The organism is Planococcus rifietoensis (assembly GCF_001465795.2).
GTDB lineage: Bacteria > Bacillota > Bacilli > Bacillales_A > Planococcaceae > Planococcus > Planococcus rifietoensis.
Genome location: NZ_CP013659.2, coordinates 2,430,342 through 2,545,684 on the forward strand (window position 1 = coordinate 2,430,342; position 115,343 = coordinate 2,545,684).

General features: G+C 49.4%; 107 protein-coding genes and 1 riboswitch (1 of these 108 only partly in view). Of the genes, 24 read left to right on the top strand and 83 right to left on the bottom strand.

Going from position 1 to position 115,343, the window contains the following annotated elements; genetic code table 11:
* Positions 1–146: 146 nt before the first annotated feature.
* The 12 genes from AUC31_RS12045 to AUC31_RS12100 form a co-directional block, all read right to left on the bottom strand.
* The gene (locus AUC31_RS12045) at positions 147–581 is read right to left on the bottom strand and encodes a low molecular weight protein arginine phosphatase (protein WP_058382956.1); all 435 of its coding nucleotides are present in this window, start codon (positions 579–581) and stop codon (positions 147–149) included.
* Between the two features lie 1,199 nt (positions 582–1,780).
* The gene (locus tag AUC31_RS12050; protein ID WP_058382955.1) at positions 1,781–2,770 is read right to left on the bottom strand and encodes an L-threonylcarbamoyladenylate synthase; all 990 of its coding nucleotides are present in this window, start codon (positions 2,768–2,770) and stop codon (positions 1,781–1,783) included.
* Positions 2,771–2,858: 88 nt separating this feature from the next.
* Entirely contained in the window at positions 2,859–3,734 is an 876-nt protein-coding gene (gene prmC / locus AUC31_RS12055; RefSeq protein ID WP_058382954.1) for a peptide chain release factor N(5)-glutamine methyltransferase, read from the bottom strand.
* Positions 3,721–4,800: a peptide chain release factor 1 gene (gene prfA / locus AUC31_RS12060; protein ID WP_058382953.1), complete on the bottom strand. Its 1,080-nt coding sequence runs from the start codon at positions 4,798–4,800 to the stop codon at positions 3,721–3,723. Before prfA ends, prmC begins: the two co-directional genes overlap by 14 nt.
* Positions 4,801–5,081: 281 nt before the next feature.
* Complete coding sequence (locus AUC31_RS12065) at positions 5,082–5,675, bottom strand: thymidine kinase (protein WP_058382952.1); 594 nt, start codon at positions 5,673–5,675, stop codon at positions 5,082–5,084.
* A gap of 153 nt (positions 5,676–5,828) precedes the next feature.
* Complete coding sequence (rpmE, locus tag AUC31_RS12070) at positions 5,829–6,044, bottom strand: 50S ribosomal protein L31 (protein ID WP_058382951.1); 216 nt, start codon at positions 6,042–6,044, stop codon at positions 5,829–5,831.
* A gap of 150 nt (positions 6,045–6,194) precedes the next feature.
* Positions 6,195–7,478 carry a transcription termination factor Rho gene (rho, locus tag AUC31_RS12075; protein WP_058382950.1) on the bottom strand — a complete coding sequence of 428 codons (1,284 nt, stop codon included), beginning with the start codon at positions 7,476–7,478 and terminating at the stop codon, positions 6,195–6,197.
* A gap of 116 nt (positions 7,479–7,594) precedes the next feature.
* Entirely contained in the window at positions 7,595–8,560 is a 966-nt protein-coding gene (glpX, locus tag AUC31_RS12080) for a class II fructose-bisphosphatase (protein WP_058382949.1), read from the bottom strand.
* A gap of 73 nt (positions 8,561–8,633) precedes the next feature.
* The gene (locus AUC31_RS12085) at positions 8,634–9,932 is read right to left on the bottom strand and encodes a UDP-N-acetylglucosamine 1-carboxyvinyltransferase (protein WP_058382948.1); all 1,299 of its coding nucleotides are present in this window, start codon (positions 9,930–9,932) and stop codon (positions 8,634–8,636) included.
* Between the two features lie 26 nt (positions 9,933–9,958).
* Positions 9,959–10,609, bottom strand: coding sequence for a fructose-6-phosphate aldolase (fsa, locus tag AUC31_RS12090; RefSeq protein ID WP_058382947.1), 651 nt, complete (start codon positions 10,607–10,609; stop codon positions 9,959–9,961).
* A gap of 57 nt (positions 10,610–10,666) precedes the next feature.
* Positions 10,667–11,530, bottom strand: coding sequence for a class II fructose-bisphosphate aldolase (locus AUC31_RS12095; protein WP_058382946.1), 864 nt, complete (start codon positions 11,528–11,530; stop codon positions 10,667–10,669).
* Positions 11,531–11,617: 87 nt separating this feature from the next.
* Complete coding sequence (locus tag AUC31_RS12100; RefSeq protein ID WP_058382945.1) at positions 11,618–11,977, bottom strand: response regulator; 360 nt, start codon at positions 11,975–11,977, stop codon at positions 11,618–11,620.
* A 70-nt stretch (positions 11,978–12,047) separates the two neighbouring features.
* Here AUC31_RS12100 and AUC31_RS12105 point away from each other — a divergent pair, with 70 nt between their 5' ends.
* Positions 12,048–12,533, top strand: a complete 486-nt coding sequence (locus AUC31_RS12105; protein WP_058382944.1) for a DUF2529 family protein — start codon at positions 12,048–12,050, stop codon at positions 12,531–12,533.
* Between the two features lie 94 nt (positions 12,534–12,627).
* On the opposite strand, the gene AUC31_RS12110 is transcribed toward AUC31_RS12105, so the two are convergent.
* The 27 genes from AUC31_RS12110 to AUC31_RS12245 all read right to left on the bottom strand — a co-directional run bounded on the left by AUC31_RS12110 (position 12,628) and on the right by AUC31_RS12245 (position 42,877).
* Complete coding sequence (locus tag AUC31_RS12110; protein ID WP_058382943.1) at positions 12,628–14,226, bottom strand: CTP synthase; 1,599 nt, start codon at positions 14,224–14,226, stop codon at positions 12,628–12,630.
* 276 nt (positions 14,227–14,502) lie between these two features.
* Positions 14,503–15,108: a DNA-directed RNA polymerase subunit delta gene (gene rpoE / locus AUC31_RS12115; protein WP_058382942.1), complete on the bottom strand. Its 606-nt coding sequence runs from the start codon at positions 15,106–15,108 to the stop codon at positions 14,503–14,505.
* A gap of 1,402 nt (positions 15,109–16,510) precedes the next feature.
* Entirely contained in the window at positions 16,511–19,762 is a 3,252-nt protein-coding gene (gene icmF / locus AUC31_RS12120; RefSeq protein WP_058382941.1) for a fused isobutyryl-CoA mutase/GTPase IcmF, read from the bottom strand.
* Positions 19,763–19,767: 5 nt separating this feature from the next.
* A complete protein-coding gene (locus tag AUC31_RS12125; RefSeq protein WP_058382940.1) occupies positions 19,768–20,409 on the bottom strand; it encodes a TetR/AcrR family transcriptional regulator in 642 nt (213 codons plus the stop codon).
* A 15-nt stretch (positions 20,410–20,424) separates the two neighbouring features.
* Complete coding sequence (locus AUC31_RS12130) at positions 20,425–21,564, bottom strand: acyl-CoA dehydrogenase (protein WP_058382939.1); 1,140 nt, start codon at positions 21,562–21,564, stop codon at positions 20,425–20,427.
* 17 nt (positions 21,565–21,581) lie between these two features.
* Positions 21,582–22,718, bottom strand: a complete 1,137-nt coding sequence (locus AUC31_RS12135) for an acyl-CoA dehydrogenase (RefSeq protein WP_058382938.1) — start codon at positions 22,716–22,718, stop codon at positions 21,582–21,584.
* A gap of 18 nt (positions 22,719–22,736) precedes the next feature.
* A complete protein-coding gene (locus tag AUC31_RS12140; protein ID WP_058382937.1) occupies positions 22,737–23,588 on the bottom strand; it encodes a 3-hydroxybutyryl-CoA dehydrogenase in 852 nt (283 codons plus the stop codon).
* 2 nt (positions 23,589–23,590) lie between these two features.
* Positions 23,591–24,784 carry an acetyl-CoA C-acetyltransferase gene (locus AUC31_RS12145; RefSeq protein WP_058382936.1) on the bottom strand — a complete coding sequence of 398 codons (1,194 nt, stop codon included), beginning with the start codon at positions 24,782–24,784 and terminating at the stop codon, positions 23,591–23,593.
* Positions 24,785–25,224: 440 nt separating this feature from the next.
* Complete coding sequence (locus tag AUC31_RS12155) at positions 25,225–27,366, bottom strand: (Fe-S)-binding protein (protein ID WP_058382934.1); 2,142 nt, start codon at positions 27,364–27,366, stop codon at positions 25,225–25,227.
* Between the two features lie 298 nt (positions 27,367–27,664).
* The gene (locus AUC31_RS12165; RefSeq protein WP_058382932.1) at positions 27,665–28,339 is read right to left on the bottom strand and encodes a hypothetical protein; all 675 of its coding nucleotides are present in this window, start codon (positions 28,337–28,339) and stop codon (positions 27,665–27,667) included.
* Complete coding sequence (locus AUC31_RS12170) at positions 28,339–28,812, bottom strand: ECF transporter S component (protein WP_058382931.1); 474 nt, start codon at positions 28,810–28,812, stop codon at positions 28,339–28,341. The genes AUC31_RS12165 and AUC31_RS12170 overlap by 1 nt, the downstream gene beginning before the upstream one ends.
* Positions 28,813–28,814: 2 nt before the next feature.
* Positions 28,815–29,405, bottom strand: a complete 591-nt coding sequence (locus AUC31_RS12175; protein ID WP_058382930.1) for a cob(I)yrinic acid a,c-diamide adenosyltransferase — start codon at positions 29,403–29,405, stop codon at positions 28,815–28,817.
* The gene (locus tag AUC31_RS12180) at positions 29,377–29,796 is read right to left on the bottom strand and encodes a bifunctional adenosylcobinamide kinase/adenosylcobinamide-phosphate guanylyltransferase (protein WP_058382929.1); all 420 of its coding nucleotides are present in this window, start codon (positions 29,794–29,796) and stop codon (positions 29,377–29,379) included. The genes AUC31_RS12175 and AUC31_RS12180 overlap by 29 nt, the downstream gene beginning before the upstream one ends.
* Positions 29,748–30,332: a histidine phosphatase family protein gene (locus AUC31_RS12185; RefSeq protein WP_058383797.1), complete on the bottom strand. Its 585-nt coding sequence runs from the start codon at positions 30,330–30,332 to the stop codon at positions 29,748–29,750. The genes AUC31_RS12180 and AUC31_RS12185 overlap by 49 nt, the downstream gene beginning before the upstream one ends.
* A complete protein-coding gene (cobS, locus tag AUC31_RS12190; protein ID WP_058382928.1) occupies positions 30,305–31,075 on the bottom strand; it encodes an adenosylcobinamide-GDP ribazoletransferase in 771 nt (256 codons plus the stop codon). Before cobS ends, AUC31_RS12185 begins: the two co-directional genes overlap by 28 nt.
* A gap of 11 nt (positions 31,076–31,086) precedes the next feature.
* The gene (locus AUC31_RS12195; protein ID WP_058382927.1) at positions 31,087–31,635 is read right to left on the bottom strand and encodes a bifunctional adenosylcobinamide kinase/adenosylcobinamide-phosphate guanylyltransferase; all 549 of its coding nucleotides are present in this window, start codon (positions 31,633–31,635) and stop codon (positions 31,087–31,089) included.
* The gene (locus tag AUC31_RS12200; protein WP_058382926.1) at positions 31,617–32,693 is read right to left on the bottom strand and encodes a pyridoxal phosphate-dependent aminotransferase; all 1,077 of its coding nucleotides are present in this window, start codon (positions 32,691–32,693) and stop codon (positions 31,617–31,619) included. Before AUC31_RS12200 ends, AUC31_RS12195 begins: the two co-directional genes overlap by 19 nt.
* Positions 32,680–33,633, bottom strand: a complete 954-nt coding sequence (gene cbiB, locus AUC31_RS12205) for an adenosylcobinamide-phosphate synthase CbiB (RefSeq protein WP_058382925.1) — start codon at positions 33,631–33,633, stop codon at positions 32,680–32,682. The genes AUC31_RS12200 and cbiB overlap by 14 nt, the downstream gene beginning before the upstream one ends.
* Entirely contained in the window at positions 33,630–35,090 is a 1,461-nt protein-coding gene (locus AUC31_RS12210) for an adenosylcobinamide amidohydrolase (RefSeq protein WP_058382924.1), read from the bottom strand. Before AUC31_RS12210 ends, cbiB begins: the two co-directional genes overlap by 4 nt.
* Positions 35,091–36,083, bottom strand: coding sequence for a FecCD family ABC transporter permease (locus AUC31_RS12215; RefSeq protein WP_058382923.1), 993 nt, complete (start codon positions 36,081–36,083; stop codon positions 35,091–35,093).
* On the bottom strand, positions 36,076–37,053 hold the full coding sequence (locus AUC31_RS12220; RefSeq protein WP_058382922.1) for an ABC transporter substrate-binding protein: 978 nt from the start codon (positions 37,051–37,053) through the stop codon (positions 36,076–36,078). Before AUC31_RS12220 ends, AUC31_RS12215 begins: the two co-directional genes overlap by 8 nt.
* Positions 37,054–37,223: 170 nt before the next feature.
* On the bottom strand, positions 37,224–37,415 hold the full coding sequence (locus AUC31_RS17745) for a hypothetical protein (RefSeq protein ID WP_157073498.1): 192 nt from the start codon (positions 37,413–37,415) through the stop codon (positions 37,224–37,226).
* Positions 37,416–37,591: 176 nt separating this feature from the next.
* Positions 37,592–37,773, bottom strand: a riboswitch (cobalamin riboswitch).
* A gap of 44 nt (positions 37,774–37,817) precedes the next feature.
* The gene (argS, locus tag AUC31_RS12225) at positions 37,818–39,479 is read right to left on the bottom strand and encodes an arginine--tRNA ligase (RefSeq protein ID WP_058382920.1); all 1,662 of its coding nucleotides are present in this window, start codon (positions 39,477–39,479) and stop codon (positions 37,818–37,820) included.
* On the bottom strand, positions 39,476–39,886 hold the full coding sequence (locus AUC31_RS12230; RefSeq protein ID WP_058382919.1) for a YwiB family protein: 411 nt from the start codon (positions 39,884–39,886) through the stop codon (positions 39,476–39,478). The genes argS and AUC31_RS12230 overlap by 4 nt, the downstream gene beginning before the upstream one ends.
* A 339-nt stretch (positions 39,887–40,225) precedes the next feature.
* Positions 40,226–41,098 (bottom strand): agmatinase, encoded by an 873-nt coding sequence (gene speB, locus AUC31_RS12235; protein ID WP_058382918.1) that lies wholly within the window; start codon positions 41,096–41,098, stop codon positions 40,226–40,228.
* Between the two features lies 1 nt (position 41,099).
* Positions 41,100–41,933, bottom strand: a complete 834-nt coding sequence (gene speE / locus AUC31_RS12240; protein ID WP_058382917.1) for a spermidine synthase — start codon at positions 41,931–41,933, stop codon at positions 41,100–41,102.
* Positions 41,934–42,361: 428 nt separating this feature from the next.
* Positions 42,362–42,877: a YwhD family protein gene (locus AUC31_RS12245; protein WP_058382916.1), complete on the bottom strand. Its 516-nt coding sequence runs from the start codon at positions 42,875–42,877 to the stop codon at positions 42,362–42,364.
* A gap of 64 nt (positions 42,878–42,941) precedes the next feature.
* On the opposite strand from AUC31_RS12245, the gene AUC31_RS12250 reads away from it, so the two are divergent.
* Positions 42,942–43,127, top strand: a complete 186-nt coding sequence (locus AUC31_RS12250) for a 2-hydroxymuconate tautomerase (protein ID WP_058382915.1) — start codon at positions 42,942–42,944, stop codon at positions 43,125–43,127.
* Positions 43,128–43,477: 350 nt separating this feature from the next.
* Here the strand turns inward: AUC31_RS12250 and AUC31_RS12255 are convergent, their stop codons facing one another.
* Genes AUC31_RS12255 through lipL form a run of 3 tightly spaced genes read right to left on the bottom strand, consistent with a single transcriptional unit; the run spans position 43,478 to position 46,159 of the window.
* Positions 43,478–43,984, bottom strand: a complete 507-nt coding sequence (locus tag AUC31_RS12255) for a YwgA family protein (protein ID WP_058382914.1) — start codon at positions 43,982–43,984, stop codon at positions 43,478–43,480.
* Positions 43,985–45,289, bottom strand: a complete 1,305-nt coding sequence (locus AUC31_RS12260) for an HD domain-containing protein (protein WP_058382913.1) — start codon at positions 45,287–45,289, stop codon at positions 43,985–43,987. It lies immediately after the preceding gene.
* 48 nt (positions 45,290–45,337) lie between these two features.
* Complete coding sequence (gene lipL / locus AUC31_RS12265; protein WP_058382912.1) at positions 45,338–46,159, bottom strand: octanoyl-[GcvH]:protein N-octanoyltransferase; 822 nt, start codon at positions 46,157–46,159, stop codon at positions 45,338–45,340.
* Between the two features lie 173 nt (positions 46,160–46,332).
* Between lipL and hemQ the strand changes: the two genes are divergently transcribed.
* Both hemQ and AUC31_RS12275 read left to right on the top strand, forming a co-directional pair.
* Positions 46,333–47,082, top strand: a complete 750-nt coding sequence (hemQ, locus tag AUC31_RS12270) for a hydrogen peroxide-dependent heme synthase (protein ID WP_058382911.1) — start codon at positions 46,333–46,335, stop codon at positions 47,080–47,082.
* 152 nt (positions 47,083–47,234) lie between these two features.
* A complete protein-coding gene (locus tag AUC31_RS12275) occupies positions 47,235–48,257 on the top strand; it encodes a hypothetical protein (protein WP_058382910.1) in 1,023 nt (340 codons plus the stop codon).
* 60 nt (positions 48,258–48,317) lie between these two features.
* Here the strand turns inward: AUC31_RS12275 and AUC31_RS12280 are convergent, their stop codons facing one another.
* The 4 genes from AUC31_RS12280 to AUC31_RS12295 form a co-directional block, all read right to left on the bottom strand.
* Entirely contained in the window at positions 48,318–49,409 is a 1,092-nt protein-coding gene (locus AUC31_RS12280) for an acyltransferase (protein WP_058382909.1), read from the bottom strand.
* A gap of 187 nt (positions 49,410–49,596) precedes the next feature.
* Entirely contained in the window at positions 49,597–49,974 is a 378-nt protein-coding gene (locus AUC31_RS12285) for a DUF423 domain-containing protein (protein WP_058382908.1), read from the bottom strand.
* A gap of 20 nt (positions 49,975–49,994) precedes the next feature.
* Positions 49,995–50,261 (bottom strand): YwdI family protein, encoded by a 267-nt coding sequence (locus AUC31_RS12290; protein WP_058382907.1) that lies wholly within the window; start codon positions 50,259–50,261, stop codon positions 49,995–49,997.
* 59 nt (positions 50,262–50,320) lie between these two features.
* Positions 50,321–50,995, bottom strand: a complete 675-nt coding sequence (locus tag AUC31_RS12295) for a uracil-DNA glycosylase (protein ID WP_058382906.1) — start codon at positions 50,993–50,995, stop codon at positions 50,321–50,323.
* A 130-nt stretch (positions 50,996–51,125) separates the two neighbouring features.
* Between AUC31_RS12295 and AUC31_RS12300 the strand changes: the two genes are divergently transcribed.
* Both AUC31_RS12300 and pdxK read left to right on the top strand, forming a co-directional pair.
* Positions 51,126–51,380 (top strand): hypothetical protein, encoded by a 255-nt coding sequence (locus tag AUC31_RS12300; RefSeq protein ID WP_058382905.1) that lies wholly within the window; start codon positions 51,126–51,128, stop codon positions 51,378–51,380.
* Between the two features lie 60 nt (positions 51,381–51,440).
* Positions 51,441–52,274 (top strand): pyridoxine/pyridoxal/pyridoxamine kinase, encoded by an 834-nt coding sequence (gene pdxK / locus AUC31_RS12305; RefSeq protein ID WP_058382904.1) that lies wholly within the window; start codon positions 51,441–51,443, stop codon positions 52,272–52,274.
* Positions 52,275–52,415: 141 nt separating this feature from the next.
* Here the strand turns inward: pdxK and AUC31_RS12310 are convergent, their stop codons facing one another.
* Positions 52,416–53,402 (bottom strand): ABC transporter permease, encoded by a 987-nt coding sequence (locus AUC31_RS12310; RefSeq protein WP_237150599.1) that lies wholly within the window; start codon positions 53,400–53,402, stop codon positions 52,416–52,418.
* Positions 53,403–54,266: an ABC transporter permease subunit gene (locus tag AUC31_RS12315; protein ID WP_237150600.1), complete on the bottom strand. Its 864-nt coding sequence runs from the start codon at positions 54,264–54,266 to the stop codon at positions 53,403–53,405.
* Positions 54,267–54,401: 135 nt separating this feature from the next.
* On the opposite strand from AUC31_RS12315, the gene AUC31_RS12320 reads away from it, so the two are divergent.
* The 3 genes from AUC31_RS12320 (at position 54,402) to AUC31_RS12330 (ending at position 57,095) form a co-directional block, all read left to right on the top strand.
* A complete protein-coding gene (locus AUC31_RS12320; RefSeq protein WP_058382902.1) occupies positions 54,402–54,752 on the top strand; it encodes a YojF family protein in 351 nt (116 codons plus the stop codon).
* Positions 54,753–54,764: 12 nt separating this feature from the next.
* Positions 54,765–55,445 (top strand): bacillithiol biosynthesis deacetylase BshB2, encoded by a 681-nt coding sequence (gene bshB2 / locus AUC31_RS12325; RefSeq protein ID WP_058382901.1) that lies wholly within the window; start codon positions 54,765–54,767, stop codon positions 55,443–55,445.
* Between the two features lie 297 nt (positions 55,446–55,742).
* Entirely contained in the window at positions 55,743–57,095 is a 1,353-nt protein-coding gene (locus tag AUC31_RS12330) for a YjiH family protein (RefSeq protein ID WP_058382900.1), read from the top strand.
* A gap of 47 nt (positions 57,096–57,142) precedes the next feature.
* Here the strand turns inward: AUC31_RS12330 and AUC31_RS12335 are convergent, their stop codons facing one another.
* Complete coding sequence (locus AUC31_RS12335) at positions 57,143–58,087, bottom strand: L-threonine 3-dehydrogenase (protein ID WP_058382899.1); 945 nt, start codon at positions 58,085–58,087, stop codon at positions 57,143–57,145.
* 240 nt (positions 58,088–58,327) lie between these two features.
* On the opposite strand from AUC31_RS12335, the gene AUC31_RS12340 reads away from it, so the two are divergent.
* Genes AUC31_RS12340 through AUC31_RS12350 form a run of 3 tightly spaced genes read left to right on the top strand, consistent with a single transcriptional unit; the run spans position 58,328 to position 60,615 of the window.
* Entirely contained in the window at positions 58,328–59,146 is an 819-nt protein-coding gene (locus AUC31_RS12340; protein ID WP_058382898.1) for an amino acid ABC transporter substrate-binding protein, read from the top strand.
* Positions 59,133–59,834: an amino acid ABC transporter permease gene (locus tag AUC31_RS12345; RefSeq protein ID WP_058382897.1), complete on the top strand. Its 702-nt coding sequence runs from the start codon at positions 59,133–59,135 to the stop codon at positions 59,832–59,834. The genes AUC31_RS12340 and AUC31_RS12345 overlap by 14 nt, the downstream gene beginning before the upstream one ends.
* 31 nt (positions 59,835–59,865) lie before the next feature.
* The gene (locus AUC31_RS12350; protein ID WP_058382896.1) at positions 59,866–60,615 is read left to right on the top strand and encodes an amino acid ABC transporter ATP-binding protein; all 750 of its coding nucleotides are present in this window, start codon (positions 59,866–59,868) and stop codon (positions 60,613–60,615) included.
* Between the two features lie 45 nt (positions 60,616–60,660).
* On the opposite strand, the gene AUC31_RS12355 is transcribed toward AUC31_RS12350, so the two are convergent.
* Both AUC31_RS12355 and AUC31_RS12360 read right to left on the bottom strand, forming a co-directional pair.
* On the bottom strand, positions 60,661–62,073 hold the full coding sequence (locus tag AUC31_RS12355) for a YfcC family protein (protein ID WP_058382895.1): 1,413 nt from the start codon (positions 62,071–62,073) through the stop codon (positions 60,661–60,663).
* Positions 62,070–63,194 (bottom strand): mandelate racemase/muconate lactonizing enzyme family protein, encoded by a 1,125-nt coding sequence (locus tag AUC31_RS12360; RefSeq protein ID WP_058382894.1) that lies wholly within the window; start codon positions 63,192–63,194, stop codon positions 62,070–62,072. Before AUC31_RS12360 ends, AUC31_RS12355 begins: the two co-directional genes overlap by 4 nt.
* 149 nt (positions 63,195–63,343) lie before the next feature.
* Here AUC31_RS12360 and AUC31_RS12365 point away from each other — a divergent pair, with 149 nt between their 5' ends.
* Complete coding sequence (locus AUC31_RS12365; RefSeq protein ID WP_058382893.1) at positions 63,344–64,546, top strand: M20 metallopeptidase family protein; 1,203 nt, start codon at positions 63,344–63,346, stop codon at positions 64,544–64,546.
* Between the two features lie 912 nt (positions 64,547–65,458).
* Here AUC31_RS12365 and AUC31_RS12370 read toward each other — a convergent pair.
* The 13 genes from AUC31_RS12370 to AUC31_RS12430 all read right to left on the bottom strand — a co-directional run bounded on the left by AUC31_RS12370 (position 65,459) and on the right by AUC31_RS12430 (position 80,930).
* Positions 65,459–66,649 (bottom strand): glycine C-acetyltransferase, encoded by a 1,191-nt coding sequence (locus AUC31_RS12370; RefSeq protein ID WP_058382892.1) that lies wholly within the window; start codon positions 66,647–66,649, stop codon positions 65,459–65,461.
* Positions 66,650–66,726: 77 nt separating this feature from the next.
* The gene (locus AUC31_RS12375; RefSeq protein WP_058382891.1) at positions 66,727–68,187 is read right to left on the bottom strand and encodes a YhgE/Pip family protein; all 1,461 of its coding nucleotides are present in this window, start codon (positions 68,185–68,187) and stop codon (positions 66,727–66,729) included.
* Positions 68,184–68,642, bottom strand: a complete 459-nt coding sequence (locus AUC31_RS12380) for a MarR family winged helix-turn-helix transcriptional regulator (protein ID WP_058382890.1) — start codon at positions 68,640–68,642, stop codon at positions 68,184–68,186. The genes AUC31_RS12375 and AUC31_RS12380 overlap by 4 nt, the downstream gene beginning before the upstream one ends.
* A 147-nt stretch (positions 68,643–68,789) precedes the next feature.
* Positions 68,790–70,901: an immune inhibitor A domain-containing protein gene (locus tag AUC31_RS12385; protein ID WP_058382889.1), complete on the bottom strand. Its 2,112-nt coding sequence runs from the start codon at positions 70,899–70,901 to the stop codon at positions 68,790–68,792.
* A gap of 245 nt (positions 70,902–71,146) precedes the next feature.
* Complete coding sequence (locus tag AUC31_RS12390; RefSeq protein ID WP_058382888.1) at positions 71,147–72,280, bottom strand: bifunctional cystathionine gamma-lyase/homocysteine desulfhydrase; 1,134 nt, start codon at positions 72,278–72,280, stop codon at positions 71,147–71,149.
* Positions 72,277–73,212 carry a PLP-dependent cysteine synthase family protein gene (locus AUC31_RS12395; RefSeq protein WP_058382887.1) on the bottom strand — a complete coding sequence of 312 codons (936 nt, stop codon included), beginning with the start codon at positions 73,210–73,212 and terminating at the stop codon, positions 72,277–72,279. Before AUC31_RS12395 ends, AUC31_RS12390 begins: the two co-directional genes overlap by 4 nt.
* Positions 73,213–73,223: 11 nt before the next feature.
* Complete coding sequence (locus AUC31_RS12400) at positions 73,224–73,697, bottom strand: S-ribosylhomocysteine lyase (RefSeq protein WP_058382886.1); 474 nt, start codon at positions 73,695–73,697, stop codon at positions 73,224–73,226.
* A gap of 13 nt (positions 73,698–73,710) precedes the next feature.
* Positions 73,711–74,346, bottom strand: coding sequence for a class I SAM-dependent methyltransferase (locus tag AUC31_RS12405; RefSeq protein ID WP_058382885.1), 636 nt, complete (start codon positions 74,344–74,346; stop codon positions 73,711–73,713).
* 161 nt (positions 74,347–74,507) lie between these two features.
* Positions 74,508–75,152: a YczE/YyaS/YitT family protein gene (locus AUC31_RS12410; RefSeq protein ID WP_058382884.1), complete on the bottom strand. Its 645-nt coding sequence runs from the start codon at positions 75,150–75,152 to the stop codon at positions 74,508–74,510.
* Positions 75,153–75,207: 55 nt separating this feature from the next.
* A complete protein-coding gene (gene ybaK, locus AUC31_RS12415) occupies positions 75,208–75,696 on the bottom strand; it encodes a Cys-tRNA(Pro) deacylase (protein ID WP_058382883.1) in 489 nt (162 codons plus the stop codon).
* Positions 75,697–75,710: 14 nt separating this feature from the next.
* Entirely contained in the window at positions 75,711–77,870 is a 2,160-nt protein-coding gene (locus AUC31_RS12420; RefSeq protein ID WP_058382882.1) for a DNA topoisomerase III, read from the bottom strand.
* A 512-nt stretch (positions 77,871–78,382) separates the two neighbouring features.
* The gene (locus AUC31_RS12425; protein WP_058382880.1) at positions 78,383–78,952 is read right to left on the bottom strand and encodes an NADPH-dependent FMN reductase; all 570 of its coding nucleotides are present in this window, start codon (positions 78,950–78,952) and stop codon (positions 78,383–78,385) included.
* A 154-nt stretch (positions 78,953–79,106) separates the two neighbouring features.
* Entirely contained in the window at positions 79,107–80,930 is a 1,824-nt protein-coding gene (locus tag AUC31_RS12430; RefSeq protein WP_058382879.1) for a cation:proton antiporter, read from the bottom strand.
* A gap of 159 nt (positions 80,931–81,089) precedes the next feature.
* On the opposite strand from AUC31_RS12430, the gene AUC31_RS12435 reads away from it, so the two are divergent.
* The gene (locus tag AUC31_RS12435) at positions 81,090–81,272 is read left to right on the top strand and encodes an SE1832 family protein (RefSeq protein ID WP_058383796.1); all 183 of its coding nucleotides are present in this window, start codon (positions 81,090–81,092) and stop codon (positions 81,270–81,272) included.
* 37 nt (positions 81,273–81,309) lie between these two features.
* Entirely contained in the window at positions 81,310–82,875 is a 1,566-nt protein-coding gene (locus tag AUC31_RS12440) for an ABC-F family ATP-binding cassette domain-containing protein (protein WP_058382878.1), read from the top strand.
* A 1,009-nt stretch (positions 82,876–83,884) separates the two neighbouring features.
* On the opposite strand, the gene AUC31_RS12445 is transcribed toward AUC31_RS12440, so the two are convergent.
* The 3 genes from AUC31_RS12445 to AUC31_RS12455 form a co-directional block, all read right to left on the bottom strand.
* On the bottom strand, positions 83,885–85,333 hold the full coding sequence (locus tag AUC31_RS12445) for a phospholipase D-like domain-containing protein (protein WP_237150602.1): 1,449 nt from the start codon (positions 85,331–85,333) through the stop codon (positions 83,885–83,887).
* A 110-nt stretch (positions 85,334–85,443) separates the two neighbouring features.
* Positions 85,444–85,980: an RNA polymerase sigma factor gene (locus AUC31_RS12450; protein WP_058382877.1), complete on the bottom strand. Its 537-nt coding sequence runs from the start codon at positions 85,978–85,980 to the stop codon at positions 85,444–85,446.
* Positions 85,981–86,118: 138 nt separating this feature from the next.
* Positions 86,119–87,393: a hemolysin family protein gene (locus AUC31_RS12455; RefSeq protein WP_058382876.1), complete on the bottom strand. Its 1,275-nt coding sequence runs from the start codon at positions 87,391–87,393 to the stop codon at positions 86,119–86,121.
* A 150-nt stretch (positions 87,394–87,543) separates the two neighbouring features.
* Between AUC31_RS12455 and AUC31_RS12460 the strand changes: the two genes are divergently transcribed.
* The 4 genes from AUC31_RS12460 to AUC31_RS12475 all read left to right on the top strand — a co-directional run bounded on the left by AUC31_RS12460 (position 87,544) and on the right by AUC31_RS12475 (position 91,656).
* Entirely contained in the window at positions 87,544–88,923 is a 1,380-nt protein-coding gene (locus AUC31_RS12460; RefSeq protein WP_058382875.1) for a dipeptidase, read from the top strand.
* A gap of 72 nt (positions 88,924–88,995) precedes the next feature.
* Positions 88,996–89,571, top strand: a complete 576-nt coding sequence (locus AUC31_RS12465; protein ID WP_058382874.1) for a glycerol-3-phosphate acyltransferase — start codon at positions 88,996–88,998, stop codon at positions 89,569–89,571.
* A gap of 102 nt (positions 89,572–89,673) precedes the next feature.
* Complete coding sequence (locus AUC31_RS12470) at positions 89,674–90,537, top strand: DegV family protein (protein WP_058382873.1); 864 nt, start codon at positions 89,674–89,676, stop codon at positions 90,535–90,537.
* 99 nt (positions 90,538–90,636) lie between these two features.
* Entirely contained in the window at positions 90,637–91,656 is a 1,020-nt protein-coding gene (locus tag AUC31_RS12475; RefSeq protein WP_058382872.1) for a DUF2804 domain-containing protein, read from the top strand.
* Between the two features lie 60 nt (positions 91,657–91,716).
* Here AUC31_RS12475 and AUC31_RS17750 read toward each other — a convergent pair whose 3' ends face one another.
* Genes AUC31_RS17750 through kynA form a run of 3 tightly spaced genes read right to left on the bottom strand, consistent with a single transcriptional unit; the run spans position 91,717 to position 93,458 of the window.
* A complete protein-coding gene (locus AUC31_RS17750) occupies positions 91,717–91,881 on the bottom strand; it encodes a hypothetical protein (RefSeq protein WP_157073499.1) in 165 nt (54 codons plus the stop codon).
* Positions 91,878–92,588: a glycerophosphodiester phosphodiesterase family protein gene (locus AUC31_RS12480; protein ID WP_058382871.1), complete on the bottom strand. Its 711-nt coding sequence runs from the start codon at positions 92,586–92,588 to the stop codon at positions 91,878–91,880. Before AUC31_RS12480 ends, AUC31_RS17750 begins: the two co-directional genes overlap by 4 nt.
* 15 nt (positions 92,589–92,603) lie before the next feature.
* Positions 92,604–93,458 (bottom strand): tryptophan 2,3-dioxygenase, encoded by an 855-nt coding sequence (gene kynA / locus AUC31_RS12485; protein WP_058382870.1) that lies wholly within the window; start codon positions 93,456–93,458, stop codon positions 92,604–92,606.
* A gap of 147 nt (positions 93,459–93,605) precedes the next feature.
* On the opposite strand from kynA, the gene AUC31_RS12490 reads away from it, so the two are divergent.
* Positions 93,606–94,124, top strand: coding sequence for a YusW family protein (locus AUC31_RS12490; RefSeq protein ID WP_058382869.1), 519 nt, complete (start codon positions 93,606–93,608; stop codon positions 94,122–94,124).
* Positions 94,125–94,170: 46 nt separating this feature from the next.
* On the opposite strand, the gene AUC31_RS12495 is transcribed toward AUC31_RS12490, so the two are convergent.
* The 4 genes from AUC31_RS12495 to AUC31_RS12510 form a co-directional block, all read right to left on the bottom strand.
* Positions 94,171–95,061, bottom strand: coding sequence for a GNAT family N-acetyltransferase (locus tag AUC31_RS12495; protein ID WP_237150604.1), 891 nt, complete (start codon positions 95,059–95,061; stop codon positions 94,171–94,173).
* A gap of 108 nt (positions 95,062–95,169) precedes the next feature.
* A complete protein-coding gene (locus tag AUC31_RS12500; RefSeq protein WP_058382868.1) occupies positions 95,170–96,993 on the bottom strand; it encodes an ABC transporter ATP-binding protein in 1,824 nt (607 codons plus the stop codon).
* On the bottom strand, positions 96,986–98,710 hold the full coding sequence (locus AUC31_RS12505; protein ID WP_058382867.1) for an ABC transporter ATP-binding protein: 1,725 nt from the start codon (positions 98,708–98,710) through the stop codon (positions 96,986–96,988). Before AUC31_RS12505 ends, AUC31_RS12500 begins: the two co-directional genes overlap by 8 nt.
* A 166-nt stretch (positions 98,711–98,876) precedes the next feature.
* Positions 98,877–99,788, bottom strand: a complete 912-nt coding sequence (locus tag AUC31_RS12510; protein ID WP_058382866.1) for a DMT family transporter — start codon at positions 99,786–99,788, stop codon at positions 98,877–98,879.
* Positions 99,789–100,054: 266 nt separating this feature from the next.
* On the opposite strand from AUC31_RS12510, the gene AUC31_RS12515 reads away from it, so the two are divergent.
* Positions 100,055–102,061, top strand: coding sequence for a putative bifunctional diguanylate cyclase/phosphodiesterase (locus tag AUC31_RS12515; RefSeq protein WP_058382865.1), 2,007 nt, complete (start codon positions 100,055–100,057; stop codon positions 102,059–102,061).
* Between the two features lie 458 nt (positions 102,062–102,519).
* Here the strand turns inward: AUC31_RS12515 and AUC31_RS12520 are convergent, their stop codons facing one another.
* From AUC31_RS12520 to AUC31_RS12540, 5 genes are all read right to left on the bottom strand, one after another.
* Positions 102,520–102,987, bottom strand: coding sequence for a threonine/serine exporter family protein (locus AUC31_RS12520; protein WP_058382864.1), 468 nt, complete (start codon positions 102,985–102,987; stop codon positions 102,520–102,522).
* 12 nt (positions 102,988–102,999) lie between these two features.
* On the bottom strand, positions 103,000–103,755 hold the full coding sequence (locus AUC31_RS12525) for a threonine/serine exporter family protein (protein ID WP_058382863.1): 756 nt from the start codon (positions 103,753–103,755) through the stop codon (positions 103,000–103,002).
* Between the two features lie 91 nt (positions 103,756–103,846).
* Positions 103,847–104,986 carry a zinc-dependent alcohol dehydrogenase gene (locus AUC31_RS12530; protein ID WP_058382862.1) on the bottom strand — a complete coding sequence of 380 codons (1,140 nt, stop codon included), beginning with the start codon at positions 104,984–104,986 and terminating at the stop codon, positions 103,847–103,849.
* Positions 104,987–105,131: 145 nt separating this feature from the next.
* Complete coding sequence (locus AUC31_RS12535; RefSeq protein WP_058383793.1) at positions 105,132–107,270, bottom strand: beta-propeller domain-containing protein; 2,139 nt, start codon at positions 107,268–107,270, stop codon at positions 105,132–105,134.
* A gap of 71 nt (positions 107,271–107,341) precedes the next feature.
* Positions 107,342–108,520 carry an alanyl-tRNA editing protein gene (locus AUC31_RS12540; RefSeq protein ID WP_058382861.1) on the bottom strand — a complete coding sequence of 393 codons (1,179 nt, stop codon included), beginning with the start codon at positions 108,518–108,520 and terminating at the stop codon, positions 107,342–107,344.
* A 94-nt stretch (positions 108,521–108,614) separates the two neighbouring features.
* Here AUC31_RS12540 and AUC31_RS12545 point away from each other — a divergent pair, with 94 nt between their 5' ends.
* The gene (locus AUC31_RS12545) at positions 108,615–109,526 is read left to right on the top strand and encodes a diacylglycerol/lipid kinase family protein (protein WP_058382860.1); all 912 of its coding nucleotides are present in this window, start codon (positions 108,615–108,617) and stop codon (positions 109,524–109,526) included.
* A gap of 103 nt (positions 109,527–109,629) precedes the next feature.
* Here the strand turns inward: AUC31_RS12545 and AUC31_RS12550 are convergent, their stop codons facing one another.
* From AUC31_RS12550 to AUC31_RS12560, 3 genes are read right to left on the bottom strand one after another with little or no spacing between them, the layout of a single operon-like run.
* Entirely contained in the window at positions 109,630–110,820 is a 1,191-nt protein-coding gene (locus tag AUC31_RS12550) for an acyl-CoA dehydrogenase family protein (RefSeq protein WP_058382859.1), read from the bottom strand.
* A 16-nt stretch (positions 110,821–110,836) separates the two neighbouring features.
* Entirely contained in the window at positions 110,837–112,003 is a 1,167-nt protein-coding gene (locus tag AUC31_RS12555) for a saccharopine dehydrogenase family protein (RefSeq protein ID WP_058382858.1), read from the bottom strand.
* A 14-nt stretch (positions 112,004–112,017) separates the two neighbouring features.
* Entirely contained in the window at positions 112,018–113,499 is a 1,482-nt protein-coding gene (locus AUC31_RS12560; protein ID WP_058382857.1) for an aldehyde dehydrogenase family protein, read from the bottom strand.
* A gap of 205 nt (positions 113,500–113,704) precedes the next feature.
* On the opposite strand from AUC31_RS12560, the gene AUC31_RS12565 reads away from it, so the two are divergent.
* On the top strand, positions 113,705–114,499 hold the full coding sequence (locus AUC31_RS12565; protein ID WP_058382856.1) for a MerR family transcriptional regulator: 795 nt from the start codon (positions 113,705–113,707) through the stop codon (positions 114,497–114,499).
* Positions 114,492–114,620 carry a hypothetical protein gene (locus AUC31_RS17990; RefSeq protein WP_257721096.1) on the top strand — a complete coding sequence of 43 codons (129 nt, stop codon included), beginning with the start codon at positions 114,492–114,494 and terminating at the stop codon, positions 114,618–114,620. The genes AUC31_RS12565 and AUC31_RS17990 overlap by 8 nt, the downstream gene beginning before the upstream one ends.
* Positions 114,621–114,671: 51 nt before the next feature.
* On the opposite strand, the gene trhO is transcribed toward AUC31_RS17990, so the two are convergent.
* Positions 114,672–115,343 carry the 3' portion of an oxygen-dependent tRNA uridine(34) hydroxylase TrhO gene (gene trhO / locus AUC31_RS12570; protein WP_058382855.1) on the bottom strand. The gene runs 291 nt beyond the window's last position, so the window shows 672 of its 963 coding nt (coding positions 292–963); its start codon lies off the right edge, out of view — the gene reads right to left on this strand; it ends in the stop codon at positions 114,672–114,674.

Consider the following 115,343-nt stretch of genomic DNA (forward strand, 5'->3'; position numbering starts at 1 on the left):
GCCGCTTTTATTTAATTCTAACATTTTTGAACAGTTCCATGTTACTTCCTCATGCCTGCTTTCTGCAACTGAAATCCTCGCGGCCGGCAATCGAAAAGAGCTGTCCTGAAGCACATGCATTTATGCTCTTGGACAGCTCTTTCCAGTTACGTGATGTCTAATTGCTTTGCCATCTTGTCGATCAATTGCTCCAGCTCTTGATACGTCTTGCGGTAATCCGACAAGGAACCGCCATAAGGATCGCTGACATCGCCAGTCGTCCCTTCCGCAAACTCCTTCACGGTGTGCAGCTTTGTGGCTACTTCCGGATAGTATTGCATGAGCGTCATCTTGTGCGAGTAGGTCATCGTCAAGATCAGCTCCGCCCATTCCACATCACGCGGGTCCAACGGCTTCGAAATATGGTCGAATTCGATGGACTGCTCGCTCAATACTTTTTGCGCATTGGCTGACAGCGGTGCTTGCCCTGCATAGATTCCTGCAGAGCGGGCTTCCATGCCTTCCATGTTACGGGTGTGCACAATCGCTTCCGCCATCGGGCTGCGGCACGTATTTCCCGTGCAGACGAATAAAATCTTCATCCAATCCCCCCCTTATCCAAGCTTCTGTGTCGCCATCTTTTACGTTCAATGAACTCTCCAGATTAGCGTGTGTCTACCTATTATTATACCGCATTTTATCGAGCTATTGTATGGATGCGGATTGGGTTAGCATGTATAGAGTCGTTATGGAGAGCTGGACTTAATAGCGAGATGGATTGTTCATGGATCTTTTCTTCATCAAGGAGTCGCCTCCCGCTTGGGGCTGGCCTCCCGCAATAAGCCAAGAAGAACACTTGGCTTATTGCTTCGGTTCGCCCTTGTGCGCGGTTCGGCTTTTAGATTTCATCGGATGTTGTGTGCGAGGAAGCATCGCTGTTGATTGAATGCATCCGCTAGTATCGTCGCCTAGCAGAACTTGAGAGTGAAATGGATTGTTCATTGATCTTTTCTTCGCCAAGGAGTCGCCTCCCGCTTGGGGCTGGCCTCCCGCAATGAGCCTAGAAGAACACTTGTCTCATGGCTTCGGCTCGCCCTTGTGCGCGGTTCGGCTTTTAGATTTCATCGGATGTTGTGTGCGAGGAAGCATCGCTGTTGATTGGATGCATCCGCTGGTATCGTCGCCTAGCGGGACTTGAGAGTGAAATGGATTGTTCATTGATCTTTTCTTCGCCAAGGAGTCGCCTCCCGCTTGGGGCTGGCCTCCCGCAATGAGCCAAGAAGAACACTTGTCTTATTGCTTCGGCTCGCCCTTGTGCGCGGTTCGGCTTTTAGATTTCATCGGATGTTACGTCCGAAGACGTATCACTATATTAATTGTTTTCATCTTCTGGTGGGGACGCCTAGCTAGACTTGATAGTTATGAAGTTGCCGTGACTATTCAATTTGAACTTACAAAGCTGAACAAAACTATTCAAACTAATTCCAGTGCCAGATACATTTGATTTACTTTCTAAACCTAGAGATGGAGCGGAAAGGGGCGAATGGATGGCGAGGGTTGAGCAGATGTGGGAGCAACGCTTTCCATATCAGTGAGAGAAGCGTCTCAACACCCGACACATCCCCGGGCAGCTGAACACGCGACGTCCTGTCGCGTCAGCTGCATGACCTGCATCCTGCAGGCCCCAAGCTTGCTCCTTGCAACGGAATCTCACCCTACTCCCTAAATTTCAAATAACAAAAAAACCACTAGGAAATTTCCCAGTGGCTTTATATACTGTCATCTAATTCATTTGCTTGAGTCAGCTGAACCATTTATGGTCCGCTGCTTTTTCCAGGCGGTTCATCAGTGCAGCGTCTTCATTTTCAGGCAACACGCATGCCAGGATCAAATCAGCATCCGTCTGGTCACATTTGCGAAGGCTGTCGTATAACTTATCCACAGCGAGCGGGAAGCAATAATCCGCTGTCTCGAAATCTTCGCGGCTCAGCACTGCGATTTTTTTCTTCTTGCCGTGGATATGGTCGATCGCTTTTTCGATGAGCTTGCTGTTGTGCTCGATCAAATAAAGCGGGGCAGCCGGGGCATAGTGGGCATACTTCATGCCGGGAGATTTTGGTGTATTGCCTTTTGTCTCGGAAGACAAACGGACAGTCCCGATCACTTCTTCCAATTGTTCTTTCGTCACTTGCCCTGGGCGCAGAATGACTGGCGGTGCGCTCGTCATATCGAGAACCGTCGATTCGATGCCGACCTGTGTCGGGCCGCCGTCCAAGATAAGCGGAATCTTGGTGTCCATGTCGAAATAGACATGCCCAGCCATAGTGGGACTCGGTTTTCCGCTTGTATTCGCGCTAGGAGCTGCGACGGGCCGCTTCAAACGTTTTAATAAGTTCAACGCAACTGGATGGTTCGGCACGCGAATGCCTACCGTCGGCAAGCCTGCTGTTACGTTAGAAGCAAAGGTATCCGGTTTCGCCTGCAGGATCAAAGTCAGTGCTCCCGGCCAAAAAGCGTCCATGCATTGCAGCGCTTTTTCCGGAACATCTTCGACATACTCCAAGGCGGTTTCTTTGGAATCCACGTGAACGATCAATGGATTGTCGGTCGGGCGGCCTTTCGCTGCAAAGATTTTATCGACAGCAGTCGCATTCATCGCATCCGCACCGAGGCCGTAAACGGTTTCGGTCGGAAATGCGACGACTTCCCCTCCACGTATATAATCCACAGCTTGTGCATAACTTTCATCGTTATTCACATGTTCATCCACAAGAATTGTTTTCGTTTCCACCTAAACATCTCCAGTACAATAAGGTTTTGGCGACAATATCCACATTTTGTGGATAACACCCCTTAAAATCAGGTGATTTGTGCACAAATTACTCTAAAATACAAAATACCATGCGGTCATGTTTGTTGATATCTTTTTTGCAATAGACACGTGCTTCAGGCAAGGCTTTTTGGAATAACTCCGTTACGGCAGCTCCTTGGCTGCTGCCGATTTCAAGCGCGATGATGCCAGGACGGCTGATCAATTCCGGCACCTGCTCTGCCAATGTTTCATAAGCAGCAAGCCCGTCACGGTCAGCGAACAACGCTTCATGCGGCTCGAATTCACGAACGGTATCAGACAAGCTTGGCGCTTCGTGATGAGCGATATACGGTGGATTCGACAGGATGATGTCCCATTTTCTCCCCGCAAGCGGCGCTGCTAGATCCCCTTTTGCAAAATGGACATCCGCATTCAAAGTTTCAGCATTGCGTTCAGCCATAAACAAAGCTTCTTCCGAAATATCCGTCGCCATCACTTCCGCTTCCGGCAATTCGCATTTCAAAGTGATTGCAATGACTCCACTTCCTGTTCCGATATCCGCTGCTTGCACTTCTTCCGTGCCGAATAGCTCACGCTTCAGCTTCAAGGTTTCTTCAATCAGCTCTTCTGTTTCCGGGCGTGGAATGAGGACGGCTGGAGATACTTGGAAAGTTCTCCCGTAAAACTGTTCAACGCCAGTCAAATGTTGGACCGGTACGCCTTCAACCAGTTCTTCAACATTGGACCAATAGGCTTCAAATTGGCGTTCTTCGATTGTCTCGCGCATCGCCGCAACCAAACCGGAGTAATCCACTCCGAGTTCATGCTGCAATAAAATGCGGGCAGCCGTTTCTTCGCGGCCGTATTGCTTTAAATAGCTTGTCGCTTGCTCAAGGGCTTCATAGACGAATTCCACTGTTGTTAAGGTTTCAACTTTGTTCATTGTTCAAACTCTCCATCCTCGTTGATTGTTCATCGATCACCAGGGCGTCAACAATTTCATCCATCTTGCCTTGCAGGATTTGATCCAGCTTCTGGATGGTCAATCCGATGCGATGGTCCGTCACACGGTTTTGCGGGAAGTTGTATGTGCGGATGCGCTCTGAACGGTCACCTGTACCGACAGCGGATTTACGTACGGAATCATATTCAGCTTGTGCTTCTTGCTGGAATTTTTCATATACACGGGCGCGCAGGACTTTCATGGCGCTCGCTTTATTTTTGATCTGGGATTTCTCATCTTGGCATGTGACGACAATATTCGTCGGTAAATGCGTCAAGCGCACCGCCGACATCGTTGTATTAACCGATTGGCCCCCTGCACCTGATGATGCATAGGTATCGACGCGGATGTCGTTATCGTGAATATCGACTTCCACTTCTTCCACTTCCGGCAAACATGCGACCGTTGCTGTCGAAGTATGGATGCGTCCCCCGGATTCGGTTTCAGGAACACGTTGGACGCGGTGGGCGCCGTTTTCGTATTTCAGCTTGGAATAAGCGCCTTTACCGGTCACCATAAAGACCAATTCCTTAAATCCACCGATTTCCGTTGGGTTCGAGTCCATGATTTGGACTTTCCATCCGTTGGCTTCGGCAAAACGGGAATACATCTTGAACAAATCGCCTGCAAATAGGGCCGCTTCATCTCCGCCTGCTGCGCCGCGGATTTCCATGATAACGTTTTTATCATCGTTCGGGTCTTTTGGAATCAATAGGATGTGGAGGCGTTCTTCCAATTCTTTTGAACGCCCTTCGAGTTCTGCGACTTCTTCTTTGACCATTTCGCGCATATCGGCATCCATTTTTTCTTCAAACATGGCTTTTGAATCGGCCAATTGCGTCTGGACATCCTTATATTCACGATAAGTTTCCACAGTATCCTGCAGATCGGATTGTTCTTTGGAGTAATCGCGCAGCTTATTGGTATCTTTGACAATATCCGGGTCACTCAACATTTCGTTGAGACGGTCGTATCTGTCTTCGACAGACTGTAAACGGTCAAACATTGTTTTCACCTCTAGTTTCTTCTATATAAAGTCGATAACTCTGTGCATAAGATTTCATTGTTTACGATATTCCGCGAAATAGCTGGCTTTCCGGGGTGCTTGCACTGAACTAATTCGGGCTAGGCGCCCCAATGGATTTCAGTACTTCGCTGCTCCCCCAAGAGTCTGCGCTATTTCGCTTCATATCTTTTCTCAAAAAACACAACAAAAATTTAAGTCCATTGATTTCTTAAGGTCTGTGATTTGTTTATATAAACGCTTCTTCAACTAATTGGTGCTTTTTATTCTGTAACCGTAACACCGGCTGGAACTTCGTGGTGATGTCTGCAGCGCGGTTCGTAAGCTTCGGAAGCACCGACCAGGATGATCGGGTCATCCGAACCGGCGGGCTTGCCGTCGATCAGGCGCTGCGTACGGCTTGCGGGAGATCCGCAGACCGTGCAAACAGCCTGTAATTTGGTCACTTGCTCCGCGATCGACAATAGGGACGGCATCGGACCGAACGGCACGCCGCGGAAATCCTGGTCGAGGCCTGCAACAATCACACGGAAGCCATGATCGGCCAATTTTTGCACATGGTCGACGATTTCCATATCAAAGAATTGTGCTTCGTCGATGGCGATGATATCAAATTCGTCGGTTATATATTCTTTCATCTCACCGGAATGCCCGATTGGCAGTGCGATGACAGTGGTGCCGTTATGGGAGACGACCGCTTCCTCGCTATAGCGGTTATCCAGTTTTGGCTTGAATACCGCGATTTTTTGCTTGGCGAATTGCGCGCGGCGAATACGGCGGATCAGCTCTTCCGATTTCCCGGAAAACATGCTTCCGCAAATCAACTCGACCCATCCGGTCTGTTTCATGACGTACATAGTGGAGACCCCTTTCAAACATTTACTGTTAATATCATACCAAAAACGGTGGGTATGCCTATCATTTTTCTGCTATGTAATTGATTTTTTCCGTTCTTTGACGAAAAAAAATACCCATCCGGCGTTTTCGCGACGGACGGGTATAATAGTGACTTAGTTGTTGATTTCTTCTTTGAGGCCGTATTTTTTGTTGAAACGGTCTACGCGGCCATCTGCAGCTGCGAATTTTTGACGTCCAGTATAGAATGGATGACATTCTGAGCAAAGCTCAACGTTGATGTTTTCCTTTACTGAACCTGTTTCGAATGAGTTGCCGCATGAGCAAGTCACTGTTGCTTTTTTGTACTCTGGGTGAATACCTGTTTTCATAATATTTTCTCCTCCCGCCCTGAACCATCTGGAACAGAGTTTAATCTATTTTGCCTATTGCCTTACACGGCTCGTTAGGCCGTATATGCAATAGTACTGTTTTGTTTCACTCTTATAATCATATCAAAACTTATACGCTTTTGCAAGCAATCAAATCGTCTTTCTCGGAGCGCGCGATGATTTGCCGTCTCTCGGCAATTGGCCGAAAAACTCTTCATTGGTCTTCGAATGGCTGAGTTTTTTCATGAAGCGCTCAGTAAAGTCCGGCGAATCCGAGAAGGTTTTGCGGATAGTCCATAGTTTATCAAGTTGTTCCGGATCCATCAACAATTCTTCCTTGCGTGTGCCTGAACGGCGGATATCGAGCGCCGGGAAAATGCGGCGTTCCGCCAAACTGCGGTCAAGATGCAGCTCCATATTGCCGGTGCCCTTGAACTCTTCGTAGATGACTTCGTCCATTCGAGATCCCGTATCGACAAGTGCTGTCGCGAGGATCGTCAAGCTGCCGCCTTCTTCGATATTGCGCGCTGCCCCGAAAAAGCGTTTCGGGCGGTGGAATGCGGCAGGGTCGATCCCGCCGGAAAGCGTACGGCCGCTTGGCGGAATGACCAAATTATACGCGCGTGCCAACCGTGTGATCGAATCCATCAAGATGACGACATCGCGCTTGTGTTCGACAAGGCGCATGGCGCGTTCTAGAACGAGCTCGGCTACTTTGACATGGTTTTCAGGAACTTCATCGAAAGTCGAAGATACCACATCGGCGTCGACCGAGCGTTCGATATCCGTCACTTCTTCCGGCCGCTCATCGATCAGCAGCACAATCAGTTCCGCTTCCGGGTGATTGGTCGTTACAGCATTGGCGATTTCCTTCAACAGCATCGTTTTACCGGCTTTTGGCGGTGCGACGATCAAACCGCGCTGGCCGAAACCGACCGGCGACACAAGATCCATGATACGTGTGGATAAATGTTCCGGCCCGGTTTCAAGGCGGATATGGCGATCCGGGTACAGCGGCGTCAAGCCTGGGAAATGGACGCGTTCTTTTGCGACTTCCGGGTCTTCGCCGTTGACGGCTTCTACTTGAAGCAACCCGAAATAGCGTTCATTTTCTTTTGGCGGACGCACTTTTCCAGATACTTTGTCGCCGTTTCTAAGGTCGAATCGGCGGATCTGGGAAGCAGAAATATAAATGTCCTGTGAACTCGGTGAATAATTGATCGGGCGGAGGAACCCGAAGCCTTCCGATTGGATGATTTCCAGGACGCCTTCCATGAAAAAGAAGCCTTCCTGTTCCGCACGGGTTTTCAAAATGGCGAAAATCAATTCTTTTTTCGTCAGTTTGCTGTAATTGTTCAGCTTGTATTCTTTTGCCAGATTATAAAGCTCTTTGAGCGTCATATTTTCCAATGCAGAAATTGTCATCGTTGCCATCTAGTTGGACACCACACTTATCATTAGTTTCAGAATTTCTGGGGAATTTCTCTTGTTCTGGAGTCATTAAAGAAGGAGCCCGGCATAAAGCCGGACTCAGGTTTGGAGTATGGAAATCAATCTTTCATGACAAGATCCGGTTTTTTCTTGAGGCTGTGGCGCCCTTCGACAAAACGAACCGTGCCGGATTTTGCACGCATGACCAAGGTATGGCTTTCGGCAAACGATCCTTTCAGCTGAACGCCGCGAAGAAGTTCTCCGTCAGTGATCCCTGTCGCTGCAAAGATGGCATCGTCGCCTTTGACCAAGTCATCCATCATTAATACTTTATCGACTTCAAGGCCCATATCTAAGCAGCGCTGTCTTTCCTCGTCATCTTGAGGAACCAGCTTACCTTGAAATTCACCGCCGAGGCATTTCAATCCGACTGCTGAAATAACCCCTTCCGGAGCTCCGCCGATGCCGAATAGGATGTCGACGCCCGTTTGGTCAAAAGCTGTATTGATCGCACCGGCGATATCGCCGTCAGTAATCAATTTGATGCGTGCTCCCGCATCGCGGATTTCCTTGATAATCTGTGCATGACGCGGGCGGTCAATAATCGTGGCAACAACGTCTTCGATATCCTTGTTTTTCGCTTTAGCGACTGCGCGCAAATTGTCGATGACCGTTGCATTGATGTCAATTTTGCCGACAGCCTCAGGGCCGACCGCAATTTTGTCCATATACATATCCGGTGCATTGAGTAAATTTCCACGGTCTGCAATTGCCAACACGGCAATCGCATTCCAACCGCCGGCAGCGACAATGTTCGTGCCTTCTACAGGATCGACCGCGACATCCACTTCCGGGCCGTCGCCTGAACCAAGTTGTTCACCGATATAGAGCATCGGTGCTTCGTCCATTTCGCCTTCGCCGATGACGACGGTTCCGCGCATCGGGATCGTATCGAATACGGTCCGCATTGCTTCCGTTGCCGCATCGTCCGCTTCATTTTTCAGGCCGCGGCCCATCCATTTTGAAGAGGCGATTGCTGCCGCTTCTGTGATTCGCACTAATTCCATCGAAAGACTTCGTTCCATAATTCAATTTCCTCCGTTCAATCTTTGTATATGCCATCTATATTGTAGCATATATGCAAACGCCTTTAGCGAGTCAATTCACGTCGGAACTGAGGTCGGACTTCCCACTCGCCACGGGATCGATCGTTTCTCGGCGAATGTCAGCCCCAAGGCCTCGCAGCTTTTCGATGATGTTCGAGTAGCCGCGTTCGATGTGATAGATCTCACGCACTTCCGTTTCGCCTTCTGCTAATAAGCCGGCGATGACAAGTGCTGCTCCTGCGCGCAGATCGGAAGCGACCACAGTCGCTGCATTCAACGGAGTCGGCCCAGTGATGATGGCCGCGCGCCCTTCGACACGCCCAACCGCATTCATGCGGCGCAGCTCATCGATATGTTTGAAGCGCGCTGAATAAATGGTGTCGGTGATCATGGAAGATCCGTGAGCTTGTGTCATCAAGACCGAGAACGGCTGCTGGAGATCGGTCGCAAATCCTGGATAAACCAAAGTCTTCACGTCAATCGGCTGCAAATTCTCAGTTTTCGGGATATGGATCGATTCTTCATCTTCCTGAACTTCGACGCCCATTTCACGAAGCTTCGCAGTCAAGGCTTCCATATGGAAAGGAATGACGTTATCGATCGTCACGCCGTCGCCGGCTGCAGCAGCCATGATCATGAATGTACCCGCTTCGATGCGGTCAGGAATGATCGTATGGTTGGTGCCGTGCAATTCATCTACGCCTTCGATGCGGATCACGTTGGTGCCAGCGCCTTTGATTTTCGCGCCCATATTGGTCAAGAGCGTCGCGACGTCAATGATTTCCGGCTCTTTCGCCGCATTCTCGATGACCGTCTGCCCTTTCGCGCGCACGGCAGCGAGCATGATATTGATGGTTGCGCCTACGCTAACGACGTCGAGGTAGATTTTCGCACCGCGCAGTTCGTCAGCACGCAAATAAATCGCTCCGTGCTCGTTGGTCACTTTTGCACCAAGCGCTTCGAAGCCTTTAATATGCTGGTCGATCGGGCGCGGCCCGAGGAAACAACCTCCTGGAAGGCCGATCGCTGCGTGCTTGAAACGACCAAGCATCGCGCCCATCATATAGTAAGAAGCCCGCAATTTCTTGACGTTGCCGTTTGGCAGCGGCATGTCGACCATTTCAGTCGGGTCGATTTGCATGACGCCGTCTTCGAATGTGACGGATCCTCCAATTTCTTCCAAAATACTTTTTAATGTCCAAACATCGGATATTTCTGGCAAACCTTCAATCGATACTGGTGAATTCGCCAGTATCGAAGCCGGGATCAAAGCCACGGCGCTGTTTTTAGCACCGTTAACTTTAATCGTTCCGGACAGGCGTTTGCCGCCTTTAATTTTATAAACGTCCATTGTATTTCTCCTTTTCCCTGTCAGCCTTATTTCACAGAGCGGGTTTCCCAATCGGCTAGGAATGCTTCAATGCCTTTATCCGTCAACGGGTGCTTGAACATCATTTCAAGCACTTTCATCGGCATTGTGCCGATGTGCGCGCCATTTAGCGCTGCTTCCGTCACGTGTTGCGGATGGCGGATTGAAGCGGCGATGATTTCTGAATCGATGTCGTGGATTGCGAAAATTTCAGCAATCTGTGCAATCAAATCCATGCCGTTGTGCCCGATGTCGTCAAGGCGCCCAAGGAATGGGGAAACGTATGCTGCTCCAGCGCGTGCTGCAAGAAGCGCTTGGTTGGCGCTGAAGATCAAGGTAACATTGACTTTTTTGCCTTCGCCGGCAAGAACCGCACATGCTTTCAAGCCTTCCGGAGTCATTGGCAATTTCACTGTGATGTTTGGCGCAAGTTCAGCCAATTCACGGCCTTCTTTGATCATGCCTTCTGAATCAAGTGCGATGACTTCTCCGCTGATCGATCCGTCGACAAGGTCGGCGATTTCTTTCAGACGGTCGTGGAACGAGACATCTTTTTCTTTTGCGACAAGCGATGGGTTAGTCGTGACGCCTGACAGAATGCCCCACGCGTGCGCTTCTTTAATTTCGTCGAAGTTTGCTGTATCAATGAAAAATTTCATGTATGGTTTCCTCCTGTATGTGGAAAAAGAGACGGATTCGCCTCTCTTCCCAAGTTTTTATGAATTTGCTTGTTGTGAACTTCCGAAATCGCGCATTTTACCGATAACAGTTGCTTTGATGGCATCGCGAGCCGGCGTCAAGTATTTACGTGGATCGTAGACGTCTGCATCCGATGCCAATTTTTCGCGGATGGCTTTCGATGCGGCAATTTGGCTTTCCGTATTGACGTTGATCTTCGATGTACCTAGTGAAACCGCACGTTGAACGTCTTTTAGCGGGATCCCTGTTCCACCGTGCAAGACAAGCGGCACGTCGCAAAGCTGTGAAATTTCTTCCATTTCGGCAAATCCGAGGTTTGGTTCGCCTTTATATGGCCCGTGGACCGAGCCGAGCGCTGGCGCTAGGCAATCGATGCCTGTCTGTTCGACAAGCGTCTGACATTCTTTCGGGTCAGCGTAGATGACGCCTTCTGCAATCACGTCATCTTCCTGGCCGCCAACTATTCCTAGTTCCGCTTCCACGGAAACGCCTTTAGCGTGAGCGTACTCAACCACTTTGCGCGTAATTTCAATATTTTCTTCGAATGGATGATGCGATGCATCGATCATGACTGATGTGAAACCTGCATCGATCGCTTCTTTGCATTTTTCAAAACTGGAACCATGATCTAAATGGATAGCGACCGGAACTGTGATATTGTAATCATGCATCAGGCCTTTCACCATATGTACGACAGTCGTGAATCCACCCATATAGCGTGCTGCACCTTCTGAGACACCGCAAATGACCGGGGATTTTTCTTCCTCCGCCGCCTGCAGGATCGCTTGTGTAAATTCCAGGTTGTTCAGGTTAAATTGCCCGATGGCATAACCGTCCTTCTTACCTTTTATCATCATTTCTTTCATCGAAACTAATGGCATTATTATTTTTCCTCCTCAGAATAGGCACAAGCCCAATATCTTTTTCACTATATCAAAAATGGCGCTATTTCGCCACTCGGTGCCTGTTTAATCGCCAATCAGCTCGCGGACGGCATCGCGCAATTCGAAAACATCGAAGGGTTTGGTGAAATAACGCACCACTCCCCAATTCATCGACTCTTCAATCACGCCCATTTCGCCGTAAGCCGTCATCATGATCACTTTGCAATCATGCCGCCGCTTCTTTAGCCGCTTCAGCAATTCGATGCCATCCATGCCCGGCATCTTCATATCCATCAGCACCATATCGGGACACGTTTCTTCCGTCAGTTCCAATGCTTCTTTTCCGCTCCCGGCAATCAAGGTCTCGTATCCTTCCCGCTCGAATACTTCTTTCAATAACAGGCGGATGCCTTGTTGATCATCTACTATTAGAATCTTTCTCACATCAGCCTCTCCTTTCCACCTTTTTCGAAGAGCAGCTCATTCTGCTATACTCGTTTTGAGGTGAACCCATTTGAAAATATTGACGACACAATTGACTGGACTGTTCCAACGCCTCGCTAAGGAAGAAGAGGCCATCGAAGATACAGCCCGGCTTCTCACCCAAGCAATCATTGGCGAAGGCCGCATCCATCTGGCTGCTTTTGGCGAACTCGAAGCTGTCACAGCCAGTGCTTTGAACGGCCCTGAAACGCTCGAATCAGCGGTTCGCTACGACCCAACTGCTGACTTGTCGACGGCAGACCGGGTGTGGATCCTAGCCAGAAAAGACGAAGGCGACTCATTGGCCGATGAGTTAGCCGGGCGCGCCATTCCGTTTGCGATGCTGACAGCCGAAAGCCACGGCAATGAAACAGCGGACGTCTTTCTCTCCATGAACATCGACAAGGGCTTGCTGCCGGGCGAAGCCGGCGGGCGCATCATGATTCCCCACGGGCTCGGCGCTTTGTACGTGTATCATGCAGTCAAGTTAACAATCGATGAAATGCTCACAGATTGACGAGCCGCAAAAAAGCCTTCCCTGGAATGGGGAAGGCTTTTTCATCTGATCGATGCCTGCCTTCCAGGAAATGAAGCGGCTTTTCACGTGCTGATTACTGATTGTCCAAAGATGCGCGAACAAACTCGCGGAACAATGGCTGCGGGCGGTTCGGGCGCGAGATGAATTCCGGGTGGAACTGGCAAGCGACAAACCAAGGGTGATCGGCAACTTCGATGATTTCAACCAGGCGGCCATCCGGGCTCGTGCCTGTGAATTTGAAGCCGGCTTTTTCGAACTGTTCGCGGAATTCATTGTTGAACTCGTAGCGATGGCGATGTCTTTCGTAAACGAGCTCTTCTCCGTATGCTTCATACGCTTTCGAAGTCTTGTCGAGCTTCGCTGGGTACAAGCCAAGGCGCAATGTGCCGCCCAAATCTTCGATGTCTTTTTGTTCCGGCAGCAAATCGATGACCGGGTACAAAGTTTTCGGGTCGAGTTCAGACGAATGTGCGCCGTCTAAGTTCATGATATTGCGTGCATACTCGACAGAAGCAAGTTGCATGCCGAGGCAGATGCCGAAGAACGGCACTTTATTTTCGCGTGCGTATTGCGTTGCAAGGACTTTTCCTTCTACGCCGCGGTCGCCGAATCCGCCCGGCACAAGGATGCCGTCGCAATCCTTGAGCGTTTCAGCTACATTTTCTGCGTTGACGTGCTCTGCGTTGATCCAATCGACTTCAATATCTGAATCGAATGCGAAACCGGCGTGCTTCAACGATTCCACGACGGAGATATAAGCATCTTGAAGTTCCACGTATTTGCCGACAAGGCCGATTTTAACGGATTTCTTCAAGGATTTCACTTTCTCAACGAGTTCGTTCCACTCGGTCATGTCCGCTTCTGGCGCTTCGATGCCGAAATGATCCAAGACGATTTGGTCCATATGCTGCTCCTGCAAACGAAGCGGCATTTCATAGATGACGTCAACATCGCGGGATTCGATGACTTCTTCGGATTTGATGTCGCAGAACAATGCGATTTTATCTTTCATGTCCTGAGGCACTGGATATTCCGTGCGCACGACGATCAAGTTTGGCTGGATGCCGAGGCTGCGCAATTCTTTTACGCTGTGTTGTGTCGGTTTCGTTTTCATTTCTTTTGCAGCGCCCAAGTAAGGAATCAATGTACAGTGGATATACATGACTTCCTCGCGGCCAAGGTCCGAACGCATTTGACGGATCGCTTCTAGGAATGGCAGCGACTCGATATCGCCGACCGTTCCGCCGATTTCCGTGATAACCACATCGGCTTGAGCCGTTTTCGCTGCGCGCAATAGGCGGTCCTTGATTTCATTCGTGATGTGCGGGATGACTTGGACAGTGCCGCCCAAATAATCGCCGCGGCGTTCTTTCTGAATGACCGTCGAGTAGACTTTCCCTGTTGTCACGTTCGAATATTTGTTCAAGTTGATGTCGATAAAGCGCTCATAGTGGCCAAGGTCCAAATCCGTTTCCGCGCCGTCGTCGGTCACGAATACTTCCCCATGCTGGTAAGGACTCATCGTACCTGGGTCAATATTGATATATGGATCGAATTTTTGAATCGTGACGCTAAGGCCGCGGTTTTTCAGAAGGCGCCCAAGAGAAGCTGCCGTGATCCCTTTGCCTAATGATGAAACCACTCCACCTGTTACGAATATATACTTTGTCATGCTCTGTTTCCTCCTCGAGTAATGAAATAAAATGTGATCGTTCTACAACTTGCAGTCCCGAATCGTGTTCAGCCAGAAAAAGCTTCGGCCATCCAAAAGAGCGGATGGCACGGGTCTTTGCCACCGATCGGCAGCACTAAAAAAATAAAAAGCGCTCCTCCTGCAAAGCGTGCAGGGGGAGCGCGTTAGCTATACGAATCATCTCTCCTATTTTAAGGAGCCCAGTAAAATCTTATCCTGTACAGCCATTTCCGTCAAGGTGAAAAAAAGTTCAGACTACTTCAGCCCATCCTCTTCTTCTTCTTCCTCTTCGTCATCTTCTTCGTCGATGATGTTGCCATCAAGGTCTTCTACGAGTACGCCGACATCTTCCACTTCATCGACATCGTCGTCATCATCTGTCGAATCAAAATCAAGATCAACGACCGGTGCTTTGACAGCCACTTCGTCGTCATCATCATCGTCATCGTCGTCGTCCGAAGAAACATCGCCATCGTCTTCGCCGAAATCTTCGAAGTCCAGTTCGTCTTCCAACTCGAGATCCATATCGTCGAAGTCATCGTCCGTCGATTTCGATTTCTTCTTCTTGCGGGCTTTGACCGTCGGTGCAGATTCTTCTTCGATCTGCTCGACCGGATACCACTCGCGAAGGCCCCAGCGGTTTTCGCCAAGGATCAGGAAGCGGCCATCAATGTTCATGTCAGTGTAATACTGTGCAAGATGCGCTTTCATCTCTTCTTCGGAGAGGCCGATCAATTGCTGCAATTCAGCGACTAGCTCTGAAAAAGTTTTCGTTTCTTTGGTTTCTTCCAAAATGGCATATGTTAAGTCGACGAACGACTCTTCTAGCAATTCTTCTTTCGTTAATTCACGGATGTTCATTCGTGCACGTCCCTTCTTGTATCGTAACTTAATCCATTATATACAAAGTCCTTGCTGTCCGCTACCGGGATTTCTTTTTTCTGCGCATAAGCTGATCCCACCCGAAATAGAAAAAGTAGGCGGACAGGATTAAAAACGGTATCGAGCCGAGTGCTCTATTGTACAGTACAATAAGCAGCACGACCGCTGCAATGATGATGGCGTAATGGGCAGCTTTGGGCATGGTGTCATCCATCTCTTTTCTTTAGAGTTTCAACTTCTTTCATTATAACGGACTTGCACCGCCAAATCGACCGAAGTGCCGGATGATTCCATTTGTTGCTATTGTGATGAATGAAATGTGTCAAGCAGTGGAATGCATTGGATTTTTGTATAGAAAATGTTTGTGCCGGAGATTGCGCTGCAAGGGGACGCTTTCTGAGGGGGCCGGCTTCAGCCGCTTCCCTCGCTGACGCTCAGTCCAGGGTCTTCAGCTCGTCCTGATCCCTCCAGAGTCGCCCCTTTTCGCTTCATCTCTAAGTGTAGTGTGGAAATAAAGTTCATCTTTCATTGAAATTAGTGTGGACAGTTTTGGACACATTCTAATGTATAAATTGAATAGTCACTAAGCATCTACATATCTATCAAGTTCAATTGAGCGTCGTCACCAGCGGATGAAGTCAACTAACAGCGACACTTCCTCACACGCAAAATATAGGGAGTTCTATCAGCCGAACTGCACACAAGGGCTAGCCGAAGCAATGAGACAAGTGCTCTTCTTGGCTTATTGCAAGAGGCCAGCCCAAAGCGGGAGGCGATTGATTTGTGAAGAAATAATCAACGAACCATTCACCTCGCTCACTCGTCCAACTCACTCCACACACTCCCGTCCAGCTAAGCGGCACCCACAAACGGATGAAACGAATGAACACAGACGCTTTCTCACACAAAAACTTCAACGAAATTTATCAGCCGAACCGCGCATAAGGGCTAGCCGAAGCAATGAGACGAACGTCCTTCTCGGCTCATTGCGGGAGGCCAGCCCCAAGCGGGAGGCGGCTATTTAAAGATGAAACAAACAACGAACGACACATCTCGCTATCAAGTCCAACTAAGCGTCACCACACGCGGATGAAAACAATTAACAGCGATACTTCCTCGCATGCAACATCCAATGAAATCTAAAAGTCGAACCGCGCACAAGGGCGAGCCGAAGCAATGAGACAAGCGTTCTTCTTGGCTCATTGCGAGAGGCCAGCCCCAAGCGGGAGGCGGCGATTTAAAGATGAAATAAACAATGATCGACACATCTCGCTATCAAGTCCAATTAAGCAGTCGCCTCCAATAGAATTAATGGATGACTATTTGAGCTCAAGCATCACAAAAAAATCCCCTCGCCTGTTTCCAGGCAAAGGGAGGAATCTTACATATTTCTGCGATACTGGCCGCCTACTTCGTAAAGTGCTGTGGTGATTTGGCCAAGGCTTGCGACTTTGACTGTCTCCATGAGCTCTTCAAAAATATTGCCGCCGGTTTTCGCAACTCGCTTCAAGCGTTCCAAGGCTTCATCTGATGGGTTGCGCTCCTGGAACGAACGCAAATTGTTGATTTGCGCTTCTTTTTCCTCTTGCGTCGCACGGGCAATTTCCATCGCATTGATGTCATCGTCCGATTGCGGGTTCGGGTTCAAGTATGTGTTGACCCCGATGATCGGCAATTCGCCGGTATGCTTCTTCATTTCATAATGCATGGATTCTTCCTGGATTTTGCCGCGTTGGTATTGTGTTTCCATTGCGCCAAGAACACCGCCGCGGTCATCGATGCGGTCGAATTCCGTCAAGACAGCTTCTTCGACCAGCTGAGTCAATTCTTCGACGACAAACGCACCTTGCAACGGATTTTCATTTTTTGATAACCCATGTTCTTTTGTGATGATCATCTGGATGGCCATCGCACGGCGCACCGATTCTTCTGTCGGCGTCGTGATCGCTTCATCATAAGCGTTCGTGTGGAGCGAGTTGCAGTTATCCTGCAATGCCATGAGTGCCTGCAAAGTTGTGCGGATATCGTTAAAATCGATTTCCTGTGCGTGCAAGCTGCGGCCGGAGGTCTGAACGTGGTATTTCAGTTTCTGGCTGCGTTCGTTGGCGCCGTATTTATCGCGCATAACAACCGCCCAGATGCGGCGTGCCACTCGCCCGATGACTGTGTATTCCGGATCGAGGCCGTTCGAGAAGAAGAACGACAAGTTCGGTGCGAAATCATCGATGTTCATGCCGCGGCTCAAATAATACTCAACGTATGTGAAGCCGTTTGACAAAGTGAACGCCAATTGGGAAATCGGGTTCGCGCCTGCTTCTGCTATATGGTAGCCGGAAATCGATACGGAGTAATAATTGCGCACTTTGTGGTCGATAAAGTACTGCTGGATATCGCCCATCATGCGAAGTGCGAATTCCGTCGAGAAGATGCACGTGTTCTGCCCTTGGTCTTCTTTCAGGATATCCGCTTGGACCGTTCCGCGCACGACTTGCAAAGTGGCTTCACGAACTTCCGTAAATTCTTCGACCGTCAATGTACGTCCAAGTTCTTCTTCGCGTTTTTTCACTTGCTGGTCGATTGCCGTGTTCATGAACATGGCAAGAATAATTGGTGCAGGCCCATTGATGGTCATCGATACAGATGTTGAAGGCAAGCATAAATCAAAACCGTCGTACAATTTCTTCATGTCTTCAAGCGTACAGATGGAAACTCCCGATTCGCCGACTTTCCCGTAAATATCAGGACGGTGGTCTGGGTCTTCTCCATACAAGGTTACCGAGTCAAAAGCGGTCGATAAGCGTTTAGCGTCGTCACCTTTTGACAAATAATGGAATCTTCTGTTCGTGCGTTCTGGAGTTCCTTCTCCCGCGAACTGGCGCTTTGGATCTTCGCCGGCGCGTTTGAATGGAAATACGCCAGCTGTATACGGGAATGCACCCGGCACGTTTTCAGCATAGACCCAACGCAAGATTTCGCCGTAATCCTTGAATTTCGGCAATGCCACTCTTGGAATTTTAATGCCTGATAAGCTTTCAGTCCGCAGCAAAGTGCGCAGTTCCTTATCGCGCACTTTAGTGACAAGTTCATCGCCTGCATAATCAGACTGCAAGGACTCCCAATTGTTGAGAATTCGTTTTGACTCTGCGGTTAATTCATCACGCACACCTGCAGCAAGTGATTCCAACGAGTCGACCAGTGCGTCGTTCGGCGCGTTGTTTTTAACTTCTTCTATGGCGCCTTCCAGCTGGAACAAGCGGCGGGCAAATGAAGCTTGCTCTGCGCTTTTCGCGTGGTAGCCGCGCACTGTTTCCGTAATTTCCCGCAAGTAATAACGGCGGTCATTTGGAATGATTAAGTTTTCTTTTTGTGTTTTAGCGAACGCCTCGTAGCTCGTTTCCCAATCGGTGCCGCATTTTTCGTTAAGGGTGCCGACGAGTGCCGCAAATAAGGCATTCGTCCCTTTATCGTTGAACTGGCTGGCGATGGTGCCATATACCGGCATATCGTCCAGGTCCTTGTCCCATAATAAGTGGCTGCGCTGGTATTGTTTCTGCACTTGGCGGCGTGCATCTTCTGAGCCTTTGCGCTCGAATTTATTAATGACGATGAGGTCGGCGTAATCGATCATATCGATTTTCTCGAGCTGTGTCGGCGCACCGAATTCACTCGTCATGACGTACATCGAAGCATCGGAAATGCCTGCGATTTCAGCGTCGCCTTGCCCGATGCCGCTCGTTTCCACGACAATCAAATCGAAGCCTGCCGCTCTCACGACATCCAGCACATCGCCGATTGCAGCGGACAATTCAGTTCTCGACCCACGTGTGGCGAGGCTGCGCATAAAGACACGCTTATTGAATATCGCGTTCATGCGGATGCGGTCACCGAGCAGCGCGCCGCCGGTTTTTTGTTTCGTCGGGTCAATCGATAAAATGGCGATTTTCTTGCCCGGCAATTCCGTCAAGAAGCGGCGGATCAACTCATCCGTCAACGAGCTTTTCCCGGCTCCGCCTGTTCCGGTGATCCCTAGAACCGGCGTGTTTTTCGATTTTTCACGTACTGCTTTCATCAATTCGGTTGTGTCGAGATTTCTCGTGTGCGCTTCTTCAGCGGTTGTGATGACATTTGCCAGCGCTACCGGATTGTCAGCGGACATCTCATCGAGCGAGACATCTTCTTTCGCTGTCGAAAAATCACATTTCTCGACGATTTCCGCGATCATGCCCTGCAATCCTTTTTTACGCCCGTCTTCAGGAGAGAAGATGCCGGCGATGCCGTAATCTTCCAGCTCGCGGATTTCACGCGGCAAGATAACTCCGCCCCCACCGCCGTAAATTTGGATATGCCCAGCTCCACGTTCTTGTAGCAGGTCATACATGTATTTGAAGTATTCCATGTGGCCGCCTTGATAAGACGAAATGGCGATTCCTTGGACATCTTCCTGGATCGCTGCATTGACAACTTCTTCCACCGAGCGGTTGTGCCCGAGATGAATGACTTCTACACCGTTCGCCTGTAAAATCCGGCGCATAATATTGATCGATGCATCGTGACCGTCAAAAAGAGCGGACGCGGTTACAAACCGGATATGATGATTCGGCTGGTACGTCGTGCTTTCTTGAATTGTAGCCATTATAATCAAGCCCCCTGTATCGTGATTTTTTCCCCTGCCATCCCCTGCAGCAGAAACTTCGTTTGCATTTCAATAAATTCCCCAATGGTGTACTCATCCAGCGCCCAGCGCCTGAACGCCCACATCTGCCCTTGTACGAACAAATGGTGGGAGGCCAGAACAATTTCTTTTTGCGACAGGGACAATTCCCCTGACGCGGCGCATTTCGCCAGAAGCCGTTCGAACAAGGCCGTCATTTCGAGTTCCTTGTTCAATACATAACGCAGCGCGTCTTTGGGCAAGGATTTGGATTCCTGGTACATGACGACGAATTCATCCTGCATATCATCAATCAATGTATAGTATTGCTCGAGTGCTTTGACCAGCGTCTCGAGCGATCCTTCCTCCAAATCCAACCGGTCAAGCCGTGCGTTGACTTCGTCGTAGATTGAGTCGCACACAAGATAGAGCACGTCTTCTTTTGTGCGGATGTATTCATACAATGTACCGATGCTGAAACCGGCTGCTTTTGCAATTTCCCTCGTTGTCGTCCGGTGAAAGCCCTTTTCTTTAAAAAGCGTGACAGCGCCGCTGATCATCTGTTCACGGCGCTTTTCAATCAGGCTTTCGTCTTTCACGGAGGACTGAATTTCACGCTTTTTTGTCATGGGCCGACCCTCCGTTTATTTTGTGACCATACGGGAAATGACCAAACGCTGGACTTCCTGTGTGCCTTCGTAGATTTGCGTAATTTTCGCATCGCGCATGAAACGCTCAACCGGGTAATCTTTCGTGTAGCCGTAGCCGCCGAAGACTTGAACCGCTTCTGTTGTTACTTTCATTGCTGTATCGCCAGCCATCAATTTTGCCATGGCGGATTCTTTGCTGTAGGACAATTTATTCGACTCAAGCCATGCCGCTTGATACGTCAACAGGCGTGATGCTTCGATCGATGTCGCCATGTCCGCAAGCTTGAACGAAATCCCTTGGTTCGCTGCGATTGGCTTGCCGAATTGTTCACGCTCTTTTGCGTAGTCGACTGCTGCGTCCATTGCGCCTTGTGCGATGCCGACAGCTTGTGCTGCGATGCCGTTGCGTCCGCCATCAAGCGTCTGCATAGCAATTTTAAAGCCTTGGCCAAGTTCGCCGAGCACGTTTTCTTTCGGCACACGGCAGTTGTCGAAGATGATTTCAGTTGTCGGGCTCGAACGAATCCCAAGTTTTTTCTCTTTCTTGCCGACAGAGAAGCCTTCGAAATCTTTCTCGACGATGAACGCTGTTGTGCCTTTATGTTTTGAGTCTGGGTCAGTCACGGCGAAAACGACGTAGATATCAGCGATGCCGCCGTTTGTGATGAAGATTTTCGACCCGTTCAAGACGTAGTGATCGCCATCTTCTTTGGCGCTCGTTTTCATGCTTCCTGCATCTGACCCTGCAGATGGTTCAGTGAGTCCGTAAGCGCCGACTTTTGTGCCTTCTGCCATTGGGCGCAAGTATTTTTGCTTTTGCTCTTCCGTTCCGAATGTATAGACCGGCCATCCTGCAAGTGAAGTATGGGCAGAAAGAATAACGCCGACAGAACCGTCTACGCGGGACAATTCTTCAACCGCGATGCAATACGCCAAATAATCCGAACCGATGCCGCCGTATTCTTCCGGCCAGGGAATGCCTGTCAGGCCGAGTTCCGCCATTTGATGGAAGATTTTCATATCGAAGCTTTCTTCTTCGTCGCGCTGTTCTGCTGTCGGAGCAACCTCGTTTTTCGCGAAGTCGCGAACCATTTTGCGGATCATTTTATGTTCTTCAGATAGTTGAAAGTTCATTGTGTCATTTCCCCCAATTATTTTAGTAGTTGTTTGCTGATGACGATGCGCTGGATTTCACTCGTGCCTTCATAGATTTCCGTGACTTTGGCGTCGCGGAATAAACGCTCGACCGGATAGTCTTTCGTGTAGCCGTAGCCGCCGTAAACTTGGATGGCTTCCGTCGTGATGTCCATCGCCGCTTTTGAAGCGAACAGCTTCGCCATTGACGATTCCTTATTGCACTCGATACCTTTTGCATACATATCGGCTGCGTTGTAGACGAGCAGTTTAGCCGCTTCGACTTGCGTCGCCATATCGGCAAGTTTGAACCCGATGCCTTGTTGCTGGGCAATTGGTTTTCCGAACTGTTCACGCTCTTTTGCATAAGCTACTGCGTAATCATATGCAGCTTCTGCGATGCCCAAAGCTTGTGCGGCAATGCCGATGCGCCCGGCATTTAAGTTCGCCATGGCGATCGAAAAGCCTTTGCCTTCTTCCCCAAGCAGGTTTTCAGCCGGCACTTCCATATTCTCAAACGTCAATTGCACAGTCCGCGAACCGTGCAGCCCCATTTTTCTTTCATCTTTTCCGACAACAAACCCTGGGAAATCTTTTTCCACGATAAAGGCGGAAATTCCGCGAGGGCCTGCTTCCGGATTGGTCGATGCGAACACGATATACGTATCGGCTTCGCCGCCATTGGTGATATAGACTTTCGAACCGTTCAGGATATATTTTCCATCCTTTTTAACAGCACGTGTTTTCAACGCCGCTGCATCGGATCCGGCGGATGGCTCCGTCAAACAGAAGGCACCTAAATATTCGCCCGTTGCCAATTTCGGAACGTATTTTGCAATTTGCTCTTCTGTCCCAAAATTGATGATCGGGTTAGTGCCGACCGAAGTATGAACCGACAGAATGACCCCGATGACACCGCTTGCTTTAGACAGTTCGTGGATGGCCGTGATATAAGAAGTGAAATCCATTTCCGAGCCACCGTATTTTTCAGGCGCGGTGATGCCCATGAGTCCGAGCCCGCCCATTTTCTTGATGATATCCGTCGGGAATTCGCCTTCTTCCATGCGTTCGATAAAAGGCATAATTTCTTCTTTTGCAAAATCGCGCACCATATTGCGCATCATTAATTGTTCATCTGTAAAATGCAGGTCCATTAAGGCTCCCCCTAAATCTTAGTTGTATTCGTAGAAACCGCGTCCGGTCTTTTTGCCGAGCCAGCCGGCTTTCACGTATTGGCGCAGGAGCGGGCTTGGACGGTATTTGCTGTCGCCGAAACCTTCGTGCAGCACTTCCATAATGTAAAGGCACGTATCCAAGCCGATAAAATCAGCCAGTTGAAGCGGACCCATCGGATGATTCATGCCGAGCTTCATCACTTCATCGATCGCTTCTTTCGTTGCGACGCCTTCTTGCAGCGTGAAGATTGCTTCATTGATCATCGGCATCAGAATGCGGTTCGAAACGAATCCAGGGAAGTCGTTTACTTCGACTGGCGTTTTCGATAATTTCACCGTCATGTCTTCGACTGCCTGATACACTTCGTCCGTCGTTGCCAGACCGCGGATGATTTCGACCAGTTTCATGACCGGTACCGGGTTCATGAAGTGCATGCCGATGACTTGTTCCGGGCGATTCGTCGCTGCTGCGATTTCGGTGATTGGCAGTGAAGAGGTGTTCGATGCGAGAATGGCATGTTTCGGTGCCACTTCATCCAAGGTTTTGAAGATCGTCGATTTGATCTCCATGTTTTCGACAGCGGCTTCGATGACGATGTCGACATCATGCGCGTCTTTTAGATCCAAAGAAGATTGGATGCGGCCGAGCACTTGCGATTTCTCGTCTTCAGTCATGCGCCCTTTTTCGACATTGCGTGACAAATTTTTTGTGATGTTGGCAATGCCTCGATCATAGGCTTCTTGTTTCATATCGTTCAGTTTTACGTTAAATCCAGCTTGTGCGCAGACTTGCGCGATACCGGAGCCCATTTGGCCGGCTCCGATGACCATGACGTTTTGGATAGACATCTTTAGTTTTCCTCCTTCGGTACTTCGATCATTACAGCATCGCCTTGTCCGCCGCCCGAGCAGATTGCGGCGATTCCGATGCCGCCTCCGCGGCGTTTCAATTCATAAGCGAGCGTCAAGATGATGCGCGCCCCGCTTGCACCGATCGGATGGCCGAGTGCGACAGATCCGCCGTTGACGTTGACTTTTTCTTCGTCAAGGCCAGCAATTTTCGAACTCGCCAGCGCCACTGCAGCGAATGCTTCGTTGATTTCAAACAGATCGATTTCTTCTAATGTTTTGCCAGTTTTTTTGAGTAATTCATTGATGACGAGCCCCGGTGTTTCCGGGAAACGATGCGGTTCGACCGCGACTTCTGTATGCCCTACGACATGAGCTAATACGGATTTCCCGTCTTTTTGTGCGCGTTCTTCACTCATCAATACGAGTGCTGCTGCTCCATCATTGATTCCGGGTGCGTTGCCGGCGGTAATCGTGCCATCTTTGCCGAATGCCGGGCGCAGTTTCGCCAGCACTTCAGATGTTGTGCCTTCACGCGGCGCTTCATCCTGATCGACAGTAATTGGATCGCCTTTACGCTGAGGCACTTCCATCGCCGTAATTTCTTCTGAAAAATGATCGCGCGCTTTAATTGCTCGTTCGTGGGAACGTGCTGCCCATTCGTCTTGTCTTTCACGTGTCAGTTCGAAGGTTTCTGCCGTCGAGTTGCCATATGTGCCCATATGCACTTTGTCCGGGTGGAAGGAACACGACAAGCCGTCATGGACCATGCCATCTACGACTTGTGAATCGCCCATTCGAAGGCCGAAGCGTGCTTTTGGCAAATAGTAAGGCGCGTTCGACATCGATTCCATGCCGCCTGCGACGATCAATTCTTCGTCTCCTAAGCGGATGATTTGGTCTGCTAACGTGACAGAGCGCAAACCGGATGCACATACTTTATTGATCGTTTCAGATTTCACGTGGTAAGGAATGCCAGCTTTTTTAGCTGCCTGACGGGATGGGATTTGCCCTTGTCCTGCCTGCAAGACATTGCCCATGATGACTTCCTGCACATCTTCAGGATTTACTTGCGAACGTTGGAGCGCTTCCTTGATCGCTGCTGCTCCGAGGTCGCTTGCCGTGAATGAACTGAGTGACCCGCCAAATTTTCCGAATGCTGTGCGTGCTCCATCAATGATGACCGTTTTTGCCATTTACAATTCCTCCTCATGTTTTGGAAACGTTTTCATAAAAACTAAAATTTTTTCAGCCTCAATCGGCTGATTTTGCTTTTCTTGATGTCTAGCAAATTCCAGCCAGGTTCTCGGGTCATAAGCCAACCCAGCTGTGTGGCAAATAGCGCCACTTCGCCGGTTCGTCTTATGCCGGTCGAAGATCGGCTGGTTTTGCTTTTCTTGATGTCTAGCAAATTCCAGCCAGGTTCTCGGGTCATAAGCCAACCCGGCTGTGTGGCAAATAGCGCCACTTCGCCGGTTCGTCTTATGCCGGTCGAACCTGATCGGCTGGTTTTGCTTTTCTTGGTTGACTGAACGCTCGCTCGGTTTGTTTACATAAGAAAAGGGAGTGCAACACTCCCTTTCTTTTTTCTCTATGTTGTTATTCTACTCAATTTTCTGTTAGTTGGCAAATCTATTTATTGGACGATTTCCTCAACTGGCGGTGCATCTTTTCCTAGAACTGCCATCTCAAGAAGTTCAGCGACATCGTATGTGCCGACTTGTTCTTCGACTTCTTTCGCTTTCGTTCCGTCTGACAACATCGTTAAGCAGTACGGGCATCCGGAAGAGATCATCGTCGGGCTCACTTCAAGCGCCTGCTCGGTGCGGGCAACATTGACGCGGTGTCCGGCATCTTCTTCCATCCACATCAAGCCGCCACCGGCTCCACAGCACATGCCGTCCTGGCGATTGCGGACCATTTCAACTAGTTCAACACCTTCAATCGCTTTCAGGATTTCACGCGGCGCGTCGTATACATCGTTGTAACGGCCAAGGTAGCAGGAATCGTGGAACGTGATTTTCTCGTTTACTGCATGCTGTGGCTTCAATTTGCCTTGCTGCACAAGGTCAAAGAGCATTTCCGTGTGGTGATAGACTTCTGCTTCAAAGCCGAAATCCGGGTATTCATTTTTGAAGATATTATAGGCATGCGGATCGATCGTCACGATTTTCGTGACACCGGCTTTTTCGAATTCTTTAATATTGGCAGTGGCAAGTTCCTGGAACAGGAATTCGTTTCCGAGGCGGCGCGGCGTATCGCCGGAGTTCTTTTCTTTATTGCCAAGAATCGCGAATTTGACGCCCGCTTCGTTCATCAAGCGTGCGAAGGAAAGCGCGATTTTCTGAGAACGGCTGTCGAATGAGCCCATCGAACCGACCCAGAACAAATACTCGAACTCTTCTCCAGCTTTGCTCACTTCTTTGACCGTTGGGATCGAGATATCTGGACGAGCATCTCTCCAGTTTTCTTTTTCCTTGCGGTTCAAGCCCCATGGATTGCCTTGCTTTTCGATGTTAGTCATCGCGCGCTGGGCATCTTTATCCATTTTCCCTTCAGTCATGACCAAGTAACGGCGAAGGTCAATGATTTTGTCGACGTGCTCGTTCATGACCGGGCATTGGTCTTCACAGTTGCGGCATGTTGTACAAGCCCAAATCTCTTCTTCAGTAATGACGTCGCCGATCAAGCTCGGGCTGTAAAGTTCATCGATTGAGATGCCTTCAGCGCCTGCAGCCATCGCCAATTGGTTTCCTTGCGTATTGCTGAATGCCATAGCCGGCACCCATGGTTTTTTCTGCGTCATGACAGCACCTGTGTTTGTCAGGTTGTCGCGAAGTTTGGTAATCAGATCCATCGGCGACAGCATTTTGCCGGTTCCGGTAGCCGGGCACATGTTCGTGCACCGCCCACATTCGACGCAAGCGTAGAAATCGATCATTTGGGCTTGCGTGAAATCCGTGATTTTACCGACGCCGAATGTCGGCATCGCGTCTGGATCTTCTTCGTTTTCTTCTTCCATATCCTCAAAATTGATCGGTTTCAAGCGGCCGACGTGATCCAGACGGTGGAACCATGTGTTGACCGGTCCAAAGATCAAGTGGGCATGCTTTGATTGTGGAACGTAGACCAAGAATGTCAATAGGAACAAGAGATGCGCCCACCACATAATATAGAAAATGGTCACTGCAGCAGTTTCTGGCAGCCAAGCGAATCCAGCTGCGATTACACTTGCGACAGGTTCTGTCCAAGCTCCTTCATGGCCGTGCCAGATCATACTCATGCCGTTTCCGACAAGGACCGTAACCATCAAGCCGCCGATGAAAATCAAGACAAGACCGGATTTCCAGCCGCGCTTCAGGCGGACCAGCTTTTCGATATAGCGTCTATAGAATGCCCAGACGACAGCGACCAGAATCGTCAACGTGACGAATTCCTGGAATAATGTGAATGCCGGATATAATGGGCCAAGCGGCAAATGCGAATCAGGCGACAAGCCTTTGATGATGAAATCGATGGCACTCGCTTGCACGAGCAGGAAGCCATAGAAGAACATCACGTGTATCGCACCGCTCTTTTTATCTTTCAATAGCTTCTTCTGGCCAAACACGTTGACCATTACTTTGCGGACCCGTTCATTGAAGTTTTCTTCGAAATCCACTTTTTTGCCGAGCTTGATGTAATCATAACGCGACTTCAGCAAGTAGATGAACAAGTAAACGGCGTAAGCGGTTACAAGTATAAATAAAACCCAGTTAGCGATGAGCAAAAACTCCATCGTGTAGTCCCCCCTTGTTGAATGTGTAAATCCCCAATTCTACTCCAAAGTTTACGTGAACTGCGGCAGAATGTCGATACTATGTTCTAGTTTAAAAGTGAATGAGCATTCAGTCAATAGAAATCTATAGCCTTGGCGAAATATAATTTCCAATAACTGATATTCCACGCGCCCCTGCTGCCTTCCTGCATACTGAAACAATTGAGACCGCTGTCTTCCGGCTGCTTTTTCCGAGATAAGCTTCTTTACACCATTCGCCAATGTCTTTTCTCCACAAAAAAACCGCCGGGTAGGCGGTTCATTCAATCAATTCGCGAAAATGTTTTCCGAATAGGCGCTTTGCTTCCTCGACTTTGCTTGTTTTGATACCGATCAACAGGCAAGTGGCAGGCCCGCCAGACGCTTCCTTTTCAATTCCTTGTGTTAGCGGCACACTGCGGCCAAAAAGCTTTTCCGCTTCCCGCTCAATCCCTCCTGATCCAATCGGCCAGATGCGCTCGATTTGATCGCGGTCGAGCGCGGTTTTGACGATTCGCAAATCGGCAATCCGTTCGGGATGAGTTATGACCGCTTCCCCGATGAGCGGCTCTCCGTAGATAAACCATTCCAGTTCATGCGGATCGGCGAGCATGCGAAGCTTTTGCCCGATGATGGTCACCGCCAGCGCCGATTGCAGCGTCTTGATATTGCTTTCTGTACTTCCTGACACCGGCGGCACCGGCATATCTAGCTCGGAAAATAATTGCGTGATGCCCGAGACATAACGCGGCCAGTGCTCTTCACCGCTGAAATTATGGAGCAGGATGGCAGTTGCTTTTCCACCAGCTGCCCATTGTTCAGCTAAAGCGACACGCGCAGCGAACTTCGCGGCGACTTCATCCGGGGCGTTTACAATATCATGCGGCTTCTCCCCGATTGCCGCAGAATTATCCGTGGTAATGACCAGCCCATCAACCATCAATTCGTTGCGCATCAGGCAAATCTCCTCGCAGCTTCGGTGACGAACGGGGCGACGAGTAACGCGGCTGCGGCATTAATCGATGCCGCCAACAGCAATCCCGGGACGGAGGCATAGAAAAAGGCAGGAGATAGCAAGAAGTAAAATGGCACCGCCGCCAACAAGCCATTTCCGATAATGAATGCTATCCATTTCCACCAGGTCTTGCCGTTGCTATGCAGTTTCGCGAACAGCCAGACGACCGCAAACATCTCCAGCGCAATCAATAAATGAAACGGGCCGAGCGGCATACCGCCGAATAAAGCCGATAACAAGTGGCCCGCAGCGGCGACAAAGCCGGCAAGCGGTGCCACGAGAAACAGGGCGGCAATAAGCGCCGGCATGGCATCAAGTGCAATCGACGCGATGCCGAGCGGAATTTTCACCATGCCGCCAATTGCGGACAAGCTGATAAAAATAGCGGCCAGGGCAATGTGCTGCGTTTTCATTGTTATTCCTCCCGCTTTTTCGAACGCCCGCCGTTCTTGAAGACTTTGGCGCTGCGCACATATTCGTTGTCCGCTACATCCATTCGTGAATTGGCAACGCGTGCTGCCGCAAACAGATAGTCGGACAAACGGTTCAAATAACGCTGGATGACCGCCGGGAATTCCTCGCCGGCTTTAGCCAGGCTTACGGTGTGGCGCTCCGCACGGCGTGTAATCGTGCGTGCGATATGCAAAGTCGCTGCAGCGGGCGTGCCTCCCGGAAGGATAAAACGCTCAAGAAGCGGCGGTTCGTCCATCAATACATCGATGCGGCGTTCCAGATGCTCGACCGATTCCTCATTGGTCTTGTATTGCGGCGTATTGCGGACATCCGCCAAATCGCCGCCGCAATCAAACAACTCATTTTGGATTGTTTGCAAATCTTCCAGAAGATCGGCGAATACATCGCGGTCAAGTTCTGTCATCGCTTTTCCGATAAATGAATTCACCTCATCGATTGTCCCGTACGCTTCTACGCGTGGGTCATCTTTGTCCGTCCGTCCCCCGATTAATCCTGTCTGCCCTTTATCCCCGGTTTTCGTGTAGATATTCATCTCGACCATCTCCTTTGATTGTTTGTGGAATGCCGTACCAAATACGTGTGATGTGCTGAGCGTTTCCGAATAAATACTGATAGCTGCGTCCGGTGACATCGCGCCATTCGCGCTCAAGCGGATCGATCGGCACGATGCCGCGGCTGATGTCGGTCAAAATCCAGATGCGGTCGCCTGCGCTTTCCGCGAGTTCACGGATTGCCGCTATTATATCCTGTTCCCGGCGTTGCTGTTCCAGTTGCTTGCGGATCCATTGCTCCAATCCGGCAATCACTGCGCTCTCACCCGGTGCCGGCATTTCGCCTTCTAGCCAAACGCTTGAATCCAGCTTTACATGTTCTTTTACATACTTGCGTTTGCCGTTAAAGGCTCCGCCGAATACGATACGCATGGATGTCCCTCCTTATACGCTGACTTGCTCGCCCAGGTGACGGTATAACAATGCCCATGTGCTGCTTGCTGGGAAAAGAATGGCTGTTCATTTGCCTTGGACAGCAGGTAGCGAATCGGCCCTCCGTGAGTGACCAGCGTAAAATCTCCTGTTTCGGAAAAAGCATTTATTGCCTGATCAACCCGTTCCGCCAGTTGCTGGAAGCTCTCCCCGTTCAGGGGCTGCACTGCTTCGGGGTCATCAATCCACTTGCGGTAGCGTTCGTTAAATTGCAACTCGCTGTAAGTGCAATTTTCCCAATCCCCGAAATTCAGTTCCCGCAAATTTGGAACTGCCCGGTAACTGGCATTCGGAAACAATAGCTGGGCCGTTTGCCGGCAACGCATCAAATCGCTCCCCCACACGAGGTTGATAGTATGATCCGCTTTTGCTTCGAACGGCAAAATCGGTTCATCGGTCCAGCCGATATATGCCCTCCGCACATTGCCGGCGGTCGGCGCGTGTCGGATCAGATGAAGAACAAATGCATTCCCCATAACAACAGCTCCATTCCTTCTGCGTATGCCCCAAGCAAATCGCCCGTGACACCGCCGAAATTCTTGTCGCACCATTTTTTATAAGCAAATGTCACAATGGGCACAACAACCAAAAAGGCGAGCGCCACTGTCCAGCCACAGAATATAAATAAGATGGCAAGCACAAGCAGCGACCAGGCGAACATTGCTGACAATATCGTCTTGCGGTCGATCAAGCGCTGAAAATAAGCCGCGAGCCCTTCCGTTTTCGCCGGCTTTGCAATAGCTGACAATATGGACAGACCGACCCGGCTGACAATCGGCACCGCTGCAATGGTGATCAGTGACACAGTCGGGATCAGTTCTGCGAGCACAATGATCTTACCGACAATCGCAAAAATCAGCACCATCGCCCCGAACGCGCCAATGCGCGGGTCTCCCATGATTTCCAGACGTTTGTTCTTGTTCTGGTATGAAAAATAAGCGTCGCCGGTATCTGCCAGCCCGTCGAGGTGCAAGCCTCCGGTTATCGCCCACAATAATGAAGCCAGCAAAAACGCACTCATTAACGGGCCGATATCGGCGGTTTCCTGCATTAGCCAGATCGCGGCTGAAGCCATTGCCCCCATCATTAACCCGACCACAGGCAACAAGCTGTACATTGCCGTCACTTGCGGTTTTTTCATTGGAATCTCTTTATGTACCGGAATGGATGAAAAGAATTGAAATGCGAGCAGCAAGCCCCCAAGCGTCCGATTCGCCATCCGCATCACCTTCACTTTCTTCGAATTGCAAGGCCGTTCTCCATTTCAATCGCATGATCTGCGCGGCTTGCGAGCCATTGGTGAATCTTTCCGAGCCACTCTTGATAAGTATGGTCGACAAGCGGTTCATCCAGCACTTCATTGGAAACGACAGCAAAATAAACGGCTTTTTCACGGATCGAATCGATGGTGTTTGTCAGCTCCTGCCATCTCTGCTCCATGCAGCCGGGCGTGTCTGCGCATAAACTGCCTTGCTCAAACCCTTCATACAGTTCATTTGCGAGCCAGGTCGTGACGCAATCCCACAACACCGCGTCATTTTGCCGGATGAGCGGCAAAGCTTCGGACAATTGCTGCGGCTGTTCAATTGTCCACCAGCCGTCTTGTGCACGGTCGCTGCGGTGGCGTGCGATGCGTTCTGCCATTTCCGGGTCACGGGCGATGCCGCTGGCAATATATACGATTCGTTCAGAGGGGGCGCCGCGCACAAGCATTTCAGCATAAGCGCTTTTTCCGCTGCGCACTCCCCCTGATATGAAAACTAGTTGTCCTGGAACCATTGCTGCATCTCCTTTCTCAACCGTTCCATTGCTGAGGCGCTTTTCATGCCGATGCGAAACCATTCGCCGTCCATTCCTTTAAATGAATAAGTATGGCGTAAGACGATTCCTGCTTCTAGCATGGCATGGAAAAATGGCTCTGAACGCTCCGGATTGGGTAATTGAAAACACAGGAAGTTGGCAGCTGACGGCACAAACGGACAGCCCATCATTTCCAGATAAGCTTCCATTTTCGCTCGTTCACTGGCTGCCGCACGGATAATTCGCTCCCGGTACGCCTCTTCAGAAAAACAGCGGGCCCCGGCTGCGGCCGCTAAACCGTTGACATTCCAATGGGCCGCGCTTCTTGTCAATTCGCGGATGATGCTGGACTCGGCAATAACGTAGCCAAGGCGAAGACCCGCAAGCGCATACATTTTGGTCATCGACCGGACGATGATAACATGCGGATACCTTTTCAGCAGCGGAATGAACGATGCGTGTTCTCCGATAAAATCAATAAACGCTTCATCGATTACCAGCTCACACTTTCCTTTGCACAACGTTGCGATTTCTTCGAGTTCCGCCAAATCCAGCAAGCGCCCGGTTGGATTATGCGGATTGCATACATACAATGCATCGCAATTTCCCACCTGTTTTTTTACGTCTTCTAGTTTCAATTGCCAAGCATGTTCAGGTTTTAAATCAATTTCCAATATATGGATTTTACCAGATTCCAAGGTGCTCCGATATTCAGAAAATGCCGGTTCCACTAAGGTCACCCGTTTGCCACGGTAACGCTTTGCAAGCCAGGTAAAGATTTCTGCAGCACCGTTTCCGGCAGCGACCCGCTCTTTTCCGACGCCGTGGTATTCGGCCGCCGCTGAACGGAACGGCTCGGCTAGCGGATCCGGGTATGAACTGAGCAAATTGTAAAAATCTCCCCATTGCTCTTTTAAAAAAATGGGCGGCCCGAATGGATGGACGTTTTCACTGAAATCGATCACTCCCGAAGGTTGCTTGTGCCCCGCTTGTTCATAGAGGCGATGTGGATTGGCTCCGTGTTCAGGTAATTTCAAGCAGGATTCCCCCTATCGCAATCAGCACGAAAAAACTGATCGCGGCAATATTCATTTGATTCACCGCGCTTCTAATATGGGGTGCTTCGAGTTTGAACAATGGTTCGCCCATTTTAGCGCGAATCGACCGGACGCCGCCATAGGAGTTCACGCCCCCAAGTTCAATGCCCAACTGCACAGCCGTTGCCGCTTCCAGCCAGCCGCTGTTCGGACTCGGATGTTTCCTGGCATCGCGCAGCCAGATCGACAGGCGTTGTTTCAACGGCATGCCGCTTTCATTTCGGGTGAATAACACAATCAACAAGCCGGTCACACGGCTCGGCACGTAATTCAATACATCATCGAATTTTGCGGATGCAAAACCGAAATCGCGGAATTCTTCATTTTTATAGCCGACCATCGAATCGCATGTATTGACCGCTTTGTAGATCCATAACCCAGGCGCGCCGAACAATAGCGCCCAAAACATCGGAGCGGTAATGCCATCGCTTGTATTTTCGGAAACCGTTTCGACGACGCCGCGGGTGATTTCGCTTTCTCCCAAAGCTTCCGTGTCGCGCCCGACAATCCATGACAGCTTGTTGCGGGCAAGCGCAAAATCACCTTGGACGAGCGGTGTGTACACATCTTCCGCTGCCTGTTTCAAGCTTTTCTGCGATAAGCCGGAAGCGATCAACAGCGCTTCGGCTAAAACTCCGATCGACGGATGGAGCGAATAGGCAATAGTAACGATCGCGACCGTTACTGTTGCGACAATCGCCAATACAATCGAAAGCATGGCAAAGCCATTGCGAAACGCATGCTTTGGAACATTCAGGCGGCTCTTCAACCTATTGATCAATGAACCGATCCAGCGAACAGGATGCGGCCATGCCGGCGGATCCCCAATTAGGCGGTCGAGCAATAGGCCGATGCCGATGGCCAACACATGGTGGATCATACTTTTTTCGCCTCGCGGTAAAGCTGGATCGCTTCAACTGTACATTCGAAGACACCCGTGCCGATGAGTTTCCCGACTTCGGTGATCGGCCCTGCATACTGCAGCGCTTCTCCTTGCTGTGTAGCGGCAACCAGGCAGCTATCGGTTGAGGTGCCCGTCGCGATTGTCCCAGTCAAAGGATCGATGACTTCTTCGTGCTGCAAAGCTTTCGTTTTGGCTTCCGTCGCCGTGATCATCGCTTGAATAAAAGCTTCATCCGACAGAATGCCGTTGACCATGATCCACGTGTTGATGGTGCCGACGCGCTGTTCGCGCGCCACGGCCTGCGATACATCGACGCCGTTGCCGACACCTGCTGTCACCGCCACGACGATGCTGCCGAAATCCCCCGCGTATTCACGGACAATGGCATACTCTGTGCGGACAGCGGTCATCATCGCTACGGTATCCGTCGCTTTCAATCCGCTGTCTTCGATATAGTCGACGATTTCCTCAAAACTATTGTCGATATTATAGCTGGCATCGACGCGTCGATTGAGGAAATTGCGGAACCAGCCAGAACCCGCGTTGACGACGGCAGACGAAACGGTTTTCAGCGGAAGCTGGCTTTGGTAAGCGACAAATTCCGTTGTCACGAGAAAATCTTCAGCTCTCACTCGCTGCCCCGCCGGTTTTCTGCGAACACCAGGCAATAGGGTGATTTGCGGCTTCGGCAGTTCCGGATGGGGGTGATTGCTGACACGCGTCTGGTAGACAGCTTCGACATCATGCGTCCTGACAACTTCATGGGGCTCTCCTTTTCGGACGATGCTTCCTTCGTCCATCAGTAGAAGTTCATCGCAATACATGGAAGCCAAATTGATGTCATGGAAAATGGAGATGATCGTCAATTCTTTTTCGATCGCCTGTTTTTTGATGGTATCCAGCAATTCTTTCTGGTGGTTGATATCGAGATGGTTGGTCGGCTCGTCAAGCAGCAGAACCGCCGCGTTTTGCGCCAAGGCTTGCGCTACGAAAACGCGCTGCTGTTCGCCGCCGGACATCTCTTCAAGTAATGTCGATTCATAGTGGCTGATGTCCATGAGCTTCATCGCTTCCTGGACTGCCGCTTCATCTTCTTCGGACCAAGACGAAAACCAGCCGCTTTGGTGCGGGTACCTGCCGAGAGAAACCGTTTCACGGACAGTGTGTGAAAAAGCATGCGCGTGCAGCTGCGGCAAGACTGCCATCTTGCGGGCCAGTTCCTTGGCTGGGAAATCGCCAACCGGCTTGCCGTCGATCCGGACAACGCCGGATGTCGGCTCCAAGACGCCGCTGATTAATTTCATCAAGGTAGATTTGCCGCTGCCATTCGGTCCCAGTATGCCAAGCATGCGGCCTTTTTCAACACCGAATGAAATGCGATCGACAATTTTCTTGTCGCCATAGCCGCCTGACAACTTTTCAATTTGTAACATTTAAAGCCCTCCTCTGCGCTGTCGGAAAAAGATGAATGCAAAGACCGGCGCTCCGATAAATGCGGTAATCACACCAATCGGCAATTCGGTCGGTGAAATGATCGTCCGCGCCACCAGGTCGCAAACGATTAAAAGCGCAGCCCCGTTAATGAACGATAACGGCAAGACATGGCGGTGGTCAGAGCCCCATACGAGGCGCGTGATGTGCGGAACGACCAAGCCGACAAATCCGATGGTTCCAGATACGGCAACTGCTGATCCCGTGAGGACCGATCCACCGATCAAAATCGCCATCTTGCTCTTCTTGACGTCTACACCCAAATGTTGTGCACGTTCTTCCCCGAACAGCATCGCGTTTAATTCACGGCGGTAAAGCCATAAGACGAATGAACCGACAAGCACAAACGGCAGCGCCATCTGGACGTAGGGCCAGCCGCGCATCGACACGCTGCCAAGCAGCCAGCCGATGATCTGGCGCAGTTCTTCACCGGTCAACGCAATCATCAAAGACATGATCGACCCCAGGAATGAACTGAAGATGATGCCGGTCAAAATAACTGTTTCCATCTTCATCGACCGGTCGACAAGCCGCGCAAAGCCCATGACGGCGAGCATCGTGATCAATGCGCCGATCATGCTGATGACCGGCAAGGTGAACAGGCCGAGAAACGGAATGGAGATGCCGAAAAAAAGCGTCATCACGGCACCGACAGCGGCACCGGACGACACTCCCAAAGTATATGGATCAGCGAGCGGGTTTTTCAGCAAGCCTTGAAAAGCTGCGCCCGCAATCGCAAGTGCCGCACCGACTAGTCCCGCAAGCACCACACGCGGCATGCGGATATTCCATAAGATATTAGCCGCTGCTTCGTCCGATGAAGGATTCCAGATAACCGCCGGTGAAATTGGCACCGTCCCGACCGTCACTCCGAGCACTACTGCCCCGCCCAATAAAATCAGGGAGACTACATAGGCTAGTGCAGATTTACTCACTGAAGGTCTCCGGATAAATCACTTCTGCCAAAGTCATCAAGCCTTCCGTCAAACGCGGGCCTGGACGCGTGACAGTATCGGGGTTCAATTCATAAATGGCATCTTCTTGCACGGCCGTCACATCTGCATAACCGCTGCGCTCTTTGATCAATTCAGCAGCATTTTCGATATAACCGCCTTCTGTCGTGATGATGATTTCAGGGTTTGCCGCAACGACTGCTTCCGGATCCATGCTAATCCAGCCTTCTTGATCACCCGCGACATTTTCAGCTTGGATCATCGTCAGCATTTCGTGGATGAACGTACCTGTCCCAGCTGTATAAAGTTCCGGTTCGCTGCCAATCTCCACGAAGACCGATTTGGATTCGTCGACACCAGCCGCCAGTTCTTCAACTTCTGCGACTTGCGCTTCCATTTCTTCAATTAACCCGTCCGCTGCTTCCACCGCACCTGACACTTGGCCGATGACAGAAATCGTTTCATAGACTTCATCAAATGTTTCTGCGTTTTCTACCACAAAGACATTCAATCCAGCATCACGCAACTGTTGATACCCTTCAGTTCCCATGCCGAGCCCTGATTCATGGGCTAAAACGACATCTGGCTGCAGGCTGATGATTTTCTCTACATTGAATTCCTGGCCGCCGATTTTTTCTAGATCCGCTACTTCTTCGGGATAATTGTCAAAATCCGAAACGCCGACCATTTTTTCGCCCAACCCGAGTTCATAAGCGATCTCTGTATTGGAAGGAATCATCGAAACGAATGATTCTGGTTCTTCTTCGATGACCACTTCATCGCCCATTGCATCCACTAATGTGACCGGAAATTCCGCTTCCGCTACTTCCGACGGCGGTTCAGCCGGTGTTTCTACATCTTGATCTTCGACAGGTGCCGCCCCATCGCCGCATCCAGCTAGTACAATGGCGGCCATTCCTGCAGCCGTCCCGAATTTATATATGTTTTTCATCTTTATTCCTCCCAGTGTTTTCGTATTTCCCCTACCAAGCGCTCGCTCGGGTCATAAGCCATTCCGGCTGTGCAGCAAAGAGCGCCGCTTCGCCAGATCGTCTTATGCCTGTCGGGGGCCCACAGGATGTGGGTCAGCTAAGCGTTGCGACAGGATGTCGCGCATTTAGCTTAGCTTCCGCTTTTGGGCACTTCCGCTTTTCTTCTTGTCCAGTTGCAGCGGCCTGCCTCTCGGGTCGTAAGCTGACTGTCCTGTGCGGCAAAAAGCGCCGCTTCGGGCATCCGTCTTACGCCTGTCGAGGCATAACGGCCGCTTCCACTTTTCTTCTTGTCTAGTTCCAGCGCCCAGATTCTCGGGGTCATAAGCCATTCCGGCTGTGCGGCAAAGAGCGCCGCTTCGCCGGACTGTCTTATGCCCGTCGAATCTGCACGGGCGCTTGCACTTTTCTAATAAAAAAAGTCCCCTGCAGTGAAACTGCGGGGGACTAACAGGACGGTTCGCAAAAACAAGCGCGTCCGGCCTGTCCTCGCAAGCTTTCGGTTCGGTGTTCATGAAGGCAGGTCTCCTGGCTTGTGGTCATCGCTTGCTGCGCCTTCCCGGGATCTCCCAGTGGCCTTGCAGTTCGCTCTCACATACAGTGGCGGGACCGCGCCGGAATTGCACCGGCTTCCCTTTTAACTCATGTTCTTAGACATAAGCACCTTCATGATTGCTATTCAGTTGATTTGATGACTCCATTATACACCGAAAGCTCTAGTTGTCTTCTACATTTTTTCAGGCGCTTGGACGCCAACTGTCTTCAAAGCGTTTGCGAGTGTTGTCTTAACCCCTTCGATCAAGGCAAGACGCGCACGCGTCAATTCTTCATTGCTGGCATCCAATACTTTATTGGCGTTATAGAAACTATGGAAGTTTGATGCCAACTCGTGAATATACGTCGTGACGCGATGAGGCGCACGAAGTTTTGCAGCGTCCGCGATGACTTGCGGGAAATCGCCGATTTTCTTCAATACTTCGATTTCCTTTTCGTCCGTCAACAGATCCAAGTGCTCAGTGGAAGCGGTGAAGTTCTGCTCCGCTGCCTGGCGCAATATCGAGCAGATGCGCGCATGTGCGTACTGGGAATAATAAACTGGGTTTTCGTTGGACTGGGAAACGGCCAAATCCAAGTCGAAATCCATATGGGAATCGCCGGAGCGCATCGCAAAGAAATAACGGACTGCATCAAGACCGACCAAGTCGACCAGTTCGCGCATCGTCACGGCTTTACCGGTACGTTTACTCATTTTCATTTTCTCGCCATCTTTATACAATTGCACCATTTGGATAATGCTTACTTCGAGCGTATCGCGGTCGTAGCCAAGCGCTTCGATTGCCGCTTTCATACGTGGGATGTAGCCATGGTGGTCAGCTCCCCAAATATTGATGAGCTTGTCGAAGCCGCGCTGGATTTTGTCTTCGTGGTAAGCGATATCCGGCGTCAAATAGGTGTAGGTGCCATCGTTTTTGATAAGCACACGGTCTTTGTCATCACCGAATGTTGTCGAGCGGAACCAAGTGGCGCCGTCTTCTTCGTAAATATGGCCATTGTCGCGCAGTTTTTTCAATGCGGCGTCGATCTTGCCGTTTTCGTAAAGGGAAGTTTCCGAATACCACACATCGAAATCGACGCGGAAATCCGCCAAGTCTTTCTGCAATTTCGCAAGCTCCACTTTCAAGCCGTGTTCACGGAATGCTTTATAGCGTTCTTGTTCAGTCATATGAAGGAATTTATCGCCGTGCTCTTCAACGAGTGCCGCAGCGATATCGATAATGTCCTGTCCACGGTAGCCGTCTTCAGGCATGCTTTCACCTTTGCCAAGCGCTTCGAAATAACGTCCTTCGATGGATAGCGCCAAATTATTGATCTGGTTTCCAGCATCGTTGATGTAATATTCACGGGACACGTCATAGCCGGCAAGGTCCAGAATATTGCACATGGAATCGCCGACAGAAGAGCCGCGTGCGTGTCCCAAGTGAAGATCGCCTGTCGGGTTCGCAGAGACGAACTCGACTTGTACGCGCTGGCTGTTGCCAGCGTTCGAGCGGCCATATTCCACGCCTTGCTCGAGTACAGTTTTAATGACATCGTTCAAATAATCTTTTTTGATGACGATGTTGATGAAGCCAGGGCCTGCGATTTCGACTTTTTCGATATTCGCTGACTGTGTATCCAAATTTTCCACAATGGCTTCTGCGATTGCGCGCGGCGGCTTTTTCGCAAGACGCGTCAATTGCATGGCCACGTTGGTTGCGTAATCACCGTTCGCTTTATCTCTCGGCGATTCCAATTGGACCTGAACCGGTTCTTCCGTAAGCCCCGCTTTTTGGACCGCTTCGGCGATCGCCTGTTTAATGTTTTGCTGTACTTGTTCTACTGCGTTCATTTGGTTCCCTCCGTAAACTGTATTTCCATTTCGTATTCGCCGGCAAAATCGTTTCCAAGCGCTAAATCATAGCGCACTTTGAAACGGCTTTCCGTCATGATGAGTTCATGTGCTTTGGTCGTGAGCATGAACGATTCTTCGCCGTGGCGCAAATTGCCGGTCTGTTCCTTATCCAATAGAAACGGCAGGCGCATCTGCAAACCTCCGCTGCGCATCACGACGGCATCTGTTTCACCGAGTTTGACCGTTGTCCGGATATCGAGATCATCTTGCCGCTCATCGTATTGCAGATAGCGGCGTCCGTTTTTCTCGGTCAGAACGCCTTCTGAACGCAGTTCCATCACTTGATCTTCAGCACCCGGCTGGCGGATGATCGTCGTCAATTTGATTTTCACCGATTTCTTCATGTGCATCCGCCTTTCCGATAAATAATAACCTTTTCATTATAGCCCGATTGACGCCGTTTTTTCAATCTAATCCGAGCCAGCTCCTTCGATGCTTCTATAAATGACAAAGGGCTCTCCATTGCCGTAATTTAGTTTTAGGCAAAAACAAAACCGGCCTCTTAAACCACAGGCCGGCTTTGCTTTCATTTTTGAAACTCGATGGGCGCTTCCGCTTTTCTTATTGTCTAGCTGCAGCGCCTAGCTCCTCGGGTCGTAAGCCGACTGCCCTGTGCGGCAAAGAGCGCCGCTTCGGTCATTCGTCTTACGCCTGTCGGAGCTGAACAGGCGCTTTCGCTTTCCTTATTTAACCCACCCTAGGATCATTTCGCGGATGAGTTTACTTGCGGTGTTCGCTGTTTGATCGGAATGATCGTAAACTGGCGCGAGTTCGACGAGGTCAAAGCCGACGACATTGACGCCTGATGCTGCGATGGCATGGATGGAGGCAAGCAGTTCGCGCGACGTGATGCCGCCAGCGTCGACCGTTCCCGTTCCAGGAGCGTGCGCTGGGTCGAGCACGTCCATGTCGATCGTGATATAGACCGGACGGCCGTCGAGTGTCGGCAGTACTTGTTTCAACGGCTCGAGCACTTCGAATTTATACAAATGCATGCCTTGCTCTTTCGCCCATTCGAATTCTTCTTTCATTCCTGAACGGATGCCGAACGAGTAGACGTTTTTCGGGCCGATGTGATCGGCAATTTTGCGGATCGGCGTTGAATGTGAGTATTCTTCGCCTTCGTAGTTTTCACGGAGATCGGTATGCGCATCGAAATGGATGATGGCAAGGTCGTCGTATTGGCTCGCGACCGCTTTCATCACCGGCAGTGACACCAAATGCTCGCCGCCCATGCCCATTGGGATTTTCCCGTCAGCCAATAGCGTGTGTACATAGGTCTCGATTTCGAGAAGGGATTTTTCCGGATTGCCGAATGGCAACGGGATATCTCCGGCATCGAAGAATTTCACATCTTCAAGCTCGCGGTCCAGGTACGGGCTGTATTCTTCCAGCCCGATCGACACTTCGCGGATTTTATTCGGGCCAAAACGCGATCCCGGGCGGTAGCTGACGGTCCAGTCCATCGGCATGCCGTAAAGGACTGCTTTCGACTCTTCGTAATTCGGATGGCTTTTGATGAATACTTTTCCTGAATAAGTTTCGTCAAAACGCATCTTATTCACCCGTCAAATCTTTCACGAATTTCGGCAAAACGAATGCCGCGTTGTGCAATTCCGGCGTGTAATATTTTGTTTCAATATCGTGGAAACGCTCAGCTGGAACTTCCAACGGGTTGTATTTTTTCGAACCGATCGTGAACGACCACAGACCGCTCGGATATGTCGGGATGTTCGCGAGGTATAGTTTCGTGATCGGGAAAATCTCTCTGACATCGCTTTGCACTTGTTTGATCAAGTCTGGCGTGAACCATGGGTTATCCGATTGTGCCACGAAGATGCCGTCTTCTTTCAAGGCCTTCGAGATGCCAGCATAGAAACCTTTTGAGAATAAGTTCACTGCCGGCCCGACCGGTTCAGTAGAATCGACCATGATGACGTCGAATTCGTTTTCCGATTCCGCGATGTGCATGAAGCCGTCGCCGACGATCACTTCAACGCGCGCATCTTCCAAACCGGATGCAATCGATGGCAAGAATTTTTTCGAGTACTCGATGACTTTGCCGTCGATATCGACAAGTGTCGCTTTCTTGACAGAAGGGTGTTTCAGGATTTCACGGATAACGCCTCCGTCTCCTCCGCCGACAACCAATACGTTCTCCGGGTTCGGGTGCGTGAACAACGGGACGTGCGCCACCATTTCGTGGTAGACGAACTCGTCTTTTTCAGAAGTCATGACCATGCCGTCCAAGAACAGCATATTGCCCCATTCGGCTGTTTCAGCCATTTCTAAATATTGGAAATCCGTTTGTTCTGTATGAAGCGTTTTATTGATTTTCATTGTGATGCCGAAGTTTTCGGTTTGTTTTTCGGTATACCAGAATCCTGCCATGTATAATCAAACTCCTTTATTTATCAGATTGAAATCACTTTACAAAGTATAAGTGTTTTCCGCAAAAGTGCAATACTCTTTTCCGCCACTTTTCTTTACCCGATTTGGCGTGGACTATGCATGGCGAATGCGGACGAGACCCCTCGGTAAGACTTAACAGGGATTCTGTTTTCATGCATGCAAAAAGGCTTTCTGCAAAGGGAATCGATTCCCTGCACAGAAAACCTTTTTGGCCTGATGGGCGCGGAGAAAGTGACATGAGGCATTGGGCTTGGGTTTGTCGCAATGGCTCATAGCACTTGCCCGCTATCAGGTGTCCTAGCTTTCTAGTTGAAAAGCTGTACTCTCAGTTTACTTTTTTTTCGGCTCAACTTCAACTGCCGGAAGAACTGAATTTCATCTTTCACATTTCGTTCAATAATCCAGCCTTATTGTGACAAATCATTGTGCAATTGTTCTAAGCTGCGCTCCCACATTTCAGGGTTGTGGGTCTTCAAATACTCGGCGAGCACTTTTTTCGATGGCGCGTCCATATGGTCGACGATGATTTTCCGCTTCATCGACTTATCCATCAAATTGACGTGGTCCGCCAAGATTTTGTAGCCACGCCGCTTCTCGCGGTTGACGACCATTTCACATGCCGTGACGCCGGCATAATAAGGGCCTGCTGGATTGAAATCGATCGTGATCCATACGAGCCAATAATCTTTTCCGCCTGCGGAATCTTCGCGGTTGGTCGTAAATTTGATGCCGCGTTCCGTCTGGCTTCTCGCGTGCATCGCGCCGATATCAAGCACCGCGTCTTGTTCTTCGACGTCGATGATGAGCGGCGAAACGTTCTCAAGCGATAAGGAACCGATGCCGTAGCCTTTATGCCCGTCTGTCGGATCGTCTTTTATAATGGTGAATCCCAATTTCTTTTTAGGCTTTTCTTCATTTGCCATTTGTACAATTCCTCCATTCTGATATGATAATGCTAACATCCAATGAAAAGGAGCTGCATCCATTATGCCATACGTAACTGTAAAAATGCTCGAAGGCCGCACAGACGAACAAAAACGCGCACTCGTCGAAAAGGTCACTGCCGCTGTATCTGAAACAATCGATGCCCCGCCAGAGAAGGTTTTTGTGTTCCTCGAAGATTTGAAGAAAAGCGAATATGCGGTCAACGGCAAGCTGTTGAACGACGAGTAGACAAAAACTCCCCGAGGGGAGTTTTTTTTTTATGCGAAAATGAATGGGCTCATCTCACTGCACCTTCCGCTGTTCGACTGCGCTTCAGGGACTGCTTGAGGCTCGCAGGAAGCGAGTCATGCAGCTGATGCGACAAGACGTCGCGTTTTCAGCTGCCCGGGAATGGGGCGGGTGTTGAGCCAAGGCGGAAGAGCACCGCCTTTGTCTCGCCAGCCCGCGCGGTCCCCCAGGCGTCGGCCTCCCTTTCGCTCCGTCTCTAGTTTGAGGGATGAATAGAAATTTCATCACCATCTCAGCTACTTATGCTGAATACAAAAACAGTATAATCGACTATAGTATTGCGTGCGGTTTTACGAAAGTTTCAATTGTTCGAGTTCGTCTAGAAAGCGGTAAGCTTCTTCGATTTCAGCTTCGGTGAAGTTGAGTTTGCCTTTGACGCTATGTAGTTTGGCAATTTGTTCGCTGCGCTCCAGATGGCCGAAGTATAAAAGCGTCGAGGCTAGTTCCAGGAAACGCGCGCTTTTGGCATTGAGCAAAGCGGCCGCCTCGGGATTTTTCGGAATTGAAGCGCCGACGGCATTGCGGAATTCCATGCCTTCGTCCGTTACAGCGTATTTATATTGCACATAGGAACCTTTGTCTTCAAGCGCTTCCGATAAAAAGCCCATATCGCATAATTCTTCGATCCGCGCCGTCAATTCTTCTGAGTACGGCCCATAAATGTGGAACTCGTATTTCTCCTTGAACGGGACATTGAGCTTTTTCATGATATAGATCATTTTCTGCAGTTTCTTTCGGCCGGTTACTCCTTCGGCCGTCGCGATAAAATCGACGATTCTTGCATGTTCTTGGAGCAACTAAATCCCTCCTTCTCTGAGCATCTCCAGGATTTGCTGCTTGATGGCTTTTTTCTTGCCGTCGATGAGCAGTTCCGCTGGAAAATACAATTTATAATCGGTTCGGCGTTTACCGGAAATGGCATCGACAATCTGCGACAGCCTTGAGAGTTCCTTAATATCGCCGTTTGGCATCAATAATTGGATCGGCAGGCGTTCTTCCTCTTCCCCCGGCCGGTAGAAATCATAAGGCAAATCGGAAGTCGAATCATCGATCAAATAATACTCAGGATCGATGCCCGCTTTCTTGAACAAAGCCGAAAGCTCACCGAGTTTTTTATAATCCGTCCCGGGATCGAAATCGACATATTGGAACAAACGGCGATTGACGAAACGGTCGCACAGGTCGGCGAGGATCGGGTCGCGCTCGTTTATCCACAACTGGAAATAAGTCATCAAGACACCTTCATCCAGTGCCAAATAATCGGCAAGCGAGAAGCTGCGGTCGAAAAAGGCGAGAAAATGGGTCGGCGGCTGCTGGAATTCGTAGCCGCTTTCGCTCAATTCTTTGGCTCGCTGCAAAATCTTCCGCAAAATGACTTCTGCGCTCCTTGCGACGGGGTGGAAATACACTTGCCAGTACATTTGGTAGCGGCTCATGATATAGTCCTCAACCGCGTGCATGCCGCTCGACTTGATGACGACTTGATCATCAAGCGGCCGCATGACGCGCAAGATGCGCTCCATATCGAAATGGCCGTAGGAAACGCCTGTGTAATAGGCATCGCGCTGCAAATAATCCATCCGGTCGGCATCGATCTGGCTAGAAATAAGCGAGACCACTTGTTTATTGGAATAGGTTTTGGCGATGACTTCCGCTACATGTCCAGGAAAATCAGGCGAGACTTTTTTCAAGATGCCGTTCACTTCCGTATCCCCTGTCAAAATCGCACGCGTGAATTCCTCGTGGTCGACATTGAATACTTTCTCAAATGAATGTGAAAACGGGCCGTGCCCAAGGTCGTGAAGGAGCGCTGCGCACAATACGGTCAAACGCTCGCTTTCATCCCATTCAGGGCGGCCGTGGAACACATCATCCGAGATGCGCCGGACGATTTCATAGACGCCAAGCGAATGGTTGAAGCGGCTGTGCTCCGCGCCGTGGAAGACGAGGTAGGATGTCCCGAGTTGTTTGATGCGGCGCAGGCGCTGGAACTCTTTCGAATTGACGAGGTCCCAAATCACTTGGTCGCGTACGTGGATATACCGGTGAACCGGATCTTTGAACACTTTTTCTTCAGCTAGTTTCTGTGTCGCGTAGCTCACGGGCACTCCTCCTCGAATCGTACTGGTTATTTTACACGAAACGAACGCTCATTCAAGCGTCCGTTCGAGCATTTTTTCATTGCGTTCAAGTACCCGCTTCAAATAAAACGAATACAATTCAAATTCTGCTTCCTGAAGCGGTATCGGCGACGGCGAGCCGAGCAGCGCATGCAAATCGAGCACGACTTCAGGAACGGTGATGTCGCGGCCGAGCAGTTCGCTGAGCGACGCCATCACTTGTGGCTGGATCTCCGGGTAGCTGAACTTGGTCTCTTCCCCTTGTTTGCCCGCTTCGTAAAACTCGCGGATCACTTCCGCCCGTCCCGCGCCGCTTCCTTCGATACACAAATACACTTGCACGGCGATGCCGCGGCGGATGCGTCGCTGGGAGATGCCGGCGAATTTCTTTCCGCCGATGCTCAAGTCGTAACTGCCCGGGCAATACGAACCGACGATTTCGTAGGCATCGATGTCCGCTTCCGGAAACAAGGCTTCGACGAGTTCAACCATCATATCGTAGCCTTGAGGGATGTCGATGGCGCCTTCTTTTTCCGACAGGACGATGGAGATGTTCAACACGCCAGAATCCAGGACAACCGCCAGGCCGCCGGAATTGCGGACGATTGCCTGGTAGCCATTGTCTTCTAGAACTGCCATCGCTTGATCGATATGAGGCAAGCGGTGGTCCTGGATGCCAAGCACGACGGTGTCATCGTGCACCCAAGTCCTGACCGTTGGCGGGCTTTTCTGCGAGCCGACCAATTCACATAGCGTGTCATCCGCCGCGAATGATTCGAGCGCCGAACGTTTACGCGCGCTCAAGGATTGGTCCCAAAAGCGCCAGTTTTTCTCTTCCATAAATAAAGCCATGCTGTCATTCTCCTCTTTTTGAGTTCACTGTTTTCAGTTTACCCTTTTCCGTGCAGGCTGAAAAGGCGCTGTGCCCATGGCAAATTGGTGACAGGCCGCATTCGGATAGGAACTTATATCTTTCATATGATAAACTGTGGAAGAGAGATTCACATAAAAGGAGTGTTCTACTGATGAATGAAGCAGCAATCACATTAGACGGCTGGTACGTGCTCCACGATTTCCGTTCAATGGACTGGGTCGCGTGGAAAATGCTCGACGACGAAGAGCGCCAATTCGCGATCGACGAGTTCAATATGTTCATGGAAAAAGTTAACCAAGCTGACGAAAACAAAACCGGTGCCCACGCCCTTTATTCCATCATTGGCCAAAAAGCCGACCTCATGCTCATGCTTTTGCGTGAAACGATGGATGAATTGCGCGAGCTCGAAACCGAATACAATAAATTAACGTTGATCGCCTACACAGTGCCGACGTACTCTTACGTTTCTGTGGTCGAGTTGTCAAACTACCTGTCAGGCGAAAGCAACGAAGACCCTTACCAAAATCCGCATGTCCGTTCGCGCCTGTACCCAGAGCTTCAACGCTCCCAGTACATTTGCTTCTATCCAATGGATAAGCGCCGCGAAGGCAATGACAATTGGTACATGCTGCCGATGCAGGAGCGCAAAGATTTGATGCTGTCACACGGCAAAATCGGCCGCAGCTACGCAGGCAAAGTCAAACAGATCATTTCCGGTTCTGTCGGATTCGATGATTACGAATGGGGCGTCACCTTGTTTGCAGAAGACGTTCTCCAATTCAAGAAGCTTGTCTACGAAATGCGTTTCGATGAAGTATCCGCCCGCTACGGCGAATTCGGTTCATTCTACGTCGGCACGATTCTCGACAAAGAAAAGACCATAAAATTCCTAGAAGTATAAATATCTCCAAAGCGCCGCATCCTTTCATCAGGATGCGGCGTTTTTTGGCATCACACGTCTCGTGTTTGAGTGGACTTTCGATTTTCCGCCATAATCTCCCTATCGACGCCTTCCATTTATTGGGTATACTAAAAGAAAAACGAGGTGTTTGTATGTTCGTGATGCGCCAGACACATTATGCCAAATGGGCTCTCGCTTTCTTGCTTCTCGTATTGATCAGCAATTTTTTAGTCTACCGCTCCCCTTTCTCGTCCGATGTGATACCGGACGAGAGCTTTTGGCTCGTTGCCGGCTCTTTGGTTGATTTTGCAATTGTCGTTCCTTTATTGGTGCTCCTGTCTTTCCGCATAAATGCCAAACAACTGCTCGCAGTCATAGCTGCCGGGTTGATTGCCGCACGCTTCATCATTCCTGCGCTGTATTTTGAACCCTTCGCCTCCTTATTCTACATAGGCGTCGCAATCGAAATTTTCGTATTGTTAGCAGAACTGGCCTTGCTCGGCCTATTGCTCATGCACACCCCGAAAATCCGGCGTTTCATGAGCCAACAACACGGCAGCCCACTTTTCACTTTGTTTCCTGCCGTGCATGAGAACGTCAAGCCAAATCCGCTCATCCATATCGTGCTGTCTGAAGCGCTCGCGTTTTACTATGCCTTTTTTACGTGGAAAAAACAGCCTCCAAGCGATTCGACAACCATTACCCTCCATAAAAATACCAGCCTCATCGCATTTAATATCATGCTTATCCATGCCATCGTTATCGAGACCATCGGCATTCATTGGTGGCTTCACGACAAATCCGCTGTACTCTCTATCGTCCTGCTCGTCTTGAATGTTTATAGCGTCATTTATTTCATTGGCGATATCCAAGCCACCCGATTGAACCCCTTGACCATTTGCGACGGGAACTTGAATGTGTCACTAGGGTTGAACAAGCGAATCAGCGCACCGCTCGACTCGATTCGAGCGGTGCGTTGGGTCGCAAAACCAGAGGCCGATGCACTGTCTTTCGTCGCCAAAGATTTTGAAGAACCGGAACCTCAAGTCGTAATCGATTTCCATACGCCCCAGCAGGCAGTGTTGTTTTTTGGAAAAACACAGCCCGTCTCACAAATCGCATTAAAAGTGGACGATCCCGCAAAACTGAAGGACTTACTGGATTCAGTGAAATAAAAGAAAAAAAGTTGCCCGCACATACAGGCAACTTTTTCATGTATTTCATTAAAGGCTTCGTTATGCTTCCGTTAAGCTCTTGTTCCCGTTGTCTGTAGATGGTTTAACCTTCTTCACAGAGGGCACCGTCAATATGACGCGGCCGAATGGCAATTTCTGGACAAGCATGATGATTCCGACGGTAATGGCCATGACCACTACGTACCATACCGGAAATAAGGAAAGTGTCCATACGCCTTCCGGTAAATTGCGCTGCAGCATATTGATGACGAACGGATGGATCAAATAAACCCCCATCGACATCGCGCCAAGCCTGGAGGCAAGCGTATGAAGCAATGGATTTCGTGCAACTTTCTCGGAAATGGCCATGATGAACAAAATGAGGATCGGCAAATTGATGATATTGGAAACACGATTGGATCCTATGTAACGTCCCCATTCATATTCAACGGCCGCGAAATAGAGGATCAGCAACACCCCAACGAATAACCCGACTCGCCATTTATACGCCCATTGTTTCGCAGCTTCCCAGTTGTAAGCAAGAAAACCGCCGAAGATGAAGAAGAAAATCCATTTCGGCAAAAAGGCGCGCTGCTCCATAATCATCCCAAGCAGGCCATCAAATTGCGACGGGTCCATAAACTTCATCGCATAAACGTGAACGATAGCCGATGCAGCCAGTGCAATGATCCAAGCCGCCTTGCCTTTGATCAATTGCAGCAAAGGGAAGATCAAATAAAATTGCAACACGATGGAAATGAAATAAAGATGGGAATACGTCTCCCCAAACGCCACTTCGAATAAAAACCGCTTGATTCCCGCATCCAGTGGGTTAGCCCCAAAAACCATCCACAAATAAAACAAGTAGAAGGCCGTCCAGAACAAGAAAGGAATGACGATTTTCTGCAAACGCGACGTGAAGAAGCGCTGAAAGAAAAACCCTTTGTTTTTTACTTGCAAAAATAACAGCAGCCCGCTGACGATGGCAAAAATCGGCGTCCCAAATCGGCTCGCCTGATTGAGGAATAAAATGACATCCTCCCATTCACCCCGCTGGACATAATATAACGCTGATACATGGACGAGCACGACCATTAGGCAGCCGATTGCGCGCATCACATGTATATCAAAAATATGAGCTTGCTGTTTCATATGTATCTACACCCTTATCCGTTAATCAAACCTTATCCATTGTATGACTACAGATGATAGGGATACAACATATTTACAAAAACTTAACGTAATCTGTTAAAATTTCCATTCTTCTGAGCAGTGGAAATGTTCTTGCCAATATAAAAAGCTGCCTGCATATGCCATGCAGGCAGCTTTTTCCTTCTCATTACAATGCCTTCGACGCCGCGATGATGACCATAACCCATCCCGCGATGAACGCAACGCCGCCGATTGGCGTGATGGCACCAAGCACGCTGATGCCCGTTAAGCTCAGAACATACAGACTGCCCGAGAAAATCACGATTCCGGCAAGCATCAAATACCCGGCCCAATTCAGTGAACCGAGCGGGCCGATGAGCGCTGAACTCATCAAAATGGCGACGGCGATCAAGCCGATGGAATGGAACATTTGGTATTGAACCGCCGTTTGCCATGTATCTAAATATTTATCTGCTACTCGGCCTTCGAGCATATGTGCCCCAAAAGCGCCAAATGCGACGGCCAGCAGCCCATTGACCGCTCCCGCTATCAAGAAAAATTTCATTTGTTTCTTCCTCTTTCCATTTAAAATTCAAAAAGCGAATCGCCGTTTGCCCCTTCTTCCTGAAGCCTTGTGGCAGCGGGAACCGACTGTGGCCGATTCACCGTTTCGGTTGCGGCAAGCGGCATGGCGCGCGGTTTTTTCGGCGCCCGCATGCCGTCTTCTAGAAGCAGGTCGCATAAGGCACGGATTGCAGCAAGGGATTCACGGATTTTTTCCGGTTCGCCATCCCGTGCGCGGGCCGTATGCTTATCGATTTCGTCTAAAATACGTATCGTTTCGATGCCCATGTTTCATGGCCCCTCTCGCTATTAGTCCCATCCAGTTTACCACGTCCGAGCTGAATTCGTCAGTCCAGGCAGAAATCGATCGGTGCTTCACCGCGCGATTGTAACAGCTTGTTCACTTTTGAAAATGGCTTGCTACCAAAAAATCCGCGATGCGCGCTGAGCGGGCTCGGATGAGGCGCTTCGATGATGTCATGGCGTTTGGTATCAATAAGGCGTTTTTTCGTCTGTGCCGGCTTGCCCCACAAGATGAAGATAACCGGCGCTTCACGTTCCGATAATTTCCGGATAACTTCATCCGTAAACTGCTCCCATCCTTTTTTCTGGTGCGAATGCGCTTGCCCTTGCCTTACCGTCAAGACGGTGTTGAGCATGAGCACCCCTTGGTCAGACCATTTCGTCAAAGTCCCATCCACCGGCTTTTCACAGCCAATGTCGTCTTCGAGTTCTTTGAAGATATTACGCAGGCTCGGCGGATGTGCGATGCCTGGCTGAACGGAAAAGCTCAAGCCGTGCGCTTGATTCGGCCCATGGTAGGGGTCTTGCCCGAGGATGACTGCTTTGACATCTTCATAAGCCGTATGTTCAAAGGCATTCCATATATTCTCCATTACCGGGTAAATCGTTTCTTTGGCATATTCTTCTTTTAAGAACTCCCTCAACTCTCTGTAATAACTTTTGCCGAATTCTTCTCCTAATATTTCTTGCCAATCATTGGTGAAAATTTCTTTGGTCATTGTATCTACTCCTTCGATAACTCATTTTTCTTTTCAATACCCCATCTTTTTTTCTCTAGTCTTCTTCGCCTGCAAGCGCTTCAATTCACCACTCCGCCGTGTTACGATGGAGAAAAGGGGCGAAATACATATGGCAGACTGGCGGCAAAGGATTTCCGATATTTCCAAAACGAAAGGCGATAGTGCACCCGAAAGCGCTAAACGCGCCGGCATGGGCTGCCTGATCGGCTTGATTGTTGCAGCAGCCATTTTAACATTGGTGATGGCGGTTGGACTATTCACTAGCGGCCATTTGGTTATTGGAGGCATCACGCTGTTATTTTCTTTCGCTTCCATTGCGACAGTGATGGCCTTGGCTTGGCCGCACAGGCCCAAACCGTTGTAAATGGCGCAAAATTTCTATAAAATTAGCTCAATGACTAAATAGCCTAAAGGAGATTGACTTATGACACTCAAAAAGACACTCACCATTGCAGGATCCGATACTTCCGGCGGCGCTGGCATCCAGGCCGACTTGAAGACGTTCCAGGAACACGGCACATACGGCATGAATGCTTTAACGGTCATCGTCACGATGGACCCGGACAACCATTGGAGCCATGGTATCCACCCGATCGCGCTTGACACGCTAGATGCCCAGTTGAAAACAGCATTCTCCACTGGGATCGACTCCTTGAAAACCGGCATGCTGCCGACCGTCGATATCATCGAAATGGCTGGTAAGGCCATCGAAGCATCCGGCATTACCGATGTTGTCATCGACCCGGTGATGGCATGTAAAGGCGAAGACGAAGTGCTATTCCCTGAAAATGTCGATGCGATGGTTAAATACCTGCTGCCGCACGCAAAAGTCGTAACACCGAACCTTGTAGAAGCTGGTCAATTGTCAGGACTCGGCACACTTCACACAGTCGAAGACCTGCAAAAAGCGGCGGAAAAAATCCATTCACACGGTGCGAAGTTCGTCGTGATCAAAGGCGGCAAGCAATTGAAACACGAAAAAGCAGCCGACCTTCTCTATGACGGAGAAAAACATTACCTGTTGACGGCTGAGAAAACCGATACGACTTACAACCACGGCGCCGGCTGTACGTTCGCTGCGGCGATTACGGCCAATCTTGCCAACGGCCAATCGGTCAAAGATGCGGTATACAACGCGAAAATCTTTGTTTCTACAGCGATTGCGCACGGCTGGAAGCTGAACGAATACGTTGGCCCCGTCATGCACGGAGCTGCGAATAAATTCCACAAAGCTGAAGTGGACGTTGTAGAACTATAATTCAATCAGATTTAAAAGGAGGGCGCACAGGCGCCCTCCTTTTTATATTGCCGGTTCTCGGCCGGAAATGTTCCGCCCGAAAAACCCTCCCCTTTAGTGATTGTTCGGACAGCCCGCTTCAGTTGGGGTAATCTTCATTTTTCAACCGCACCATTTTCTCCCGTAGCTGTTGACGGTTCCATTCGACGAGCGGATCGTCTTGTGCGGATTGGCGATTTTTTTGATTTTCGGCTTTTTCGAACGCAGGTAGCCTTCCATCATCAGTGATACTGAGAAAATAGCCAGCCCGATAAACAGCACTGGCATAAGCGGCAGCCACGGCGCCCCTTGCAAATAGCGGAATGTTGAACCGAACAGTCCCGCCCATTCGTAGGAAATCGACATTGGCGGGTCACCGAATAATGGGTCGTAGCTGACTTTTGTGCCTCCGAGAAACAAATTCAGCAACCCGAGATGTGCGAGGATGATGAAAGTTTCCATCACTTGCTGGCCATACAGAACAGCGATTTTCTCGCGCATTTGCGGGTACAGATGTTTTCGGATAATGCGCAATCTCCCAGCGCCGAGTGTTTTCGCGGCGAGTATGTATTCCTTATCCTTGAGCAATGCCGCTTCATTCGCGATGAGGATTGAAACGATCGGCACCGTCAATATTGCCATCATCACCACCTGTATGGCAATGCGTTCCCATAAAGTGGTCGAAAACCCTTCCTCCGGCATCCATAACACCGGCGTCAGTACATAAGCTGCAAACAAAGTCAGCGGGATATAATGCATTGAATCGGCAAAACTTGAAAGCCATTTCCGGTGCTTGTCCAGATAGATTCCAAGTATGTAACCGGCCGGTACAGCGATCAGCATGCGCAAGGCAGCCACGGCCAATGCCGCCAGGATGGTGTATTTTGCGCCGAGCATCAGTTTCCCGAGCAAATCATAGCCGTACTGGTCTGTCCCGAGCGGATATTGCCAGCTTGGTGAAAGAGGGGCTCCTTCCACCGCTCGGCCGTTTTCCATCACATAATAGATTTGACGGGGCACATTTCCCCAAATCCATTCATAGACAAAACTGCCGACGAGAAAAAAGGCCAAAATGCTAAAGCCAATTACAAAATAAGGCTGTTTCCACATTTACGCCACCGCCTTTTTATGCCGGCGGGAAATGAAAAACCATTCTCCAAAGCTATACAGCAGGAACATCGGCAGGAAAAAGCTGAAGATCGCGACCAAAAATCCCATCGGATGCATATTCCCGCTCAGAAACAGCATGATACCCGGGAGATTGAACATCAATTCCAATACAAACAGGTTCGACAGCATGAACCACATCGTCTTTTTGGACTGGAAGAAGACGCTGATGATAGCGTTGCGGAACATATGGACGAGAACGATGTACACTTTTGAAAACCCGAGTGCGCGCGCCAGTTCCACATACATTTGGCGCTCTTCTTCCTGGAATGTCAGCATCGACAGGCGGTACAGTTGAATCGTCGGTAAGATGGCGAGGCACAGGGCTGGAAGCCAGTAGATGCGGTCATCGCCGGCCACAGCAATTTTTGAAATTAAAATGCCTGTCTGCTTGAAAAACACGATGACCAAAAGCTGCGCCAACATGATGATCAAAAGATCTGGAATTGATTCCAAAAAATAAAGTACCATCTTCACCCGTTCACGCACCTTTTCCGCCAGCAACATGGTCACGACCGTCAATACCAGCGAAACGGCAACCGCTGCGATCAAAGCCATAAACAAAATTTCGAGCGAATACACAATATAGGCAGAAACGTTCGGAAATAATGCAATTTCCTGCCCCGCCCTGTAATTGAAGAAAGTGATCTCGCCAATCGGCCAAAGCCCTTCCAATGTTGTCCGGATGGATTCGAAATATGCTTGCCATCTCCACTCGCCCAAAAGCCAGCCAGCAATCAGGATTGGCAAACTGCCGGCCAGTATGATTCCGGATATGGCCATCAAAATATTCAATAAGGCTTTCATGCTCCCCATCCTTTTTTGGAAAATTCTCTCTTTCTTCATTCTATCATTATTCTGTACGCCTTAGAGCATAGGAATCGCATTCGTCCGCTGAGTTCCTTATACTGTTAGAATACCGATTTAATTAGGAGGCACACCATGGAACTAGTAGAAGTCAACCAACTCCAAGCGGCGATCGATTCATTCGTCGGCAAGGACGTCTACCTTCACCTGGAAACGACAAATGGCAGCTACGCCAGCCATTTCAATGAAGGCTTTTTCAACGCAGGGGCATTCATCCGCAATGTCGTCATCAACTTCGAACTGGGGAAAGTTGTCGGCGACAGCCCGCACCGTGTCGGGCTGAAACTCCCGCAAGGCTGGGTATATGCGCAAGGCATCACTCATTTTGAAATCGATGAAGAAGGCCGCTTGCTGCTCGCAGGGCACGACGGAACCGGAAAATTGGCGGTGGCGCTGCAACTTAGCGAAACACCGTTCAGCTATTAAGGAGGAATTTTAATGACCATCCCGAAAGAACGACATGTACTGGTCATCTTCCCTCACCCCGACGACGAAGCGTTCGGAGTGTCGGGAACGATTACGACCCACATCCAACAAGGAACGCCTGTTACATACGCCTGCCTGACACTTGGCGAAATGGGCCGCAATCTCGGCAACCCGCCGTTTGCAACGCGTGAATCTTTGCCTGCCATCCGTAAGAAAGAACTTCTCGCCTCCGCCGAAGCGATGGGCTTGACGGATCTTCGTATGATGGGCTTACGCGACAAGACTTTGGAATTCGAAGACGATGAAAAAATGGTGCGCATGATGGAAGAGCTCATCGAAGAAACCAACCCTTCCCTGATCATTACGTTCTACCCGGATTTTGCGGTACACCCTGATCACGAAGCAACGGCACGCGCTGTAGTTCGTGCTGTGCGCCGCATGGAAGACCGCCCAAAACTTCATTGCGTGGCGTTCGCCAACAATACACTGGATGTTCTCGGTGAGCCTGACATCGTCTACGATATCAAGCCTGTACGCGAGCATAAGATGAATTCGATGAAAGCCCACATTTCGCAAACTGCCTGGATGCTCGAGGAAATGGAGCACAAACTGCAAAACGGCGACACCGAAACCGAAAACTGGCTGACCCTGGAACGGTTCTACACTTACCGGTGGGACCAGGATTTCGAGTAAGATCCCGAACCACATCCCGCCTTGCACGTCGAAAAGACATGTGAGGCGGGATTTTTTTCTGCTGATAAATCCGGGATGATTACGCTCACTTCCCTCCATATAAATCAGCCGGGCAAGACCCCTCCAATATTATCCATATTCAGCAATAAGATTTTCTTTCTTAAAAATACTATTATTTTCTGCTGTTTTCAGATAATATAAACATTACTAATGACAGCGGTTCCAAAGGGGAAAGTGTTGTATAATTAGTATAATTTGCGTTTATTCATACAAAAAAGAGAAAAGGGGAATACTATTTTGAAAAAGTTTTCAGCTTCTACTTGGTTATTATTCCTGATCCCGTCTTTTCTTGGGATCCTTTTGTTCCTCATTCCGATTCCGACAGATGAAGGATGGAAAGTCACGATTGCGGTACTTGCGGGCTTAATGGCCGGAGAGATCGAATCGTTCGTCCCTTGGGTAATGCTGGTCATTTTGGTCATCGCTGCTCTTGGCTCCTTGGCCTTTATCGCCAAAAAAGAGAACACTTCCGACACCGTTCCATTTTTCGAGAAATTGTTCAACGTCAACCTGTTCTGGACATTGACGCGGGTTGTCGCTGCTGTTTTTGCTTTCATGGTATTATTCCAAGTCGGTCCTGAGCCGGTCTGGAACGAAAATACAGGCGGCCTGTTGTTATCAGGAAGCGGATTGCTTTCGTTCCTATTCACGATTTTCCTGTTCGCCGGCCTGTTCTTGCCGCTTTTGATGAATTTCGGCTTGCTCGAATTCTTCGGGACGATGATGGTCAAGATCATGCGCCCGCTGTTCCGCCTTCCTGGACGCTCTTCTATTGATGCACTGGCCTCATGGGTCGGTGATGGCACGATCGGCGTGCTGCTGACAAGCAAGCAGTACGAAGATAATAAGTATACGCAGCGTGAAGCTGCCATTATCGGAACGACTTTCTCTGTTGTTTCGATTACATTCGCCATTGTTGTCATCGAAGAAATCGGGCTCGGCTCTTATTTCCTTCCATATTACGGCACTGTCGTTCTCGCAGGCTTGATTTTGGCACTTATCATGCCGCGCATCTATCCGCTTGCACAGAAAAAAACGGAATTCAAGGATGGCTCGCCACAGGAGTCGCTTTCCGAAGATGTACCCGATGGTCAAGGCTTGGCATCACATGGCCTGGAGAAAGCACTCGAAAAGGCGAACCGCAACCGCTCTGTCGCCAACTTCTTCTCAGATGGCATGAAGAACGTACTCGATATGTGGATCGGTGTTGCGCCTGTCGTCATGGCGTTCGGTACCATCGCTTTGATTCTTGCGGAGTACACTTCCACTTTCGTCATTCTCGGCGCACCGTTTGAACCCTATTTGAACCTTCTCGGCGTCCCTGAAGCTGCAGAAGCTGCACAATTGATGGTCGTCGGTTTTGCCGATATGTTCTTGCCGGCCATTTTGGGTGCAGGCATCGAGTCCGAAATGACGCGCTTTGTCGTCGCAACCATGTCTGTTACGCAATTGATCTATATGTCTGAAGTCGGGGGCTTGTTACTTGGCTCCAAAATCCCGGTCAATATTTTCGATTTGATCGTCGTCTTCCTTTTGCGCACAGTCATCGCTTTGCCGATCGTTGTCGGCGTCGCACACCTATTATTCTAATAAAGATAAAAAAGGCGCTTTTCCGGTTTCGGAAAAACGCCTTTTTATTATGCTTGCTGCAATTTTTGCTTTAATTTTTCCAGCATGTCCGCCGTCATGGCATCCAAGTCGTACTCTGTTTTGAAGTTCCATTCTTCTTTTGCGGCACTGGCATCGATGCTATCCGGCCAGCTGGCAGCGATTGCCTGGCGCACTGGGTCGACGTCATAGCTCAATTTGAAATCCGGAATGTGCTTGCGGATTGATGCTGCAATCTCTTCAGGTTCGAAGCTCATCGCCGTGACGTTGAATGCGTTGCGGTGGACGAGCTTATCTGCATCGGCTTCCATCAAGTCGACAATCGCCTGGAGCGCATCCGGCATGTACATCATGTCCATGCGGGTACCTTCTGCGATATAGGAAGTGTAGCTGCCTTTTTCGATTGCCTGGTAATAGATATCTACGGCATAGTCTGTCGTTCCGCCGCCTGGAGGCGCAACGTTTGAGATTAAGCCAGGGAAACGGAGACCGCGTGTATCGACGCCGAATTTCGTGAAGTAGTAATCACAAAGCAATTCCCCTGCAACCTTATTGACGCCATACATCGTCGTCGGGCGTTGAAGCGTGTCTTGCGGAGTGTCGTTTTTCGGCGTTGAAGGGCCGAATGCGCCGATCGAGCTTGGCGTGAAAAATTGCATACCGAGTTCACGGGCTGCTTCAAGGGCATTGACCAATCCGCCCATATTCAAGTTCCAAGCGAGCAGCGGCTTTTCTTCTGCAGTCGCAGACAATAGCGCCGCCATATGGATCATCGTATCGGCATTAAAGTCACGCGCTAACGTCAGCATGCGTTCTGCATCCGTCACGTCCAAGATTTCGAAAGGCCCGTCTTGAGTATCAGAGGACCGGATATCCGTTGCCAATACATTTTCCGCACCATATGTTTCGCGCAATTTGCCTACTAATTCCGAGCCGATTTGCCCTAAAGCTCCTGTCACCATGATTCGTTTCATTTTTCAAGCACTCCTTTTCTATAAAACATTTGTCCGCTCTAAAAAGACATTTTAATCTTTCTAAATGCTTTCATATCAAGCTTTTCGTTAGAGTCATTATAAATTGTTCTCTTTAAAAAAACAATGGCTTTTGCTTATTTTAGTCAGCCGATTAAACCTACTATACAGGTAAGCTTTATTATGCTTAAATAGAACAACAACGCCATAAAGGCAATAATTTAACGAAATGGGGAACCATCGATGAAGAAACAATGGGCATTTTTGCCGATCGGTGCAGCTGCATTATTCCTAGCAGCTTGCGGCTCTTCCGATAACGCAGACAACACAGACTCAGGGAGCAGCACAGAAGGCGAAACGGACTTGCTCGCTGAAATCCAGGAAGAAGGAACTTTGGTCATCGGTACTGAAGGAACATACCCTCCTTTCACATTCCATGATGACAGCGGAGAATTGACAGGGTTTGACGTAGAAATCGCCCGTGAAGTCGCAGAACGTCTCGGCGTCGAAGCCGAATTCCTCGAAACGCAATGGGATGCGATGTTTGCAGGTCTCGACGCTGAACGCTTTGATATGGTCGCGAACCAGGTCGGCATTAACGAAGAACGTCAGGAAAGCTATGATTTTTCAGATCCATACATCACTTCAACCGCAGTTCTTGTGGTAGCTGAAGGCAACGAAGAAATCCAAAGCTTTGATGATTTGGAAGGCAAACTCTCGGCTCAGTCATTGACAAGCAACTACGCAGAAACGGCTACTTCTTACGGCGCAGAGCTTGAAGGCGTTGAGGGCTTTAACCAGGCAATCGAATTATTGGTATCCGGACGCGTCGATGCAACAGTCAACGACAACTTAACCGTTCTTGACTTCCAAAACCAGCGTCCCGATGCGGGCATTAAAGTCGTCGATGAATCCGGTGATGCAGCGCAAAGCGCGCTATTGTTCCGAAAAGGCAATGACACCTTCGTGGAAGCAGCAAATGAGGCACTTGCTGAAATGATCGAAGACGGCACATACGAAGAAATCTCCAATAAGTGGTTCGGCGAAAATGTACTTGAATAGTATTTTCTCAAACCCTGAACGGTTGGAACGGCTTGGCGACATTGCCCAGTCCTCCTTCTTGCCTTTGATCGAAGCGGCTGTGCAATTCACTTTGCCGCTTTCGGTCATTTCTTTTATCCTTGGGCTATTTCTGGCGGTCGTCACAGCGCTTGCCCGCATTTCCACCGTCCGGATTCTGCAATGGATTGCGCGTGTCTATGTCTCAATCATCCGGGGCACTCCGCTGCTCGTTCAATTGTTCATCCTATTCTACGGTTTGCCGACGATCGGCGTCACCATCGATCCGTTCCCAGCTGCCGTCATCGGATTTTCATTGAATGTCGGCGCCTACGCTTCGGAAGTCATCCGCGCGGCGATCTTGTCGATTCCAAAAGGCCAATGGGAAGCAGCCGACACGATCGGCATGTCCTATTCCCAAACTTTGCGGCGCGTGATCTTGCCTCAAGCATCGCGCGTCTCAGTACCACCGCTTTCAAACACCTTTATCAGCCTAGTCAAGGATACGTCTCTTGCCGCGTTGATCTTGGTGACGGAAATGTTCCGTGTCGCCCAGCAGATTGCTGCGACCAATTATGAATTTCTGCTTCTTTACGGCCAGGCGGCATTGATCTACTGGATCATTTGCTTCTTGTTGTCACTCGTACAAGGACGCTTGGAAAACCGCTTTGACCGTTATGTTTCCCGTTAAATCCAGATCGATCCATAGATAGGAGTTTATTATGATTTCAATTAAAAACTTGCATAAGAGCTTCGGCGAGCTGGAAGTGCTGAAAGGCATCGACCTCGACGTCGAAAAAGGGCAAACGATCGTCGTCATCGGCCCTTCCGGTTCAGGAAAAACCACTTTCCTCCGTTGCCTCAATATTTTGGAGAAGCCAAGTGATGGAACGGTTGAAATCGGAGGGCTTGTCGCTGATTTCTCGAAACCGATGTCAAAAAAACAAATCATGGCCTTCCGTAAACAATCGGCGATGGTGTTTCAACATTACAATCTGTTTCCACACATGACTGCACTTGATAATATTTTAGAAGGGCCTGTCACCGTCCAGAAAAAAGACAAAGCACAGGCAAAAGAAAAGGCATTGGCGCTGCTCGACAAAGTCGGGTTGTCGGATAAAGCCGATTCGTATCCACACCAGCTCTCAGGCGGCCAGCAACAACGCGTCGGCATCGCCCGCGCACTAGCGCTCGAACCGAAAGTCATGCTGTTTGATGAACCTACTTCAGCACTCGACCCGGAACTTGTCGGAGAAGTGCTTCAGGTCATGAAAGACTTGACGCAAGAAGGCATGACGATGGTCGTTGTGACCCACGAAATGCGTTTCGCCAAAGGCGCGGCCGACGAAGTGCTGTTCATGGATAGCGGCCGAATTGTTGAACGCGGAACACCGGACGACGTGTTTAATCGTCCTCAGGAAGAACGCACGAAACGCTTCTTGAATTTAATTCAAGACATGGATACCATCTAAACAAAGAAAATCCCCAGTGCACTTAGCACTGGGGATTTTTTGCATTCACGATACACCGATCATGACGGCGATGACGAGTGCGACGAGCGCAATCAACAGCCAGCCGACGACCAATTTCCAAACAAATTTTACCCATTTTTCATAAGGGATCCCCGCTACCGCTAAATAACCCATTAACGCAGCGGATGTCGGGATGATGGAATTGGTGATGCCGTCTCCGTATTGATACGCAAGCACCGCTACTTGACGTTCGATGGACAATAGATCCGACAGCGGCGTCATGATCGGCATCGTCGTTGCCGCCTGGCCGCTTCCAGAAGGAATGAAGAAATTGATGACCACTTGTGTGAAGAACATGCCGATGACCGTCAAGGCATTCGGCAAGCCGCTGATGACGCTTGATAAGCCGTGGATCATCGTATCCATGATGACGCCTTGCTCCATGATGACCAGGATCGCACGGGCAAACCCGACGATCAATGCGCCAAAGACGACCAATTTCATGCCGTCGACGAAGGCGTCGAACATGCGGTTGACGCCCAAATTGCCGACAAGCCCTGCCGCAAAGCCAATAATGACGAACGAAGCGGCCAGTTCCGTCAAATACCAGCCCCATTCGAATACACCGTAGACGTTGATGCCAAGGCCGACAGCCAGGAACACGAATACCATGCCGTGGCGCCAATTAAACGCACCAAGCGCTTCCGCTTGATCTTTTGTCGACGATTTCTGTGCACGTTTTTCGATTTCATAGATAACGCTTTGCGTCGGGTCTTTTTTCACTTTCGCTGCATAGCGCATGACATACCAGATCGCGAAGCCGAGGAAGAAAATATACGCCCCGAAGCGGAAGCCGATTCCTGAGAAGATCTGCAATTCCGCAATGCCTTGCGCAATCCCGACGGTGAACGGATTGAGCATGCCGCCGATAAAGCCGGATGCCGCACCGAGCGAGACCATTGCAGTACCCGTCATGGCATCAAAACCGATTGCCCGTGCGACCGCGATGCCGATCGGCACGAAGATGATGACTTCTTCCGCCATGCCAATTGTGGCACCAAGTATCGAAAAGAGGATCATGATGATCGGGATGAGCCATTTTTCACGCTTCTCGAGCCGATCGACTACTTTCGCGATTCCGGATTCGATCGCACCAGTCGCACGGATGATGCCAAATGCGCCGCCGACTAGGAAGATGTAGAAGATGATGCTTGAAGCTTCAGACATCCCTGTGGGAATCGCTTTGAACAATTCAAAGAATCCGACCGGGCTTTGTTCCACTTCCGCGAAGGAGTTGTCGATGACGACAGTGCGCCCATCCACTTCCTCCCGCTCGTATTGCCCTGCTGGAATCAAGTACGAAGCGACCATCGCCGCGATCATGATTAAAAATAAAATCGCATATGTATGCGGAATCTTATCGCCGCTTTTTTTCAACTTTTGAGGTTTTGCCGTCATGCAAGCTCGCCTCCTACCGTACAAGATGTGACCGTTAATTTCTTCAGCTTCTCAGGGTCCACTTCAATGCCAAGCCCCGGCTTGCCGCTCAAGAGCACATGGGGATGCTCGTATTTCAAGTCGCCAATTTCTTCGCTGAACAACAGCGGCCCTGTCAGTTCTGTGCTTTCGATATTGATCCGCGACATCGCCGCGTGATAGCCGGCGCTTGAGGCAACTGATGATTCCACCATCGAGCCGATCTGGCACAGCATGCCCGCCGCTTCTGCGGTTTTCGCCATTTGCACTGCATGGAAAATTCCGCCGCATTTCATCAATTTGATGTTGATGACATCCGCTGCATCGAGACGGATGATTTCGAGCAAATCTTCCATCGATTGCACCGTCTCATCCGCCATGATCGGCACGGCTGTTTTCTGTCTTACTTCGGCCAAACCACGGATATCGCCCATGCGGATCGGCTGTTCGATCCAGCTGAGTCCTGCCGTTTCAAGCTGGCGGATTGCCGCAACTGCTGTCCCGACTGATTTCCAGCCTTGGTTGACATCCACACGAATCGGCATATCTGGGCCAACTTTCTCACGCACCGCCAGGATCCGTTCCACATCCAGTTGGGCATTGCCTGCCCCGACTTTCAGTTTTAACGATCCGTATCCCGCTTCGACGGCCTGTTTCGCTTTTTTCGCCATGATTTCAGGCGACTCGATGCTCAAGACGCGCGGATAGGATAAATGCTCTTTCGATTGTCCACCGAGCAAATTATAGACAGGCTGTCCCGAAGCTTTCCCCATCAAGTCATAGCAAGCGATATCAACCGCGGCTTTCGCTGCCGGGTTGCCCGCCAAAATCCCGTTCATCTTATGATGGATTGCTTCAATATCGAACGGATTCATGCCAATCACAGCCGGCAGGAATAATTCCTTCAATACTTCGTAGCTCGCCGTAAAATACTCGCCCGTCACATGTTCATCCGGCACCGCTTCCCCGTAACCGACCAAGCCGTTATCCGTTTCCAATTCAAGAATCAAAGACGGCATGTCCGGATAAGTCGCATAGGAAATGATGAATGGTTCATGCAAAGGAAAGCGCACTGCATGCAATCGTGCTTGAGTGATTTTCATAATGAAGCCCCCATTTATAAGTAGTCTTGTATGATTATACTATAAAAACTTTTGCAATAGCGTAATAATTTTGATGCACTTTGGAATAGGGCGTATAATGGCATCAGTATGTGTATAAAATTTTTGTAGGATAAAGGAGTTTATTATTCATGAGCTTATTAAAACAAACCGATGTATTGATTGATTCCTTGCAAGAGGAAATGGTGGACATCCGCCGCCATCTCCATATGCACCCTGAACTTTCCCACCAAGAAGTGGAAACTCCGGCTTATATCGCAGAGCGCTTAGAAGAAATGGGTGTCGAAGTGCGCCGGGGTGTTGGCGGCCGCGGCGTCGTCGGAACGATCCGCGGCGGCAAACCGGGCAAGACGATCGCGTTCCGTGCAGATTTTGACGCGCTGCCGATCGACGACCAAAAAGAGGTTTCTTATAAATCGACGATTCCAGGCGTGATGCACGCTTGCGGTCACGATGGCCATACAGCCGGCCTTCTTGGCTTCGCGAAAGCGATAATGTCAATCAAGGAAGACCTGCCTGGAACGATTGTGCTGATCCATCAATTCGGCGAAGAACTGTCGCCGGGCGGGGCACGCGCGATGATCGAAGACGGCTGCTTGGATGGCGTCGACCTCGTGTTCGGCGCTCATCTCCAGAGCAAAATGGAATCCGGCAAGGTTTACCTTCGCGATGGCTACCTGCAAGCTTCTGAAGATGCCATCAAAATCAATGTCTACGGCTCCGGAACCCACGGCGCCGAACCACATACCGGCATCGACCCGATCCTTGCCGCGAGCCACATCATGGTCGCCCTGCAATCGATTGTCAGCCGCAATGCTGACCCGCTGAAAGAACTCGTCGTGTCGATTGGCAAATTCCATGCGGGAGATGCTGACAATGTCATTCCAAGCAAAGCCGTCATGGAAGGCACGATCCGCGTGTTCGACCCGGAACTGCGCAAGCTCGCCAGCGAACGCGTGCGCTCAGTCGCTGAAAACGTCGCCGCTGCCATGGGTGCACGTGCAGAAGTGATTGTCGAGACCGGCTACGATTCGCTCTGGAACCACCCAGAAGCAGCAGAAATCGTCCGCATATCGGCTCGTCCTGTCGTCGGTGAAGACAATGTCATCGATATCGACCCGATCATGCCAGTCGAGGATTTTGCGTATTACACACAAGCGAAGCCTGGCGCTTATTTCTTTATCGGCGCGAAAATGGCAGATGAAGCGCTCGTCTATCCGCACCACCACGAAAATTTCGATTTCAATGAAGACGCGATGAACACGACAGCAAAAGTGTTCGCTTCCATCTATTTCAATGCCCAGCAAGCAGAAACCGGTTCTACAGAATCATAAAGCAAATCCCCCTTCAGCTGATCGCTGGAGGGGGATTTTAGTGTCAGCTAACCGAAACAAACTGCTAGTGAGACAAGTGAGCGAGATAGATTGTTCATTGGTTGCTTCATCTTCAAGTAGACACCTCCCGCTTTGGGCATGCCTCCCGCAATGAGCCAAGAAGAACACTTGTCTCATGGCTTCGGCTCGCCCGTGTGCGCGGTTCGGCTTTGCGATTCCATTGAATGTTGTCTGCGAGGAAGTATCGCTGTTGATTGGATTCATCCGCTGGTATCGTCGCCTAGCTGGACTTGAGAGTGAAATGGATTGTTCATTGATCTTTTCTTCACCAAGGAGTCGCCTCCCGCTTTGGGCTGGCCTCCCGCAATAAGCCAAGAAAATCACTTGTCTTATTGCTTCGGCTCACCCTTGTGCACGGTTCGGCTTTTAGATTTCATTGGATTTTACGTCCGAGGAAGTATCGCTGTTGATTGGATGCGTCCGTTGGTGGGGGGCGCTTAGCTAGACTTGATAGTGATGAAGTTGCCATAGCTATCCAATTTGGACTTGCGAAACAGAACAAAATTATTCGCACTAAGTCCAGTGCCAAATGCATTTCATTTCCTCTCTAAAACTAGAGATGGAGCGGAAAGGGGCCGACGCCTGAGGGATCGCGCGGGCTGGCGAGACAAATGTGCCGCGTTCTTTGCGGCACATTGGCTCAACACCCGCCCCTCGGCAAGCGTGCCCCTTGCAGCGCAATCTCTTCCACTCACATCTACACTATCCATATTCAAAACGCGACGTCCTGTCGCATCAGCTGCATGACCTGCATCCTGCAGGCCCCTTGAAGCGCAATCTCCCCCTACTCGTCCTAACTCTTCATAAGCTCAAAAAAACCCGCACAACTCAATGAGCTGTGCGGGTGTGGTATTACTTGATGACGTTCAGTTCTTTGCCGACTTTTGCGTAGATCTCGATCGCTTCGTCGAGCATGTCTTTTGTATGTGCTGCTGTTGGCATGTTGCGTACACGGCCAGTGCCGCGCGGAACCGTTGGGAAGACGATTGATTTTGCATAGACGCCTTCTTCGAACAAACGCTTCGAGAACTGCTGTGTCAATTTTTCGTCGCCGATGATGCATGGCGTAATTGGCGTGGCAGAATCGCCGATATCAAAGCCAAGCTCTTTCAAGCCTTTCTTCAAATAATCGCCGTTGTCCCATAGCTTATCGTGAAGTTCTGTTGAATCGATGATTTTTTGGACGGCGGCCGTCGTCGCTGCGACGTCCCCTGGCGTTACCGCTGTCGAGAACAAGAACGGGCGTGAGCGCACGCGCAGCCAGTCGATCAATTGTTTCTTGCCGGCTACATAGCCGCCGACAACGCCGACTGCTTTCGAGAGTGTCCCCATCTGCATATCGACTTCTTTTTCCAAGCCGAAATGCTTCACAGTGCCTTTCCCTTTACCTGTAACGCCTGAACCGTGCGCGTCATCAACGTATGTGATCAAGTCAAACTCTTTTGCGATTTCCACGATTTCTGGAAGCTTCGCGATATCACCGTCCATCGAGAAGACGCCGTCTGTGATGACCATTACTTTATTGTACTGGCCGGATTCAGTCGCTTCTTTCGCTTTCTGGCGAAGGTCTTCCATATCAGAGTGCTTGAACGCGATGATTTTCGCTTTCGACAAGCGGCAACCGTCGATGATCGATGCATGGTTCAATTGATCGGACAGGATCGCATCGTTCTTGTCCATGACTGCAGAAATCGCCGCCATATTGCAGTTGAAGCCGGATTGGAATGAAATCGCCGCTTCTGTTCCTTTGAACTCAGCCAATTTCTCTTCCAGTTGCACGTGCAAGTCGAGCGTTCCGTTGATCGTACGGACAGCGCCAGCGCCGACTCCGTATTTTTCGATGGCTTGAATCGCCACTTTCTTCAAGTCTTCATCTGTTGCAAGCCCCAAGTAGTTGTTTGATGATAAGTTGATCAGGTCCTTGCCGCCGATTTTTATAATCGCTCCGTTCGGGCCTTCTACCGGATCGATCTCATTATATAGGCCTTGTTCTTTCAATTCCGTTAAGTTTTCTTCCAAAAACGCATCTAATTTTTTCGACACAGTCCTCTTCCTTTCAAAAAACAAATTCTGACTCCATCTTATCACACCGTCATTTTTTCCAAAAGAAAAAGCGGGCCTCAGACGGCCGCTCCTCTTTTCGTTAATTCAGATACTGTTTTCCGTTCTTTCTGGAAGCGGAAATAATAGACAGCCCCTAAGAGCAAAATCATCGCCAATAAAATAGCCACAAGAATCCACAATGCTTGTTCGAACGGAACATTTCCTTCAAAGCCAAAAATCGACTCTCTCAATGCTTTGATTGCATACGTCATTGGGGAATACGGGTGGACGGTTTGGAAAAAGCCATTCGTCAATTGGATCGGAAATGTCCCTTCACTGGCACCAAGCTGCAAAACCAGCAGTAATATCCCCAAGAAGTTTCCTACTTTATCGAATGCAGCAACCAAAAAGGACAAGATGAACATCCAAGTATTCGAAATGACAAAAAGAATCAACAGGAAAGATCCTAGATTTTCCACGGGGATATTCAAGACTTTCAATATGAATACAGCCAATAAAGCCGCTTGGAACGTTCCTTGAGCGAATATGACCGACAGTTTACTGCCCCACCAAATAAGCAAGGTAACTGACTCCCGATCACGTGTCCGGAAAGGATATATAGTGGAAAAAGCGATTGCCCCGACAAACAAACTGAGCGCAATAATATAAGGCGCAAAGCTCTGGCCATAGTTTTCGACTTCCGTTACGGTTTCTTTATTTACCTTCACTGGTTCGCTGATGAGCTTGGCATTTGCCGTTTCAAAAGCATAAGCTGAGATTTCTTCCGACGCTGCGGAAAGCTCATCGCTTAAACTCGATGATCCACTTCCCAGTTCATTGATGCCTTGGCTTATCTGCTTATTGCCTTCTACCAGTTTGGCCAGCTCTGCAGCCAGCGGTGAAGGCAATTGGCCGGCAAGGGTTTCCATGCCATCCCCTACTTGCCCAGCCGATTCTGCAAGCTGGTCTGCCCCATCCGCCAACTTCCCTGCGCCAGATGAAGCTTCTTTATAGCCCTCATTCATGTCGTTTACCGTTTCAAATACTTTTTCGGTGTATAATTCCCGGACTTCGGAAGCTACTGCCGTTTCCACAGCCAAAATGCTTTGGTCCGCAATCGATTTACCCGAATAACTATAGCCTGGATTGGTCTCCACATCCAAAGCCATTTCCTTCGGCTCTTCGGTCAAAAGTGAGGATGCGTTACTCGAAAAATCTTTAGGCAATGTAATGGACGCATAATAATCCCCTTTGACCACACCTGCATGCGCTTCATCACTTCCGACGAAATGCCATTCAAAATCATCGTTGCCCTTTAGCTCGGCCACAATCTCCTCACCGATTTGAATGCTTTCCCCTTCCAATTCAGCTGCTTGGTCTTCATTAACGACCGCAATCGGAAGATCCTCCGTTTTTCCATATGGATCCCACATAGAGGTCAAAAACGAAGCGCTATAGATGACCGGTAAAAACATGACTGCGATTAATGAGATAATCAGCATTTTTTTCGAGAAGACTGTTTTCAGTTCATGAATCATTGTTTGTCGCCGTCCTTTTCCAATTTCAAACAATTAACGATTTCATCCAATTGGCTAGTGAATTTTATGATTTCATCGCCTGTAAAGCGTTCAGCCAGCAAATCATTTAGATTTTCAAAAATGACTGTCTCGCTTATCACTAAAAGTTCCGCTCCTTTTTGAGTAATTGAAATGGCTTTTTTACGTTGATCCTGATTAGTCAATATAGCAATTAAGCCGTCTTGCTCCAATTTCTTGATCCGGTTGGAGATGGCTGTTTTAAAAACTCCTTGAATATCCGCAATTTCACTTTGGGAAACGGCCGGGTTTTTTTTGATGATTCGCAGAGTCTGCAATTGTTGCGGAGAATAGGCTTTTAACTCTTCATGATTAGCGAATACCTCCGCTACATAGGAATTCACTTCCAAAATGGCTTCACTGAATTTTGAGTAAGCCGTGAATAGTTCCTGAGACATTAGTATACCCCCTGTACTTATTTCTTTTCATAGTACACCCACTGTACTATATATTCAAGTATTTACTTCGCTCTTTGCTGTAACGGTGGCTATAGCTATAAAAATACAGCAAAAAAAGAGCGGGCAGCTGCCCGCTCTTTTCATTACTCACTTTTTGTTATTGCCTTTTCCTTTGCCCTTGCTTTTATCTTCTTTGTACAACACTTCGTACGTGAATTCTTTTGCTTCTTTCTGGTCTGGCGCTGCTGCATACGAAGTGATCATTTTCAAATTGCCTTCACGCAGCACTTGTTGCAAGTCGAGCGCTTCTTTTTCCGTTACATTGTACGGATCGATGTTAAATACGCGCTGCTTGCCGTTTTTCTTCGTTTGGATGAATGTCGTCGTGAAATCGACATACTCGCCTTTCAACTGGCCGAGTGACTGGAATGGCTCTGTAGACGTTCCATCTGCCGTGAAATCACCCAGTTGGATATCTTTGATGAACCATCCGGCTTCGTTAGAACCCCAGTCCGTCATGTTGCGGAACGAGACCAACACGTCTTGCCCTGCGTATGCCGACAAATCAAATGTTTCAGTAGACCAGTTTGTTTTCTCACCTGTGAAGCCTGGTACGTTTTCTTTGATCGTCGGATAGCCTTCTTCCACTACATCGGAACGCGTGTTTTCGTTCTTGAGTGATGTCCATGTTTCGCCATTATCCGTAGATACTTGGACGGCTGCGAAATCCCATTGCTCTTCGATATTGTAATAATGCTCGAAGCTCAAGGTCGGGTTTTCAGTTGGAACCGTTGCCCCGAAGATCAAGGCTTGGTCTGCTTCGTCGCCATTGTTTGCATGAAGCACTTGCTCAGAAGCGTCAAGCGGATTGGCGACCGTTTCCCATTGCAATGGCAGGAAGTCCACGCCGTCGAACTTCATGCCGCGCACTGTGCGGTCCAAGTCGAATTCCTTAAAGTCTCCGCCCCATGCCGGAACGCCTTCTTTTTCAAAAGTTTTTGCTTTCTCGAAGTCCACAGTCTTGCCGCGGACGCCGTCACCGACTGGCAGTTCACGCAAATCGATGCTGTCGAATTTGTAATCCTTGCTGACCGTGTCGTCATCAAGCGTCAATGCGGTCATGAAATCTTGGTATAGTTCAGTGAATGTTTTGTCTGTGCCGTAGTCTTCGAGTACCTTATCTACGCTTGCCATGCCTTGAGTCGCGCCGTCTGTCGCTAGTTCACGGATGAACTCTTTACCGAATTTATCGTACATATAAAGAGTGAACAAGTAAACCTGTCCGTAATCTGCAATCGTTTCAGGACCAGTTGCCGCTGTTCCATGCTCATCCCAGTTGACGAGCGAGTTTTCCGGGTGGTCCAAATAGAAGTTGATCGATCCTTCGCCGTGGCCATAGCCGCCGAGGAATTCAGAGAATGTTGACATGCCTTCGTTGAGCCATGTTTCTTCTGCGCCGTCGTTATCCGCTTGGATCAAATGCTGAAGCTCGTGGATTGTCGTGCCGAAGAACGTGCTTTCCAGACGTGTTTCCCAGGAATTCGTATCGATCGTGATGATATTGCGGTCCGTATAGTTTTCAAGCGTTTGCCAGAAGAACCCGGCTACGAAGAACGGATAGGACGGATTGTTCCAGCCTTCGTCCTGTACGTTATCGACGAGCATGATCACTTTATCGGATCCTTCATAATACCCTTCAGGCAAACCGACCATTCCAGGAAGCGGCGACTTGGAACCATCCAACGTATCCGGCGTGCCGAAGAATTCGGTCGCTACCGGATAGATGTTGCTGTCGAATTCTGCTTTCAATTTATCCACTTGCGCTTGCGTGACAATGTCAGCGGGTTTCGGATTGTCCGGGCCATACGCTAAATCATTGGCGACCCATATTTCCACGTTGTCGCCGATACTGCGAAGCGTAAATTCTTTAAATGACAAATTACGGTCCAAGAACAACTTCGTGCCGTGATCTTCAGTGAAATGCTCACTTGCCGCAGCATTTTCTTCACCGTCTGCTGTTTCATCATTCAATGACCCAGCCTGGTCTTTGATGCGCTGTTCTGCTTCTTTTTGGAATGTCTCGTCATTTGTCAGACGATTCAGCTCTTGGTCGATGTCGATGCGTTCGCCGTAGCGATCCTCATCCCAAGCGCCGAGTGATGGCAGCTCCTCGACTGGTGCAGCACTCGCTGCTGGGGAATAAAGGGAAAGCGCCAATGCGCTCGCTGATAGTATAGGGAACCACTTGCTTTTTTTCATGAATATGTATCTCCTTCCATAAATATCAGAATATTTTTTCTTTCTAAAGATTACCACTTCTTGCGTTCTTGCAGAATAGGATAAACTATTTATTTCGCTACCCGAAATACAGGATATTGGTTACATCTAAGATGTATATTCAATGGGTAAATTATATTAATATTCTGATTTACCAGTCTTTTAATTTTATTAAAATCTATAGAACTCCATTAAAAAAAGCGGGCAGCTGCCCGCTTCTTTAACATTTATGATAATGCTTGCTGCAAGTCTTCTATTAAATCTTCAACATCTTCAATCCCAACAGAAATTCGCACCAAGCCTTCTGTGATGCCGAGTTCTGCACGTCGGTCTTCAGGAATCGATGCATGAGTCATCTGTGCCGGAACCGAGATCAAACTTTCTACCGCCCCTAGACTTTCAGCTAAGGTAAAGTATTTCAGTTTGGCCAGCAAGTCATCCGCTTTTTCTTTGCTGCCGACATCAAATGAGATCATTCCTCCGAAGCCGCGTGCTTGTTTTTCCATTAAGGCTTTGCCGGAATGGCTGTCGAGTCCCGGATAAATGACCGCTTCAACCGCTTCATTCCCATCCAAAAATTCTGCAATTTGCTGGGCGTTGGTATTGGTCTCTTCCATGCGGATGCCGAGCGTTTTCAGCCCGCGCATCAATAGCCACGAATCTTGCGGCCCGAGAATCGCGCCAACAGAATTCTGGACGAAATGCAATTCTTCCGCCAGTTGTGCCGTATTGACAACGACTAGCCCTGCGACGACATCGCTATGGCCGCCGATATACTTCGTTGCGCTGTGCAAGACAATATCCGCACCAAGAGAGATCGGATTTTGGAAATAAGGGGTCATGAACGTGTTGTCGACAATTGTCAACAGCCCCTTCCCTTTAGCGAATGTCGCGACGGCTCCAATATCCGTCACTTTCAACAACGGATTGGTCGGCGTTTCGATAAAGACCGCTTTCGTATTTTCCTGTACGGCAGCTTTTACTTGCTCCAAATCACCAGTATCAACAAACGTGAATTCGAGCCCGAAGCGGTTTAGCACTTTATTCATGACGCGATACGTTCCACCATATACATCATCCGTCAAGATGACGTGGTCTCCTGCTGAAAACAGCATCATAACAGAAGAGATGGCCGCCATTCCGGAACCGAATGCAAACCCGGCATGACCGTATTCTACATCCGCAATCAACTCTTCCAGCGCGTGGCGCGTCGGATTTCCGGTCCGTGAATATTCATAGCCTTTGAACTTGCCCACAGCTTCCTGCTTGTAGGTGCTCACTTGATAAATCGGTGTCGAGACAGCGCCGGTCGCTTCGTCTCCGAAGATTCCGCCGTGAATCAATCTAGTTTTCGGTTTCATTGTGGTTCCTCCTCAAAAAAAGCTCCGTAAATATCCTGGCTCAAATAGCGTTCGCTTGAATCGGCAAAGACCGTGGCGATATGGCTGCCTGGTTTTGCGGATTGCGCTTCACGCAAAGCCGCAACAAATGCAGCGCCTGATGAACTGCCGACGAGCAGCCCTTCATTTTGTGCAAGCTCACTCACGGCTGCAAACGCTTCTTTATCTGTAATCGTATGGATGGCCTCAAAATACTGTGTATCCATAAACGGAGGGATCAACTCCATGCCGATGCCTTCCGTTTTATGCGGGCCGGATTCCCCGCCGTTTAGAATCGAGCCTTCCGGTTCCACGATGACGGTTTTGATTTCCTGATTTTGCGCTTTCAAATAACGGGAAGTTCCCATAAACGTGCCGCCGGATCCTGCACCTGCGACAAAGACGTCGATTTTGCCGTCCATCTGCTCCCAGAGTTCAGGGCCAAGCGTCTGGACGTAGGTGTCAGGATTGGCGGCGTTTGCGAATTGCGCCGGCATGAACGCGCCTTCTTGTTCAGCTATTTCAGTCGCTTTTTTAATGGCGCCTTTGATGCCATCAGCGGTCGGCGTATTAATCACTTCAGCACCTAATGCACGCATGAGTGTTTGTTTTTCCATACTGAACTTTTGCGGGACGACCAGCTTCAGGCGATAGCCTTTGCCAATTGCCGCAATTGCAAGTCCGATACCTGTATTGCCGGCAGTCGGCTCTACAATCGTACCGCCTGCTTTAAGTTCTCCGCGTTTCTCTGCATCGGCAATCAATGCTACACCGAGGCGGTCTTTGACGCTGCCGCCCGGATTGAAAAATTCCAGCTTGGCAAATATCCGGCATCCGTTCGGAATCGTGCTATGCGTCAACTCCAGGAGCGGCGTCCGGCCGATCAATTGCTGTATCTCAGTTGCGTAGTCCATGCTGATTCCCCTTATGCCGTTTCTTCTTTGAACACTTGGCGCCACTCGTCTTTTTTCGCCAGCATTTCTTTAGCCAGCTCGTGTGCGCCTTCTAAGCTGTGGCTTGCTGCCCAGCCGCATTGCACTTCGTTGCATGCTGGCACTTCGTCTGCCGCAATGACATCCGTCAAAGTCGCTTCGAGAATGCGTAAAATATCTTCGTAGTCATCGTGGTTAATAACTGACAAGTAAAAGCCCGTTTGGCAGCCCATTGGCCCGATGTCGATAATTTGGTCCGAATGGTTGCGGCTATGCTCCGCCATCATGTGCTCAAGTGAGTGAAGCCCCGGCATATCCATATGTTCTTTGTTCGGCTGCTTGAAACGGATATCGTATTTTTTGATGGTGTCCCCGTTTGATCCTGTTTTTTCGCCCGCTAAGCGGACATAAGGTGCCGCTACTTTTGTATGGTCTAGGTTAAAGCTTTCTACATTCATTTTTTTCATTGGAATCTCCCTCTCATCGTTTAGTCGCATCGATCAAAAATACATAGTCATTTAAGCGTGTAAATATAACGTCAAACCCATGTTCCTGAAAAATCATTTCCAATACAGGTACAGTTGTATAATGTTCGCGCTTCAAGTCTTCGACAAGATTCGCATGGCCTTCCCCTTCTTCGTAAACGATGCGCCCGAGTTTGGCCTCAGCTGATTCGAATACGGTATCGGCGAAAACGACTTTCCCGCCCGAAGGCAATAGCTCAGCATATTGCTGAATTGCCTGGGCTTTCTCTTCATCCGTCAGATGATGGAAGGCATAACTGCTGACGAAGCTGTTCGGCTTTTGAGGCAAATCAAATGCCAAAAAGTCGCCATCCATTATATTGAGCTCAGGAAATTTTTGTACGGCTACGCTTCGCATGGCGCCATTCGGCTCGATGCCAGTTACGGTGTGGCCTTCTTGGAGCAGCGCTGAAGTCAAATTGCCCGTGCCGACGCCAAATTCCACGACTGGCTCCTTAGCTTTCTTCGCGACCGCCGATAGAATCTCCTGGTAATTTTCGAAAACTGCTTTATATTCTGGGTCATGCCCACTTACCGAGTCATCATACGTGTGCACCCATTCATCAAATATCTCAACAAATTCTCTTCCCATATCGGCACTCTCGCTCTCTTAGATGTTATTTTAAACTAAACCAATAATGTTACTTGGTTTTATTTATAACATATGCTATTGTCTAGTTCAACTGCCAGGTTTTTCTGGGTTCATTAGAATCACATACAAAAAAGACCTAGCATACGCCAGGCCTTTCAACTTCATATTTTCAACACCGGTGGAACGTCTTTTTGATGCTTTAAAATGAGCCATTTCAATAAAGATTCACATTGCACGAGTGATTTCTGTACAATCCTGCCGATCAACAGCGCACTCACAACGGTTCCGATTCCCACTGGCCCGCCGAGCATCCAGCCAAGAAGCGCCACAATCACTTCAATCGATGTGCGGATCGTGCTGACGCTGAAACCTGTTTTCTGAACCAGAATCAGCATCAAGTCATCCCGCGGGCCGGCGCCCATTTTCGGTGAGACGTACATGCCGACACCATAGCCCATCACGAAAATACCCGCTATAAAAATCAGGATTTGCCCGATTAGCGAATGGATGTCCGGGAGAAGAAAATTGAATAAATCAATAAACAAACCGATCAACAGCATATTAAGCCATGTCCCGAACTGCGGCCACCTTCTGCGCACGAGGGACGTAGTGCTGATCAGTGTAAACCCTGCAATGATCGACCAAGTGCCGATGGTCAGGCCGAAATTCTCGTACAAGCCGACATGCAAAACGTCCCACGGCCCGATGCCGAGACGGTAGCCTTTGATGGTCATGGAGATTCCAAGACCCAGCAACATCATGCCGGACAGGAAAAACAGCCACCGGTAATACATAGATACTTTCATCCTTAATCCTTCTTTCTTCTGAATCCTATGCGCCGAATCAGCGGACAGGAAACATTTACGGCTTCGCCGTCAATTCCGCAAATTCACCTTGTGTGGCTTTCAGTAAATCTTTCGGTTCCAGTTTCAACTGTGCACCGACTTTTCCAGCAGAAACGATGATGGCATTCAACCGAGAGGCTTGTTGGGCGACGAATGTCTTAAAAGGCTTTTTCATACCAAGCGGAGAACAGCCCCCACGCACGTAACCCGTGAGCGGCAAAATCTCCTTCACCGTGACCATCTCGATTTTCTTTTCGCCGCAAGCTTTTGCGGCCATTTTTAAATCCAGCTCTTCTGCGACTGGCACAAGAAATACATAATGGTCCCTTGAAGAGCCCACTGCGATAAGTGTCTTATAGACAGTTTCTACAGGCACTCCGATCTTCGCTGCTACTGATACCCCGTCGATTTTCCCATCATCGGTGCTGTACTGAAGCGGCTCATAATCGATTTTTTCACGGTCCAATATACGTGCGGCGTTGGTTTTTGCTGCTTTTTTCGCCACCTTGCCCCCTCCTGTCAGTCGTTTTGCTCGAGCAGTTTCTTCAAGGCATCGGCCATTGCCGTGTTTTGAGGCGGCTCGTCCTGTTTCTTCAAATACTTATTAACATCTTTCTTGTTCGCTTTCGATTGTCCTGCTTTTTTGCGTTTTTCAAATGCTGATAATTTTTCACGGTGTCCGCATTTGCAGACAAACATTTTATTATCGCCATCGCCGACCATGTCCATGCGTTTATGGCAATTCGGGCAGCGGGCATTTGTCTGCATCGAGACGTTTTTCTTGAATCCGCATTCGCGGTCTTGGCACACGTGCATCTTGCCGCGTTTTCCATTCACTTCAAGGAGCGGCTTGCCGCAGTCTGGGCACATTTTGCCGGTGATGTTATCGTGTTTGAATTTCTGGTCGCTGGACTTGATCTCAGCTACCGACTTTTTCGAAAACGCGACCATTTCTTTCATGAACTGCTCTTTCTTGAGCTGCCCTTTGGCGATTTTGGTCAATTGCGTTTCCCAATCCGCCGTCAATTTCGGTGATTTCAAATCTTCTGGCACAAGCTCCAATAGCTGGCGCCCTTTCGACGTAATCGTCAAGTCTTTGCCTTTTTTCTCAATGAGGAAGCTATTGAATAATTTGTCGATAATGTCGGCACGCGTGGCGACAGTTCCAAGGCCCCCTGTTTCGCCGAGCGTCTGGATCAGCGCTTTCGATTCTCCCGCCATGAACTGGGCCGGATTTTCCATCGCCCCAAGCAAAGTTCCTTCATTGAAAAATGCAGGCGGCTTGGTTTTGCCTTCAGTCAAGGTGATGCCTTTCAATTCCACGGCCTGTCCTTGTTCGAATGGCGGCAACGTCGACTCGCCTTCTTCGCCGGCGTCGTTATAGACACGCTTCCAGCCATCATTGCGGATCGTATTGCCCTTTGCCTGGAATGTTTCACCTAAGACATCGAGCGTAACGGTCGTCCGGTCATACTCATGCTGTGGCAGGAAGACGGCCAGGAAGCGGCGGACGATCATATCGTACAATTTGTACTCCTTGTCGCTGAGCTCATGAAGCATTGGCGTTTCTTCAGTTGGGATAATGGCATGGTGATCCGATACTTTCGCATCGTCGATGACGCCTTTTTGCGGAACTCCTGCACTTTTCAATGCCGCGTTTGCCAGCGAACGGTATTCCCCGACCTGCACAGCCTTGATATGTTCTTTTAAGGTTCCTTTCATATCGCTCGTCAAATGCTTCGAGTCCGTACGCGGATAAGTGACGATTTTATAGCGTTCATAAAGGTTCTGCAAGGTATTGAGCGTTTCTTTGGCGGACCAGCTATAGCGTTTGTACGCTTCTTTTTGCAATTCGGTCAAATCAAACAATGGCGGCGCCGGCTGTTTTTTCGGCGTAACTTTGACATCTGTCACCTTGCCTTTATTCGCCGTATCGAGTTTGGCGAATAAACGGTCGATCCGCTCTTTATCGAAACTCTGCGGCGATTTCCCGTCCGTCCAGGTGAATGAGGCATTGTCGCTGATTGCCTGAAGGCCGTAATAAGGTTTCGGCTGGAAGTTGCGGATATCCTGTTCGCGTTGTGCAATCATCGCAAGCGTCGGCGTCTGTACGCGTCCTGTCGATAATTGCGCGTTATGCTTCACTGTCAATGCGCGCGTCGCGTTGATTCCGACGACCCAGTCGGCTTCGGCGCGGGCGACCGCTGCCTGGAACAAGTTTTCATACGCTTTGCCATCTTTCAAGTTTTGGAAACCATCTTTGATCGCTTTATCGGTGACAGAGGAAATCCATAGCCGCTTCACCGGCTTATTGACTTTCGCTTGCTCTAAAATCCAGCGGGCAACGAGTTCCCCTTCACGCCCTGCATCGGTCGCGATGATGACTTCCTTTACATCGCTGCGATTGAGCTGCGCTTTCACTGCATTGTACTGCTTCATGGTCTGTTTGATCGGCACCAATTTGAACGGCTCCGGAAGAATCGGCAGGCTTTCCATCTTCCATTCTTTCAAGTCGTTATTGTATTGTTCCGGCTGTGCATGCGTCACCAAATGGCCGAGTGCCCACGTGACGATATATTGTTTGCCTTCTAGAAAGCCGTTTCCCTTTTGGGAGCATCCGAGCACTCGCGCAATATCGCGCGCAACGGATGGCTTTTCTGCAAGAACTACTGATTTCATAAGCTAAAACCCCTTTTCTACAGCGTCTAGTATAGCATCTTCTCCCCGTCCTTGTGGAGGAAGCGCATTCGATCGGCCTTATGTCTTTTTCAATTAACTCCAGTATTTCGGCCGTGAAAAAACCTCCCGAGGGAGGTTTTTTCTCAGCTTGTCGAGAAACCTTAGCAGCTTTTTTGCGTTTCGCTCCAGCCGGACGCTTTCCGCGGGCACGGCCTCAGCCGCTTCGTCGCTGGCGCTCCTGCAGGGTCTTCGGCTCGCGTCGCTCCGTCGCAAAGCTCCGTCACTGCTCCCGCAGGAGTCGCCGCCTTCCGCTTCACTGTCGTTTTTTTGACTACTCAATCCTAGCGAACCGGTGTATGCTGACAAAAAAAGAAGTGAGCGAACGCTTCTCCAAATACTTAGATAGGTCATTGATTTTTAAATATCGAAAAGGTTATCCTCTTTTAATTCATAACTGACTTAATAGACTCCTTTAACACTCCATAAAAAAACCTCCCGAGGGAGGTTTTTTCTTAATGGTCATCGATATCGAGTGTATCTTTTGAAAGGTGGGTGCTCATTTCTGCATATTGCACAAATACGCGAGCTAGTTCGCGCAGGCGGTCATGGACATCGTCATTGATGATGGCGTTCGTGTCATCGAAATGGCTCGTATGCGTGTAGACGTAGTTCGGCGTCACGAGGCAACGGAAATAATCAAGAATCGGTTTCAGCTGATTCTCGATGACCAAATGATGCTGATACGTGCCGCCATTCGCGACGATAGACACCGGTTTGTAGCGCATTGTCCGCGGATGCAGCATATCGAATGCATTTTTCAAGACACCTGGAATCGACCCTTGGAAAATGGGCGACGCGATGATATAGCCATCCGCTTCTTCAAAACGCTGTACCATTTCACGCATGCTGTCGTTGTATTCTGCGTTCGGACGGCCATCCACGAATTGATGTTCATATTCGCTCATGCTCAAAATACTCAATTCCATCTCCGGATTCTCTCGCTCGAGATAGACTTTGATCTGTTCCAATACGGCGCCGGTCTTGCGCCCCAGTATTGTTCCATCCACTAATAAAATCTTCATGATCCTGAATCCTCCTTGACTACGTATAAGCGGGCAGCGGATTTCCACTGCCTTTTCCTATTGATTGATCTGGTGCAGTGCATGCTGCAGCTATTGTTTATCATAGCAAAGACACATTCCTCGTGCGTATCGATAGGACTTATAATGGAAGATTTCATTCTTTAGTCTGAGAATCCTTTTTGATGCGTTTTGTTTCCAGGCGCTCCTGGATGCGGTCGGAATCACGCTCCGGCCCCGTGAAGCTAATGATGGTATCGCCTTGCTTCGGCTCCAGTACTTTGTCGGATGTGAAGAACTCAATATTGCCCTGTGCCGTTTCAATGAATAATGGAATCGTATTGGCGGACCATCTCTGATTGAATTCTTCATATGTGAAACGCTCGGTCAATTTCGTCGAACGGATAGCGTAGCCTTGTTCTTCTTTTTCATCAAGCACGTGGATGTTCCAATCTTCGGTGAAAAGAATACGCCCGCTCAATGAGGAGTGGAAATCAGCAGGATCTCCTTGGTGAAGTGCCGTCTGGAACAAATTGATGCGCCCCATTTCCGGGACGAAGTTATTGACGACAAGCGCATTGAATGAATCCGTTTCTGAAGCGACAATCATTTTCTCGTAAGGCGTTAAATCCACTTCATATTCCGTATGCTCGGAAAGGATATTCCCGACATAAGTCTTAATACCGATTTGGCGCGCTTTTTGCAGGCGGCCCCAGGAATCATCGACGAGCAACACGTTTTTATCCATATCGTAAAGGGCTTTCGCCATCGCAGTCGTGAATCGGCTGGCCCCGATAATGATGATTCCCGGATCTTCCGCTGAAGCGAGACCCAATTTGCGGCCGACCCATGTAATGGAAAATCCATGCGCAACAACTGTAGAAAACACGAGCGCAAAGGTCAACGCGGTCAATAGTTCCGCATCTTCAAAGCCGGCATCCAATAAGACGCTGGCGAAATAACCCGATACAGTCAGTGCAACAATGCCTCGTGGGGCGATCCATCCGACCAAGGCTTTTTCCTGCCAGCTCAAGTCGGTGCCGATGGTCGACACCCAAATGGACAACGGACGGACAATAAACAGCATGACCAGTACAAACGAAATAATAGACCAATTGAAAATTTCAAACAGCACCTCCATGCTGAGTGAAGCCGTCAGCATCATGAAGACACTGGAAATCAACAGAATGGACATCGTCTCTTTAAAATGCCGCATATCGTTGATGGAGGTAATGTTCATATTGGCCATGACCATCCCCATTGCTGTTACCGCAAGTAAACCGGTCTCATGCATTACAATGTCCGAGATCACAAACGTCAATAACACCACGCCGAACACCATCGGCGATTTTAAAAATTCCGGAATTTGGCCGCGCTCGAACATCCAGCCCATCCCGAGCCCTGCTGCTGCACCGAGTACGGTCGCGAAAAGCGCCGCGAGGAAGAACAGCCCGAATGCAGCAGCGGTGACATCCCCTTCTGCAAATAATACGAATTGGAATGCAAACAAAGCCAATAATGCACCAAACGGGTCGACGATGATGCCTTCCCATTTCAATAAGGCGGCAGGCCGGGCTTTTAGCTTAGCTTGTCGAAGCAAAGGCATGATGACGGTCGGCCCTGTCACGATGAATAAGCCTCCGATGACAAATGACACCGCCCATGAAAGGCCAGCGACATAATGGGAAGCTAAAGTCCCTCCTGCCCAGGCAAGCAAAGCACCGAATGTAACAATCCGCCATACCGGCTTACTGAATCCGCGGATCTCCTTGAAATTCAAGTTCAAGCTGCCTTCAAACAAGATGATGGCAACCGCAAGCGACACGAGCGGCCGGAATAAATCCCCAAAACTCTCTTCCGGGGAAATCACGCCAAATATTGGGCCAATCAACAACCCGGCAATCGACATCAACACAATCGCTGGAAGGCGGAGACGCCAGGCGATCCATTGTGACAGAACGCCGAGGAAAATAATTAACATGATATCGAACAATAAACTGTCGATGGCATCTCACTTCCTTTTTTCATTTTTTGTTATTATATCGGAGTAGTAGTGCGCAATGAAAGCGAGAAGCCAAGCGTATCCATTTAAATTTTCTCTAGTTGTGGTACAATACAGAGAAAAACTAGGGTGATTTTGTTGAACAAGCAGGAAATCGAATACGCCATCGCCGAACTGAAGAGCGATTACGTACGCCAACAGGGTGATATTGAAAAATTGGAAACGACCGGCCACACGAAAATGGTCGACAAAGCCGAAGAACGGCTTGAACAAATGGAACAGCGTCTTGCGGAATTAAACAAAAAACTCGCGGAACTTTAACCGCGGTTTTTTTTATGGAAAGTGGAGGAACATATACATGAGTTTATTAACAGTAGAAAGCTTGAGCCACACATTCGGTGACCGTACCCTATTCAATGATATTTCTTTTCGTTTAGTCGAAGGGGAACACGTTGGGCTCGTTGGGGCAAACGGCGTCGGAAAATCGACACTGATGAATATTTTGACAGGCAAGCAAATCCATGACGAAGGAAAAGTCGAATGGCAGCCAAAGACCCATTACGGCTATTTGGACCAGCACACACAGCTGGCACCAGGCCGCACCATCCGCCAAACTTTGCAGGATGCTTTCTTGCCGCTTTATGAAAAAGAAAAAGAATTGAACGATATCGCCATGCAAATGGGCGAAGCCGATCCGGAACAGCTCGAAACTTTGCTCGAACAGATGGCCGAAGTGCAGGATGCACTGGATGCCGGTGATTTCTATACTTTGGATGTCAAAGTGGAAGAAATCGCACGCGGGCTCGGGCTCGATGCTATCGGGCTTGAGCGCAGCGTCGAATCGCTTTCAGGCGGGCAGCGGACAAAGCTTTTATTAGCAAAGCTATTGCTGGAAAAACCGAAAGTGTTATTGCTAGATGAGCCGACCAACTATCTGGATGAAGAACATATCCAGTGGCTCGTCAATTACTTGAAAAACTATCCGCATGCTTTCCTGCTCATTTCGCATGATACGGAATTCATGAGTTCAGTGACTGGGGTTATTTTCCACTTGGAATTCTCCCGTTTAAACCGCTACACTGCCTCTTACGAAAAGTTCATTGAGCTTGCGGAATTGGCAAAAAAGCAACATCTCGAAGCTTACGAAAAACAAGAAGACATGATCAAGAAAACCGAAACCTTTATCGCGAAGAACAAAGCGCGCGCTTCGACTACTGGACGCGCAAAATCCCGCCAGAAGCAATTGGACCGCATGGACCGCATCGAAAAGCCGGAAATGGCGGCCAAACCGCAATTCGCCTTTAAAGAAACACGCAGCCCAAGCCGCTATGTTGTCGAAGCGGAAGCGTTGCGCATCGGCTACGACAAGCCTTTATTGCCGCCTTTATCGTTCATGATCGAACGCGGCGAAAAAATCGCGCTCGTCGGCATGAACGGTGTCGGGAAATCGACTTTGCTCAAGACGATGCTCGGCAAGATCAAGCCGCTCGACGGAGACGTCATCCGCGGTGAATATTTGACGCCTAGCTATTTCGAACAGGAAGTCAAAGCCCCGACGCATCGCCCGATCGATGAAATCTGGGATGCCTATCCTTCGATGGACCAGGGTCAAGTGCGCGGCGCCCTTGCCCGCACCGGCTTAAAGAGCGAACACATCGGCCGCCCGATGAACCAATTGAGCGGTGGCGAGCAAGCAAAAGTGCGCTTGTGCAAATTGATGCTCGAAGAAAGCAATTGGCTGATCTTTGATGAACCGACGAATCACTTGGACATCGATGCGAAAGCTGAACTCAAGCGTGCGATGCAAGCTTATAAAGGCACAATCGTTCTCGTCAGCCACGAACCGGATTTCTACGACGGCCTAGCCACAAAAGTATGGAACGTGGAAGACTGGATCGAAGCCGGTAAGCAAACTCAAGAGTAAACCAAACCAAAAACCCGCTGCACACATGAAATTTTGTGTGCAACGGGTTTTTTAGTTGGATATAAAGGGTTTATAAGAAAGCTCTGCGCGAATGAATAATAGAAAAAGAGAGCGAGAGTTTGATTGTGGAATCGTTCCGATGTTCGATTGGCGTTTCTTGCTAGTATTCGCCGCCATGCTTTGGGTTGGCCTCTTGCCATAAGCCAAGAAGAACACTTGTCTTACGGCATCGGCTCACCCCTTTACGCTGGTCGGCTTGAAGATTTCATTGATTCAGGTGCATTTAAATAGATCTGCTTCTTTAGGTAGTTGCCGGCTAGCGGGGAAATCGCTTCCCTGGTCTAGTTTCTATTAAGCTATTGGAATATGATTGTGGAATCGTTCCTGCATTCTATTCTTACATCAGCTCATTAATCGCCGCCATGCTTTGGGTTGGCCTCTTGCCGCAAGCCAGGAAGAACGCCTGTCTTACGGCATCGGCTCACCCCTTTACGCTGGTCGGCTTGAAGATCTCATTGATTTGGGTGCGTTTAATCAGATCTGCTTCTGTACGAGTTGCCGGCTAGTGGGGGAATCGCTTCCCAGGATGCAGCGTCTGGTACGTCGGTGCTTCAGCCAAAAATTTTGTTGCTGGATCGGAACTAACTAGCCTCTCCAGACTATAGATAACTTGAGCTACAAAACATGAAGCATTTCCTCATTTTCTATCGAATGGACAGAAGAAGTTTTCTTCCCCTCTAAAACTAGAGACGAAGTGGAAGGGGGCTGACGCCTGTGGGACCGCGCGGGCTGGCGAGACAATCGTGTCGCGTCCTTTGCGGCACGTTGGCTCAACACCCGCCCCACGGCAAGCAGCCCCCTGCAACGTAGTCGAAAAGCGGAAGCTTTTCCACTCACTTATTTTTATTTCTCTAGTATCCTGCTGGCCCCAAGCAGCCATTGAAGCACAGTCGAATAGCACAAGCTATTTATACTTACTATGTTTCTCATATCTTTTACTTACTTCCCTTCAATAAGTCGTCAGCTTGAAGAGCTTTTGGAAGTTGTAGATGCCGCGCTGCCAGAACGTGAACTCGTCTTGGTATTCTTCCAGGTCGAGTGTGTAGAGGGCATCTTCGTTGTTCCACAGCCGTTCGAAATACGTATCCAGTTCGCCGACCAATTCGCTATCGGTCGGCGCTTTGATGAGAATATCCGCTTCTAAATTATAATCCATCAGCGTGCGTTCGGTCATATTGGCGGAACCGCCTAGAATGACCGTTTCTTCGCCAGTTTGAATCATTATTGTTTTGGTATGGAATTGCCCGACTACCGGATTGTACCAGCGGACTGCCAAAGAGTCGCTGGCTGCATCCACCATCCCGTTCACTGCCGGCCGGTTCGGCAAACCGGTCTTTTCGTTACCAAATGCATTTTTGTTTGGATCGAGTACAAGCTGTACTTCCACGCCGCGATTCGATGCTTCCACCAGACTGTCGACTACACTACTCTCGGATAAATAGAACATGGCCATCTGGATGCTATCGCCTTCCTCTGTACTGTCCATATGCTTTAAGAGAGCTTTCAAAATTTGCCGTTCAGTGACATATTGCACTTCATATTCACCTGATTGTTCAGGCATTTCCGCTCTCGGAAAATCTGGGCCACCTGATAATTTCGAGACCGCTTCCTCAGCTTCCAGAATATCATCGAGCACCGGCCCGCTGACTCGGAATGCCATATTGCCATGTAAACCGCTTGCATCGTGCGGATTGGCTGAACTGATGATTGCTTCCTGCTCTGAAACAACGGTCTTCCGATGATTCGCCTTGATGTTCATCATTTGCATGTAAGATGAAAGCGTCATATCCGGTGCGTCGCTAGACATGGCATTTGCTATCCAACCGTCCCCCGGATTATCGAACCATTGAAAGATTACACGGTACAATCCTGAATACAGCGGCATCGAATCGCGCAATTTGTCGAGATCAGTGATGATCACTTCAACGCCTTCCGTTTCCAAGGTTTCTAGCAGCAAACTTTCATAAGAACCGTACCCCACATTCAATGGGTCGGTGATGAAATAAATCGGGAAATCGGGATTTTCTTTCTTTTTTTCAATTAAATGATCCGCCAAGCGTTCTGCAATCGCTGGATACGCGGTTTCCGTATCGTTGTAATTATCGAATAGGAACAAATCAAGCACGAGAAATTCTTCCGCCTCATCAATCAGTTCATGGATTTCATCGAAAATCCGCAGTTCACTTTCCAAATCGGTGCCTTTCTTATCCTGTGCATAGCTCAGGTCATAAATCATTTCCACTTGTTCGACACTGTGCAGATCGCCCGCGAATGAAACACCCTCGGGCAAAGGTTTAAATGTCTGCCAAATTACTACAATTATATACATCGCAGCAAGTATCCCTACAATTCCCATAATAATGCGCCTTCGCTTGCTGTAATCCTTGATTCTTCTCATGTCTCTCCCGCTCCTTTTCTTCATTATAAGCGGAAGAGTTATAGAAAAATATAAGTTATTATTTCCCATATTAAAACCCCAACCAATTGATGGTCGGGGTTTGGAAAATACTAGGCAATCACTACATATTCGCGGGTTCTTACATCTTCCATAAGCATGTCTTTCAAGCGCTGTTTGCCGCGGTGCAGGCGGGATTTTACCGTACCGATCGATACTTTCATCGTCTCCGCAATTTCAACAAGTGAATATTGATGCACGTAAAAGTAAACGATTGTCGTCCGGTAAATCGCATCCAGTTCCGAGATTTTGTGGCGGATCATGACAGAGACATCTTGTTTTTCCAATAATTCAGCGGTACCCGTCTCATCGGTCGGGATCAAATCCAGCAGCGAGACATCGAGCCCTTCCGGCTGGTTGGCGATATGTTTGCTGCGGCGCACATTTTTGCGGTAGCGGTCTCGGAATGTATTCATGCAAATGGTCGTCAGCCAGGCTTTGGCATGGTCAACTTGGGCGATTGATGATTCATAGCGTACTACTTTCAGCCATACTTCCTGCATCAAGTCCTCAGCTTCGGCTTTGTTGCGGGTAAGTTTTAGGCATAAATGATAGATATAGCGGTTATATTCGGCATATAGCTCTTCCATCGGTGTTACCTCCGTCCGGTGATCTTATGCCCTTATTGTGCCTGAGTTTAGGCTTACGCTCTATCGTTCCCTCTTTCAGTCTCCTTACAATGTTGTAAGAAACAAAAAATCCGGCCCATCGTTCGGGCCGGATTACTGTTATTGTCTCTTAGTTCCGTTTTCGCTGATTGTTTCCTGCTCTTCAGGTTCAGCAATCTTTGTGATTGTTAGCCGTTCAATGCGATTTCTATCCATCTCATTGACGATAACATGCAGGTTTTCGTAAGTGAATTCTTCGCCGACTTCCGGCACATGGCCAAGCTGCTGCATGACAAAACCAGCAATCGTGTCATGGTCTTCTGGAACCTCGACTTCGAACATTTCATTGACATCTTCAATTTCCAAACGGCCGTGGCAAGATAATTGGCTGTCGTTGATTTCGAAGACCAATTCGTCGTCTTCATCGTCGGTTTCGTCTTCAATATCCTGGCCGATCATTTCCTCGATGATGTCTTCGTGCGTCACAATCCCGAGCGTTCCGCCGTATTCATCCAAAATGACAGCCATATGTTTTTTCTTCGCCATCATCAATTTGAATACTTTCTCGACGCTCACCGATTGCACAACGAATAACGGATTATCATCCATTAATTCCGCCAAGGTCAAGTTCGGGTTCATCGACCATTCGATGAGTTTTTTGGAATAGAACAAGCCAACGACATTGTCCATGCTTTCTTCGTATACAGGATAACGCGTATATGAAGAATCCAGGATCAAGTCACGGACTTCTTCATAGTTCAGGTCGATCGATATGCCGACTGTGTCCGTGCGGTGTGTCGACATAACATCCGAAACATCCTTATGCGGGAAATCAAGCACGCCTTTAATGCGTTCCGATTCATCTGCCTCGAAGGTTCCTTCCGTCGAAGCGATATCGACCATCGTCCGCAGCTCTTCCTTCGTCATCGTCGCTTCTTTGACGCTGCCTTTAGAGATGATGCGGATGAAGATATTAGTGAACTGGGCGAGCAGCCATGTTAAAGGCTTAAAGATAAGAACGAGAAATGCGATTACCGGCGCTACGATATAAGCGATTTTATCGGCAAAAGTCGCGGCAATGGTCTTTGGCAGCACTTCACCGAAAATGATGAGGACAACCGTCAAGATGGCTGTCGCCAGTCCGACCTCCCACCCTTCCGTGATGGCGATAGTCGTGACGAGCGTAGGCAGCATGATATTGGAAATATTATTACCGATCAAAATAGTCGTAATCATTCGGTCCGGCTTCGCGATCAACTTTTCAAGCTTCTGGGCTTTGATATCCCCCTGCTCCGCGCGAAGATGGACCTTCATCCTATTAACTGCCGTGAGTGCCGTTTCGCTTCCCGACAGGAAAAACGACATGATCAGAAATAATGCCAATGCTATAAACAAATTTACTTCCTCCAGTAACATACATATAAAATTTTTTCGATCTGTTTCCGTATTATCCATAATACCACAGCAATTTTCCTCTTGTCGAAAAGGACAACTTAGCTATGCTATAATTTCCACATACTAAAAATACTGGAAAGCAGGGATTTTATGAACGCCACTCAAATCGATAAGTACTTCAAAGATCACCGCCAGGCCCATCTCGAAGAATTGAAAAGTTTTTTGCGCATTCCATCGGTCAGCTCCCTTTCCGAACATAAAGCCGATATGCAAAAAGGCGCGGAATGGCTTATTAAATCATTGACGAAAGCAGGCCTTGAAAATGCCAGCATCGATGAAACCGATGGCCATCCGGTCGTCTACGCCGACTGGCTCCACGCCGAAGGCAAACCGACGATCCTTGTTTACGGCCATTACGATGTCCAGCCAGTCGACCCGCTTCATTTATGGGAAACACCGCCTTTCGATCCGCATGTGCGTGACAATAAATTGTATGCGCGCGGTGCAAGCGACGATAAAGGCCAAGTATTTATGCATATGAAAGCGGTCGAGGCATTGCTTCAGTTGAATGGAGAACTTCCCGTCAATATCAAATTCATCCTTGAGGGTGAGGAAGAGATCGGCAGCCCAAGCTTGCCGAAATACGTCGAAGACAATAAAGAAAAACTTTCGGCTGATATTATCGTCATTTCCGACACAGGCATGCAAGGCCCGGGCCGTCCAGCTGTCTGCTACGGGCTGCGCGGTCTCGCGGGCATCCAGATCGACGTCAAAGGCCCTAAAGGCGACCTGCACTCTGGTCTTTACGGCGGTGCTGTCCAGAACCCGCTGCATGCCATTGTGGAAATCCTTGAATCGTTCCGCGATAAAGAAGGCGTCATCCAAGTCGAAGGCTTCTATGACGATGTCCGTCCCGTGTCGGACGAAGAACGTGCTGAATTTGCCGCGCTTGATTTTGATTTGGAAAATGAAAAGCAGGCAATCGACATTTCAGAAGATTTCGGCGAGAAAGGCTATTCATTCGTCGAGCGGACATGGATCCGCCCGACACTCGAGATCAATGGCATCACCGGCGGATTTTCCGGCGAAGGCATTAAGACCGTCTTGCCAGCAGAAGCCAGCTCAAAGATCACTTGCCGCCTCGTTCCTGACCAAGACCCGGATGACATCATCGCCAAGCTGAAAGCGCATGTTGAAGCGCACAAGCCAGCGGGTGTCACGGTGAATATTACCGAATTCGATAAGGGCAAGCCGTTCCTGACGCCATACGACCATCCGGCCATCCAGGCAGCGGGCCGCTCGTATGAAAAGGTGTATCAAGTGCCGACCGCTTTCACGCGCATGGGCGGCTCGATCCCGATTGTCGCTGCGTTCGATGAAATTCTTGGATTCCCTGTCGTCTTGATGGGCTTCGGGCTGGCATCGGAAAATTTCCACGCACCGAACGAACATTTCCATTTGGAGAACTTCGATAAAGGGCTCCGCGTAATCAGTGATTACTTGTTTGAAGCATCAACACTAGACCAATAATCTTCATAGCCTCCCCTGATTTGGGGAGGCTATTATTTTTATGAAATTGCAGTTATTTGCTGGAGGGATACGATGGTTATTTTGTATTGGATAGGCAGTTATTTACTTGGCACTGTTTTGACCGCACTATGGATAGGGAAATGGAAAGGTGTAGACCTGACTGCTTCAGGAAGCGGCAATCCCGGCGCCCGCAACGCCTTGGCCGTTCTTGGCCGCAGAGCCTCCCTATTGGTATTTCTCGGCGACTTCCTGAAAGGATCGATCGTCGTGTGGGCAGGGCTTTGGCTCGAATTCTCTTTATTATCTGTTGCCGTCGCGGGATTACTTTCAGTCATCGGGCATATTTATCCGCTATGGCGCAAAGGCCGTGGGGGCAAAGGCATCTCGACTTTTGCCGGTGTCGCCTTCTGGCTGACGCCCGATTTGTTTTTAGCGATGATTGTCTTGTCATTCGCTTTCTATCCGTGGCTGAAAAGCGCCACTTTATCGATGCTCGCAGGTTTCAGCGCTTTTTTCGCCGTCGCTTTTGCGTTTCAAGTGCAATCCGTAGTCTGGCCGCTGTTTCTGGCCATTATTATTATTGTAATTCGGCACAAAGTGGATATTAAAATTTCAATGGAGACACGTTTTCCTTCAAACAAAGCATGAATGTCCCGCTCTTGGAGATTTTTATTCAAGAAAGCTAGGACCATATTATTATCCGTGTTATAGTTTTATTATTCAAAATACTCAATAGATAGGGGTTTTACGATGAAAAAACCGATTGCATGGATCATGGATACGACCGGATATGTCACAGAACAATTCAAATCGCACCCCGATGTCTATATCGTCCCGCTGAATATCCATTTTGGCTCGGAAGAATTTATCGATGACGGCATCGATCTCTCAAACGATGAATTATACGCACGCATGAAAAGCTCAAAGGATTTCCCGAAAACCTCCCAGCCATCTGCAGGGAAATTTGCGGAACTTTATGAAAAGCTGAAAGAGGAATACGAATGCGCCATCGCTGTCCATGCCTCCGCCAAATTGAGTGGCACGATCGCTTCTTCCATGACCGGCGCCGAGATGACGGATTTCAAGGTATACACTGTCGATTCACTCGCTTTGTCATACGGGCTGTCTGGGCTTCTTGATCGCGGATTGAAGCTGCAAGATCAAGGGCTTTCCGCTGAAGAAATTACCCAGCGGCTTGAGCAGGAAACGACAGATTTCCGCAATTTCATCTTGATCGGCAATTTGAGCCAATTGTATAAAGGCGGCCGGATGAGCGGCGCACAGTATTACATCGGCAGCGTCCTGAAGATCAAGCCGATCGTCCAGCTTACCGAGAAAGGCGAACTTGAGCCGATCGACAAAGTTCGTTCCCATAAGAAAGCGCTGGCTTATTTGCTCGATCGTGCAAAAGCAGACCACGAACAATACGGGATCGATTACTTCCAGATTATGCACGGGCACATCCCCGAACAAGCCGAAGAACTGAAAACAGAACTTTTGAAGTTCGCGCCTGATGCGGAAGTACTAATCGGCAACTTGAGTTCATCCTTGGCTGTCCATGCCGGAGAAGGCACCTTAGCCTTTATGTGGAGACGCCCACCTGCCCACGTATAAGAAAACGCTAGTCTTTATGCCTATCTTACAGCATTTTTCCGGGAAAATACGGGAATTTCTGATACAATAAGGGCATATGAAGACAGTGAGGTGGATTCGATGCAACATGTGGAACGCGAACTTACAGAACACGTTAAATTATGTGATGCCAAAGGCCAATTGAATCCCAATGCCATCGGTTATGCCAAAAAACCGCTTGTCGAGTGCAATTTGAAAGGCAATTTCATGCGTAAGAAAAAATGGAATTATTGGTGTGTATTCGGTGATGAAATCGTCTTTTCAGCCACTATCTGCCATTTGGATTATGCCGCTGTCTGCTTCGTCTATTTCCTTAATTATGAAACACAGCGCTTTTTTGAAAAAACGGTCATGGTGCCCTACTCCAGGAATTTACGCTTATCTGATAGTGTATTGGACAACTCGCTTTTCCATAATTCCGAGATATCGGTTCATTCCATCTATGAAGAGGGCAAAACGCGTTTGGCAGTAACCATCCCTGATTTCGACGGGGAAAAATTACATGCAGCACTGACAATCGCCCATCCGGCCGAAATGGAATCGCTGAACGTCGTCATTCCGTGGAATCGCCAAACCTTTCAATTCACCTCGAAACATCATGCCTTGCCGACAAACGGAACGGTTCAAATCGGGCCAAAGCGTTATGAGTTTGACGAAATGGATAGCTTTTCTGTTTTGGACTATGGCCGGGGCGTATGGCCGCGGACAGCCGTCTGGAATTGGGCCATGGCTTCCCAGCATTCGCTCGGAAAAGTGATCGGCTTGAATTTCGGCGGCAAATGGACCGATGGCACGGGCATGACGGAAAATGCCTTTTTCGTTAATGGCCGTATGACCAAAATCAGCGAAGATGTCATTTTCCTTTACGATGCTGAAGATTTCAAGAAGCCGTGGCTGATCCACACAAAATTGACCGATGACGTCAAATTGACGTTCACTCCATTTTACGAACGCGTGTCAAAATCGGATGCACGTCTTGTGAAATCGGAAGTTCACCAATTGTTCGGCTATTATAATGGCTATGTCCGCTACGCAGATGGCAAGAAGCTGAAAATTCACCAATTGCTCGGTTCTGCAGAAGAACATTACGCAAAGTGGTAATTAGCTTCCCTATTAAAAACCGCCTGATGAATGTCAATCCGACATCCTTCAGGCGGTTTTCTATTTAGGTTCGGCGGTTTTCTTTGTAAAGCGGCTATACAATGGCTTTCCAATGAAAAAGAAAGGAAGCAGGACCACCCCTGCAACAAGCGGCCAAGCTGCAGCACCGGCAACTCCCAAAGTGAATGCTGCAACCACCCATATACTCAATGCAACTAGTTTCATTTCAATTCCCCCAGCATTTTTTCGGGATAATCCGTGAAGATGCCCGAGACGCCAATCTGCTGCAATTGTTCGGCGTAGTCGAGCCGGTTGACGGTATAGACATAAACTTCGCATCCCTTTTCGATCAGTTCGGCACCGTGGCGAAGCGCATACGGCAACGACAGATGAAGCCGCTTCGTCCCGGCCGTCTCTGTATAAGCGACCATATCGACCAGAATATTGGAAGCTAGAATTGCACCTGTCAATTGGTAGCGATCCATCGCCAATTTTACGTCCGGGTGATTGAATGAAGAGATGACGAGCCGATGTTCCATGCCCTGTTCAGCCGCAAGCTTAGCCACTTTTTCCACCGCGCCCACATACGGGAAAACGTCCGTTTTCAATTCCACATTCAGCACGTGATGGGTGTTTTCAAATACCCCAAAAACTTGTGCCAATGTCGGCATTTCGGATCCCGCCCATTCACCTGCTTTCCAGCTTCCGGCGTCCAGTGTTTTCAGTTCGGCAAGCGTCATGTCTTTTACATAGCCTTTGCCGTTTGTGGTGAGGTTCACTTTTTCATCATGGATGACGACAAGTTCACCGTCTGCTGATAAATGCACGTCCAGTTCCACCCCGTGGACCGGCAAGGCTGCAGCTTCCACGAAAGCAGGCAGCGTGTTTTCCGGATGCGTGCCCGAACTTCCGCGATGCGCAAAAATTTCCATAAGCCTGCCTCCTTTTTAGACGTCTGTCCGGATTTGCCAAAGTTCCGGGAAGAAATATTGATCCAATACTTTCTTTAAATAATTGACACCAGACGATCCGCCTGTCCCTTGTTTAAAACCGATGATCCGTTCGACCGTTTTCATGTGGCGGAACCGCCATTGTTGCAGCCAATCTTCAATGTCGACCAACTTCTCCGCCAATTGATACAGTTCCCAGTGCTCATCGACGTTGCGGTAAATTTCCTTCCACGCTTCCCGGACACTGTCGTTCGGTTCGTATACAGTGCTGACATCGCGCGTAAGGACACTGTCGTCGATCTTGAATCCGCTGCGCGCCAATTTTTGGATGGCGGCATCATACAAGCCCGGTGCGTGGAACGCTTCTGTTAATTGCTCGTGCAAGACCGGGTCTTTTTCATAGATGCTTAAGACATGCTTGGTTTTGTAGCCGAGCGCAAATTCAATCATGCGGTACTGATAGGACTGAAAGCCGCTCGCATTGCCGAGGTCATCCCGGAACTCCAAGTATTCAGCAGGGGTCAAGGTCGACAGCACATCCCAGCCTTGGATGATTTGCGACTGGATACGCGATACGCGTGCCAATTGCTTGAACGCGGGCTGCAGATCGTCCGCCTCGATATGGCGGATGGCCGCCGACAACTCATGCAAAATCAGCTTCATCCATAGTTCGGATACTTGATGGATGATGATGAAAAGCGATTCATCGTGATGTCCGCTGACACCGTCTTGTGCAGACAACAGCTTGTCGAGATGCAAATAATCGCCGTAAGTCATGCTTTCCTTGAAATCCGTGCGGATATTTCGTTCGTTTGCAGCGGCGATGTTCTGCCCGTTTTTGTATTTATCCATTTAAATGGCTCCATTCAAGCTCAGCTTATGCTCGACTCTGCTAGTGATTCCTATCGTACGATACTTTTTGACATTTTTCATTGCTTACTCCCCGTTATTTCGGGAATAGAACGGTAAACAGTCAAATTTGAAAGGAAGTTTTATGCTATGACAAAAAATAAAAAATTGATCTTTCCTGCCCTTATCATGTCTTCTGCACTTTCCCTGGCGGCTTGCGGCGATGAGGAGGAAGTCACCCAGCCTGTCACAGATGAGGCCGCTGAAGAAACGCCAGCGCCGGAAGCAGAGTCGACTGAAGATGCTTCTCCAAGCGGCGGAACCGAAGGAACTGCGGACGGCGAAACATACGGATTCACTGACTTGTCCGTTGATGTCGATATGCCTGACCAAGATGACGCCTTAGATTTTAGCTACGAAGAAGAGCGCGGCCAAGTCGAGGCAGAATATGAGAATAAGATCGACGGCGTTGATCTGACGGGCGATGAAGCTTTCAATGAACTGGAACAAGGCTTGTCCCAGTTGAACTTAACGCCTGATACGCCAGACGACGAAGTCATCAGCCAAGTTGTTGAAGCTTTCGGCATTGACGCTGGCTTTAAGAAAATCGAAATTGAAATAGATTATGCAGACGGCTCCGATAAAAATTATGAACAAACAAATCAATAAGCCTTAAAACATAGCTGTCCAGTGGATTTACCGCTGGGCGGCTTTTTCATTGCACTGCGGGCTGCCAATAAGAAATAGTCGATAATTTTGTAAAGCCCGCCTTTTCATAAACCGGTCGCGCCACATTGTCAGTTTCCACTTCAACCAGCACGCGAGCCATTTTTTTCTGATGGGCCCATTGCCGCGCCCACTTCAAAAATGCTTGGCCATGGCCTGATCGCTGGGCATCCGGCGACACAGCAAGCGCCGTCACCCATAACGCTTGGTCTTCGCTGCTCAATGTAGCCGTTGCCACAAGTTTGCCTTCGTGCCGCATCAAATAGACATGGCGTTCCGGATCTTCTAGATTGTGCTCAAGCACCGGGAGAACAGATTCATCAAATGCCGCGCGCAAAAGATTCGCCAATACATCCAAATGCTTTTCTTCATACACAGCAACCTCCACTCCCTCACCGAGTTCATAAGCAGGAAGAGGATCCGCTTCAAACTGTAATTCTTGGAAAGAACGATGATAGCCAAGGCCTTCCAGCCAACTATCCGATGCGCTATGCTCCGTGAATGCCGCAAGCACGCTTTCTGCCCCTCGCTGTTCGAGAGAATGCCGCACGCCATCAGCCAAAGCTGTTGCCAGCCCAAGCCGGCGGTAATCCGGGGAGACAAATGCTGACCATTCGTAATGATGCAAGCCGACCAAATCGCCTGCAGCCGCACAGCCGACCAACTCTCCGCTATCGGTGTAAGCAAGCACCGCAAATCCTTTCGCAAACGGTTTTTGCCATAATTCATTGTGCAGCAAAGTTCGGCACTCATCCGGCTCGCCGTCAATCAACCGTTCCATTTCCCCCGCAGTCTCCGCATCCAGCGGAAACGACGCAATCGACAGGGATAATTCCATTTCCATCCCGCCTTCCTTTTTCTTCTTATCATAACCGCCCACAGCAAAGCCCGCCACCTGATTCCAGAAATTAAGACTTCTTCCATTGCCTGTTCTTTTCCATAAGAAAAGCACAAGGCAGACTCTTCTCCGCCTCGTGCTTTAGTTTCATTATAATTTGGCATCTGCGAGCATCGTCGCATACAAGCCATCTTTTTTCAGCAATTCGTCCTGACTGCCTGATTCGACTAGCTTGCCGAGCTCCATGACATAGACGAAGTCCGCTTTTCTCACTGTATTCAACCGATGGGCAATAACAAAACTCGTGCGCCCTTCCATAAGCCTTTCGAGCGCTTCCTGGATTTTCAGCTCCGTCACGGTGTCGATCGAACTCGTCGCCTCGTCGAGCAGCAAAATGACCGGATCGGCGATAAGCGCCCGCGCAATCGACAACAATTGCTTCTGCCCCTGGCTGATCATCGAACCGTCGCCAGATAGCACCGTGTCGTAGCCTTCCGGCAGTTTGGAGATGAAGTCATGGGCGTTGGCTTGTTTCGCTGCTTCCAACACTTCCTCGTCGCTCGCATCAAGCTTGCCGTAGCGGATGTTGTCGCTAACCGACGCTTCGAACAGGAACGGATCCTGCAAGACGAACGCAATTTGCTTGCGCAAAGTTTCGCGCGGCATCGCCCCGATTGGCGTGCCGTCGATGCGGATCTCGCCTTCATCGACATCGTAAAATCTTGCCAATAGCTGCATGACCGTCGTTTTTCCGGCACCTGTCGCCCCGACGAATGCCGCCGTCTGCCCAGTTTCCACCGTGAAGCTCAATTTGCGAATGGTCCATTCCTCTTCAGCGCCTTCGTATTTAAAAGACACATTATCGAATTCTACTTTTCCTTCAAGCCGCTTTTCAGCGTTGTGTTTTGTATCATCGGCTTCTTCCGCTTCGTCCATGATGGCGAAGACACGTTCAGCCCCTGCAATGGCCGACAGCACCGTATTGAATTGGTTCGCCAAATCGTTCAACGGCCGCGTGAACTGTCGTGAATACTCGGTGAAGATAACAATCACACCGATTGTGACCGAGCCGTTCAGAGCAAGCAATCCACCGACACCCGCCACGATCGCAAAACTGCCGTTGTTGAGGAAGTTCATCACTTTTGGAATGAACCCGGCATAGGTCCAAGCCCAGAAACCGTTGCGGCGGAGGCGTTCGCTTTTGACGAGAAACTCATCCATGACTCGGTCTTCCTGGGAAAAGGCTTTGACGATCTTTTGGCCAGAAATGGTTTCTTCGATCATGCCGTTCAGATCCCCGACCGCTTTTTGCTGTTCTTTATACAAACGGCCCGTACGTTTTGTGATCCAGCGAACGGACCAATACATAATTGGAATGATGATGAACGTCAATACGGTGAGAATCGGGCTGAGAAACACCATGACTACTGCCGTCCCGACCAGTGTCAAAATACTCGAAAACACTTGTATAAACGATGTATTGAGTGTCGATGAAACATTCTCGATATCGTTGGTCATGCGGCTCATCAATTCGCCGTGCTGGCGTTTATCGAAAAACGACACCGGCAAGCGTTGAAAATGCCCAAACAGTCCCGCCCGCATTTGATAGATGACTTGCTGGGCAATCCCGACCATCCAGTAGTTTTGCAAGTAGAGAGTCACCGAATGGAGCACATAGACCACGACCAGCCAGCCGATGATCAAACCCATTCCTTCGAATGCTCCCGGAACAATATACGTATCAATGATATACCCGATCAAAAATGGACCGAGCAATGCCATTGCGGAACTGACGAATACAAGTGTCAAGACGATGATCAATAGCGTGCGTTGTTCGTCCACGAGCTTCCAGATCCGCAGCAATGTGGATTTCCAGTTTTTTGCGCGTTCATTTTTGTTATCCGGTGATTTTTTCAAATCTTCCTTCGTCAATACCGGCTCGTAGCCAAAAGGCCGGCGGATTGCATTAAACATATTCATCCACCTCCTCTGCTTGTTGGGACTGTGCAATCTCACGATACAAAGGAGACATATTCAATAGTTCGTCGTGTGTGCCATAAGCTGACGCGACGCCGTCCTCCAATAGCAGGATGCGGTCTGCGCGCATCGCCGTGCGCACTTTCTGCGTCACCAAGAGTGTCGTCGCTTGTTCTTTGTCAAGCTCCGCCCACAAGGCAGATTCGGTCTTCACATCAAGCGCACTGGTGCTATCATCGAGAATCAGAATCGACGGTTTGCGTACCAATGCCCGTGCGATCGACAAGCGCTGCTTTTGACCGCCGGATAAATTGACGCCTTTTTGGCCGACGCGCGTTTCATAGCCTTTCGGAAAGCGCTGGACCGTTTCATCAATTTGGGCTTTTTCCGCAGCTCCCTGCAATTCCCAAAGCGCCGCCTGCTCCTTGCCCCAAGAAAGATTATTGGAAATGCTGCCGGTAAAGAGCATCGATTGCTGCGGCACAAGCCCAATCGTCTTGCGCAGTTCCTGCAAATCCCACTCACGGACGTCACGGCCGTGCACCGATACGCTTCCTTCTGTCGCTTCATAAAATCTCGGAATCAGCTGCAATAGCGAGGTCTTTCCGGATCCCGTAGCGCCCATAATAGCTAGTTTTTCACGCGGCGCCAGCTCGAAGCTAATGTGTTGAAGCACTCTTCGGGAAGTGCCCGGATACGCAAAGGAAACATCGTCAAAACGCACGGTCCCTTCTCTGAGCGGCATAGTCGCCCCGTTTACTGCCTCGCCATCATCATCCGCCAACAGGACTTCTTCAATACGGTCAGAAGATGCTTTGGCACGCGCAAAGGCCATGATAATGAATGAGAACATTGAAAATGCGCCAGTCATGCGCATTGCGTAATTGACGATGGCGACTAATTCACCGATTTGCGCATCACCGCTCTGGATTCCAAAAGCACCGAACCAAATAACTGCCAGCAGCGAGACGTTCATGCCAAATAGCAGAATTGGCAAAATAATTTCCATGATGCGGAACGCTTTGACCGTATCGGTCTTGAGCGCACCCGCCACTTCGGAGAATCGATTCGCTTCATACTTGCCGCGCAAATATGCTTTGATCAGCCGGACCGCTTGCAGGTTTTCTTGCACCATACGGTTGACCTTATCAAGCCGACGCTGCACAAAGCTGAAATAGACGACGCCTTTTCTCACCATAACGTATAAAAACACCAGTAAAATCGGGAAGACAATGACCAAATAAACCGCCAATTGCGCATTGACGACAAACGCCATGACCATGCTGCCAATGACTATCAGCGGCGCGCGCAGCATGATGCGCAAACCCATGTACAGCACTTGCTGAATCATCTGGACGTCACTTGTCAGCCGTGTAATGAGGCCTGATGCCGGAAACTTATTGAACATGGCAAGCGAGAACGACTGGACACGCTCATAAACTGCCCGCCTGACGTCAAACGAAAAGCTGTGGGATGCATGGGAAGCGAAATACGAATTGACAACTCCTGACAAAAACCCAATCAATGACAAGCCCATAAGCACAAGCCCCAGGCGAATGATCGTGTCTTGGTCTCCAGCTACGATGCCATCATCGATGATGCTCGCAATGACCAAAGGCTGCAGGAGTTCGACAACCAACTCCAAGAGCATCAGGAACAGTGCCACACCTATCAGGAAGGAATAAGGTTTGGTATAAGAGAAAACAGTTTTCATAATGGTGCCTCCTGAACATTTCGAAACTCGAACTTTATTTAAAACTAGTATGCCATAATTTTCAGATATCAGGTAGAGATATCCCTTTTTTTGTCATACATTAAAATGAATCTTTTTTGCTTTCAAAAATGAAAAAGGCACACAGCATTTTGCTGCATGCCTCCACTCAAGAGCGGTCTTCGACAGTTTTTTCACTGCCTGCAAAAGATAGCCAAGTGACGAAGACCAACATGAGAAAAGCTCCACCGATTTGCAATGGGGATAGAAAATGGCCGAACCAGACAAGCGAAATGACCATCGCCGTCAATGGCTCCATCGCGGATAAAATGCTCGTCTCTACAGGCGAAATGAATCGCATGCTACTGAGAAACAGCACAAACGCCATCGTACCGACCACAATAATTGCGATGATTGCCACAATGAGTGTCGGGTCTGCCAACAGCCCCCATTCATCCGACAGGAAAATCGGATTGATGAGCCCGAGAAAGATGCCGCCGAACAGCATCGACCAACCGACCACGAGCAAGACGCCCCATTCCTGCATCAGCCGGGCCGGATACAGCGTGTAGAACGTAAATGCCAAACCGACAAGAACGCCCCAAAAAAGCGCTTCTCCGCTGATGACCAAGGAATCCAAGCGTCCGTCCGTCAACAATAAAAACAAGCCAGCGAGCGTGCCGAGCATGCCGAGCACCTGATAGACCGGCGGCCATTTACGCAGGCGCATGGAAACGAAGACGATGACATAGACAGGCGCAAGAAACTGCATCAGCGTGGCAAAAACAGCATTGCTCGTATCGATCGCTGCGACGAAACTGTATTGGACGCCAAGCATGCCCGCCACTGAAAAGATTAATAAGGGACGCGTCCATATCTTTTGACGGAAAATCGATGTCACCTGCACCTGCTTCATTTTCAAAAACAACAGCAGCACGATGCCGGCGACAATAAGCCGGATGGTCAGAAGAAATGGCACAGAAATCGCATAAACATCGAGTGTCCATTCCATGAGCGGTCCGGTGGCTCCCCAAAGCATCGCTCCTATCAATATCATCGATACTCCTTTTAGACGTTCCATTCGCCCCACTCCTTCCATTAAACAAAGCCAACCCGTGACGAATTGGCTAATTCGGCTGTATTTATCAGTATAAGCGCTAAAAATCGGGACAATTTTATCGATTCCCTCAATTTTCAATCGAATCATGCCTATTCTCTCATGAGAGGCTAAAAAAGGATAGTAGCTTTTCTATGCTAAAATTCCCGTGTTATATTTTTGTAAAGTGGTGACGAAAGACCTTTTCTTCTTTATAATGAAAGTACAAAACGGTTAAGGAGCGTCAGTTAATGAGTGAAAAGCAGGATTTTTTGGCACAAACCCTAGCATATAACCATATTCCCTTCCCTATCATCATTTTCGATCAAGAAGGACTCATCACTTGGTTCAACGGGCACGCCGAACGCATCTTTCAACTAAATACAGAAACCGCTAAAGGCCAACCCTTTCCCTATATGAATCCAGAACAAGCGTCTCTCCACAAGCAGCCATGGGAACTGCTGTTGGAAAGCACAGATCCAGTACGGTTCGAAAATATGGAAATCGGGCTTGGCAGCGGCGGGCAAAGCTATTCCACAGTCGTTACGAAAGCGTTCACATCGCATGGCGAACGTTTTCTTCTGACGATCTATGAGATCGATGATAGCGTAAGCGCCGACTCGGCTGCAAGAGAATTGAGCCATCTTCGCCACGGGCTGGATGATTCGTTTATGATGACTTATTTCGATCAAGAGTTTCTTGTCACATACGCGAATCCCCATTTCCTAAAGCTCAGCAAATGGACCCCGAAACGTGTGCTCGGCAAGCCCGTATGGCAAATGTTCCATGACAGCGAAGAAGACATTGAGTTTGTCGATTCGATTCTGGAAAGCTTGAAAGATGGGCACGTATGGAACGGCGAAGCGAAAAAAGCGACCAAAGACGGTGAAACTTATTGGGTCGACTTAACGGCGATTCCGATGCAATTGTCAGAGGAGGATGCGTATTACATCTTCCTTGAAAAAGACATTACAGAAACAAAGCATGCCCAAAAGCACCTCGAGGAAATCGCTTTTATCGACCCGATTACTGGGCTCGAAAACCGCCACCGCCTTGAACAAGCCGTCGCGGAACATATCAAGGAAGGCCGCCATTTCTCTTTCCTGTTCCTTGACATCGACCGGTTCTACACTTTGCGTGACGTATCGGATACCGATACGGAAAATGAATTGCTGATCGAATTTACGAAACGCTTGCGCATGTATTTCTCGGATTCCTTGATTACGCGCGCCGGGCTTCATGAATTTGCGTTGATCACGCCATTGCCGAACTGGTTCATCGAGGGCTTCCTGCCTTATTTGCAGCAGCACCCGATCTATATCGGCGGCACGGCAGTTCCTTTGACGGTCAGCGGCGCCATTACGAAATATCCGGAAGACCAGCAAAGCTTCGTCCACTTGATCAAAGCTTCCTATGCAACAATCAAGAAAGTCAAAGACCGCGGCGGCAGCGCCATTTCCACTTTGACGGCAGACGACCACGAACGCCTGAACCGCAAAGCGCTTATTGAAAAGCGCCTTGTTCATGCTTTGGACCGGAAAAACCTGCAATTGTTGTATCAGCCGCAAGTGAATCTCTCGACTGGCAATGTCGAAAGCGTAGAGGCGCTTGTCCGTTGGAATGATGACGAAATCGGCGTCGTGACGCCTGATGAACTTATTCCGATTGCGGAAGAAAACGGCATGATCCATGAAATCGGCAGTTTCGTTTTGGAGACTGCTTGTGCGCAATTGAAAGATTGGAAAGCGAAAGGGATTAATTTGCGTATCAGCATCAACTCTTCCATCCGTGAATTCCGCGATAAGGATATGGCGAGCAAGCTAATCGAGCAAATGAAAGCAAATAATTGTGATCCGCATTCCTTGATGATCGAGATCACGGAGAAATTCGCGCTTGAAGCTGAAGCGGAACGGCCGATCATGCAGCAAATGAACCGCCTAAGCCAACAAGGTGTGCAATTTGCGTTGGATGATTTCGGAACGGGGTACGCATCGTTCCGTTACATGTTGCTATTGCCGATTTCTTCCTTGAAAATCGACCGGACCATCATCCAGTCGATCACAAAGCAGGAAAAAATGCAGAAAATGATTAAGGGCATGATCCAATTCGGCAAATCGCTTGATTTCCAAGTGACCGCTGAAGGAGTCGAAACGAACGAGCAGCTTGAACTGCTTCGGGCAATGGATTGCAATAGCATCCAAGGCTATATCATCAGCCATCCGATGAGCGCACAAGAACTCGAGAAATGGCTAAAATAACCTCCTTCCCCAGACTGCGGGCAATCCGCGGTCTGGGGATTTTTATTCTGTTAGGATTGAAAATTTAGTATAGAAATTTTAAATTATTGGAGTTCGCATCATATGGATATTCGCTGCCTCGCTTTGGGTTGGCCTTTGGCTACAATGAATTGGCGAAAGTAAATTGAGCCAATTCATCTGCGATGCTTGAGCGTAGCGAAAGTGGAGCAAGCCGGTTCATACGAATATTGGGTGCAGCTTTTCTCCTACTGCGTCGGCTCACCCTGTTCGCCCGGCAGCTTATACATTTCACTGATTGTGAGGTGTTTACGGGAATCTGTTTTTTTACGAGTTGCCGGCTAGTGGGGGAATCGCTTCCCGGAGTTAGCGACAGATTGAGGCGTTATTGTCAGATCCTGCATACATTATTCCCACAAAAAAAGACTGCCCGTAAAGCTGGCAGCCTGTTGTTTCATCAATCATTCCTGTGTAAAGCCCATTTTTTTCTGAGTGCGCCGTGCTTGATACTTGAAATACAATTGCATGAGCACTTCCGCGAACACCAGGCCCATCGCGATTGCGCCTGAAATCATCAATGCCTGTACAGCAAAATCGACCGCTTCCATGTAATCATTCTCCACGATATTGCGCATCGCATTGTATGCACGGCTTCCAGGAACGAGCGGAATGATGCCGGCGACACTGAAAATGATCATCGGCATCTTAAAGATCTTCGCCAAGATGTGCGCAACGATCGCGACAATAAAGGCGCCGGCGAAGGTTGCTTGAATCGGGTCATCAAACATGAGGAAATAACTCCGGTAGAAAAGCCAGCCGCTCATCCCGACAAGCCCGCAACTGATAAGCGTCTTTCTTGGGATATTGAAAATGATGCCGAATGCGCCGGCTGCCAAAAAACTTAGAAACGCCTCCAAAGGCCAGTTCATTCGATCTCCTCCTTAAAATGACAATACGATGGCGATGCCGGCCCCGATGGCGAATGCCGTCAGAAAAGCTTCCGCACCCATCGATAGGCCCGATACAAAATGGCCGGCCATCATGTCGCGTACGGCGTTGGTGATCAGCAAGCCGGGCACCAATGGCATGACCGAACCGATGATAATCGTATCGGGATCGTTCCCGAATCCACTATTCACAACGAGCACCGCTAAAGTACCTATGGCGACCGCTCCGATAAATTCCGCGAAAAACTTGACCCTTGTTTTCACGAGTACCATTTCCACAATATAAAATCCGATTCCCCCGATGACAAAAGCGAACGGAATGTCCGCCCAGCCACCGCCCATCAAAATCAGGAAGCAGGCACTGGCAACTGCAGCTGCGAGCACTTGCAGCCACAAAGGGAACAAGTAATGGTTTTTTTCGATTTCCGTCATTTCTTCATACGCTTGCTGCAATGTCAGCTGGCCTGCCACAAGACGCCTCGACACAGCGTTGACACGCGCTACCCGTTCGAGATCGGTACGGCGGCCGTGGATGCGGACAAAGCGCGTCGGCAAATCATTGCTCGGGGAAAACATGATGCCCGCTGGAGTCACAAAGCAATGGGAATCCATCATATTTTGCGAAACCGCCATCCGGATCATCGTATCTTCCACCCGGTATGTCTCCGCGCCGCTTTCCATCATGACTTTTCCGGCCAACAGAAAACAATCCAGCGCGAGTTCTCTTCTGACTTCCGATATTTCGGCCATCTGGTCTCCCCCCTTTTTCTTCTGTACCATCATACCGCAGGCAAGGCAAAATTAAAACGCTCCGGTTACCGGAGCGTTTCATCGGCATATTTTATGGTTTTAAAATGACTTTGGTGCACTCGTCTTCGTGGTCGTTGAAAATCCGGTATGCTTCGCTCGCCTGTTCGAGCGGCACGATGTGGGAAATGATCTCACGCGGATCGAACTCGCCTTTTTCGATCTTGTCGAGGAGCATCGGCATCAAATGGATGACCGGCGCTTGGCCCATCTTCATCGTCACATTGCGTTCGAACAGATTGCCGAGCGGGAATTGATTATAGGTCAACCCGTAGACGCCCGTCAATTGAATGGTCCCGAATTTGCTGACGGCATCTTTCGCGATATCAATCGCGCTCAATGTCCCGCCTTGCAGCATCAGCTTTTGCTGAACGGCTTCTGACGCCGATTTCTTGCCGTCCATCCCCACACAATCAATGACGACTCGTGCGCCGCCTTTTGTAATTTCATGGATCAGCGCCCCCGTATTGTCATGCTGGCTAAAGTCGACGATTTCCACATTATTCATCTTTTTCGCTTTTTCCATCCGGTACGGCAATTCATCTACCGCAATAACCCGTGCCGCCCCTTTCATCCAGGCAAACTTCTGGGTCATCAGGCCAATTGGTCCGCAGCCGAGAACGACGACCGTATCGCCTTCTTTGACACCTGCGTTCTCGACGCTCCACCAGGCGGTCGGCAATACGTCTGATAGGAACAGGACCTGTTCATCTTCGAGCTCGGAAGATTCCGGAATGACCAATGGCATGAAGTTAGCGTAGGGCACGCGCAAATATTCAGCCTGTCCTCCTGAATAATCGCCATAGCGTTCCGTCAAACCGAAATAGGCGCCTGTATCAAAATGGGGATTGCCGTTTGAATTGTCGCATTGGCTTTCCATTTCATGTGAGCAATAGAAGCAATGGCCACAGCTAATATTAAATGGCAGGACGATTCGATCGCCTTTTTTCACTTTGGTGACGTCCGGTCCCGCTTCTTCGACAATGCCCATCGGTTCATGGCCGATGACGGTATTCTTGGTGGTCGGCAATGCCCCTTGATAGATGTGCAAATCGGTCCCGCAAATGGCGGTGGAAGTTATTTTCACAATGATGTCATCACGTTTTTGGAGTTCCGGGTCTTTGACTTCTTTGACTTGCATGTCTTTTGTTCCTTGAAACGTTACTGCCTTCATGTTTTTCCCTCCCGTTTATTGGTGTCAGAATATTTTTGTTATTCCCGTTTTCTGTCAGTGCAAACGTCTTATTTCCAACGCTGTTCCGTCTAAGGAAACAACAAATAGCGGATCTCCTGAAGAGATCCGCTTACAGAAACCATAGTCATTGAAGGGACAAGGTGCCGAGTGGTTCGAAATCGGACAAGCGATAGCTTCTGACTTCTGTATTCGCCACTGCATACAAGGCGTCTTTTGCATAAGCCAGGCGCTGGACTGATGTATTCCAGTCTTCATAGGGCTGCTCGGATGCTTGGGTGAGATCGGCTGACAGCTCGATGCCTTCCGGTGTAATCGAGTAAATTAAAGCTCCTTCTGCCTGAAATTCAATGTACTCTGTGCCATCTCCTGTGTAAATCGATACCGGGAAGCCGAACAAGCTTTGTGCTTCATGACGGAATAAAGCTTTATGGTCGTATTGCAAGGCAGAATAAGTTCCAGGACCGCCGATGATTTCAGTATCGGCTTCCTTGGGGTCATCCATATCGCTGACATCGAACAACGAGATTTTCATCCCGCCTGTCACGATGCGCGGCTCGCCGCCCCCTTTGACTGGCTCGATTTTTGTATCGTAGCCAAAACCGATCAGATGCTCGTCATCAAGGGGATGCAAGTAATTAGAAAATCCAGGAATTTTCAATTCACCCAGCACTTCTGGTGCAGCAGGGTCTGAAACATCGATCGCAAACAGCGGATCGGTCTCACGGAAAGTCACCATATAGGCCTTGCTGCCGATAAAGCGGACCGAGTAGATGCGTTCGCCCGGTGCCAAGTTTTCCACTGAACCGACTTGCTCCAATTGTTCGTTTAAAATGAATAGGTGGTTTTTCGGTTCGGAAGCGGGTGCCCAAGCGACGCCTTCTGTGGTCGCCACCCGGAAATAGCCTTCAAATTCATCCATCGAAAATTGGTTCAACAAAGAACCTTGTACGCGAGCTGAAGCGATAAATTCCACCGAGATGCCATCCAAGCTGAATTTGAAGATTTCCGTATCCGCCTGTTGCGGCACCCAAAGCGCCGTATCTTCGAATTCCCCTTCAGCGGTCTCAAACGCAGACGCCGTCAAATAGAGATGCTGTTCGTTCATATACAGCTGTTCATTGCCGCCCAAAAAGCCTTTTGTAGAAATTTCATTGGACTCAGGGGCTTCTAAGCTGATGGAAGTGATGACGCTATAACTCCCTTCCATCGTTCCTGGCAAGATGGTCAAATCTTCATAAGGCAAGGGTTCAAGCTCTCCGCCTTGCGCGGAATCGAATAGCCTTGGCCGCAGTTCCATATCCGGCTGCTCCTCCAAAATCCAGTAATTTGGAAACACATTGCTGACGTAATGGAGGATGCCGTTCGATAGCCGCGCGTTATTGAATGTGCCTTCGTTGCCGAATTCGCGGATGAGCTCCGGGTTCTCGGGTGAAGTCACGTCATAGAGAGAAACCGCTGTGATGCCGGAATAAGGCATGAAGCTCTCCATTTCCACGTCTTCTTCGGTTTCCATAAGTGAAAAGCGGCTTGATATGACAACAAGCGTATCGCCGGATAAGAATAATTCCTCCGGATACGTTTCCCCGTCCAACTTCAAAACTGCTGCAAGTTTCATGTTTTCCGGGTCTCTGATGTCGGAAATCATCACACGCGACTCGCTAATGGAATATAAATAATCGCCATCCGTCTGCACAATATCACCTTCGTCGATGCCTTCGACCTGGTTATTGGTCGACGAATGATCGCCCCCTCCCATTCCTCCAGACTCGCCTGACGCGCTTTCCTCAGCGTCATCTGCCCCTTCACCGAAGCCGCGGTAAAAAGGATTGTCTTTTTGGAGATTCAGCAATCGCGTAAAATACGTATGCAGTTCCTCTTCGCCAGCCAGGTTCTGGACTTCATCTTGTATCGTGAAGTCGATTTGATTTGCCGAAAGGCTTTTTAAGAAACTGCTCGTCAGGGCCGATTTGGTGACATGAAGCGTATAGTCTCCGCTAGCGATGTCCGGGACTTCAAGCGTCCGCCCGCCATTTGCCAAGCGCATATCGAGATCGAGTTTTCGGCCATCTGCATCCGTAAGGTAAACAGCGCCTTTTTCAATCGCATCCGCATCGAGCGGCGCCGAAAAATTCGCCCGCCAGCCGGATTCCGAAAGGGCTGTTGCGGATCCGCTGATGGCTACATTTTCCGTCAGCACAATAAAAGCTATACCTGAAAACACCAAAAGAATCGCTGCTATCCACCAGGCTCTGCTCCATCTCACGAACACCACGACCTTTCTCGTGCCATTTACCCATTAGACCCTTTACGACTCCAAAAGGTTACAGCTGGCGTTCAGCCATTGGCATGAATTTCGCTAAAAATTTCCTCGAAGCGTTCGAACGGTTCTTGTGTATGGCCGCCGCCTTGCGCAAGTGCAGCGGTTCCGCCTCCCTTGCCGTCTGTTTCTTGAAGCAAGCGTTTCAAAGTCTCCCTCATATCGGCGGAAGCTTCATTGCCGCGGGCGCAGACCAACCGGATGCTGCCTTGTGCCTGTGCTGCAAACAACAAGCAGACAGACGGATATTCTTCAGTGGCTAAACGCGCCAACTGCTGCAATTCCTTGATGGGCCGGTCGCCGAAATTCCGGATCGCAACGCCCCCTTCCGGCGTTAATGCTTTTGCCTCTGAAAGCAACAGCTGCTTTTTCAGCTCCACAATTTCCTTGTCGGCTACAATTTTCTCTGATAATAAAGCATCTGCCGCGTGCACCAGTTCAGCTAGCGGGGCATTCAATTTCCCGATCAATGCATCGCTCGTGTCGCTCAATATGCCAAAATGTTCGAGCGCTCGTTCTCCGCATAGAAAATAGAGCCGCGTGCCGCCTTTCGCTTTTTCCGTCCCAAGAATTTTCAACAGCCCGATTCCCGCGGTATTTTCCGGATGTGTGCCGCCGCATGCATTCAAATCGATGCCTTCCATTTCAACCAAGCGGATGTCTCCACTAACAGCGGGCGGCTTCCGGAGATGCAATTGCTCAAGCTGCCGGTCATTTACAAAACGCGTGCGGATTGGTAAATGACCGCTAATGATGCGGTTTGCTTCAAGTTCCACTTGCCGCAAGGTTTCTTGGTCGATGGAGGCTTTATGCAGATCAATCGACACCCGCTCTTGCCCGAGATGGAAACTGGTGGTTTGGTAGCCATGACGGTCTTCCAGTAAAGCGCTCAAAAGATGCTGGCCGGCATGCTGCTGCATATGGTCCCATCTTCTTTGCCAATCCAGCGCCGCCTTGTATTCGCCTGGCTCCAGCTGCCGATCCAGGTAATGGCGGATTTCCCCGTCCTGATTTTGCACATCTTGCACTGTGGCTTCCCCGATCATTCCGCGGTCTGCCGGCTGCCCGCCTCCTTCAGGATAAAAGCAAGTCTGGTCGAGTACTGCATACTGCCCACTTCCGTCCATTGCCGATTCGATTACGTGAACAGTGGCTTCCTTTAAATATGAATCGTCGTAATATAATTTTTTCGTCATATAAGCACTCCTTTTTACGGAATTCTGCTGATGCGTTTACTGGTCCTTCATTAGTGGAATGGTTGAGTAATGATGAAGAATGGAGGACTTACGCATGGCCGGATTCACGCATTCCATATTATTGTATAATGCCGAGGCAGGTGCGTCCACGTTAGATGCGGTTATGGGATTGGCTGTACCGCAACTCGCCGCATCTTCGAAAACATTGGAACTGATTAAGACCGATTCCCCCGAAGAACTGGAATCGGTCTGCCGTTCTGCCGCCGAACGCGCCGACGCAGTATTTGTCGCAGGCGGCGACGGCACAGTCCATCTGGCTGCACACGCACTTAGCTCAATCGAAAACCCGCCGCCTCTCGGAATATTGCCGAGCGGGACGTGCAACGATTTTGCGCGCACGATGAACATTCCTTTGTACCTTGACGAGGCAGCAAAAAGCTTGAGTCAAGGTAAACTCCAGCAAGTCGACACAGCGACCATCAACGAAGGCACGTTCCTGAACTTCGCGGGCATCGGATTGATTACAGACGCTTCCTTCAATATCGACCCCGACCTGAAGGAACGCTATGGCAAGCTCAGCTATTTCATGAGCGCGATGCAGACGATGAGGCAAGCAGAACCGTTTAATGTATCGCTGGTGATCGACGGTCAAGCGTACGAAGAAGAAGCCGTTTTGGTGCTGGCCATGAACGGTAAATCCATTGGCACCCATTTGTTTCCGATGCAAAGCATCGATCCCGCTGATGGGCTCTTGGATGTTTTCATCATCCAAAGCTCGTCGTTTGCTGCGATACGCGAATGGTTTTCCTTATCGAAACCAGACCTTACTGCGGAAGATCTCGAGCATATCATCCATCTTCAGGGACGAGAAATTGACATCCGCACAGAAACACCGATGGATATCGATACCGACGGTGAAATCTATATGAAGACGCCCGCCTCGATCAGTGTCCAACCGGGAAAACTCAACTTGCTTGTGCCAAACGAAGAAGATATCTTCACATAAAAAGCTGCCGGATGTTAGCCGGCAGCCGAAGGAGCGGGCGCTATGCCCGCTCTTTTTTATTTGCGCTAAAAAGAGACTGGTCTTTTCAGCGTGGAATCGAACTTTATTCGAATGGCCAGGCAGGCAGCATGCGGTTCAATTCTTTGTCTTCCCGCTTGCCGAGCACATAATCCGCCTGCATGATCGTATGGATTTCCCGCGTGCCTTCGTAAATGACCGGTGCTTTGGAATTGCGCAAGTAGCGGGCGACCGGATAATCATCGGAATAGCCGTAAGCGCCGTGGATTTGCACCGCGTCGTCTGCCGCTTTATTGGCAAAATTACACGCCTGCCATTTGGCGAGCGAAGTTTCGCGCGTATTGCGTTTGCCGCTGTTTTTCAATTCGCCGGCACGGTAGACGAGCAAGCGGCTCATCTGATAGCCTGCTTCCATATTGGCAAGCATTTGCTGCACCAGTTGATGCTCGCCGATCGGCTTGCCGAACGTCGTGCGCGTCTTGCAATAATCCAAGCTCGCTTCCAGGCAAGCCATCATCAAGCCACACGCTCCGGCAGCGACAGTGAAACGGCCATTGTCGAGTGATGCCATCGCAATCTTGAACCCTTCGCCTTCTTCCCCGAGCCGGTTGGCTGCCGGAATGCGGACATCCTCCATGAACAATTCGCCTGTATTGCCAGCGCGTATGCCGTACTTCCCTTTGATCGCCTTGGACGAAAAGCCTTCACGGTCACGTTCTACGATAAAAGCGCTGATTCCTTTATGCGATTGCTCTTTATCAACATAGGCGAAAACGAGGAAATGATCCGCTTGGTCACAGAGGGAAATCCAGGTTTTCTGGCCGTTCAGCACATAGTCGTCGCCCACGCGTTTGGCGGTCGTCGAAAGCGCCGCCACGTCTGACCCGGCTCCTGGTTCTGTCAGGCCGAACGCACCAATCTTTTCGCCTTTTGCCTGCGGCACCAAAAATTTCTGTTTTTGCTCTTCTGTGCCCCATTGCAGAAGCGATAGTGAATTCAGGCCGGTATGGACAGAAACGGCCGTGCGAAACGTGGTGTCGCCGCGTTCAAGTTCTTCGCAGACGATGGCGAGTGCATTATAGTCCATGCCGCTGCCGCCGTACGCTTCCGGAATGCACACCCCCATCAAACCGAGATCGGCCAGTCGCTGCCAAATCGATTCGGGGAAATGCCCCTCTGTGTCCCAGTCTTTTATATAGGGCATGATTTCTTCATCGACAAATTTCCGGACGGTTTTGCGCAGCATCTCTTGTTCTTCGCTGTATTCAAAATCCATGCCGTTTTCCTCCTTGCTAGTTATGATGCGTTGCCCGTTGCACCGTTTCTTCAATGTTTACGCCGCGCTTCTTCATTTCCGCAATGTAATCAGCTCCAGGCACCACTTGCTCAGGCGGGTAGACGCCGCGTTTTTGGATGCGCCCATCCGCAATCATCTGCGCCACAACAGAAATGCTGTAGGCTGTGGCCTGCGCCATCGCCGTGACACCGGTTGACTCATCGCGAATGGTCACCATTTCGTATCGGTATGTGCATTCCTCTTGCTCTTTCAACCCGGAAACCGTCACGCGCAAAAGCACTGCATCTTTCTCGTCGCCAAGTTCCGTAATCGGCTCGAGCACTTTCAGCAGAACTTCACGCAGCGACACATCATGTCCGCCGGCGATTACTTTTCCGTCTCGGTTCGTCAAACCCAATTCGACGAGCAATCGGAACTTGTCGGCATGCCCACGGTAACGGATCGTTTTGTACTCCAGCGAATCTACATCGCGGAACGTTTTCGTCAAGGTTGATGTACCACCTGATGTATGGAACGCTTCTAACGCATTGAACCCTTCGAATGCGATTGGCTCGATTTCCGATAGCGATTCGACTTCTTCCAGTTCTCCACCACGGATGACGTGCGACGGGTCCGTGTAATGGTCGAAAACGCCTTCGAGTGAAAAAACGTGTTTGTATTCGAGCGGCGGTTCCGGATGGAGCGGAATGCCCCCGACATAAATGCGGATCGATTCGACCTCATCCAACTGGCTCGCACCATACCCGGTTAAAATATTGATCATCCCTGGCGCCACACCAAGATCCGGAATGACTGTTACGCCTTGGCTAGACGCTTGCTCGTGCATGGCGAGCACTTTATCCGTCGCACCCCCGATATGCCCGCCGAGATCGACGGAATGAACTCCGCATTCAATGGCGATTTTCGCTACTTTCTCATTGAAGGTATAGAACAACGCATTGATCACGACATCTGCTTGTGCGATGACTTGCTTGAGTTCACGGTCATGGCTTGCGTCCATCTGGGCGATTTCAAGCCGCGGATCACCCAATTGCCGGCGAAACGCTTCCGCTTTTTCCGTTGTCCGGTCTGCCAGAATCACTTTTTCCACCTGCTCGTTGCGAAGCAAATCACGCGCTGCTTGTTTTCCCATCAATCCAGCTCCGAGTACCGCAAATTTCATCTCCGCCGCCCCCTTTATGCTTCGTTGTCGATCTGTGCCCGCTGCAATTTGCCGCTGAAGTCTACATAAATGCTTTTCCATTCGGTAAAGACATCTATCGCCGCAACGCCTGAATCGCGGTGGCCATTGCCGGTGCCTTTCGTGCCGCCGAACGGCAAATGGATTTCAGCTCCTGTCGTCCCGGCGTTGATGTAGACGATCCCTGTATCAAGATCACGTTGAGCTTTGAACGCCCGGTTGACATCCGCTGTGAAAATCGAACTCGACAATCCGTAAATGACGCCGTTGTTCACTTCGATCGCTTCTTCGAAACTTGCTACTTCGATCAAGGAAATGACCGGCCCGAAAATTTCTTCCTGTGCAATGCGCATTTCCGATGTTACGCCTGAAAACAATGTCGGTGCGTAATAGTTCCCTTTGTCGTAATGGCCGCCCGTTAAAATTTCGCCACCCCTGACAAGTTCTGCGCCTTCTTCTTGGCCGATTTCAATATAGGAATGGATTTTTTCCAATGCTTTCTTATTGATGACCGGTCCGACTTTGACGGATTCGTCCATCCCATCGCCGATCGTCAATTTATCCATCTTTTCGAGCAGGCGCTGCTGCAGCTGTTCTTTGACATCCCGATGGACGATGACACGGCTGCAAGCAGTGCAGCGCTGGCCGGCGGTGCCGAACGCGCTCCACAAAATGCCGTCCACTGCGAGGTCCAAATCCGCATCATCCATGACGATGACCGCGTTTTTTCCGCCCATCTCAAGCGATACTTTCTTTAAATGACGCCCCCCGAGTTCCGCTACTTTACGCCCTGTATCCGTCGAGCCGGTAAATGAAATGACACGAATGTCCCGATGCTCGATCATCGCAGTTCCGACTTCCGACCCGGAACCGAAAACGATATTCGCTACACCATCTGGCAAGCCGGCTTCCTTGAAGATTTTAGCCATTTCATAAGCCATCATCGGCGTTTCAGTTGCTGGTTTCCAGATGAATGCATTGCCCGCCACAATCGCCGGGAAAGATTTCCAAGTGGCGATCGCCACCGGAAAATTCCATGGGGTGATGAGCCCGACGACACCGATCGGCGCACGTACACTCATCGCGAATTTATCCGCTAATTCCGAAGGCGTCGTCTCGCCAAATAACCTTCTCCCCTCACCCGCCATATAAAATGCCATATCGATGCCCTCTTGAACTTCGCCGCGCCCTTCTTCGATCACTTTCCCCATTTCTTTTGTCAGTACCGCCGCGAGCTGTTCTTTCTTTTGTTTCATCAAGCGCCCGATTTCATATAGATAATCCGCACGTTTCGGTGCAGGGACAAGCGCCCATTTTTTCTGTGCCGCTTTGGCTGCTTTCACCGCTTCCTCTACATCTAAGGCAGTTGAGCGTTGTACAGCTGCCAACTCTTCACCTGTTGCCGGGTTGATGACAGGCACGAAATCGGCGCCTGCCTCCTGCCGGAACTCTCCATTTACAAAATTCGTTAGTTTCATCGAATTACCCCTTTCTACAATGAATGTAAACGCTCTCACTATTTACTCTATTCCCTACAAAACGGAAAACTCCTACATGCTTTCCGAACTTCCTTCCATAACTTTGTAAAGTTGTATACTTTCGTACGACAATGCGAGAAAATTACCGAGAAATGGTTGACACTGACCAATCGTCATAGTCTAATCAAGAGTAGAGGTGATTGAAATGTACAAAGTACAAGAAGTGGCAAAAATCGCAGGCGTCAGCGTACGGACGCTGCACCATTACGACAGCATCGATTTAATGAAACCGAGCAATAAGGGATCGAACCGATACCGCTATTACAGCGATGACGACTTGAAGTTGCTGCAGCACATCTTATTTCTTAAAGAACTCGGATTTTCATTGAAGAAGATTCAGGAAATCATAAAAAATGGTTACGATGCAGAATATGCTATGGCACGCCATATCGAGTTGCTTGAACAGAAAAAATTCCGCATTGAACAGTTGATTGACAACGCACGTACAGCACAAAATGAGTTTTCATCCGGTGAACCCTTAAGCAACGAACAGCGGTTTTCTGCATTCTCCATCCGCCATACACCGGATCGGATCGACTTGTACCAGAAACCGGAAATTGAAGTATCCGTTAAGGAAGATCTTGAAAACATCAAGGAAGAGACTACTGTCCTGGAAGCTTCAGAACCGGAAGCCGCAAAACCGCAAAAAGAAGCCGAGAACTTAGAAGAGATCGACCGAGAAGCCAACCGCATCTACAGCGCTGTTGCCAGCCTTATGGATTTGCCGGCCGATGCACAAGAAGTCCAGAAGGAAATGGCCGCGTATTACCATTTGCTCGACCGCTTCTATGAATGCACGCCGAATATGTTCCGTAATTTGGCCAATCTTTATGCAAATGACAGCCGCTTTTCGCGTACCATCGACCAGCATGGCGACGGTTTGTCCGACTACTTGAAAGACGCGATGCACGTGCACGCGAATGCCTTGCAGCATGCGTGAACTCATCGGCCCTTGCAGCAATTGCGGCAAAGAGATCTATTGCCGCGACGGATTTTTGGACGGCGTCTATATCGACGGTGAATTGATTTGCCACGATTGTGCAGAAGAACTCGAAAATTAATCCATAAAGAAAAGCCTGAACGGATAATACCGTTCAGGCTTTTTGAGTTGCTTATGATTGTGCAGTTTCTTTCAATGCGTCGAGGCGCTGTTGTACTTGCTCCCCTGTCAAACCATGCTCAAAAGCATAGCGGTTGCGTGGATGCTCGCGGCATTCGTCTGAACATGAACGCATGTATTTGTGTTCGTTTTCTTCTGAAGCCAAGATTTTTGCATTGCATTCAGGGTTCGCACAGTTGACATAGCGCTCACAAGGCTCACCCGTGAAATGGTCCTTCCCGACAACGGTATGCTCGACGCGATTGACCGGCACGGCGATGCGCTCATCAAAGACGTACAATTGCCCGTCCCACAGCTTGCCCTGTACTTCCGGGTCTTTGCCGTACGTGACAATGCCGCCGTGAAGTTGGTTGACGTCATCAAAGCCTTCACGTTTCATCCAGCCTGAGAATTTTTCACAGCGGATGCCGCCTGTGCAATAGGTCAGGATTTTCTTGCCTTCAAACTTCTCTTTGTTTTCGCGGATCCATTCCGGCAAATCACGGAAAGTTTCAACGTCTGGACGTACCGCGCCGCGGAAATGGCCCAAGTCGTACTCGTAGTCATTGCGTGCATCGATGACCACGGTATCCTGATCTTGCATCAATTTATAAAATTCTTTCGGCTCTAAATAATTGCCGGTTAATTCATTTGGGTTAATATCTTCTTCTAGTCCAAGGTGGAC

Bases quoted from the DNA above. Each gene is read 5' to 3' on its own strand.
- AUC31_RS12045 (WP_058382956.1), bottom strand. From the start codon at position 581: ATGAAGATTTTATTCGTCTGCACGGGAAATACGTGCCGCAGCCCGATG.
- prmC (WP_058382954.1), bottom strand. From the start codon at position 3,734: ATGAACAAAGTTGAAACCTTAACAACAGTGGAATTCGTCTATGAAGCC.
- prfA (WP_058382953.1), bottom strand. From the start codon at position 4,800: ATGTTTGACCGTTTACAGTCTGTCGAAGACAGATACGACCGTCTCAAC.
- AUC31_RS12065 (WP_058382952.1), bottom strand. From the start codon at position 5,675: ATGTACGTCATGAAACAGACCGGATGGGTCGAGTTGATTTGCGGAAGC.
- rpmE (WP_058382951.1), bottom strand. From the start codon at position 6,044: ATGAAAACAGGTATTCACCCAGAGTACAAAAAAGCAACAGTGACTTGC.
- rho (WP_058382950.1), bottom strand. From the start codon at position 7,478: ATGGCAACGATGACAATTTCTGCATTGGAAAATATGACGCTCAAAGAG.
- glpX (WP_058382949.1), bottom strand. From the start codon at position 8,560: ATGGAACGAAGTCTTTCGATGGAATTAGTGCGAATCACAGAAGCGGCA.
- AUC31_RS12085 (WP_058382948.1), bottom strand. From the start codon at position 9,932: ATGGACGTTTATAAAATTAAAGGCGGCAAACGCCTGTCCGGAACGATT.
- fsa (WP_058382947.1), bottom strand. From the start codon at position 10,609: ATGAAATTTTTCATTGATACAGCAAACTTCGACGAAATTAAAGAAGCG.
- AUC31_RS12095 (WP_058382946.1), bottom strand. From the start codon at position 11,530: ATGCCATTAGTTTCGATGAAAGAAATGATGATAAAAGGTAAGAAGGAC.
- AUC31_RS12110 (WP_058382943.1), bottom strand. From the start codon at position 14,226: ATGACAAAGTATATATTCGTAACAGGTGGAGTGGTTTCATCATTAGGC.
- rpoE (WP_058382942.1), bottom strand. From the start codon at position 15,108: ATGAACATCCGTGAATTAACGAAAGAAGAATTGCTAGAAGAGTCGTTC.
- icmF (WP_058382941.1), bottom strand. From the start codon at position 19,762: ATGGCTACAATTCAAGAAAGCACGACGTACCAGCCGAATCATCATATC.
- AUC31_RS12125 (WP_058382940.1), bottom strand. From the start codon at position 20,409: ATGACAAAAAAGCGTGAAATTCAGTCCTCCGTGAAAGACGAAAGCCTG.
- AUC31_RS12130 (WP_058382939.1), bottom strand. From the start codon at position 21,564: ATGAACTTTCAACTATCTGAAGAACATAAAATGATCCGCAAAATGGTT.
- AUC31_RS12135 (WP_058382938.1), bottom strand. From the start codon at position 22,718: ATGGACCTGCATTTTACAGATGAACAATTAATGATGCGCAATATGGTG.
- AUC31_RS12140 (WP_058382937.1), bottom strand. From the start codon at position 23,588: ATGTCTATCCAAAACGTCATGGTCATCGGAGCCGGCCAAATGGGCTCC.
- AUC31_RS12145 (WP_058382936.1), bottom strand. From the start codon at position 24,784: ATGGCAAAAACGGTCATCATTGATGGAGCACGCACAGCATTCGGAAAA.
- AUC31_RS12155 (WP_058382934.1), bottom strand. From the start codon at position 27,366: ATGGAGTTTTTGCTCATCGCTAACTGGGTTTTATTTATACTTGTAACC.
- AUC31_RS12165 (WP_058382932.1), bottom strand. From the start codon at position 28,339: ATGCGCAACGAATTGATGGTTGATGGGCTGGTCATTACCACGGATAAT.
- AUC31_RS12170 (WP_058382931.1), bottom strand. From the start codon at position 28,812: ATGAAAACGCAGCACATTGCCCTGGCCGCTATTTTTATCAGCTTGTCC.
- AUC31_RS12175 (WP_058382930.1), bottom strand. From the start codon at position 29,405: ATGAATATCTACACGAAAACCGGGGATAAAGGGCAGACAGGATTAATC.
- AUC31_RS12180 (WP_058382929.1), bottom strand. From the start codon at position 29,796: ATGCGTATCGTATTCGGCGGAGCCTTTAACGGCAAACGCAAGTATGTA.
- AUC31_RS12185 (WP_058383797.1), bottom strand. From the start codon at position 30,332: ATGGGGAATGCATTTGTTCTTCATCTGATCCGACACGCGCCGACCGCC.
- cobS (WP_058382928.1), bottom strand. From the start codon at position 31,075: ATGGCGAATCGGACGCTTGGGGGCTTGCTGCTCGCATTTCAATTCTTT.
- AUC31_RS12195 (WP_058382927.1), bottom strand. From the start codon at position 31,635: ATGGTTCCAGGACAACTAGTTTTCATATCAGGGGGAGTGCGCAGCGGA.
- cbiB (WP_058382925.1), bottom strand. From the start codon at position 33,633: ATGATCCACCATGTGTTGGCCATCGGCATCGGCCTATTGCTCGACCGC.
- AUC31_RS12210 (WP_058382924.1), bottom strand. From the start codon at position 35,090: ATGTTACAAATTGAAAAGTTGTCAGGCGGCTATGGCGACAAGAAAATT.
- AUC31_RS12220 (WP_058382922.1), bottom strand. From the start codon at position 37,053: ATGAAAAACATATATAAATTCGGGACGGCTGCAGGAATGGCCGCCATT.
- AUC31_RS17745 (WP_157073498.1), bottom strand. From the start codon at position 37,415: ATGACCCCGAGAATCTGGGCGCTGGAACTAGACAAGAAGAAAAGTGGA.
- argS (WP_058382920.1), bottom strand. From the start codon at position 39,479: ATGAACGCAGTAGAACAAGTACAGCAAAACATTAAACAGGCGATCGCC.
- AUC31_RS12230 (WP_058382919.1), bottom strand. From the start codon at position 39,886: ATGAAGAAATCGGTGAAAATCAAATTGACGACGATCATCCGCCAGCCG.
- speB (WP_058382918.1), bottom strand. From the start codon at position 41,098: ATGCGTTTTGACGAAACTTATTCAGGAAAAGTATTCATCAAAAGCCAT.
- speE (WP_058382917.1), bottom strand. From the start codon at position 41,933: ATGGCAGGATTCTGGTATACCGAAAAACAAACCGAAAACTTCGGCATC.
- AUC31_RS12245 (WP_058382916.1), bottom strand. From the start codon at position 42,877: ATGGCAAATGAAGAAAAGCCTAAAAAGAAATTGGGATTCACCATTATA.
- AUC31_RS12250 (WP_058382915.1), top strand. From the start codon at position 42,942: ATGCCATACGTAACTGTAAAAATGCTCGAAGGCCGCACAGACGAACAA.
- lipL (WP_058382912.1), bottom strand. From the start codon at position 46,159: ATGGCTTTATTTATGGAAGAGAAAAACTGGCGCTTTTGGGACCAATCC.
- hemQ (WP_058382911.1), top strand. From the start codon at position 46,333: ATGAATGAAGCAGCAATCACATTAGACGGCTGGTACGTGCTCCACGAT.
- AUC31_RS12275 (WP_058382910.1), top strand. From the start codon at position 47,235: ATGTTCGTGATGCGCCAGACACATTATGCCAAATGGGCTCTCGCTTTC.
- AUC31_RS12280 (WP_058382909.1), bottom strand. From the start codon at position 49,409: ATGAAACAGCAAGCTCATATTTTTGATATACATGTGATGCGCGCAATC.
- AUC31_RS12285 (WP_058382908.1), bottom strand. From the start codon at position 49,974: ATGAAATTTTTCTTGATAGCGGGAGCGGTCAATGGGCTGCTGGCCGTC.
- AUC31_RS12290 (WP_058382907.1), bottom strand. From the start codon at position 50,261: ATGGGCATCGAAACGATACGTATTTTAGACGAAATCGATAAGCATACG.
- AUC31_RS12295 (WP_058382906.1), bottom strand. From the start codon at position 50,995: ATGACCAAAGAAATTTTCACCAATGATTGGCAAGAAATATTAGGAGAA.
- AUC31_RS12300 (WP_058382905.1), top strand. From the start codon at position 51,126: ATGGCAGACTGGCGGCAAAGGATTTCCGATATTTCCAAAACGAAAGGC.
- pdxK (WP_058382904.1), top strand. From the start codon at position 51,441: ATGACACTCAAAAAGACACTCACCATTGCAGGATCCGATACTTCCGGC.
- AUC31_RS12310 (WP_237150599.1), bottom strand. From the start codon at position 53,402: ATGTGGAAACAGCCTTATTTTGTAATTGGCTTTAGCATTTTGGCCTTT.
- AUC31_RS12315 (WP_237150600.1), bottom strand. From the start codon at position 54,266: ATGAAAGCCTTATTGAATATTTTGATGGCCATATCCGGAATCATACTG.
- AUC31_RS12320 (WP_058382902.1), top strand. From the start codon at position 54,402: ATGGAACTAGTAGAAGTCAACCAACTCCAAGCGGCGATCGATTCATTC.
- bshB2 (WP_058382901.1), top strand. From the start codon at position 54,765: ATGACCATCCCGAAAGAACGACATGTACTGGTCATCTTCCCTCACCCC.
- AUC31_RS12335 (WP_058382899.1), bottom strand. From the start codon at position 58,087: ATGAAACGAATCATGGTGACAGGAGCTTTAGGGCAAATCGGCTCGGAA.
- AUC31_RS12340 (WP_058382898.1), top strand. From the start codon at position 58,328: ATGAAGAAACAATGGGCATTTTTGCCGATCGGTGCAGCTGCATTATTC.
- AUC31_RS12345 (WP_058382897.1), top strand. From the start codon at position 59,133: ATGTACTTGAATAGTATTTTCTCAAACCCTGAACGGTTGGAACGGCTT.
- AUC31_RS12350 (WP_058382896.1), top strand. From the start codon at position 59,866: ATGATTTCAATTAAAAACTTGCATAAGAGCTTCGGCGAGCTGGAAGTG.
- AUC31_RS12355 (WP_058382895.1), bottom strand. From the start codon at position 62,073: ATGACGGCAAAACCTCAAAAGTTGAAAAAAAGCGGCGATAAGATTCCG.
- AUC31_RS12360 (WP_058382894.1), bottom strand. From the start codon at position 63,194: ATGAAAATCACTCAAGCACGATTGCATGCAGTGCGCTTTCCTTTGCAT.
- AUC31_RS12365 (WP_058382893.1), top strand. From the start codon at position 63,344: ATGAGCTTATTAAAACAAACCGATGTATTGATTGATTCCTTGCAAGAG.
- AUC31_RS12375 (WP_058382891.1), bottom strand. From the start codon at position 68,187: ATGATTCATGAACTGAAAACAGTCTTCTCGAAAAAAATGCTGATTATC.
- AUC31_RS12380 (WP_058382890.1), bottom strand. From the start codon at position 68,642: ATGTCTCAGGAACTATTCACGGCTTACTCAAAATTCAGTGAAGCCATT.
- AUC31_RS12385 (WP_058382889.1), bottom strand. From the start codon at position 70,901: ATGAAAAAAAGCAAGTGGTTCCCTATACTATCAGCGAGCGCATTGGCG.
- AUC31_RS12390 (WP_058382888.1), bottom strand. From the start codon at position 72,280: ATGAAACCGAAAACTAGATTGATTCACGGCGGAATCTTCGGAGACGAA.
- AUC31_RS12395 (WP_058382887.1), bottom strand. From the start codon at position 73,212: ATGGACTACGCAACTGAGATACAGCAATTGATCGGCCGGACGCCGCTC.
- AUC31_RS12400 (WP_058382886.1), bottom strand. From the start codon at position 73,697: ATGAAAAAAATGAATGTAGAAAGCTTTAACCTAGACCATACAAAAGTA.
- AUC31_RS12405 (WP_058382885.1), bottom strand. From the start codon at position 74,346: ATGGGAAGAGAATTTGTTGAGATATTTGATGAATGGGTGCACACGTAT.
- AUC31_RS12410 (WP_058382884.1), bottom strand. From the start codon at position 75,152: ATGAAAGTATCTATGTATTACCGGTGGCTGTTTTTCCTGTCCGGCATG.
- AUC31_RS12420 (WP_058382882.1), bottom strand. From the start codon at position 77,870: ATGAAATCAGTAGTTCTTGCAGAAAAGCCATCCGTTGCGCGCGATATT.
- AUC31_RS12425 (WP_058382880.1), bottom strand. From the start codon at position 78,952: ATGAAGATTTTATTAGTGGATGGAACAATACTGGGGCGCAAGACCGGC.
- AUC31_RS12430 (WP_058382879.1), bottom strand. From the start codon at position 80,930: ATGTTAATTATTTTCCTCGGCGTTCTGTCACAATGGATCGCCTGGCGT.
- AUC31_RS12440 (WP_058382878.1), top strand. From the start codon at position 81,310: ATGAGTTTATTAACAGTAGAAAGCTTGAGCCACACATTCGGTGACCGT.
- AUC31_RS12445 (WP_237150602.1), bottom strand. From the start codon at position 85,333: ATGAGAAGAATCAAGGATTACAGCAAGCGAAGGCGCATTATTATGGGA.
- AUC31_RS12450 (WP_058382877.1), bottom strand. From the start codon at position 85,980: ATGGAAGAGCTATATGCCGAATATAACCGCTATATCTATCATTTATGC.
- AUC31_RS12460 (WP_058382875.1), top strand. From the start codon at position 87,544: ATGAACGCCACTCAAATCGATAAGTACTTCAAAGATCACCGCCAGGCC.
- AUC31_RS12465 (WP_058382874.1), top strand. From the start codon at position 88,996: ATGGTTATTTTGTATTGGATAGGCAGTTATTTACTTGGCACTGTTTTG.
- AUC31_RS12470 (WP_058382873.1), top strand. From the start codon at position 89,674: ATGAAAAAACCGATTGCATGGATCATGGATACGACCGGATATGTCACA.
- AUC31_RS12475 (WP_058382872.1), top strand. From the start codon at position 90,637: ATGCAACATGTGGAACGCGAACTTACAGAACACGTTAAATTATGTGAT.
- AUC31_RS17750 (WP_157073499.1), bottom strand. From the start codon at position 91,881: ATGAAACTAGTTGCATTGAGTATATGGGTGGTTGCAGCATTCACTTTG.
- AUC31_RS12480 (WP_058382871.1), bottom strand. From the start codon at position 92,588: ATGGAAATTTTTGCGCATCGCGGAAGTTCGGGCACGCATCCGGAAAAC.
- kynA (WP_058382870.1), bottom strand. From the start codon at position 93,458: ATGGATAAATACAAAAACGGGCAGAACATCGCCGCTGCAAACGAACGA.
- AUC31_RS12490 (WP_058382869.1), top strand. From the start codon at position 93,606: ATGACAAAAAATAAAAAATTGATCTTTCCTGCCCTTATCATGTCTTCT.
- AUC31_RS12500 (WP_058382868.1), bottom strand. From the start codon at position 96,993: ATGTTTAATGCAATCCGCCGGCCTTTTGGCTACGAGCCGGTATTGACG.
- AUC31_RS12505 (WP_058382867.1), bottom strand. From the start codon at position 98,710: ATGAAAACTGTTTTCTCTTATACCAAACCTTATTCCTTCCTGATAGGT.
- AUC31_RS12510 (WP_058382866.1), bottom strand. From the start codon at position 99,788: ATGGAACGTCTAAAAGGAGTATCGATGATATTGATAGGAGCGATGCTT.
- AUC31_RS12515 (WP_058382865.1), top strand. From the start codon at position 100,055: ATGAGTGAAAAGCAGGATTTTTTGGCACAAACCCTAGCATATAACCAT.
- AUC31_RS12520 (WP_058382864.1), bottom strand. From the start codon at position 102,987: ATGAACTGGCCTTTGGAGGCGTTTCTAAGTTTTTTGGCAGCCGGCGCA.
- AUC31_RS12525 (WP_058382863.1), bottom strand. From the start codon at position 103,755: ATGGCCGAAATATCGGAAGTCAGAAGAGAACTCGCGCTGGATTGTTTT.
- AUC31_RS12530 (WP_058382862.1), bottom strand. From the start codon at position 104,986: ATGAAGGCAGTAACGTTTCAAGGAACAAAAGACATGCAAGTCAAAGAA.
- AUC31_RS12540 (WP_058382861.1), bottom strand. From the start codon at position 108,520: ATGACGAAAAAATTATATTACGACGATTCATATTTAAAGGAAGCCACT.
- AUC31_RS12545 (WP_058382860.1), top strand. From the start codon at position 108,615: ATGGCCGGATTCACGCATTCCATATTATTGTATAATGCCGAGGCAGGT.
- AUC31_RS12550 (WP_058382859.1), bottom strand. From the start codon at position 110,820: ATGGATTTTGAATACAGCGAAGAACAAGAGATGCTGCGCAAAACCGTC.
- AUC31_RS12555 (WP_058382858.1), bottom strand. From the start codon at position 112,003: ATGAAATTTGCGGTACTCGGAGCTGGATTGATGGGAAAACAAGCAGCG.
- AUC31_RS12560 (WP_058382857.1), bottom strand. From the start codon at position 113,499: ATGAAACTAACGAATTTTGTAAATGGAGAGTTCCGGCAGGAGGCAGGC.
- AUC31_RS12565 (WP_058382856.1), top strand. From the start codon at position 113,705: ATGTACAAAGTACAAGAAGTGGCAAAAATCGCAGGCGTCAGCGTACGG.
- AUC31_RS17990 (WP_257721096.1), top strand. From the start codon at position 114,492: ATGCGTGAACTCATCGGCCCTTGCAGCAATTGCGGCAAAGAGATCTAT.